The organism is Ensifer sp. ENS03 (assembly GCF_014852035.1).
Classification (GTDB): Bacteria; Pseudomonadota; Alphaproteobacteria; order Rhizobiales; family Rhizobiaceae; genus Ensifer; species Ensifer adhaerens.
In genome coordinates, this window is record NZ_JACVAV010000005.1 from 1 (window position 1) to 111,974 (window position 111,974).

108 protein-coding genes, 1 tRNA gene and 1 pseudogene (1 of these 110 running past the window's edge) are annotated in these 111,974 nt (G+C 62.2%); 51 read left to right on the plus strand and 59 right to left on the minus strand.

The window, feature by feature from the left end:
• Window positions 1-461: 461 nt before the first annotated feature.
• Window positions 462-2,429, plus strand: coding sequence for a M23 family metallopeptidase (locus IB263_RS18445; protein WP_192438824.1), 1,968 nt, complete (start codon window positions 462-464; stop codon window positions 2,427-2,429).
• An 83-nt stretch (window positions 2,430-2,512) separates the two neighbouring features.
• Here the strand turns inward: IB263_RS18445 and clpB are convergent, their stop codons facing one another.
• Together clpB and IB263_RS18455 are read right to left on the minus strand one after the other, a co-directional pair.
• Window positions 2,513-5,119 (minus strand): ATP-dependent chaperone ClpB, encoded by a 2,607-nt coding sequence (clpB, locus tag IB263_RS18450; RefSeq protein ID WP_112771850.1) that lies wholly within the window; start codon window positions 5,117-5,119, stop codon window positions 2,513-2,515.
• A gap of 240 nt (window positions 5,120-5,359) precedes the next feature.
• Window positions 5,360-6,379 (minus strand): hypothetical protein, encoded by a 1,020-nt coding sequence (locus tag IB263_RS18455; protein WP_034797683.1) that lies wholly within the window; start codon window positions 6,377-6,379, stop codon window positions 5,360-5,362.
• A 130-nt stretch (window positions 6,380-6,509) separates the two neighbouring features.
• Here IB263_RS18455 and IB263_RS18460 point away from each other — a divergent pair, with 130 nt between their 5' ends.
• Complete coding sequence (locus IB263_RS18460) at window positions 6,510-7,094, plus strand: TetR/AcrR family transcriptional regulator (RefSeq protein WP_192438825.1); 585 nt, start codon at window positions 6,510-6,512, stop codon at window positions 7,092-7,094.
• A gap of 105 nt (window positions 7,095-7,199) precedes the next feature.
• Here IB263_RS18460 and IB263_RS18465 read toward each other — a convergent pair whose 3' ends face one another.
• The 5 genes from IB263_RS18465 to IB263_RS18485 form a co-directional block, all read right to left on the minus strand.
• The gene (locus IB263_RS18465; protein WP_034797687.1) at window positions 7,200-7,862 is read right to left on the minus strand and encodes a DUF4167 domain-containing protein; all 663 of its coding nucleotides are present in this window, start codon (window positions 7,860-7,862) and stop codon (window positions 7,200-7,202) included.
• A gap of 327 nt (window positions 7,863-8,189) precedes the next feature.
• Entirely contained in the window at window positions 8,190-9,059 is an 870-nt protein-coding gene (prmC, locus tag IB263_RS18470; protein WP_060609769.1) for a peptide chain release factor N(5)-glutamine methyltransferase, read from the minus strand.
• Between the two features lie 3 nt (window positions 9,060-9,062).
• Window positions 9,063-10,145 (minus strand): peptide chain release factor 1, encoded by a 1,083-nt coding sequence (prfA, locus tag IB263_RS18475; RefSeq protein ID WP_112771847.1) that lies wholly within the window; start codon window positions 10,143-10,145, stop codon window positions 9,063-9,065.
• A gap of 69 nt (window positions 10,146-10,214) precedes the next feature.
• Window positions 10,215-12,482 (minus strand): phosphoenolpyruvate--protein phosphotransferase, encoded by a 2,268-nt coding sequence (gene ptsP, locus IB263_RS18480; RefSeq protein WP_034797694.1) that lies wholly within the window; start codon window positions 12,480-12,482, stop codon window positions 10,215-10,217.
• An 87-nt stretch (window positions 12,483-12,569) separates the two neighbouring features.
• Entirely contained in the window at window positions 12,570-13,844 is a 1,275-nt protein-coding gene (locus tag IB263_RS18485; RefSeq protein ID WP_192438826.1) for an aspartate kinase, read from the minus strand.
• A 326-nt stretch (window positions 13,845-14,170) separates the two neighbouring features.
• Here IB263_RS18485 and IB263_RS18490 point away from each other — a divergent pair, with 326 nt between their 5' ends.
• The 3 genes from IB263_RS18490 (at window position 14,171) to IB263_RS18500 (ending at window position 18,046) form a co-directional block, all read left to right on the plus strand.
• Window positions 14,171-14,971: a hypothetical protein gene (locus IB263_RS18490; RefSeq protein WP_192438930.1), complete on the plus strand. Its 801-nt coding sequence runs from the start codon at window positions 14,171-14,173 to the stop codon at window positions 14,969-14,971.
• A gap of 136 nt (window positions 14,972-15,107) precedes the next feature.
• A complete protein-coding gene (locus IB263_RS18495) occupies window positions 15,108-16,124 on the plus strand; it encodes a linear amide C-N hydrolase (protein ID WP_226020909.1) in 1,017 nt (338 codons plus the stop codon).
• 389 nt (window positions 16,125-16,513) lie between these two features.
• Entirely contained in the window at window positions 16,514-18,046 is a 1,533-nt protein-coding gene (locus IB263_RS18500) for an ABC-F family ATP-binding cassette domain-containing protein (RefSeq protein WP_192438827.1), read from the plus strand.
• Between the two features lie 63 nt (window positions 18,047-18,109).
• Here the strand turns inward: IB263_RS18500 and IB263_RS18505 are convergent, their stop codons facing one another.
• On the minus strand, window positions 18,110-18,682 hold the full coding sequence (locus IB263_RS18505) for a cyclopropane-fatty-acyl-phospholipid synthase family protein (RefSeq protein WP_192438828.1): 573 nt from the start codon (window positions 18,680-18,682) through the stop codon (window positions 18,110-18,112).
• Between the two features lie 90 nt (window positions 18,683-18,772).
• On the opposite strand from IB263_RS18505, the gene IB263_RS18510 reads away from it, so the two are divergent.
• Window positions 18,773-19,321: a dihydrofolate reductase family protein gene (locus IB263_RS18510; protein WP_060518369.1), complete on the plus strand. Its 549-nt coding sequence runs from the start codon at window positions 18,773-18,775 to the stop codon at window positions 19,319-19,321.
• 211 nt (window positions 19,322-19,532) lie between these two features.
• Window positions 19,533-20,279 carry a bifunctional 2-polyprenyl-6-hydroxyphenol methylase/3-demethylubiquinol 3-O-methyltransferase UbiG gene (ubiG, locus tag IB263_RS18515; protein WP_090299864.1) on the plus strand — a complete coding sequence of 249 codons (747 nt, stop codon included), beginning with the start codon at window positions 19,533-19,535 and terminating at the stop codon, window positions 20,277-20,279.
• 16 nt (window positions 20,280-20,295) lie between these two features.
• Here the strand turns inward: ubiG and IB263_RS18520 are convergent, their stop codons facing one another.
• The 5 genes from IB263_RS18520 to IB263_RS18540 form a co-directional block, all read right to left on the minus strand.
• Window positions 20,296-20,862 carry a GNAT family N-acetyltransferase gene (locus IB263_RS18520; protein ID WP_192438829.1) on the minus strand — a complete coding sequence of 189 codons (567 nt, stop codon included), beginning with the start codon at window positions 20,860-20,862 and terminating at the stop codon, window positions 20,296-20,298.
• Window positions 20,863-20,966: 104 nt separating this feature from the next.
• The gene (locus tag IB263_RS18525; protein WP_034797716.1) at window positions 20,967-21,395 is read right to left on the minus strand and encodes a DUF1178 family protein; all 429 of its coding nucleotides are present in this window, start codon (window positions 21,393-21,395) and stop codon (window positions 20,967-20,969) included.
• The gene (locus tag IB263_RS18530; protein ID WP_192438931.1) at window positions 21,392-22,249 is read right to left on the minus strand and encodes a carbon-nitrogen hydrolase family protein; all 858 of its coding nucleotides are present in this window, start codon (window positions 22,247-22,249) and stop codon (window positions 21,392-21,394) included. Before IB263_RS18530 ends, IB263_RS18525 begins: the two co-directional genes overlap by 4 nt.
• Before the next feature lie 65 nt (window positions 22,250-22,314).
• Window positions 22,315-22,572 carry a glutaredoxin 3 gene (gene grxC / locus IB263_RS18535; RefSeq protein WP_034797718.1) on the minus strand — a complete coding sequence of 86 codons (258 nt, stop codon included), beginning with the start codon at window positions 22,570-22,572 and terminating at the stop codon, window positions 22,315-22,317.
• A 47-nt stretch (window positions 22,573-22,619) separates the two neighbouring features.
• A complete protein-coding gene (locus tag IB263_RS18540) occupies window positions 22,620-23,351 on the minus strand; it encodes a ComF family protein (protein ID WP_234798704.1) in 732 nt (243 codons plus the stop codon).
• Between the two features lie 101 nt (window positions 23,352-23,452).
• Here IB263_RS18540 and IB263_RS18545 point away from each other — a divergent pair, with 101 nt between their 5' ends.
• Entirely contained in the window at window positions 23,453-24,331 is an 879-nt protein-coding gene (locus IB263_RS18545; RefSeq protein WP_060518375.1) for a methyltransferase domain-containing protein, read from the plus strand.
• A gap of 32 nt (window positions 24,332-24,363) precedes the next feature.
• On the opposite strand, the gene IB263_RS18550 is transcribed toward IB263_RS18545, so the two are convergent.
• The 6 genes from IB263_RS18550 to IB263_RS18575 all read right to left on the minus strand — a co-directional run bounded on the left by IB263_RS18550 (window position 24,364) and on the right by IB263_RS18575 (window position 28,716).
• A complete protein-coding gene (locus IB263_RS18550; RefSeq protein ID WP_082566310.1) occupies window positions 24,364-24,531 on the minus strand; it encodes a Flp family type IVb pilin in 168 nt (55 codons plus the stop codon).
• Window positions 24,532-24,600: 69 nt separating this feature from the next.
• Window positions 24,601-24,921, minus strand: a complete 321-nt coding sequence (locus IB263_RS18555; protein ID WP_034797725.1) for a hypothetical protein — start codon at window positions 24,919-24,921, stop codon at window positions 24,601-24,603.
• Between the two features lie 179 nt (window positions 24,922-25,100).
• Window positions 25,101-25,514, minus strand: a complete 414-nt coding sequence (gene mutT, locus IB263_RS18560; protein ID WP_060518377.1) for an 8-oxo-dGTP diphosphatase MutT — start codon at window positions 25,512-25,514, stop codon at window positions 25,101-25,103.
• 4 nt (window positions 25,515-25,518) lie between these two features.
• On the minus strand, window positions 25,519-26,337 hold the full coding sequence (locus tag IB263_RS18565; protein ID WP_371814147.1) for a GNAT family N-acetyltransferase: 819 nt from the start codon (window positions 26,335-26,337) through the stop codon (window positions 25,519-25,521).
• Window positions 26,338-26,395: 58 nt separating this feature from the next.
• Window positions 26,396-27,637 carry a bifunctional glutamate N-acetyltransferase/amino-acid acetyltransferase ArgJ gene (gene argJ, locus IB263_RS18570; protein WP_192438831.1) on the minus strand — a complete coding sequence of 414 codons (1,242 nt, stop codon included), beginning with the start codon at window positions 27,635-27,637 and terminating at the stop codon, window positions 26,396-26,398.
• Window positions 27,638-27,849: 212 nt separating this feature from the next.
• On the minus strand, window positions 27,850-28,716 hold the full coding sequence (locus IB263_RS18575; protein ID WP_034797733.1) for a peptidylprolyl isomerase: 867 nt from the start codon (window positions 28,714-28,716) through the stop codon (window positions 27,850-27,852).
• Window positions 28,717-28,959: 243 nt separating this feature from the next.
• On the opposite strand from IB263_RS18575, the gene secA reads away from it, so the two are divergent.
• Window positions 28,960-31,668, plus strand: a complete 2,709-nt coding sequence (secA, locus tag IB263_RS18580) for a preprotein translocase subunit SecA (protein WP_060518382.1) — start codon at window positions 28,960-28,962, stop codon at window positions 31,666-31,668.
• A gap of 119 nt (window positions 31,669-31,787) precedes the next feature.
• On the opposite strand, the gene IB263_RS18585 is transcribed toward secA, so the two are convergent.
• Window positions 31,788-31,931, minus strand: a complete 144-nt coding sequence (locus IB263_RS18585; RefSeq protein ID WP_156400702.1) for a hypothetical protein — start codon at window positions 31,929-31,931, stop codon at window positions 31,788-31,790.
• 186 nt (window positions 31,932-32,117) lie between these two features.
• On the opposite strand from IB263_RS18585, the gene IB263_RS18590 reads away from it, so the two are divergent.
• Together IB263_RS18590 and IB263_RS18595 are read left to right on the plus strand one after the other, a co-directional pair.
• Window positions 32,118-33,509: a lipopolysaccharide biosynthesis protein gene (locus IB263_RS18590; protein ID WP_192438932.1), complete on the plus strand. Its 1,392-nt coding sequence runs from the start codon at window positions 32,118-32,120 to the stop codon at window positions 33,507-33,509.
• Entirely contained in the window at window positions 33,506-34,780 is a 1,275-nt protein-coding gene (locus tag IB263_RS18595; RefSeq protein WP_034797746.1) for a GNAT family N-acetyltransferase, read from the plus strand. The genes IB263_RS18590 and IB263_RS18595 overlap by 4 nt, the downstream gene beginning before the upstream one ends.
• An 84-nt stretch (window positions 34,781-34,864) precedes the next feature.
• On the opposite strand, the gene IB263_RS18600 is transcribed toward IB263_RS18595, so the two are convergent.
• Window positions 34,865-36,526: an AMP-binding protein gene (locus tag IB263_RS18600; RefSeq protein WP_192438832.1), complete on the minus strand. Its 1,662-nt coding sequence runs from the start codon at window positions 36,524-36,526 to the stop codon at window positions 34,865-34,867.
• A gap of 280 nt (window positions 36,527-36,806) precedes the next feature.
• Window positions 36,807-37,790 (minus strand): hypothetical protein, encoded by a 984-nt coding sequence (locus tag IB263_RS18605; protein ID WP_192438833.1) that lies wholly within the window; start codon window positions 37,788-37,790, stop codon window positions 36,807-36,809.
• Window positions 37,791-37,963: 173 nt separating this feature from the next.
• Between IB263_RS18605 and IB263_RS18610 the strand changes: the two genes are divergently transcribed.
• Window positions 37,964-38,959, plus strand: coding sequence for a DUF4062 domain-containing protein (locus IB263_RS18610; protein ID WP_192438834.1), 996 nt, complete (start codon window positions 37,964-37,966; stop codon window positions 38,957-38,959).
• A gap of 91 nt (window positions 38,960-39,050) precedes the next feature.
• Window positions 39,051-39,650 (plus strand): hypothetical protein, encoded by a 600-nt coding sequence (locus IB263_RS18615; protein WP_192438835.1) that lies wholly within the window; start codon window positions 39,051-39,053, stop codon window positions 39,648-39,650.
• Window positions 39,651-39,699: 49 nt separating this feature from the next.
• Here IB263_RS18615 and IB263_RS18620 read toward each other — a convergent pair whose 3' ends face one another.
• Window positions 39,700-40,197 carry a hypothetical protein gene (locus IB263_RS18620; protein ID WP_192438836.1) on the minus strand — a complete coding sequence of 166 codons (498 nt, stop codon included), beginning with the start codon at window positions 40,195-40,197 and terminating at the stop codon, window positions 39,700-39,702.
• 256 nt (window positions 40,198-40,453) lie between these two features.
• On the opposite strand from IB263_RS18620, the gene IB263_RS18625 reads away from it, so the two are divergent.
• Complete coding sequence (locus tag IB263_RS18625) at window positions 40,454-40,849, plus strand: hypothetical protein (protein ID WP_192438837.1); 396 nt, start codon at window positions 40,454-40,456, stop codon at window positions 40,847-40,849.
• Between the two features lie 12 nt (window positions 40,850-40,861).
• The gene (locus tag IB263_RS18630) at window positions 40,862-41,197 is read left to right on the plus strand and encodes a DUF2293 domain-containing protein (RefSeq protein WP_210338282.1); all 336 of its coding nucleotides are present in this window, start codon (window positions 40,862-40,864) and stop codon (window positions 41,195-41,197) included.
• Here IB263_RS18630 and IB263_RS18635 read toward each other — a convergent pair.
• The 7 genes from IB263_RS18635 to IB263_RS18665 all read right to left on the minus strand — a co-directional run bounded on the left by IB263_RS18635 (window position 41,174) and on the right by IB263_RS18665 (window position 45,357).
• Entirely contained in the window at window positions 41,174-41,746 is a 573-nt protein-coding gene (locus tag IB263_RS18635) for a hypothetical protein (protein ID WP_192438838.1), read from the minus strand. The genes IB263_RS18630 and IB263_RS18635 overlap by 24 nt on opposite strands.
• Before the next feature lie 185 nt (window positions 41,747-41,931).
• Window positions 41,932-42,567, minus strand: a complete 636-nt coding sequence (locus tag IB263_RS18640) for a recombinase family protein (protein WP_192438839.1) — start codon at window positions 42,565-42,567, stop codon at window positions 41,932-41,934.
• A gap of 134 nt (window positions 42,568-42,701) precedes the next feature.
• Entirely contained in the window at window positions 42,702-43,073 is a 372-nt protein-coding gene (locus IB263_RS18645) for a MarR family winged helix-turn-helix transcriptional regulator (RefSeq protein WP_192438840.1), read from the minus strand.
• A 448-nt stretch (window positions 43,074-43,521) separates the two neighbouring features.
• Window positions 43,522-43,830, minus strand: coding sequence for a hypothetical protein (locus IB263_RS18650; RefSeq protein ID WP_192438841.1), 309 nt, complete (start codon window positions 43,828-43,830; stop codon window positions 43,522-43,524).
• 78 nt (window positions 43,831-43,908) lie between these two features.
• Window positions 43,909-44,487, minus strand: a complete 579-nt coding sequence (locus IB263_RS18655; protein ID WP_192438842.1) for a hypothetical protein — start codon at window positions 44,485-44,487, stop codon at window positions 43,909-43,911.
• A gap of 10 nt (window positions 44,488-44,497) precedes the next feature.
• Window positions 44,498-44,977: a phage protein Gp13 family protein gene (locus tag IB263_RS18660; protein ID WP_192438843.1), complete on the minus strand. Its 480-nt coding sequence runs from the start codon at window positions 44,975-44,977 to the stop codon at window positions 44,498-44,500.
• Window positions 44,977-45,357, minus strand: coding sequence for a BRO family protein (locus IB263_RS18665; RefSeq protein ID WP_192438844.1), 381 nt, complete (start codon window positions 45,355-45,357; stop codon window positions 44,977-44,979). The genes IB263_RS18660 and IB263_RS18665 overlap by 1 nt, the downstream gene beginning before the upstream one ends.
• Before the next feature lie 1,109 nt (window positions 45,358-46,466).
• Between IB263_RS18665 and istA the strand changes: the two genes are divergently transcribed.
• The 3 genes from istA to IB263_RS18680 all read left to right on the plus strand — a co-directional run bounded on the left by istA (window position 46,467) and on the right by IB263_RS18680 (window position 50,861).
• Complete coding sequence (gene istA, locus IB263_RS18670; RefSeq protein WP_162732004.1) at window positions 46,467-47,951, plus strand: IS21 family transposase; 1,485 nt, start codon at window positions 46,467-46,469, stop codon at window positions 47,949-47,951.
• Window positions 47,948-48,844, plus strand: coding sequence for an IS21-like element helper ATPase IstB (gene istB / locus IB263_RS18675; protein ID WP_113081089.1), 897 nt, complete (start codon window positions 47,948-47,950; stop codon window positions 48,842-48,844). Before istA ends, istB begins: the two co-directional genes overlap by 4 nt.
• Before the next feature lie 1,063 nt (window positions 48,845-49,907).
• Window positions 49,908-50,861 carry a hypothetical protein gene (locus IB263_RS18680; RefSeq protein WP_192438845.1) on the plus strand — a complete coding sequence of 318 codons (954 nt, stop codon included), beginning with the start codon at window positions 49,908-49,910 and terminating at the stop codon, window positions 50,859-50,861.
• Between the two features lie 61 nt (window positions 50,862-50,922).
• Here the strand turns inward: IB263_RS18680 and IB263_RS18685 are convergent, their stop codons facing one another.
• Both IB263_RS18685 and IB263_RS18690 read right to left on the minus strand, forming a co-directional pair.
• Window positions 50,923-52,476 (minus strand): DUF6538 domain-containing protein, encoded by a 1,554-nt coding sequence (locus IB263_RS18685; protein WP_192438846.1) that lies wholly within the window; start codon window positions 52,474-52,476, stop codon window positions 50,923-50,925.
• Window positions 52,477-52,568: 92 nt separating this feature from the next.
• A tRNA-Leu gene (locus IB263_RS18690) sits at window positions 52,569-52,653 on the minus strand.
• A 212-nt stretch (window positions 52,654-52,865) separates the two neighbouring features.
• Between IB263_RS18690 and IB263_RS18695 the strand changes: the two genes are divergently transcribed.
• Window positions 52,866-53,378, plus strand: coding sequence for a disulfide bond formation protein B (locus IB263_RS18695; RefSeq protein WP_060584437.1), 513 nt, complete (start codon window positions 52,866-52,868; stop codon window positions 53,376-53,378).
• A gap of 111 nt (window positions 53,379-53,489) precedes the next feature.
• On the opposite strand, the gene IB263_RS18700 is transcribed toward IB263_RS18695, so the two are convergent.
• Together IB263_RS18700 and IB263_RS18705 are read right to left on the minus strand one after the other, a co-directional pair.
• The gene (locus tag IB263_RS18700; protein WP_034797858.1) at window positions 53,490-54,047 is read right to left on the minus strand and encodes an HNH endonuclease; all 558 of its coding nucleotides are present in this window, start codon (window positions 54,045-54,047) and stop codon (window positions 53,490-53,492) included.
• Window positions 54,048-54,154: 107 nt separating this feature from the next.
• Window positions 54,155-54,802 (minus strand): DNA-3-methyladenine glycosylase, encoded by a 648-nt coding sequence (locus IB263_RS18705; RefSeq protein WP_192438847.1) that lies wholly within the window; start codon window positions 54,800-54,802, stop codon window positions 54,155-54,157.
• A gap of 54 nt (window positions 54,803-54,856) precedes the next feature.
• On the opposite strand from IB263_RS18705, the gene gluQRS reads away from it, so the two are divergent.
• A complete protein-coding gene (gene gluQRS, locus IB263_RS18710) occupies window positions 54,857-55,738 on the plus strand; it encodes a tRNA glutamyl-Q(34) synthetase GluQRS (protein WP_246811042.1) in 882 nt (293 codons plus the stop codon).
• Here gluQRS and IB263_RS18715 read toward each other — a convergent pair.
• Window positions 55,727-56,635 carry a YihY/virulence factor BrkB family protein gene (locus IB263_RS18715; protein WP_034797861.1) on the minus strand — a complete coding sequence of 303 codons (909 nt, stop codon included), beginning with the start codon at window positions 56,633-56,635 and terminating at the stop codon, window positions 55,727-55,729. The two genes, gluQRS and IB263_RS18715, sit on opposite strands and share 12 nt — an antisense overlap.
• 181 nt (window positions 56,636-56,816) lie before the next feature.
• Here IB263_RS18715 and IB263_RS18720 point away from each other — a divergent pair, with 181 nt between their 5' ends.
• The 7 genes from IB263_RS18720 to IB263_RS18750 all read left to right on the plus strand — a co-directional run bounded on the left by IB263_RS18720 (window position 56,817) and on the right by IB263_RS18750 (window position 62,423).
• Complete coding sequence (locus IB263_RS18720; protein WP_060584426.1) at window positions 56,817-57,650, plus strand: SDR family oxidoreductase; 834 nt, start codon at window positions 56,817-56,819, stop codon at window positions 57,648-57,650.
• A 25-nt stretch (window positions 57,651-57,675) separates the two neighbouring features.
• On the plus strand, window positions 57,676-57,879 hold the full coding sequence (locus IB263_RS18725; RefSeq protein ID WP_034797863.1) for a twin transmembrane helix small protein: 204 nt from the start codon (window positions 57,676-57,678) through the stop codon (window positions 57,877-57,879).
• A 67-nt stretch (window positions 57,880-57,946) separates the two neighbouring features.
• On the plus strand, window positions 57,947-58,525 hold the full coding sequence (locus IB263_RS18730) for a cob(I)yrinic acid a,c-diamide adenosyltransferase (protein ID WP_113189032.1): 579 nt from the start codon (window positions 57,947-57,949) through the stop codon (window positions 58,523-58,525).
• Window positions 58,526-58,602: 77 nt separating this feature from the next.
• Window positions 58,603-59,400, plus strand: coding sequence for a rhomboid family intramembrane serine protease (locus tag IB263_RS18735; RefSeq protein ID WP_192438849.1), 798 nt, complete (start codon window positions 58,603-58,605; stop codon window positions 59,398-59,400).
• A gap of 285 nt (window positions 59,401-59,685) precedes the next feature.
• On the plus strand, window positions 59,686-60,435 hold the full coding sequence (locus IB263_RS18740) for an electron transfer flavoprotein subunit beta/FixA family protein (protein ID WP_060518495.1): 750 nt from the start codon (window positions 59,686-59,688) through the stop codon (window positions 60,433-60,435).
• Window positions 60,436-60,457: 22 nt separating this feature from the next.
• Entirely contained in the window at window positions 60,458-61,399 is a 942-nt protein-coding gene (locus IB263_RS18745; RefSeq protein ID WP_192438850.1) for an electron transfer flavoprotein subunit alpha/FixB family protein, read from the plus strand.
• Window positions 61,400-61,550: 151 nt separating this feature from the next.
• Window positions 61,551-62,423 carry a 3-hydroxybutyryl-CoA dehydrogenase gene (locus tag IB263_RS18750; RefSeq protein WP_034806743.1) on the plus strand — a complete coding sequence of 291 codons (873 nt, stop codon included), beginning with the start codon at window positions 61,551-61,553 and terminating at the stop codon, window positions 62,421-62,423.
• 69 nt (window positions 62,424-62,492) lie between these two features.
• On the opposite strand, the gene IB263_RS18755 is transcribed toward IB263_RS18750, so the two are convergent.
• Window positions 62,493-63,164, minus strand: coding sequence for a TlpA disulfide reductase family protein (locus tag IB263_RS18755; protein WP_113553897.1), 672 nt, complete (start codon window positions 63,162-63,164; stop codon window positions 62,493-62,495).
• A 26-nt stretch (window positions 63,165-63,190) separates the two neighbouring features.
• On the opposite strand from IB263_RS18755, the gene argH reads away from it, so the two are divergent.
• From argH to IB263_RS18775, 4 genes are all read left to right on the plus strand, one after another.
• A complete protein-coding gene (gene argH / locus IB263_RS18760) occupies window positions 63,191-64,594 on the plus strand; it encodes an argininosuccinate lyase (RefSeq protein WP_113079302.1) in 1,404 nt (467 codons plus the stop codon).
• Between the two features lie 118 nt (window positions 64,595-64,712).
• Window positions 64,713-64,907 carry a lipoprotein gene (locus IB263_RS18765; RefSeq protein WP_134885987.1) on the plus strand — a complete coding sequence of 65 codons (195 nt, stop codon included), beginning with the start codon at window positions 64,713-64,715 and terminating at the stop codon, window positions 64,905-64,907.
• Window positions 64,908-64,979: 72 nt separating this feature from the next.
• Complete coding sequence (gene lysA, locus IB263_RS18770) at window positions 64,980-66,248, plus strand: diaminopimelate decarboxylase (protein ID WP_034806740.1); 1,269 nt, start codon at window positions 64,980-64,982, stop codon at window positions 66,246-66,248.
• Between the two features lie 206 nt (window positions 66,249-66,454).
• Window positions 66,455-69,115 (plus strand): TIGR02302 family protein, encoded by a 2,661-nt coding sequence (locus tag IB263_RS18775; RefSeq protein WP_192438851.1) that lies wholly within the window; start codon window positions 66,455-66,457, stop codon window positions 69,113-69,115.
• 118 nt (window positions 69,116-69,233) lie between these two features.
• Here IB263_RS18775 and IB263_RS18780 read toward each other — a convergent pair whose 3' ends face one another.
• The 3 genes from IB263_RS18780 to IB263_RS18790 all read right to left on the minus strand — a co-directional run bounded on the left by IB263_RS18780 (window position 69,234) and on the right by IB263_RS18790 (window position 71,094).
• On the minus strand, window positions 69,234-69,593 hold the full coding sequence (locus tag IB263_RS18780; RefSeq protein WP_034806737.1) for a response regulator: 360 nt from the start codon (window positions 69,591-69,593) through the stop codon (window positions 69,234-69,236).
• Between the two features lie 222 nt (window positions 69,594-69,815).
• On the minus strand, window positions 69,816-70,361 hold the full coding sequence (gene hpt / locus IB263_RS18785) for a hypoxanthine phosphoribosyltransferase (RefSeq protein ID WP_034806612.1): 546 nt from the start codon (window positions 70,359-70,361) through the stop codon (window positions 69,816-69,818).
• Window positions 70,362-70,425: 64 nt separating this feature from the next.
• Window positions 70,426-71,094, minus strand: a complete 669-nt coding sequence (locus IB263_RS18790; protein ID WP_192438852.1) for a hypothetical protein — start codon at window positions 71,092-71,094, stop codon at window positions 70,426-70,428.
• 307 nt (window positions 71,095-71,401) lie between these two features.
• On the opposite strand from IB263_RS18790, the gene ftsE reads away from it, so the two are divergent.
• From ftsE to IB263_RS18810, 4 genes are all read left to right on the plus strand, one after another.
• Window positions 71,402-72,061, plus strand: a complete 660-nt coding sequence (ftsE, locus tag IB263_RS18795; protein ID WP_034806610.1) for a cell division ATP-binding protein FtsE — start codon at window positions 71,402-71,404, stop codon at window positions 72,059-72,061.
• On the plus strand, window positions 72,054-73,076 hold the full coding sequence (locus tag IB263_RS18800; protein ID WP_089044487.1) for an ABC transporter permease: 1,023 nt from the start codon (window positions 72,054-72,056) through the stop codon (window positions 73,074-73,076). The genes ftsE and IB263_RS18800 overlap by 8 nt, the downstream gene beginning before the upstream one ends.
• Before the next feature lie 97 nt (window positions 73,077-73,173).
• Window positions 73,174-73,872: a YdcF family protein gene (locus IB263_RS18805; RefSeq protein ID WP_060528852.1), complete on the plus strand. Its 699-nt coding sequence runs from the start codon at window positions 73,174-73,176 to the stop codon at window positions 73,870-73,872.
• A gap of 135 nt (window positions 73,873-74,007) precedes the next feature.
• Window positions 74,008-74,799, plus strand: a complete 792-nt coding sequence (locus IB263_RS18810) for a 1-acyl-sn-glycerol-3-phosphate acyltransferase (RefSeq protein WP_060605800.1) — start codon at window positions 74,008-74,010, stop codon at window positions 74,797-74,799.
• Between the two features lie 4 nt (window positions 74,800-74,803).
• Here IB263_RS18810 and IB263_RS18815 read toward each other — a convergent pair whose 3' ends face one another.
• Entirely contained in the window at window positions 74,804-75,355 is a 552-nt protein-coding gene (locus IB263_RS18815; protein ID WP_060518502.1) for a gamma-glutamylcyclotransferase, read from the minus strand.
• Window positions 75,356-75,557: 202 nt separating this feature from the next.
• On the opposite strand from IB263_RS18815, the gene IB263_RS18820 reads away from it, so the two are divergent.
• Window positions 75,558-76,568, plus strand: coding sequence for a DUF2125 domain-containing protein (locus IB263_RS18820; protein ID WP_034806594.1), 1,011 nt, complete (start codon window positions 75,558-75,560; stop codon window positions 76,566-76,568).
• A gap of 62 nt (window positions 76,569-76,630) precedes the next feature.
• Here IB263_RS18820 and IB263_RS18825 read toward each other — a convergent pair whose 3' ends face one another.
• The 3 genes from IB263_RS18825 to IB263_RS18835 all read right to left on the minus strand — a co-directional run bounded on the left by IB263_RS18825 (window position 76,631) and on the right by IB263_RS18835 (window position 79,571).
• Window positions 76,631-77,554, minus strand: coding sequence for a prephenate/arogenate dehydrogenase family protein (locus tag IB263_RS18825; protein ID WP_192438853.1), 924 nt, complete (start codon window positions 77,552-77,554; stop codon window positions 76,631-76,633).
• Window positions 77,554-78,660, minus strand: a complete 1,107-nt coding sequence (gene hisC, locus IB263_RS18830) for a histidinol-phosphate transaminase (RefSeq protein WP_113506093.1) — start codon at window positions 78,658-78,660, stop codon at window positions 77,554-77,556. Before hisC ends, IB263_RS18825 begins: the two co-directional genes overlap by 1 nt.
• Window positions 78,661-78,806: 146 nt before the next feature.
• Window positions 78,807-79,571, minus strand: a complete 765-nt coding sequence (locus tag IB263_RS18835; RefSeq protein WP_089044490.1) for a class I SAM-dependent methyltransferase — start codon at window positions 79,569-79,571, stop codon at window positions 78,807-78,809.
• An 81-nt stretch (window positions 79,572-79,652) separates the two neighbouring features.
• On the opposite strand from IB263_RS18835, the gene gloB reads away from it, so the two are divergent.
• Entirely contained in the window at window positions 79,653-80,423 is a 771-nt protein-coding gene (gene gloB, locus IB263_RS18840) for a hydroxyacylglutathione hydrolase (protein WP_034806583.1), read from the plus strand.
• The gene (locus IB263_RS18845; protein WP_060518510.1) at window positions 80,423-80,860 is read left to right on the plus strand and encodes a cupin domain-containing protein; all 438 of its coding nucleotides are present in this window, start codon (window positions 80,423-80,425) and stop codon (window positions 80,858-80,860) included. Before gloB ends, IB263_RS18845 begins: the two co-directional genes overlap by 1 nt.
• Window positions 80,861-80,872: 12 nt before the next feature.
• On the opposite strand, the gene IB263_RS18850 is transcribed toward IB263_RS18845, so the two are convergent.
• Both IB263_RS18850 and IB263_RS18855 read right to left on the minus strand, forming a co-directional pair.
• Complete coding sequence (locus IB263_RS18850; protein ID WP_089044491.1) at window positions 80,873-81,763, minus strand: DMT family transporter; 891 nt, start codon at window positions 81,761-81,763, stop codon at window positions 80,873-80,875.
• A gap of 97 nt (window positions 81,764-81,860) precedes the next feature.
• Window positions 81,861-82,637, minus strand: coding sequence for a DUF3108 domain-containing protein (locus IB263_RS18855; protein WP_034806574.1), 777 nt, complete (start codon window positions 82,635-82,637; stop codon window positions 81,861-81,863).
• A 387-nt stretch (window positions 82,638-83,024) separates the two neighbouring features.
• Here IB263_RS18855 and rpmB point away from each other — a divergent pair, with 387 nt between their 5' ends.
• Window positions 83,025-83,315 (plus strand): 50S ribosomal protein L28, encoded by a 291-nt coding sequence (gene rpmB, locus IB263_RS18860; protein WP_034806568.1) that lies wholly within the window; start codon window positions 83,025-83,027, stop codon window positions 83,313-83,315.
• A 171-nt stretch (window positions 83,316-83,486) separates the two neighbouring features.
• Entirely contained in the window at window positions 83,487-84,128 is a 642-nt protein-coding gene (locus tag IB263_RS18865; RefSeq protein WP_089044493.1) for a VUT family protein, read from the plus strand.
• A 103-nt stretch (window positions 84,129-84,231) separates the two neighbouring features.
• Here IB263_RS18865 and IB263_RS18870 read toward each other — a convergent pair whose 3' ends face one another.
• The 5 genes from IB263_RS18870 to IB263_RS18890 all read right to left on the minus strand — a co-directional run bounded on the left by IB263_RS18870 (window position 84,232) and on the right by IB263_RS18890 (window position 89,850).
• Window positions 84,232-84,684, minus strand: a complete 453-nt coding sequence (locus IB263_RS18870) for a GNAT family N-acetyltransferase (protein WP_192438854.1) — start codon at window positions 84,682-84,684, stop codon at window positions 84,232-84,234.
• Window positions 84,685-84,953: 269 nt separating this feature from the next.
• Entirely contained in the window at window positions 84,954-85,958 is a 1,005-nt protein-coding gene (locus IB263_RS18875) for an esterase-like activity of phytase family protein (RefSeq protein WP_060581201.1), read from the minus strand.
• Between the two features lie 185 nt (window positions 85,959-86,143).
• The gene (gene cobT / locus IB263_RS18880; RefSeq protein ID WP_034806554.1) at window positions 86,144-88,039 is read right to left on the minus strand and encodes a cobaltochelatase subunit CobT; all 1,896 of its coding nucleotides are present in this window, start codon (window positions 88,037-88,039) and stop codon (window positions 86,144-86,146) included.
• 105 nt (window positions 88,040-88,144) lie between these two features.
• Window positions 88,145-89,140 carry a cobaltochelatase subunit CobS gene (cobS, locus tag IB263_RS18885; RefSeq protein ID WP_034806552.1) on the minus strand — a complete coding sequence of 332 codons (996 nt, stop codon included), beginning with the start codon at window positions 89,138-89,140 and terminating at the stop codon, window positions 88,145-88,147.
• Window positions 89,141-89,214: 74 nt separating this feature from the next.
• Window positions 89,215-89,850 (minus strand): J domain-containing protein, encoded by a 636-nt coding sequence (locus IB263_RS18890; RefSeq protein ID WP_034806549.1) that lies wholly within the window; start codon window positions 89,848-89,850, stop codon window positions 89,215-89,217.
• Window positions 89,851-89,995: 145 nt separating this feature from the next.
• Between IB263_RS18890 and IB263_RS18895 the strand changes: the two genes are divergently transcribed.
• Complete coding sequence (locus IB263_RS18895; RefSeq protein ID WP_060518522.1) at window positions 89,996-90,277, plus strand: BolA family transcriptional regulator; 282 nt, start codon at window positions 89,996-89,998, stop codon at window positions 90,275-90,277.
• Between the two features lie 15 nt (window positions 90,278-90,292).
• Here the strand turns inward: IB263_RS18895 and IB263_RS18900 are convergent, their stop codons facing one another.
• From IB263_RS18900 to IB263_RS18910, 3 genes are read right to left on the minus strand one after another with little or no spacing between them, the layout of a single operon-like run.
• Window positions 90,293-91,600 (minus strand): HlyC/CorC family transporter, encoded by a 1,308-nt coding sequence (locus IB263_RS18900; protein ID WP_034806542.1) that lies wholly within the window; start codon window positions 91,598-91,600, stop codon window positions 90,293-90,295.
• Entirely contained in the window at window positions 91,597-92,730 is a 1,134-nt protein-coding gene (gene aroB, locus IB263_RS18905) for a 3-dehydroquinate synthase (protein WP_034806539.1), read from the minus strand. The genes IB263_RS18900 and aroB overlap by 4 nt, the downstream gene beginning before the upstream one ends.
• Window positions 92,723-93,313, minus strand: coding sequence for a shikimate kinase (locus tag IB263_RS18910; protein WP_034806536.1), 591 nt, complete (start codon window positions 93,311-93,313; stop codon window positions 92,723-92,725). Before IB263_RS18910 ends, aroB begins: the two co-directional genes overlap by 8 nt.
• A gap of 235 nt (window positions 93,314-93,548) precedes the next feature.
• On the opposite strand from IB263_RS18910, the gene IB263_RS18915 reads away from it, so the two are divergent.
• The 5 genes from IB263_RS18915 to IB263_RS18935 all read left to right on the plus strand — a co-directional run bounded on the left by IB263_RS18915 (window position 93,549) and on the right by IB263_RS18935 (window position 97,628).
• Complete coding sequence (locus tag IB263_RS18915) at window positions 93,549-93,698, plus strand: hypothetical protein (protein WP_034806731.1); 150 nt, start codon at window positions 93,549-93,551, stop codon at window positions 93,696-93,698.
• Window positions 93,695-94,651 (plus strand): site-specific tyrosine recombinase XerD, encoded by a 957-nt coding sequence (gene xerD / locus IB263_RS18920; protein WP_060518526.1) that lies wholly within the window; start codon window positions 93,695-93,697, stop codon window positions 94,649-94,651. The genes IB263_RS18915 and xerD overlap by 4 nt, the downstream gene beginning before the upstream one ends.
• Window positions 94,652-94,715: 64 nt before the next feature.
• Window positions 94,716-95,669, plus strand: a complete 954-nt coding sequence (locus IB263_RS18925) for an acetyl-CoA carboxylase carboxyltransferase subunit alpha (protein ID WP_034806530.1) — start codon at window positions 94,716-94,718, stop codon at window positions 95,667-95,669.
• Between the two features lie 280 nt (window positions 95,670-95,949).
• Window positions 95,950-97,392 (plus strand): murein L,D-transpeptidase family protein, encoded by a 1,443-nt coding sequence (locus IB263_RS18930; protein ID WP_060581198.1) that lies wholly within the window; start codon window positions 95,950-95,952, stop codon window positions 97,390-97,392.
• Entirely contained in the window at window positions 97,392-97,628 is a 237-nt protein-coding gene (locus tag IB263_RS18935; protein WP_034806524.1) for a sulfurtransferase TusA family protein, read from the plus strand. Before IB263_RS18930 ends, IB263_RS18935 begins: the two co-directional genes overlap by 1 nt.
• Before the next feature lie 45 nt (window positions 97,629-97,673).
• Here IB263_RS18935 and IB263_RS18940 read toward each other — a convergent pair whose 3' ends face one another.
• The gene (locus IB263_RS18940) at window positions 97,674-98,837 is read right to left on the minus strand and encodes a GTP-binding protein (RefSeq protein ID WP_192438855.1); all 1,164 of its coding nucleotides are present in this window, start codon (window positions 98,835-98,837) and stop codon (window positions 97,674-97,676) included.
• A 12-nt stretch (window positions 98,838-98,849) separates the two neighbouring features.
• The gene (locus IB263_RS18945) at window positions 98,850-99,920 is read right to left on the minus strand and encodes a D-alanyl-D-alanine carboxypeptidase family protein (protein ID WP_060518655.1); all 1,071 of its coding nucleotides are present in this window, start codon (window positions 99,918-99,920) and stop codon (window positions 98,850-98,852) included.
• Window positions 99,921-100,121: 201 nt separating this feature from the next.
• On the opposite strand from IB263_RS18945, the gene IB263_RS18950 reads away from it, so the two are divergent.
• Both IB263_RS18950 and IB263_RS18955 read left to right on the plus strand, forming a co-directional pair.
• The gene (locus IB263_RS18950) at window positions 100,122-101,285 is read left to right on the plus strand and encodes a M20 aminoacylase family protein (protein WP_034806520.1); all 1,164 of its coding nucleotides are present in this window, start codon (window positions 100,122-100,124) and stop codon (window positions 101,283-101,285) included.
• 19 nt (window positions 101,286-101,304) lie between these two features.
• Complete coding sequence (locus tag IB263_RS18955; RefSeq protein WP_034806518.1) at window positions 101,305-101,769, plus strand: Lrp/AsnC ligand binding domain-containing protein; 465 nt, start codon at window positions 101,305-101,307, stop codon at window positions 101,767-101,769.
• Window positions 101,770-101,837: 68 nt separating this feature from the next.
• Here the strand turns inward: IB263_RS18955 and IB263_RS18960 are convergent, their stop codons facing one another.
• Window positions 101,838-102,890 carry an NAD(P)-dependent alcohol dehydrogenase gene (locus IB263_RS18960; RefSeq protein ID WP_192438856.1) on the minus strand — a complete coding sequence of 351 codons (1,053 nt, stop codon included), beginning with the start codon at window positions 102,888-102,890 and terminating at the stop codon, window positions 101,838-101,840.
• A gap of 217 nt (window positions 102,891-103,107) precedes the next feature.
• Here IB263_RS18960 and IB263_RS18965 point away from each other — a divergent pair.
• A pseudogene (locus IB263_RS18965) lies at window positions 103,108-104,046 on the plus strand (AraC family transcriptional regulator N-terminal domain-containing protein).
• 30 nt (window positions 104,047-104,076) lie between these two features.
• Here IB263_RS18965 and IB263_RS18970 read toward each other — a convergent pair.
• Window positions 104,077-104,559: an Lrp/AsnC family transcriptional regulator gene (locus tag IB263_RS18970; RefSeq protein WP_113553932.1), complete on the minus strand. Its 483-nt coding sequence runs from the start codon at window positions 104,557-104,559 to the stop codon at window positions 104,077-104,079.
• A 79-nt stretch (window positions 104,560-104,638) separates the two neighbouring features.
• Between IB263_RS18970 and IB263_RS18975 the strand changes: the two genes are divergently transcribed.
• Entirely contained in the window at window positions 104,639-107,695 is a 3,057-nt protein-coding gene (locus tag IB263_RS18975; RefSeq protein WP_192438857.1) for an aminotransferase class III-fold pyridoxal phosphate-dependent enzyme, read from the plus strand.
• A gap of 106 nt (window positions 107,696-107,801) precedes the next feature.
• Window positions 107,802-108,824, plus strand: coding sequence for an amino acid ABC transporter substrate-binding protein (locus IB263_RS18980; protein ID WP_060605847.1), 1,023 nt, complete (start codon window positions 107,802-107,804; stop codon window positions 108,822-108,824).
• Window positions 108,825-108,923: 99 nt separating this feature from the next.
• Here the strand turns inward: IB263_RS18980 and IB263_RS18985 are convergent, their stop codons facing one another.
• Both IB263_RS18985 and hutC read right to left on the minus strand, forming a co-directional pair.
• The gene (locus IB263_RS18985; RefSeq protein WP_192438858.1) at window positions 108,924-111,848 is read right to left on the minus strand and encodes an aminotransferase; all 2,925 of its coding nucleotides are present in this window, start codon (window positions 111,846-111,848) and stop codon (window positions 108,924-108,926) included.
• A 115-nt stretch (window positions 111,849-111,963) separates the two neighbouring features.
• Window positions 111,964-111,974, minus strand: the final stretch of a protein-coding gene (gene hutC / locus IB263_RS18990; protein WP_034806500.1) for a histidine utilization repressor. The gene runs 733 nt beyond the window's last position; only the last 11 of its 744 coding nucleotides appear in the window; its start codon lies off the right edge, out of view; its stop codon occupies window positions 111,964-111,966.

Here is a 111,974-nt window from a genome sequence, read left to right on the forward strand (position 1 = left end):
CCACAAAGCCCAGAACTCTCGTCCCGAACCCCTCAATCAGCACCAAGCCAATCAGGAAACTCTAGAGCGAAGGTCGTCGTCGCCAGCAGCGCCGCCGCCCTCGTCAGTGATCGGGCTTATAGACCCCCATCCTCGCAGACGTCAACAGGGATTTTCGGAAAAAATGACAGATTTCTGACAAAGCCCACAAACGCAGGGCTTTGCGCCCCCAAAAAAGTTTTGCCCCCTCCCCCGGGCCTGTGCAGACACAATTTGGCCCTACCTTTTTCACAATCGGCCTATCTAAGCGAAAACGAAGATGCGTCGCGGATACGGGCGCGCGGACAGGCTTGGGATATATAGGATATCGCCCTTACAGCGCCGCGCGTGATTTGACTCCGCCGCGTGAAAGATGCACACCTTCGCGCAACGTATCGCAGGCAAGAATACGGTTTAGAGAAATCGGGGACCCTCAGTTCGGCATGATCACCGACAAGAACATGGTCAGGTCGCTTGGCGACCAGCCACCGATCCTGGCGCATGGCCGGCGCGCGCCCGACAGGCGCGAGATTTCGCTGCGCTGGCTGTCGGGCACCTTCCTGACGGGGATCACCTCGAGCCTCCTGATGGGTGTCGCGCTCTTTGCAGCGCTTGACGGACGCCAGCAGCTGGCAATCCCGGCCGAAGCCTATGCCGCACTCGATGCCGGTTCGAATGGCGACGAGCAAGCGATCGCCGTTCGCGGCGGCCGCATCCTGTCGCCGAAGCTCGTTGCCAAGCCGGCCGACAAGACGATCATGGAAGTCTCGACGATGACCCATGACGGCGAGAAGGAAGTGGTGCGCAAACAGCCCTTCGTTCACGTGAAGATGGCGCTCGCCGCCAATCACCAGGCCTCGGAAAGCTATCCGGACTTCGATCCTCTGGCGATCTTCTCGACGGAGGAGGCAGACGAGGAATCCCCCGTTTCGCGAACCGGCACGCTTTACGGCTCGAACGTCGATTCCGAAGTGGCGCTGAAAACCGTAGACTTCCCGCTGCGCGGCGGCCCCACCTTCGACAGTTCGATGTCGCTAGAAGAGGTCGAGGAAAATGTCCGCACCAACGGCTCTGTCCTGACCGAGGGCAGCACTCAGGTCGCCTCGCTCTATTATGTCGATCCGCAGCGCTTCGCCTCGGAGAGTGACGGGATCGATCTTCTCCAGGGCCTGACCGCGCGCATCGTCGAGCAGAACAAGAGTGACGCCGCCTACGAGACGATCGACGAAGAAACCACCGAATACGCCGACGACATCATTCCGGTGCGGCGCCAGACCGACATCGCGACAGTCATGAGCAGTGCCGGCTACACCAAGGCGCAGGCCGAGGACGCCGCCAGCTATCTCGGCCAGGCGCTCGGCGCCAGCGAGCTTTCCGAAGGCGATGTCCTGCGCATCGGCATCATCCAGAACGGCGAGACGCAGAAGGGCCAGGACGCACGCATCGTGCGGGCCACGATCTATTCGCGCAACCGGCATGTGCTGACGATGGCGGTCGATGACAAGGGCCGCTTCGTCCCCGGCGCCGAGCCACCGAGGCTCGACGCGGTCGCCACCGCCTTCGACGACAACGGCGCGCCGGTCATGACCAGCAGCCACGACCTGCCGCGGGTCTATGACGGCATCTACCGGGCGGCACTTTCCTACGGCATGAACGCCGACATGGTCGGCCTCGTCGTCAAGCTGCTCGCCAGCAATGTCGATTTCCAGGCGCAGCTGAAGCCGACGGATTCGCTTGAAGCCTTCTTCTCCGTGACCGACGAACGCGGCATGGCGACGGAGGAATCCGAGCTCCTCTATGTTCGCGCCAAATTCGGCGATGCCGTTACCGCCTTCTACCGGTTCCAGGATCCGAGCGACAACACGATCGACTATTTCGACCAGGACGGCAAAAGCATCCGCCAGTTCCTGCTGCGCAATCCCGTGCCGAATGGCCATTTCCGTTCGGGCTTCGGCATGCGCCGGCACCCGATCCTCGGTTTCTCGCGCATGCACACCGGCGTCGACTGGGCAGCCCCACGCGGCACACCGATCATCGCCGCCGGCGGCGGTGTCGTCGAAAAGGCCGGCTGGGATTCCGGCGGCTATGGCAACCAGACGCTGATCCGCCATGCCAACGGCTACGTGTCCTCCTACAACCACCAGAGCGCGATCGCCAAAAACGTCAAGGTCGGCAACAAGGTCGTTCAGGGCCAGGTGATCGGCTGGGTCGGAACGACCGGCCTTTCGACCGGACCGCACCTGCACTACGAGCTGATCGTCAACGGCAACAAGGTCGATCCCTTGCGCATCCGACTGCCCGGCGGCAAGTCGCTTTCTGGCGACGCGCTGGCGAAGTTCGAGAAGGAACGCGACCGCATCGACGAATTGCTGAACAAGGACGGCACGGGCGCAGAGGTCGCGAGCAACTAACCGCTCCCCTCCCCTGGTCGAAAATCGGCACAAACAGAAAGGCCGCCCCGAAGGGCGGCCTCTTGATTTGTGCGCTGCCGGACTTAGGCGGCTTCCTTGTCCGGCCCCGCCCCGCGCTTGAAGTTGAGGCGGTCCGAGCCCGAAAGCACCTTGACGGTCGAACCATCAGGGAACTCGCCCTGCAGGATCTTCTCGGCGAGCGGATCCTGCACGAACTTCTGGATCGCCCGCTTCAGCGGACGGGCACCATAGGCCGGGTCGTAGCCCTTGTCGGCCAGGAACGCGCGGGCATCGTCGTCGAGTTCCAGCGTGATCTTGCGCTCGGCAAGCAGCTTGCGCAGCCTTTCGAGCTGGATATCGACGATCGCCCCCATCTCCGACCGACGCAGCCGGTGGAACAGGATGATCTCGTCGACGCGGTTCAGGAACTCCGGCCGGAAGGCGGACTTCACCACCTCCATCACCTGGTCGCGAACCGCATCACTGTCCTCATTTTCGCCAAGCCCGACCAGATACTCCGCGCCGAGGTTCGAGGTCATGATGATCATCGTGTTGCGGAAGTCGACAGTGCGACCCTGACCATCGGTCAGGCGGCCGTCGTCGAGCACCTGCAGCAGCACGTTGAAGACATCCGGATGCGCCTTCTCGATCTCATCGAACAGCACGACCTGATAGGGCCGGCGCCGAACGGCTTCGGTCAACGCACCGCCTTCCTCATAGCCGACATAGCCCGGAGGCGCACCGATCAGCCTGGCGACGGAGTGCTTCTCCATGTATTCTGACATGTCGACACGCAGCAACGCGGTCTCGTCGTCGAAGAGGAACCGGGCAAGCGCCTTGGTCAGCTCCGTCTTGCCGACGCCGGTCGGGCCCAGGAAGATGAACGAGCCGATCGGCCGGTTCGGATCCTGGAGACCCGCACGGGCACGCCGGACGGCACGGGAAACTGCCTGCACGGCGTCACCCTGGCCGACGACCCACTTCGCCAATTCGTCTTCCATGCGAAGCAGCTTGTCGCGTTCGCCTTCCAGCATCTTGTCGACCGGAATGCCCGTCCAGCGCGAAACGACATGCGCGATGTTGTCGGGGGTCACGACCTCCTGCACCATCGGGTTGGCATTGGCGTTCTCCTGGCTTTCGGCGTCCGAGAGCTCCTTTTCGAGCTTCGGAATGACACCGTAGGTCAGTTCGCCGGCACGCTGGAACTCGCCCTTGCGCTGGACGATCGCCAGTTCGTTGCGGGCTTCGTCGAGCTGCTTCTTGAGGTCGGCGGCACGCCCGAGCTTCTGCTTTTCCGCCTGCCAGCGGGCCGTCAGCGCGGATGCCTGCTCTTCGAGCGAAGCAAGATCAAGTTCGAGCTTCTCGAGCCGATCCTTCGACGAGACATCGGTTTCCTTCTTTAGGGCCTCGCGCTCGATCTTCAGCTGGATGATGCGACGATCGAGCTCGTCGAGCTCCTCGGGCTTGGAATCCACCTGCATGCGCAGCCGCGACGCGGCTTCGTCCATCAGGTCGATCGCCTTGTCCGGCAGGAAGCGGTCGGTGATGTAGCGGTTCGAAAGGGTCGCGGCGGCAACCAGCGCCGAATCCGAAATCCGGACCTTGTGGTGCTGCTCGTACTTTTCCTTCAGACCGCGCAGGATCGAGATCGTGTCTTCGACCGTCGGCTCCTCGACCATGACCGGCTGGAAGCGACGGGCAAGGGCCGCGTCCTTTTCGACATGCTTGCGGTACTCGTCGAGCGTGGTCGCACCGACGCAATGCAGCTCGCCGCGCGCCAGCGCCGGCTTCAACAGGTTGGAGGCGTCCATGGCGCCATCGGCCTTGCCGGCCCCGACCAGCGTGTGCATCTCGTCGATGAACAGGATGATCTCGCCGTTTTCGGCCTGCACCTCGTTGAGCACGGCCTTCAGCCGCTCCTCGAACTCGCCGCGGAACTTCGCACCGGCAATCAGCGCGCCCAGGTCGAGCGCCATCAGCCGCTTGTCCTTGAGGCTTTCCGGCACGTCACCATTGACGATGCGCAGTGCCAGGCCCTCGGCGATCGCGGTCTTGCCGACGCCGGGCTCACCGATCAGAACCGGGTTGTTCTTGGTGCGGCGCGACAGCACCTGGATGGTGCGGCGGATCTCGTCGTCGCGGCCGATGACCGGGTCGAGCTTGCCTTCTCGCGCGTCGGCCGTCAGGTCGCGCGCGTATTTCTTCAGGCTGTCGAAGCCCTGTTCGGCAGTGGCGCTGTCGGCGGTGCGGCCCTTGCGGATGTCGTTGATCACCTGATTGAGCTTGGTCGGCGTGACGCCGGCCTTCTTCAGGATGTCAGCAGTGGCCGCAGAGCTTTCGATCGCCAGCGCCAGCAACAGGCGCTCGACGGTGACGAAGCTGTCGCCAGCCTTCTTGGCTGCGTCTTCGGCGCTCGAAAACACCCGCGCAAGCGGCTGCGACAGATAGACGGAACCGTTGCCGCCGGAAACCTTGGGAAGCTTTGCAAGCGCTGCGTCATTGCCGGCGCGCGCTTCGCGGGCATCACCACCGGCCCGCTCGATCAGCGAGGCGGCCATGCCCTGGTCGTCGTCGAGCAGTACCTTCAGCACATGCTCCGGCGTGAACTGCTGGTGTCCTTGCGCCAGCGCATAGGTCTGCGCCGACTGCAGAAAACCGCGCACGCGCTCGGAATATTTTTCGATGTTCATACTCTACCTCCATAGCCCGGCAGGCCCATCATGGCACCCGTCGGTGTTTCAGGATCAGGCTCCCGCATTCGGCAAGCCTGTCAGTGTGGCGCGATCCCCGCTTTGCGTCGGATCAACGCGTCCGAAGCGAATATGGGGCAGCGATTTTGGAAATTAAAGAGCCTCTCGGCGCTCCTGAGACGGAAATCTGCAACCACGAGGCGGCCGCGCACCGAAAGGGTAACGCGGCCGCGGGATCGTCTATGCCGCGGGGGTCCGCTCGGCGAAGGACGCGCCGAATTCCTTCATCCGCCGCACATAGTAGGCCGGCTCGATCAGGACCTCCGGCAGATAGAGGCCCGGCGTCGGGGCGGCCCCTCCTTCAAGGCCGAGCATGCGCTCGACCGCAAGGGCGACGCCAAGCGCCGTCAGTGGGGCCTGGCCCTGAGGGTGCACAATCTCATAGCGACGGTCGACCAGTTCGCCGTGTTTGTCGCGGCCCTTGATATCGATGGCGATCTCCGTCGAGAACGGTTCGCCGCGCCGCCTGCTCGCGGACACGCTATAGGCAAGATCCAGGCGGATATCGCTGGCGTTGGTACGGGCCGAAAGCGCCATGACGTCGAAGGGCGAATAGGCGGTCGCTTCGAGTTCGACGCCGTCAACGCTTCTGAAGCGCGCCTTGGAATCCTCGCCGCCGGCCCAGTGGAACTTGCCATCCGCGACGGTCAAAGCGGCGGGCGCAAGGCCGGTGATGCGGTTGTAATCCGCAAGTGCTGCCGGCCCACCCATGTCCTCTTCGTCGAGCAAGACGCCGATGCGGATCGTGTCGATCGCCTCATAGGCTTTGGCAAAGTCGAGGATCGGGAAGATCGCGGCGCCGGCGAGCCAGTGGCTGGCGAGCAGGATCGGCGCACTGTCCGGCGCGTGGATATACTGCGCCATCTCCGGACCGACCTCGAAGGTGCCGCTCGATAGGCTGATATAGGGAATGCCGTGGCGCTGGGCGTAACGCATCGAACTCAGCTTTTCGTCTTTCAGGAAGATGACGACGGCGCTGAAGCGGGGCGCATCGCCAAGGCCGAGATCCGGGCGACTGAGGTCGACGCTGACCCCGACCGCGCCGCCAACCTCACGTGCGACCGCCTCGGCCCTGCCAAGATCGCGGCCACCGATCGCGATCGGCAGCGTCGGGTGCAGACGACGAATGATCCTTGCGGCCTGCGACCCGACGACACCGGAACCACCGACAATCAAAACGGGCAGAAACTTGCTCGACATCTTCCTATCTCCTAAACGAGAGGTAAGCGGCACCTACCGAACTTACCATTGGTAACTTACTGTTGGTAAGTAAGATGCCGAATACCACTTTCAAGAGGCATGGGCCGACGCGAAAAGAGGATTGTGATCGATGAGCCGGACGAAAGGCCGAAAGCTTGCGAAGCCCGAGCGGCGCGCCCAGCTGCTCGAGACCGCCAGGGAGATCCTGCGCGAACGGGGCGCCGACGCCCTGACGCTTGGCCATCTCGCCGAAGGCGCTGGCGTCAGCAAGCCGATCGCCTATGAACACTTCGGCACGCGCGAGGGGCTCTTGATCGCGCTCTCCCAGGAAATCGAAGACCGGCACACGGAAAAACTGAAGGTCGCGCTGAAGGGTGCATTAAATCGGCTCGAAGCGGTCGCCGATATCATCAGTTCCGTCTACATCAACTGTGCTGTCGAAAGCGGCGAGGAATGGCAGGCGATCTCCGGCGCGCTGCGCGGCAATGCGGACATGATCGCCACGCAGCAACAGCAGGCTGACGATTACGTCGCCATGATCAAGGCAGCCCTCTCTCCTTTCTCGGAAGTCCCCGAGGACGATCTGAGGCTTCGCTGCACGGGTATCGCCGGCGCGGCCGAGGCGATCGGCCGCGAACTGATCCGCGGGCGCACAAACGAGACCGCTGCGAGCAGCAACCTAACTGCGCTCATCATCGACAGTGCCAAAAGCTGACCAGTGCAACTGGCTGATCAGCGTTTGCCGTGCAAAGAAAAACCCGGCCGCGATGGGCCGGGTTTTTGATGCCTGCACCGGGCAGGCTGACTAAAGCGACTTCGCTTACTCGGAAGCAGCCAGAGCCGGCGCTTCCGGAGCGTCATCACCCGACGGCTGAGCTTCGTCGGCAGCACCTTCCTGGGCGCTGCGGCGCGGACGGCGCGGACGCGGCGCGTTGCGGCGGCGCGTTGCGGCACGGCCGGAAGCGGCAGGAGCTTCTTCTTCCATCGCAACTTCGGCCGGCGTGCCTTCGATCACCGGCTGCGGGCCGGTACCATCGATGACAACGGGCTGCGGCTCGGCAACAGGCGTTACGGCTGCGGCACCCGAAGCCGGCATGTCGTCGGCGTAGCCCTGATCCAGATCGTCCTGGTCCTGGTCGGCTGCGTCGTGGCCGCGGAAGTCCTGACGGTCGTCACGCTGGAAACGATCCTGCATCTGCGCCTGCGCGGCAGCAATGATGCGGTTGTAGTGTTCGGCGTGCTGCAGGTAATTTTCCGCCATGACCCGGTCGCCGGAGCTCTGGGCGTCGCGCGCAAGTGCAGAGTACTTCTCGGCGATGTGCTGGGCCGTACCGCGAATCTTCACATCCGGGCCGGAGCTGTCGTAGGTCCGCGTCAGCGGATTCGAGCCCTTGCGGTTGTGATTGTTGTTGCTTCCATTGTTGTTGTTATTGTTGTTGTTATTTCGCCCGCGGCCGCGCTTGTTTTGCTGTCCTGGCCTCATAGTACATTCACCCGAATTCTCTTGATAATGATGATCATGTGGTTTCGTCTTCCGGCCGGATCCGCCCGACAGAGCACGCACCGTTGCGCTCGCACAATGGCGGCTTCGGCGCCGACTGACGTCAAATTAACAGGTACCCGCACAAGGCACGTGTTGAACCCTAGCAACTCTTTCTTGAGAGCAATCCCCGTGGCCAGGTCATACCGGAACGAATCTTAGGTCCATGACCTTCTGCCCAGTGCGCGGGCAAACTAGCCCGCTTCCTCTGGGATTCCAAGCCCTTTCTTTGCCTCTGCAAGAAAGAAGATGCGCCAGTGCAGCATTTTTTCAACGGTTTGTGTCGCGTTCGAAGATCAGGACGCGGTCATTGCCGCCGAGATCCTTCGCCTCTTCACGCAGACGGAATTTTTCGGCGTAAAACAACGCCGTTACCGCCTCTTTCTGGTCGAAACCGATTTCCAAGCCTATCACGCCGTTTGTCTCAAGATGATGACCAGCTTGAGAAGCGATGGCGCGATAGGCATCTAGCCCATCTTCTCCGCCATCAAGCGCTGCGGCCGGGTCGTGAAGTCTCACCTCCGGCTCAAGCTCTTCGACCACACTGGACCGGATATACGGCGGATTTGAGACGATAACGTCGTAACGACCGTCCACCTTTTCGTACCAGTTGCTGAGCAACGGCCGAAAGCGATCCGCAAGTCCGAGAGCGACGGCATTTGCCGTCGCCGTTGCCAGCGCGTCTCCGGATATATCGGTAGCCGTGCCCCTGGCTTCAAGAACCTCAGACAGAAGCGCGAGACAAATCGCGCCCGTGCCGGTCCCGAGATCGATGATCTCGCAACCTCCCTTTCGCGCGACCACCGCGCGCAGATAGGGGATCATGCGGTCGACCAAGGTCTCGGTGTCCGGGCGCGGCTCCAGGGTTTCCTTCGACAGCCTCAGCGGCAGACCGAAAAACTCGCGTTCACCGAGGATGCGATAGACCGGCTCGCGCGCCAGCCGGCGCGCAACCGCCGCCCGGATCCGCTGGGCATCCTCATCCGAAACCGGGTCCCTGCCCCGCGACACGACCGCGCTCAGCGACAGGTCGAGCAGGCCCGAGATCAGGTGCCGGACGTCGAGCGCCGCATGCTCGATGCCGCCCGCCTGCAGGCGATCGCGACTTTCGGCAACCAGGCTCGCGAGCGTCTCGGCCATCTCTTAGCCCCGCTGCTCGCCGAGCTGCGCCAGCTGGCTCGCCTGGTAGTCGGCAAGCAGCGCATCGACGACTTCGTCGATCTCACCCATCATCATCCGGTCGAGCTTGTAGAGCGTCAGGTTGATGCGGTGGTCGGTAAGGCGTCCCTGCGGGAAATTGTAGGTGCGGATGCGTTCGGAGCGATCGCCCGATCCCACCTGGCTCTTGCGGTCGGCCGAGCGTTCGCTGTCGGCGCGCTGGCGCTCCATGTCGTAGAGGCGCGAGCGCAGCACCTGCATCGCTTTCGCACGGTTCTGGTGCTGCGACTTTTCCGAGCTGGTGACGACGAGCCCGGTCGGCAGGTGGGTGATGCGCACGGCCGAGTCCGTCGTGTTGACGTGCTGTCCGCCGGCGCCCGACGAGCGCATCGTGTCGATGCGGATATCCTCGGGCCGGATCTCGATATCGATGTCTTCGGCCTCGGGCAGCACTGCGACGGTTGCCGCCGAGGTGTGAATGCGACCGCTCGCCTCCGTCTCCGGCACGCGCTGTACGCGGTGCACACCAGACTCGAACTTCAGCCGCGCGAACACGCCGCGCCCGGAAACTGTAGCGATGATTTCCTTGAAACCGCCGGCTTCGCCTTCGCTCGACGACAGCACTTCGACCTTCCACCCCTTGCCCGCCGCATAACGCTCGTACATCCGGAACAGGTCGCCGGCAAACAGCGCCGCCTCGGAACCACCGGTTCCGGCGCGGATTTCAAGGATTGCGCTTTTTTCGTCGGCCGCATCCTTCGGCAGGAGCAGGATCTGGATTTCCTGTTCCAAACCCTCGATCGTCGCTTGGACCTCGGGCTTTTCCATTTCGGCGAGATCACGCATCTCGCGATCGGTCGATTTGTCGGCGAGCATGGCGGAGATGTCGGCAAGCTCCGCCGTCGCCTTTTCGTAGGCGCGGATCTTCGTCACCACCGGCTGCAGTTCGGAATACTCCGAGGCGAGCTTGACGTAGACGTCCGCGGCCGGGCCGGCGGACATGCGCGCCTCGATTTCACCGAACCGCCGTTCCAGTTCGCGCATCTTTTCAACGGGAAGCTTTGCCAAGTCTCACTCCAATGCGTCTCGCCCCGGCCGGATCAGCTCCGGACGAGGGTTGCGACGCGTCACTTCAATCTAAACCGGAATGCCGTTTTCCGCGGCGAAATCCACCAGCATCTGGCGAACGGGCGTCTGATCTCGCGTGTCGTCCAGTGCAGCGTTGAGCAGTGCGCCGAGCTTGGACGCGTCAAGCGCCAGAAGCATCGCCTTGATCGGTCCGACGGCCGTCGGCGACATCGACACCGAACGGAAGCCAAGACCCAGCAGCGCCATGGCCGAGAGCGGCTTGCTCGCCATCTCGCCGCAGAGCGTCACCGGCGTATCGTGCCGGTCGCCGGCGCGCACGATATCACGCAGGATCCTGAGGAACGGGCGCCCGAGCACGTCGAAACGATCGGACACGCGGGCATTGCCGCGGTCGACGGCCATCGCGAACTGGAAGAGGTCGTTGGAGCCGACCGAGACGAAGTCCACCTCGGTCATCAGCTCGTCGAGCTGCCAGAGCAGCGCCGGCACTTCCAGCATGGCGCCGAATTGCAGCTTGCGCGGCAACTGTTCGCCGAGCTTCGACTGCCGCTCGATTTCCTTCTGCAGGAGGTCGCGCGCGATCCTGAGTTCGGAGACCTCGGTGACCATCGGCAGCATCAGCTTGAGCTCGGCACCGGCCGCCGCCCGCAGCATCGCGCGGAGCTGGGTGCGCAGCAGACCCGGCCGGTCGAGCGAAAGCCGGATGGCGCGCCAGCCGAGCGCCGGGTTTTCCTCTTCCGCAGCGCGGAAATAGGGAACCACCTTGTCGCCGCCAATATCGAGTGTGCGGAAGGTTACGGGCTTGCCGCCCGTCTGCTTCAGCACGCTGCGGTAGAAGGCTTCCTGTTCCTCCGCCTTCGGCATGGTCGAGGCGATCATGAACTGGAGTTCGGTGCGGAAGAGGCCGATGCCTTCGGCACCCGCCTCGTTCAGATGCGGAAGGTCGACCAATAGGCCGGCATTCATCTGCAACGTGATACGCGTGCCGTCCCGGGTCAGCGGTTCGACGTCCTTCAGCGCGCGGAACTGTGCCTGACGCCGCGCCCGGAAGCGAACCTTTTCCTCATAGGCGCGCTGCAGGTCGGCGAGCGGCCGCAGATGCACCTTGGCGTCATCGCCATCGATGATGATCGCGTCGCGGTTTTCCGCAAGCGCCACGGCACCGGTCGCCTGGCCGATCACAGGAATGCCCATGGCGCGGGCAACGATCACCACGTGGCTGGTGACGGCACCCTCTTCGAGCACCAGGCCGCGCACATTTTCGCGCGGATAGTCGAGCAGCTCGGCAGCGCCCATGGCGCGCGCGACGATCACCGCATCGTTCGGGAAGTCGCTCGCCGAAAGCTTGGCGCCGTAGCCCGAGAGCTGGCGCAGCAAGCGGTTGGCGAGATCGTCAAAATCATGCATGCGCTCGCGCAGATAAGGGTCCGTCAGGCGGATCATGCGCGCTTTGGTTTCGCTCTGCACACGCTCGACGGCGGCTTCCGCCGTCAGGCCGTTGCGGATCGCTTCTTCGAGCTTGCGCACCCAGCCGCGGTCATGCGCGAACATGCGGTAGGTCTCGAGCACGGCCCGATGCTCGCCCTCCATCGACACCTCGCGGCGCGACAGCATGTCGTCGATCGAGATGCGCAGCGACCCGAGCGCCTCGGCAAGCCGCTGCAGCTCCTGGTCGGTATCCTCGTTGAGGAGATTGGTGACGACGATCCTTGGTTCGTGCAGGACGACATAGCCAAGGCCGATGCCTTCGCCGTAGCTGTTGCCGTCGATCGAGACGGGACGCGAGAGATCGAGTTCGAGACCTGGCTTGGTGATCTTCTTGAGCTCGCCGGTTGCCACCATCTCGGCGAGAACCATGGCGGTCGTTTCGAGCGCCTCGACCTCGTCCTCGCGATAGTTGCGCATCGCCTTGTTCTGGACGACGAGAACGCCGAGCGCGCGCCCTGTGCGCAGGATCGGCACGCCGAGGAAGGAATGATAGATCTCTTCGCCGGTCTCCGGCAGGTAGGTAAAGGCCGGGTGAGACTGGGCGTCGGACAGATTGAGCGGCCGGGCCGAAGCGGCGATGGTACCGACGAGGCCCTGCCCCATCTTCAACTGCGCCAGGTGAACGGCGGCCTTGTTCAGACCTTCGGTCGCATAGAGTTCGAGCACGCCGTCGGAGCGCAGCACGTAGACCGAACACACTTCCGCGACCATATTCTGCGCGATCTGGCGCACGATACGGTCAAGGCGCTCCTGCGGCTCCAGCGGTTCCGCCATCAACTCGCGCAACCGCTTGAGGAGAACGCGCGGACCTGCGGAAAGGTCTCTCATCGCGTGGGGTCTCCCGAAATAGAGGGGACGGCAGCAAACGGGATGCGCGGCCAAGTCGCCGCGAATCCCAAATCGGTCGTCTGTCGATTAACTCTTATCGAGACCGTAGGCGGAATGCAAAGTGCGAACCGCCAATTCCGCATAGGGTCCATCGATCAGGATCGAAATCTTGATCTCGGAAGTGGTGATCGCCTTGATGTTGATGCCCTTGTCGGCAAGCGCACGGAAGGCCGACGCTGCAACACCGGCGTGGCTGCGCATGCCGATACCGATGACCGATACCTTGACGAGGCCGGCTTCGGACTGGACGACGTCGTAACCGATCTTGTCCTTGTTGTCGCCGAGCACCTTCAGTGCCTTGTCGACATCGCCGGAGGGAACCGTGAAGGTCATGTCGGTTTTCGAACCGTCCTCGGAGATGTTCTGGACTATCATATCGACGTTGATATGGGCTTCAGCCAGCGGGCCGAAAATCGCGGCGGAGACGCCCGGCCGGTCGGCGAGACGGCGCAGCGAAATCTGGGCTTCATCCTTGGCATAGGCAATGCCGGTTACGACTTCCTGTTCCACGATCTCATCCTCATCACAAATCAGCGTACCGGGCGGATTGAGAAGGTCACCCATGCCCGGCGCATCGGGATCTTCGAAAGACGAACGCACGAAGGTGCGGACCTTGTGCACCATGGCAAGCTCCACCGAGCGCACCTGCAGCACCTTGGCGCCGAGCGATGCCATTTCCAGCATTTCCTCGAACGCGATCTTCTTCAGACGCCGCGCCTTCGGCTCGATGCGCGGGTCGGTGGTGTAGACGCCATCGACGTCGGTGTAGATGTCGCAGCGATCAGCCTTGACCCCTGCGGCGATCGCAACCGCCGAGGTGTCGGAGCCGCCGCGGCCGAGCGTGGCGACGCGGTTGTCGGGCCCAAGCCCCTGGAAGCCGGCGATGACGGCGACCTGGCCCTCGCCCATGCGGCGGACAAGTTCGGCACCGTCGATGTCGAGAATGCGGGCAGCGCCGTGGGCGTTGTCGGTGCGGATCGGGACCTGCCAGCCCTGCCACGATCGGGCGTTGATGCCCATCGACTGCAGCGCGATGGCGAGAAGACCGGAGGTCACCTGTTCGCCGGACGCGACAATCGCGTCGTATTCGCGCGCATCGTAGAAGGGCGAGTTGGCGCCGGTTGCCTTCGGCATGTTCTGCACCCAGCCGACCAGCTCATTGGTCTTGCCGGACATCGCGGAAACGACGACGGCAACTTCGTGGCCGGCATCGACCTCGCGTTTCACATGGCGGGCAACATTGTGGATGCGTTCCAAATCAGCGACGGACGTCCCGCCGAATTTCATCACGATGCGTGCCATGTGCCTCTACCGGTACCCAAATTGCGCGCGCTTGCGCGCGTGACAGGAAAGCCCCCGCCGGCGCCCGACGGTCAAAAAGCTTGGGAGACTTCTCGCACATCGGCAGTCACCGCTTCGGGGAGCGGAAAGTCGCGGCGTCTCTTAGCGGATCAGGGGCCTGCGCGCAATGGCAGGGCGGCAGGAATAAGGCTCCATACGCACGGTGGGGAAACGTGCGCGGTCGCGGTTTGCGCCACTTGAAATTGCGGCAGCGCCGGCTAGGCTGCCAACGGACGCTTGAGGGGGCAGACATGCAAGCACATCGCATACCCGCAACCGCACGAATGATGGCCCGCTGTGCCGTCGCGCTTTCCGTGACGCTCTTGTGTTCGACACCGTCGAACGCCGCCGATTTCGACCAGGCGCGCATGGCGCCGCAAGGCGACTGGACGGTGATCGTCAGCCCCTATGTCTGGGCGGCGAGCCTCAAGGGGGACGCATCGCTTGCCGGCTTCGACACCGATGTCGACGTGCCCTTCAAAGACACGCTCGACCATCTCGACCTGGCGCTGATGGGCAACATCGAGCTGACCAACGGCCAATGGGGTGTCTATTTCGACGGCCAATACGTCCGTACCAGCCAGGATGAGGAGCTGCTCAGCCATGAGATCGGCCTCGACATCAAGATGACGACGCTGGCCTTCGGCGCGTTCTATCAGGTCTATGAGCAGGAACTCGGCGGCAACACCGTCTTCGGCAAGCCCCGGACGCTGTCGATCGAGCCGACGATCGGTCTGCGCTGGACGAAGCTCGAGGCGGACGTGTCCGTGGCCGGCTTCAACACGAGCAAGAGCGCCGACTGGACCGCCCCCTTCGTCGGCCTGCGGCTCAACGCCGATCTCGGCGAGCGCTGGAACCTCGTCGCCGAGGCCGATGTCGGCGGCTTCGATGTCGGCTCAAAGCTCAGCGTCAACGCCCAGGCCTATCTCGGATACCGGACCGAAATGCTTGGCCAGCCGACAATTTTGCGCGCCGGGTACCGGTTGCTCTATCAGGATTACGAAAGCGACGACTTCACGGGCGCGAACAAGTTCCGCTGGGACGTGAACCAGCACGGCCCGGTGATCGGCTTTTCCATGTTGTTTTAGAACCTGGGCCTGCTTCAACGCTCAAGGACCGACTGGCGGATACCCAGCATACGCTTTGCCCGCGAAGGAGAATGGTATGACGTTCATCGTAAAGCCGGCCGTCCGATCGGTCACATCCGCACTTGCCGCCCTTCTCATGCTCGGTCAGACGACGGCGGAAGCCTGCACCCGCCTCGTCTATCTCGGCCCCGATGACAATATCATCACTGCCCGATCGATGGACTGGAAGAGCGACGTCGCGACCAACCTCTGGGTCCTGCCGCGCGGCATCGAGCGCAACGGTCAGGCAGGGCCGAACTCATTCAAATGGACGGCGAAGTATGGAAGCGTCGTGGCCACCGGCTATGATGTCTCGACCACCGACGGCGTCAACGAGGCCGGCCTCAATGCCAATCTCCTGTGGCTGGTCGAATCCGAGTACCCTGACTTCAATGACAAATCGAAACCGGGCCTGACGATCGCCGCCTGGGCGCAATATGTGCTCGACAGCTTCGCCACTGTGGAGGATGCGGTGAAGGCGCTTGAGAAAGAACCGTTCACGATCGTCACCGACAACGTACCGGGTGAGAACCGGCTGACGACACTGCACCTTTCGATCTCGGACAAGACCGGCGACAGCGCCATCGTCGAGTATATCGGCGGCAAGCAGGTGATCCATCACGGTCGCCCGTATCAGGTGATGACCAATTCGCCTGTCTTCGACCAGCAACTGGCCCTGAACGCCTACTGGAAGCAGATCGGCGGCACCGTGATGCTGCCGGGCACGAACCGCGCGGCCGATCGTTTCGCGCGCGCCTCGTTCTACGTCAACGCCATTCCGAAGGACGAGAACCCCGACCGTGCGCTGGCCAGCGTCTTCAGCGTCATTCGCAATGTCTCGGTTCCCTATGGGCTCAACACGCCGGAGGAACCGAACATTTCCTCGACCCGCTGGCGCACCGTGGTCGATCACAAGCGCAAGCTCTATTTCTTCGAGTCGGCGCTGACCCCGAACACCTTCTGGGTCGACCTGAAGAAGATCGATTTTACCAAGGAGACCGGCAAGGTGATGAAGCTCGATCTCGGCGAAAATCAGGATCACACCTATTCGGGCGATGCGACCGGCGACTTCAAGCAGGCCGAACCGTTCAAGTTCCTCGGGTTGCAGATGTGAGCACACCGGCTCGGGGCCGGCGCGAAGCCATTGAAAATTGCGCGCGACGGTGTTATTGACGCTGCCGCAAGTTCAAATTCGAGAAAGGGGGGCTGCACGTGATGACATTTTTCCGGCACCACCGCCAGCGTGGCCCCGTCCAAGCCCTGCAGATGCGTTTGCAGGGCTGACCAGACATCCTTTCGCGAAGATCGCGAGCTTATCCCTGGTCTGCCCAGAGTGATGCAGTGCGGAACCGTTTCGGTTTGAACGCCTGCATCGTCTTCCAATACCGAGCCGATGCGGCCCGAGCACAGCATGTCTGTGTTGCGGGCTCGACCATCCGAAACCCCGGCCTGAAGTGCCGCCCCGGATGATCCGCCGTCGCTCGTGCAGTCCAGAGAACGACCATGGCCTTGATCAATATCCGCAACCTCGGCGTCAGCCTGAGCGCACCGCTTTTCTCCAGTCTTAGCCTGTCCGTCGCATCCGGTGATCGTATCGGCATCGTCGCTGCCAACGGCCGCGGCAAGTCGACCCTGCTGAGATCAATCGCCGGCAGCTTTGATCCGACCGCCGGCGAAATCACCCGCTCGCGCGGGCTGACGGTCGGTCACGTCGAGCAGAACGTGCCTTCGTCGCTTTTACCTCTCTCCTTCCACGACGCCGTTCTTTCGGCCCTCCCGGCCGACCAGGCGGAAAACGAAAGCTGGCGCGTCGATATCGTGCTCGATTCCCTCGATGTGCCGGAGGTTCTGCGGGCTCGCGCCGTCTCGGAGTTGAGCGGCGGCTGGCAGCGCCTGATGCTGCTTGCCCGCGTCTGGGTCAGCGAGCCAGACGCGCTGCTGCTGGACGAGCCGACCAACCATCTCGATCTCGCCAAGATCGGCCGGCTGGAGGCCTGGCTGAATGCGCTGCCACGCGACGTGCCGGTGCTGGTTGCCAGCCATGACCGCGCCTTCCTGGACGCAACCACCAACCGCACGCTGTTCCTGAGGCCAGAGCAATCGCCGATCTTCGCGCTCCCCTATTCGCGGGCGCGCGCCGCTCTCGATGAGGTGGACGCATCGGAGGAGCGGCGTTACCAGCGCGACATGAAGGTGGCGCAGCAACTGCGTCGCCAGGCCGCCAAGCTCAACAATATCGGCATCAACTCCGGCAGCGACCTGCTCACGATAAAGACGAAGCAACTGAAGCAGCGCGCAGAACGGCTGGAGGATGCGGCAAAGCCCGCGCATCAGGAACGTTCCGCCGGCGCGATCCGGCTCGCCAATCGAGGCACCCATGCCAAGATCCTGGTGACGCTCGACGACGTCCATGTCGAAACGCCCGACGGCACCCCGCTTTTCCGCACCGGCAAGCGCTGGATCTGCCAGGGCGACCGCATCGTGCTGCTTGGCGAAAACGGCGCCGGCAAGACCCGGCTCGTCAACCTGATCCGCACGGCGATCGAGGAGCCCTCCCGCGCGCCGGAGACGCTGAAGGCAACACCCTCGCTGGTGCTCGGCTACAGCGACCAGGCGCTTGCCGGCCTGTCGGACGAGGAGACGCCGCTTGCCGCGCTGTCCCGCCGCTTCTCGCTCGGCGACCAGCGCGCCCGTAGCCTGCTCGTCGGTGTCGGCGTCGGCATCGACATGCAGGAAAAGGCGATCGGCCGGCTGTCGGGCGGCCAGAAGGCGCGTCTTGCCATGCTGGTGCTGCGCTTGAAGGAGCCCAATTTCTACCTGCTCGACGAACCGACCAACCACCTGGACATCGAGGGCCAGGAAGCGCTCGAAACGGAGCTGTTGAGAAACGAGACGAGCTGCCTGCTCGTCTCCCACGACCGCAGCTTCGTGCGCAATGTCGGCGACCGCTTCTGGCTGATCGAGAAGCGCCGCCTCGTCGAAGTCGAGGACCCGGAGGACTTCTTCGCCTCGGCGGCGGCAGGCGACGTCGGCTGACATAAAGCGCAATCATCGCATTTGTGACGCCCGCAACAAGCGGCGTCACAAATGCCAACATCATCAGGCGGGCGGCCGCGCAATCAGGCATGCGACTTCGCCGCTGTCAAATATCTGCGCCGACAGTGCCTCGACCAGCCAGCGGTGGCGAAGGGCCGCCGCCGCGAGCCGCGCGCCAACGTCGTCCGCCCCCGTGGACGGCTCGTCATGAAAAAGAAAAAGACGTCCCTCAGGCTTCAACAGCTGCGCCAGCGCCGCAAACTCTCGAGCGGGATCGCCCCGCGTGAACACGCCGACGCGCATGGCGAACGCCTTGTCGAAGCGACGGCCACCGAGATCGAACGAGCGAAGCTCCGCAACCCGCAAGGTCGCCCGGCCTGCAGCAACATGTTCAGCATTTCTGCGTGCTGCCGCCGCGATCATCACAGCCGAGCGATCGATGGCGACAATCTCCCCTTCGTCGAGCCGATCGCAAACCTTCGTCACGGCAATGCCATGGCCGCATCCGACTTCGAGCAGATGATCGGACGGCTGCGGCGCGATGACGCCGACCGCCCAGTCGATCCTGTTCAAGCCCATGTGGATTCCCCCCCTCGCCGGCGCAGAAACTAGCACGCGGAAGAGCCATAGCGCCAACCAATCCGATGCAAAAATAAAACCACTTGCAAAACAATATCAGATTTGCCACCCTTTCCGTGACAGGCATGCCGCAACGGGAGAGATACTATGCGCAAGGTCATCATGTGGGACATGGTTAGCGTCGACGGCTTCTTCGAAGCACCGGGGCACGACATCGAGTGGTTCGTCTTCGAGGACGAGCTCGCCGCCTATATCGGCGAAACGCAGCTCGAGGCCGACACCCTGCTTTTCGGCCGCGTGACCTATGAAATGATGGCGGGCTACTGGCCATCCGCCGAAGGCGACATCGCGACCTTCATGAACGGCGTCGAGAAATTCGTTTTCTCGCGCACGCTGACCTCCGCCGATTGGGCCGGCACGACGCTCGTGACCGGTGACGCTGCAAGCGAAGTCGAACGACTGAAGGCGCTGGATGGCGGCACGATCTTCGTTTTCGGCAGCGCCGACTTCGCGAGCGAACTGATCGAGAAGGGCCTCGTCGACGAATATCGCCTCGGCATCAATCCGGTGCTGCTCGGCGAGGGTGTGCCGCTGTTCAAACCAGGGCTGAAGCGGACGAAACTCAAACTGACCCACACACGCCCTCTGACGTCCGGTGTGGTTATCCTGCACTACCAGCCAGAAGCGGACGCCTAGCAGGACGGGCGCCACGCTCGCGTGTGCGCCGATCTGGCCCAGCGCCGCCTCTTGACTTCCTTGTCCGATCGTCCGACTTCACTGCTGCACAAGTCCCTAAATCGGGATCGATTTAAGGATAGAATTATGCAGCACTTTAAATTGCTACAGCGTCCTTAGCGCGCCTTGAAAGACGCGCGGCGCTGTCGGGACGATGCAAGGAGACGGCGACATGAGCGAGACCGCACGCACGACGATCGACCAGAGCGAGGTTGACCGCTTTTCCGCCATGGCCGCGGAGTGGTGGGATCCGACCGGCAAGTTCCGGCCGCTGCACAAGTTCAATCCCGTTCGCCTCGCCTATATCCGCGACAAGGTGGCCGAGCATTTCGGCCGTGATCCCAGGAGCCCGCAGCCGCTCAAAGGTCTGCGCCTGCTCGATATCGGTTGCGGCGGCGGCCTCCTGTCGGAGCCGATGGCACGCATGGGCGCCGATGTCCTCGGCGCCGACGCCTCCGAAAAGAACATCGGCATCGCCAAGACGCACGCGGCCGGAAGCGGTGTGGCTGTCGACTATCGCGCCGTGACCGCCGAAGCCCTTGCCGAAGCCGGCGAGAGCTTCGACATCGTGCTCAACATGGAAGTGGTCGAGCATGTCGCCGATGTCGATTTCTTCATGACCACCTGCGCCCATATGGTTCGCCCCGGCGGTCTGATGTTCGTCGCCACCATCAACCGCACCATGAAGGCAGCGGCGCTTGCCATCTTCGCAGCCGAGAACGTGTTGCGCTGGCTGCCGCGCGGTACGCACCAGTATGAAAAACTGGTGCGCCCGGAGGAACTGGAAAAGCCGCTCGTGGCCAACGGCCTCGAAGTGACCGAGCGGACCGGCGTCTTCTTCAATCCGCTTTCCAATCAATGGAACCTGTCCAAGGACATGGACGTCAACTACATGATCGTCGCCAAGCGGCCGCTATGAGCAACTGTCGGCGGCCTCAGCCAGCCTGCCGACGCTCCTGCCACTCGCGCTTCAGCAGCGCATAGACGTATTCGTCGCCCCAGACATCGTTGAACCGGTCGTTCTCGATCAGATGCGCTTCGCGGCGCATGCCGAGACGCTCGACGACGCCGACGGATGCCTTGTTGAGGGCATCGAGCCGGGCAAAGATCCGGTGAAACTTCAGCGTCGAAAAGCCGAGATCAAGCAACGCCCGCATCGCTTCCGTAGCGTAGCCCTTGCCGGCAAAGTCGGGATTGAAGATGTAGCCGGTCTCCGCCTGTTCCGCCGCACTGCTTGCGAGCTTCAGCAGGACCTCGCCGATCAGTACGCCATCCTCGCGGCGCTCGACGGCAAACACCGCGACGTCCCCATCGTCAACGAGCTTTGGCGCCGAAGCCTTGGCGAATTTTGTCCGCGCTGCCGTTTCGTCGAGCGGGTGCTGATAGAGATAATGGTAGACCTCCGGCAGGCGGTGATAGGCAAAGAATGCCGGAAAATCGCCAGGCGCGAAGGGCCGGATAACGAGGCGATCAGTGGAAATGTGAACATCGGACAATGCCATTGGCTGGAAAACTCCCATTGCAAAGCTGCGAGATGGGAGCCAAGGCATTGTATTTAAAGGGCGGGAACCAAAGTTTAGACGCGCAGATGCGAAAGTGCCCCGCGTCAGTTGACCTCGTCGGGCAAGATCGGCAGCGGCGCGACCGCGATGCCTTCTTCGAGCAACGCCACGGCCTCTTCCGCCGTCGCCTTGCCGATCAGCCCGCGCTCTTCCGCCTCGCCGTAGTGGATCTTGCGGGCTTCCTCGGGAAAGCGCTCGCCGACATCCTCGGCGTTCTCGCGTACGGACTTCACCAGCTCGCGGATCTTGGCGACCGTTTCCTTCTGCGCCTGGTCCATGATCACCGCCCGCGTCGCCTCCTTCTTGCGCGCGGTCGCGACCGAGGGCGCCATCAGTTGCTTGGCAACGGATGTCGAGTTGCAGCTCGGACAGGAGACCAGCTTGCGTTCGACCTGGCGGTCGAAATCGTCACTCGACGAGAACCAGCCCTCGAAATCGTGGCCGTTGTCGCAGGAAAGGGTGTAGCGGATCAAGCGGCAACGCCTCCCTTCCCGGTCGGCGCCACTTCATCGAGCACGAAGCTACGGGCATTCTTCAAGTTCGGTATCTTGGCGCGCGCCGCATGCACGGCGGCGACATCGATGTCGGCAAGCACAACCGCCTCGCCCGTAGGGCCAGCCGAAGCGAGCACGCGCCCCCAGGGATCGACGATCATAGAATGGCCGAACGTCTCACGCCCATCCTCATGCGTGCCCCCTTGCGCGGCGGCAATGACGAAGAGGCCGTTCTCGATCGCGCGGGCGCGGAGCAGGATTTCCCAGTGCGCCTCGCCCGTCTGCCGCGTGAAGGCGGCGGGCACCGACATGATCTCGGCGCCGGCAACGGCCTGTTGCCGGAAAAGCTCCGGGAAGCGCACGTCGTAGCAAATGGAAAAGCCAAGTTTGCCGAAGTCGAGTTCGGCCAGGCGCGCAATGCTGCCTGGCTGATAGGCGGCACTTTCCCGCCAGCTCTCGCCGTTGTCGAGATCGACGTCGAACATATGGATCTTGTCATAGTCACAGATCTTTTGGCCATTCGGGCCAAACAGCAGGCCGCGATTGGCGATCTTGCCGCCGGCAAGCGCGATCGGCGTCGAGCCGACATGGAGGTAGACGCCAAGTTCGCCGGCAAGCTGAGCTGCCGCCGCGGCAATAAGATCGTTGGCCTCGTCCTTCAGGATCGCGCGCAGCGCCGCCCGGTCCCGCTGCAGCGCCCCGGTCATTTCCGGAGTCTGGATATAGGTCGCGCCGTGGGCTGCCGCTTCGCGCGCGAGCCGCACCATCGTCTCCGCATTCTTGCGCGGATCGACGCCGGAACACATCTGAATGGCTGCGGCCTTGAAAGTCATCACGTCCAACTCCTAAGCGCTCACCGCTGATAAACGGGTCGTCGCCTCATGCAAGGTACGGTGCCTCAGGCAGCCAGCATCGCGTCGAGTTTGCCGGCGCGTTCCAGCGCGTGCAGGTCGTCGCAGCCACCGACATGAATGTCGTTGATGAAGATCTGCGGGAACGTCGTCCCACCGTGCGACTTGTCGATCATCACCTGCCGAACGTTCGGATCATAGGTGGCATCGTGCTCGAGGAAGGAAACGCCCTTGGTTTCCAGGAGTTTCTTTGCGGCCGAGCAATAGCCGCAGAACTGACGCGTATAAATGACCACCGAAGCCATGATCCTGAACCGCTCCTTTGCCGGCGACCGTGCCGGACATCTGATTGTCATATAAGACCGGATACGGCTCTTGCAAAGGTCAAAACCGTGACCGACCCGGCTCCCGCCCGCTTCAGCGCACGGGTCGCTGCGGCAACGGTTGCGCCGGTCGTATATACATCGTCGACGAGAACCACGCTTTTCCCACTGAGACCCGCCCTGCCGCTTTCCGAGACGGCGAAGGCGCCGCGGACGTTCTCCTCGCGGGCGCGCAACCCCAGGCGTACCTGCGGGCTCGTGCGCCGGATGCGCCTCAAGATGTCGGGCTGATACGGACGACCGGAGAGCTGCGCAATGGCTCGCGCCAACTCCGCCGACTGGTTGAACCGCCGCTTCCACAGCCGGAAGGCGTGCAGCGGCACGGGGATGATCGCGTCGGCGGAAGCGACGGCACCGTCGCTCGCCCGGATCATCCATGTCGCCATCATCGGCGCGAGATCCGTGCGGTCGCGATATTTCAGCCCGTGGACCAGATCGCGGGCAACGCCTTCATGGATCGCCACCGACCTTAACCGATCGAATGCAGGCGGATTGGCGATCGCCTCCGGTGACACCGCTCCGGCGCCGTGATCGACCGAAAACGGCATGCCGAGAATATCGCAATAGGGCCGTTCGATCAGCGGCAGCGTCGCCCAGCAGGAGGCGCAGACCGCGCGATGATCGCCGACCAGCCGGCCGCAACCGCAACAGACAGGTGGAAAGACGAGATCGACAAGCCCCAGTCCGAACCGTCTCAGCATGCCCGCGCGCCACGCCTGCGGAATACGCAACCTCTCCCATGCCATGCGGTTGACTTTGTGCCTCCGAAGGTCTCTTTGCTGCCCATCGCGGAGAGACTATCGTGGAAAAAATCTTTGACCAGAGCCTCGTCGAGGCGCACCGGGCAAGGGCGCTCAGAAACGCCGATCCGAAGGCCGGTTTTCTTCTCGACATCGTTGCCGAAGAGCTCGCCGAGCGTGTCGGCGTGGTCGAGCGTCATTTTGATCGCGCACTCGAACTTCACGGCTATACCGGAGAAACGGCCCGCCAACTGATGGCGACCGGCAAGATCGACGCCATCGAGCGCGTCGAGACCGACGCCCGCTTCAGCTCGACCGAGGCGCCGGTGACGATCGCCTCGCTCGAGGAAGTTCCGGCCGAACCGGAAAGCGTCAACCTGATCGTCTCGCCGCTGTCCCTGCATCTGACCAACGATACACCGGGCGCCTTCATCCAGGTGCGGCGGGCGCTAAAGCCCGATGGGTTGTTCCTCGCCGCCATCCCGGGCAGCGGCACGCTGCAGGAGCTGCGCGAAGCGCTTCTGGCTGCAGAGGCCGAATTGACCGGCGGCGCCAGCCCGCGCGTCATTCCCTTCGCCGATGTCCGTGACGTCGGCGCTCTGCTCCAACGCGCCGGCTTCGCTCTGCCGGTCACCGACACGGAAACCTACACGGTGCGCTATGATTCGCTGTTCGCGCTGATCCGCGACCTGCGCGCCATGGGCATGACCAGCCCGCTTTCGGCGCGCAGCCGCACGCCCGTTTCCAGGCGGTTCTTCCTCAGGGCTGCGGAAATTTACGCGGAGCGCTTCTCCGATCCGGACGGCCGCGTTCGCGCTACCTTCTCCATCATCTATCTGTCCGGCTGGGCGCCGCACGAAAGCCAGCAGAAGCCGCTGAAGCCGGGTTCAGCAAAGCAACGGCTTTCGGCAGCGCTTGGCACGAAGGAGCAGCCGCTGTAGGGCGGCATCCACCCCAGATCCGGTCTTAGTGCTTATGCGCTCGGGAACGCTGCGGCGAGCGAGTCGTAGACGTAGGTCAGGGCGTTGCCGATCTGGTTGGCCCCGAAGATTAAGCTGAGGGAGACGAGGGCGGCGATCAGCGCATACTCGATGGCGATGCCGCCGTCCGTGCCACCAAACAAGCGTCTAAGCGTTTCCATGCGTCCCCAGCCAGATTTGTGTTCAATCCGAATCGGACGCCAGCGCCAAACGGGCCGATGGCGTTCGCCTCAGCAGCCGCTCTTGCGGCCGTCGGCATCGATAATGCAAACCGCTCCGGGCATTTCCTGAAGGACGCTGCGCCGAACCGTGTAGCGCTTGGTGGTCCCCTTCGAAGGGATGGAGCCGGTGGAAATGTTGTCGTAATCGACGGGCGTGTTCGCCATGATGCGCTTGTCGGTCTTGGATGACAGCATGGGCGTCAGGATCAGCGTCAGCGCGATCACCGCCGTTCCGAACAACAGCGACAGATTGAGCACACCTGTCCGGCGGGACTGATTGTTCATCAGATCCTTTTCCTGAACCGTGTTCCAGAAATCGTCGTCCACCATCCCAGCCTCACAAACGCGCAAAATACGGCGAACGCAAGCGCCCTTCCCAAGCTTGGTTCCACCGCACTGCCTGAAATCGATACGCCGTTGCCAACGATACGTACCAAAACTGAATTGGAGCTATCTTTGCGCCAGGGAGATAAACGATCGATTAATAATCAATCAGATTTCGGGTAGGTTCAGAGCAAATCCATAAGAAACGGGATAAGCGGTTCGTCTGCCGGCGGCATCGGAAAATCGCGCAGGGCCTTTGGCCGGACCCACTTGATCGCCTGGCCTTCCCGCCCGATCGCAACCCCTTCATAGCGGCGGCAGACATAGAGCGGCATCAGCAGATGGAAGTCGTCATAGGTGTGGCTGGCGAAGGTGAGCGGCGCCAGGCATGCGACCTTGGTGCGGATGCCGAGTTCTTCCTCAAGCTCGCGGATCAGGGTTTCCTCCGGCGTCTCGCCGGCTTCAACCTTGCCGCCCGGAAACTCCCATAGGCCGGCAAGCGATTTTCCTTCCGGCCGCTGCGCGAGCAGGATGCGACCATCGGAATCGACAAGCGCGCAGGCCGCGACAAGCACGATCTTCTTTCCGTTGGCATCCATGGCCTCAAGCTCCCGGCGTTCGATAGATGTAGCTGTAAACCTCGGAGAAACCGGCGCCGCGATAAAGCGCCTTAGCCGAGCTGTTATCCGCTTCCACCTGCAGCCAGGCCTTCTTGGCTCCGCGCAGACGCGCCCAGCGCAGGCAGACGTCGAGCATCGCCTTGCCGACGCCCCGGCCACGGACCCGCTCGTCCACGGCAAACTGCATGATGCCGGCAAGATCGTTGTCCTGGACGACGAGCGCCACGGCCGTCGGCCCCATCTCGGCATCCTCGAACAGGAAGAGGCCACTCTCCGGCTTGATCGCGTTGATGATTTCGGCCAGCGCCGCCTTGCGCTTCGGATCGCTCTTCGCAATCCCGATGCACGCATCGACGAACCGGCCGACGTCCTTGATCGGCAGGTGATCGATGCCGTCGCCGAACTCGCGCTCGACCAGGTCGACGCTCATGACCAGGCTGCGGCTGAACGCATTCCAGCCCTCGGCATCCATATGGGCGACAAGCTGCGGCGGCGTCAGCGGCGTCTGGCGCACAGTCAGCGGCCGGCCGTAGTCGGCAAAGCGCCGGGCAGCCTTTTCGAGACGGACCGGGATGTCGCGATAGTCGGACGGATCAAGCGGATTGACGGAATTCAGCCGCTTGGAATCGTGGCCTGCATTGAGCCGGATCAGCCAGCTGCCATCATATTGCACGGACGCTGCCGGCCAGGCGCGGAAACCCACGGCCTCGAGACGGCGCACGTTTGGAAGATCCACCATTGCCACTTCCCCAGCTTCGGCCTGTGCCTTGCCCGCCACGGGCCGAATATCATTCGATGTCATCTTGCTACCTCTGCACGGCCTGGCGCGCCAGGCCGCTCACCATCACATAACCGGCGCCTCAGCTCCGGTAATCGCCGTTGATCTCGACATATTCCTTCGTCAGGTCGCAGGTATAGACAGTGGCCCGACCGGAACCGAGGCCGATTTCGACGCGGATCGTGATGTCCTCTTCCTTCATCACGGCCGTGGCCGCGGCTTCAGAATAGGTGGGATCGCGCTCCCCCTCGACGGCGACGCGCACGTCGCCGAACCAGATCGCCAGCCGGTCGCGCTCGGCCATTTCTCCGGACTTGCCGACGGCCATGACCACGCGGCCCCAGTTGGCGTCTTCACCGGCGACCGCCGTCTTGACGAGCGGCGAATTGGCGATCGAAAGCGCGATGCGCTTGGCGGCCGCATCATTCTCGGCGCCTTCGACAGTCACCTCGACCATCTTGCGAGCGCCTTCGCCGTCGCGCACGACCTGGAGCGCGAGATCGCGCAAAAGGTCGTTCAGTGCGGCGCGGAAGGCATTAAGACGCGGGTCGGCCGCATCGGAGATTGCCGGCTGGCCGTCGGCCGATGCCGCGCCCGTAGCGAACAGCATCAGCGTATCGGACGTCGAAGTGTCGCTGTCGACCGTGACCGAGTTGAAGGTCGGGCCGACGCCGGCCGAAAGCAGGGCCTGCAGCGCCGAAGGCCCAATGTCGGCATCCGTGACCACGAAGGAGAGCATCGTCGCCATGTCGGGCGCGATCATGCCGGCGCCCTTCGAGATGCCGTTGATCGTCACCTTGACGCCGTCGATTTCGGCGCTGCGTGTCGCTACCTTCGGATAGGTATCCGTCGTCATGATCGCCTTGGCGGCTTCGAACCAGAAGTCCTCCTTGCCGGCAATAGCCAGATCGTCGAGCACGCCGGCAAACTTGGTCGCGTCCAAAGGCTCGCCGATGACGCCGGTCGACGCCAGGAAGACTTCGCTCTCCGCGCAGCCGACAGCCTTTGCCGCCGACTTTGCCGTCAGTTCCGTCGCCTCGCGGCCCTTCTTGCCGGTGAAGGCATTGGCGTTGCCGGAGTTGACGACGACAGCGCGCGCGACACCGCCGGCAAGGTTCTTGCGGCAGAAATCGACAGGGGCCGAAGGGCACTTGGAACGGGTGAAGACACCGGCCACGACGGCCGGCCGGTCGAACACCATCATCAGCACGTCGGTGCGGTTCTTGTACTTGATGCCGGCGGCTGCGGTCGCCATGCGGACGCCGCGCACGGAGGGCATTTCGGCAAAGGTTTTCGGAGCGAGCGGAGAAACGGAGCCGGACATGGGAAACCTGCTGTGACGTGTTGGAGCCAAAGCATTTCCAGGAAGACCATAGCAGCCTTCAGGAAATGCCTAAGAACAAGGATCCGGAGCGGTCTACAACCGAAACGGCTCCAGATCCATCTTGCGACAAATGCCCGAACGGTTTTCACCGCCGGGCATCGACAAAAAGCGGTGACGACAGGCCCCGCCAGTGGCAGGGCCCGCCGATCGAATTACTTGGCTTGTTGCGCTTCCTGCGCCTTGTTGGCCTCGTCATAGGCCTGCTTCAGCGCCGGGTCGGAAATTTCGACGCCTGCATCCTTCTTGGCTGCGGCAAGCAGCTCGACATACTTGTCACGCATGACAAGCTGACGAACCTGCTGCTCGACCTGCTCGAGCGGCGGCGGAGCCTGCGGACGCTTGTCTTCGACCAGGATCACGTGGAAGCCGAACTGCGTCTTGACCGGGGTCTTGGTGTAGGCGCCCTTCTCGAGAGCGAAGGCAGCCGTTTCGAATTCCGGCACCATGCGGCCCTTGGTGAAGTAGCCGAGGTCACCGCCGTCGTTCTTGTTCGGATCGGTGGACTTCGCCTTGGCAAGCTCGACGAAGCTCTTGCCAGCGTCGAGTTCCTTGATGATTTCCTTGGCTTCGTCTTCCGTCTTGACCAGGATATGGCGGGCCTTCACTTCGTCCTGAACCGGAATGGCCGCGACTTCCTTGTCGTAGCGTGCCTTAACCTCTTCCTTGGTGATGGCGTCGACGACATGCTTCTTGAAGTAGGCGTTGTGAAGTTCGCGCTCGGTGAGGTACGCGACGCGCTGCTTGAAGGTAGCGTCGTCCTGCAGGCCTTCCTTCTCGGCCGTGGCGGAAAGAAGCTTAACGTCGATGATCGCCGACAGTGCTGCGGCGCGCTTCTGCTCTTCCGGCATCTGCTGCAGCTGCGGGTCGAGACCACCCAGAGCAAGATTGAGTTCGGACTGACGCACGTCCTCGCCGCCAACCTTGGCGACCACCGGATCGGCGTCTTCCGCCCGCGCGCCACCATGTACGGCCATCGCCGCAACCAGTGCCACGGCGGCCAGGGTTTTCAACTTGGTCATGCTCACTAACCTTTCACATTGGCCTTCGGCGCAATTGCCTGCAGCTTGTAGCGGCTGCACAACACCAGAATGTGGCGGTTCTGTAGCCGTCCGGCAGTGCAATTGCGTTGACATAATTCGACCCCCCTCTTATCTGTCACGCAACCTCGCGTCCAGAACAGTTTCCGGGCGTTTCACGGCATTGCGCGGTTTTCGCGGCGCGGCCATGAGACCCAAGGCAACAAAAATGAAAGGACCATTCGTATGGTCAGTCTCGGCGGCCTAGCCCGCAAGTTGTTTGGCTCCTCCAACGATCGCCGCGTGCGTGGCTACAAGGCACGGGTGGACGCCATCAACGCACTTGAAGCCGACATGAAGGCTTTGTCGGATGAGGCGCTCGCCGGCAAGACGGTGGAATTCCGCAAGCAGCTGGAAGAAGGCAAGACGCTCGACGACCTTCTGGTTCCGGCCTTTGCGGTCGCCCGCGAGGCGGCCCGCCGCGTGCTCGGCTTGCGCCCGTTCGACGTCCAGCTCATCGGCGGCATGATCCTGCACGAACGCGCCATCGCCGAAATGAAGACCGGTGAAGGCAAGACCCTCGTCGCGACGCTTCCAGTCTACCTCAACGCGCTCGCGAGCAAGGGCGTGCACGTCGTTACCGTCAACGACTACCTCGCCCAGCGCGACGCCGGCACCATGGACCGCATCTATAGCTTCCTCGGCATGACCACGGGCGTCATCGTCCACGGCCTGACCGACGAGCAGCGCAAAGCCGCCTATGCCTGCGACATCACTTATGCCACCAACAACGAGCTCGGCTTCGACTATCTGCGCGACAACATGAAGTACGAGCGCGGACAGATGGTCCAGCGCGGCCACTTCTTCGCCATCGTCGACGAAGTGGACTCGATCCTCGTCGACGAAGCGCGCACGCCGCTGATCATCTCCGGCCCGCTCGACGACCGCTCGGATCTCTACAACACAATCAACGAATTCATTCCGCTGCTTTCGGCTGAGGACTACGAGATCGACGAGAAGCAGCGCTCGGCCAACTTCTCCGAAGAAGGCACCGAGAAGCTCGAAAACCTGCTGCGCGAGGCGGGCCTGCTCAAGGGTGAATCGCTCTACGACATCGAAAACGTCGCAATCGTCCACCACGTCAACAATGCGCTCAAGGCCCACAAGCTGTTCCAGCGCGACAAGGACTACATCGTTCGCAACGGCGAGATCGTCATCATCGACGAATTCACCGGCCGCATGATGCCGGGCCGCCGTTATTCGGAAGGCCAGCACCAGGCGCTCGAAGCCAAGGAAAAGGTGCAGATCCAGCCAGAGAACCAGACGCTCGCATCGATCACCTTCCAGAACTACTTCCGCATGTACTCCAAGCTCGGCGGCATGACCGGTACGGCCTCCACCGAAGCGGAAGAATTCGGCAACATCTACGGCCTGGAAGTCGTTGAAGTTCCGACCAATCTGCCGATCAAGCGTATCGACGAGGATGACGAGGTCTACCGTACGCAGGGCGAAAAGCTGAACGCCATCATCGACGAGATCAAGTCGGCACACGAGCGCGGCCAACCGATGCTGGTCGGCACGACGTCGATCGAAAAGTCCGAGCAGTTGGCCGACCTTCTGAAGAAGTCCGGCTTTGCCAACTTCCAGGTTCTCAACGCCCGCTACCACGAACAGGAAGCCTTCATCGTCGCCCAGGCCGGCGTGCCCGGCGCCGTCACGATCGCCACCAACATGGCCGGTCGCGGCACCGACATCCAGCTCGGCGGCAACGTCGACATGCGCATCCAGCAGGAGCTCTCGGAAGTCGAGCCCGGCCCCGAGCGCGAACAGCGCGAACAGGCGATCCGCGCCGAAGTGCAGCAGCTGAAGGAAAAAGCGCTGGCCGCCGGCGGGCTTTACGTTCTGGCTACCGAGCGCCACGAAAGCCGCCGCATCGACAACCAGCTTCGCGGCCGTTCCGGCCGTCAGGGCGACCCGGGTCGATCGAAGTTCTACCTGTCGCTCCAGGACGACCTGATGCGCATCTTCGGCTCCGACCGCATGGACGGTATGCTGCAGAAGCTGGGCCTCAAGGAAGGCGAGTCGATCATCCATCCGTGGATCAACAAGGCTCTCGAACGCGCCCAGAAGAAGGTTGAAGCCCGCAACTTCGATATCCGCAAGAACCTTCTGAAGTACGACGACGTTCTCAACGATCAGCGCAAGGTGATCTTCGAGCAGCGCATCGAGCTGATGGATGCCGAAAGCGTCACCGAAACCGTGACCGACATGCGCACCGAAGTCGTCGAAGACATGGTCAGCAAGCGCATTCCCGAGAAGGCCTATGCCGAGCAGTGGGACGTCGCCGGTCTCAAGGCCGACGTGCAGCAATACCTCAATCTCGACCTGCCGATCACCGAATGGGCTGCCGAGGAAGGCATCGACGAAGCCGATATTCTCGAGCGCGTCATGACCGCTGCCGAAAAGGAAGCCGCCGACCGTGCCGAACGCTTCGGTCCGGAGATCATGCAGTATGTCGAACGCTCGGTCGTGCTGCAGACGCTCGACCATCTGTGGCGCGAGCACATCGTCAACCTCGATCACCTGCGTTCGGTCATCGGCTTCCGCGGCTACGCCCAGCGCGATCCGCTGCAGGAATACAAGTCCGAAGCCTTCGAGCTGTTCCAGGCCCTGCTCGGCAACCTGCGCCAGGCCGTGACCGCACAGCTCATGCGCGTCGAGCTGGTGCGCGAAGCAGCCGAAGCGCCGCAGCCGGCTCCGCCTGTCATGCATGGCCACCATATCGATCCGCTCACCGGCGAGGACGATTTCGGCGACGGCACGCTGCTGGCCGCCCCGCCAGTGCAGCGAGACGCAACCAACCCATTGTCCTGGGGCAAGGTCTCGCGTAACGAGCTCTGCCCCTGCGGTTCGGGCAAGAAGTACAAGCACTGCCACGGCATCTACGAGGCATAAGCCAGCCGCGGAATGCAGGTACTGTCTGCGCCCCCTGCCCTTCAGAAATGCCGCCTCCGGGCGGCATTTTCGTTTCCTGGAGCCTGTTTTCTAGCGATCGCTCGCCCTGGCGTGGGCGATCAGGTTTTCGAGCGCGCGAATGCCGGTTGCTGTTGATGGCGGCGGCCGAGCGTGGCGTTGATACGGAGTGCGAGATCTTGCGCGTCGGAAGCTTTCAGGTCCTCCAGCCGCTCGATGCCGATCTCCTGGAGATCGCCGACCATGTGCGGCCAATCGATTTCGCCTGCATAATCCGCTGCCGCTCGCTGTCCACAATCGGCATGGTTGCCCCCATTCCTTACAACCGCGCTGCACCCTTTGTTAACGCTGTTCTGGCAGTACTGAACCCCTGTATTGCGTAATCTCAGGGTGTTCTCGTGTTCATGGCGGTATGTCAAACGGCCGGACGAATGCTGCCGTCGGCACTGAGACACCGCCTGTCCGCAATAATCGCCGGGCTTCTCCCCATCCTGACCAGTTCCGACTCCAAGAACGCCGCGCGCCGCATGGCGCTCGTCGCCTTTTCGGTTCGCATCGTCAGCGCCGCCATCGCCTTTCTGTCTCAGATCATCCTCGCGCGGCTGATGGGCGAGTTCGAATATGGCATCTTCGTCTTCGTCTGGGTGCTGGTCATCCTGTTCGGCAGCCTCTCCTGCGTCGGCTTCCACTCGGTCGTCATCCGCTTCCTGCCGGAATACCAGGCGTCGGCCGCCATGGACGAAATCCGCGGCGTGACGACGACGGTGCGCATCTTCGCACTTTCCTCCGCCACCACGGTCGCCGTCCTCGGCCTTGCCGGCCTCTGGTTCTTTTCCGGGCACATCGAGGCCTATTACCTCGTGCCCCTCTATCTCGGCCTCTTCACCCTGCCGATGATCTCGCTGGGCGACGTCATGGACGGAACGGCGCGTGCCCATGGCTGGCCGATTGCCGCGATGAGCCCCACCTTCATCATCCGGCCGCTGCTCGTGCTCGTTTTCATGGTGCTCGCCGTCACCGCCGGCGCGCCCCACACCGCGCAAACCGCCATGATGGCAGCCATGGCCGCGGCCTATGTCACCAGTGTCTCGCAGTTTCTCGCGCTCACCTACCGTCTTCGCTCGCGCTATGTTCCGGGACCGCGACGCATCGAGCTTCGCCGTTGGCTCAAGGTCTCGATCCCCGTCTTCCTGGTCGATGGCTTCGGCTTCCTGCTGACCAATTCCGATGTGGTGATCGTCGGCCTCTACCTGGAGCCGGACGACGTCGCGATCTATTTCGCTGCCGCCAAAACCATGGCGCTTGTGCATTTCGTCATGTTCGCGGTCAAGGCAGCCGCGGGCCCGCGCGTCTCCAACGCGATGGCCCGCGATCCCGGCCAGATCCCCGGCATCGCGGTCGAAAGCGCCCGCTGGGCCTTCTGGCCGTCGCTTCTGGTCGGCGCGCTGGTGCTACTGGCAGGGCCTTTCCTGCTTTCGCTCTTCGGCCCGGCCTTCGTCACCGGGCTGCCGCTGATGATGGTGCTTTTCGCGGGCATCCTCGCCAAGGCTTTCGTCGGCCCGGCCGAAACGCTGCTGACGATGGCCGGCCAGCAGACGCTGTGCGTGATCCTCTACGCCGGCGCGCTGGTGGTCAACATCGCACTCAACCTCAGCCTCATCCCTCTTTTCGGACTGAACGGTGCTGCTTTTGCAACCGCTGGTGCTATGTTCGTAGAGGCGATGCTGCTGCACCTCGCCGTCCGGCGTACCTTCGGCTTTGCGCTCTTTGCCTTCGCAAGAGCGCGGGCCGGCAATGAAAACAACGGGGCTGTCCATCCATGATCGGCAATACCAATCTTCCGAGCGATGCAAACAGCCGGGCCGCACGGGTTCTCGGCGGTCTGGCGCAGGACGGCGAAAGCGGACCGACCGCAGAGCACCTGATCGAGGTCGGACGTCCCGGACGGCATCTTGCCATCTATCCGGCAAGGGCCGGCTACGAGTTGCAGCGCGAACTCGACTTTCTGTCGAACCGGGCGCTGGAGCCGAACGTCTTCTTCACCGGACGCTTCCTGGCGCCGGCCATGCCACGCCTGGAAGAGCGAGTCATCCGGCTCGCGATCATGCGCGACAACGACGAGCGCCGCAGCCGGCTGCGTTTCCTGATGCCGTTCTCGATCGAAAAGCCCGGCTTCTCGATCGGCGCGCCGATCATTCGCGCCTGGTCGAACCCGTTCGGGCCACTGGGCGTGCCATTGCTCGACGCCGAGGATGCGGCCGAGACCATCGACAACCTGTTCGAAGCCTTTGCCGCGCCGGCAACCGGGCTGCCCTCGATCCTGGTGCTGCCCGATATGCGGCTCAACGGCAAGGTCGCCCGCCTCACCCGCGCCGTCGCCATCGGCCGCAACCTGCCTCTGACGGTGACCGACACCTTCAGCCGGCCGATGCTCGAAAGCCTGCTCGACGGCCCGACCTATCTGCGCAAGGCCATTAGCCCGGCGCATTTCCGCGAGCTGCGGCGGCAGTGGAACAATCTCGAAAAAGAGGGCGAGCTCGTCTATTCGGTCGCCCGTCAGCCCGCCGACGTCCGCCTGCGCATGGAGGAATTCCTGGCGCTGGAAGCATCCGGCTGGAAGGGCAAGGCGCGCAGCGCCATGGTGCTCGACCGCTTTCGGGCCGCCTTTGCCCGCGAGGCGATCACCAATCTGGCCGACGGCGACAGCGTGCGCATCCACACGCTCGATCTCGACGGCAAGGCGATCGCCTCGATGGTCGTCTTCCTGATGTCGGGCGAGGCCTATACCTGGAAGACCGCCTATGACGAGCGCTATGCCAGGTTCTCGCCGGGCAAACTGCTTCTCGCCGAACTGACGGAATGGCATCTCGACGACGCCAACATCGCCCGCTCCGATTCCTGCGCGGTGCCGGACCACCCGATCATGAGCCGTTTCTGGCAGGAGCGCGAAGACATGGGCACGATGGTGATCGGCCTGCAGCAGACCCGAGACCGCGAAGTGCGCCAGGTGGCAGCCCAGCTCCACCTCTATCGCAACACCCGCAACATGGCGCGGATCCTGCGCGACAAGATCAAGGCGCTTGCCGGACGCTAGAGCGGGATGAGGAAAAAGCGTGCGCGGTTTTCCGCCCGCATCCCGCTCCGGCCAATTCAAATCAATCGCGCGGCGGCCGAGGGACTACGACGCTTCGGAAACCTCGATCGCCCCGCGCGCTTCCGCCGCCGCCTCCTCGCGCAGGAACCGTCTGATCACCTTGCCCGAGGTCGTCAGCGGCAGGCTGTCGACGAAGGCGATCTCGCGCGGATACTCGTGCATCGAGAGCCGGGTCTTCACCCACTCGCGGATGGAGGTTGCCACACGCGCGTCGCCAACGACGCCCGGCCGTAGCACGACATAGGCCTTGACGATCTCGGTGCGCACCGGATCGGGCTTGCCGACAGCGGCGGCCAATTGCACGTCCGGATGGCCGGCGAGGCAATCCTCGATCTCGCCCGGGCCGATGCGATAGCCCGACGAGGTGATGACGTCGTCGTCACGCCCGAAGAAGGTGAAATAGCCCTGCTCGTCCATCACGCCCTGATCGCCTGTTGTCATCCAGTCGCCGATGAACTTCTTCTCCGTCGCCGCCGCGTTGCCCCAGTAGCCGAGGAACATCACCGGGTCCGGCCGCTTCACCGCCACCTGCCCGACGCTGCCGGCCGGCAGTTCGCGGCCTTCGCCGTCGATGATCGCCACCCGGTGGCCGGGTGCGGCCTTGCCCATCGACCCCGGCTTGACGACGCCGAGATCGGCGGCTGACGAAATGACGATGTTGCACTCGGTCTGGCCGTAGAACTCGCTGACCTCGAGACCGAGCGCCGCCTTTGCCCATTCATAGGTCTCGCGGCCGAGGGACTCGCCAGCCGAGCCGATGGTTCGAAGATTAAGCCGATAGCGCTCGCGCGGATTCTCGACCGCCTTCATCAGCCTGAGCGCCGTCGGCGGAATGAAGGCATTGCGCACGTCCATTTCTTCCAGGATGCGAAAGGCAGTATGCGGGTCGAACTTCTGCGCCGGCGACGACACGACGGGTACGCCGTGCAGCAGCGACGGTAACAGCGCGTTGAGCAGCCCTCCCGCCCAGGCCCAGTCGGCCGGCGTCCACATGCGGTCACCTGGCTGCGGCAGGAAGTGATGGTGAAACTCGAAGCCCGGCAGATGGCCGAGAAGCACCCGGTGCCCGTGCAGTGCCCCCTTCGGCGGCCCTGTCGTGCCTGACGTATAGATCATCAAGGCCGGATCGTCGGGGCCGGTATCGGCCGCAACAAAGCCAGAGGGATCACCCGACGCCAAGTCAGAGAAGACAATCGTGCCCGGACGCGGCTGATCATCCGCCAGCACCACCAGCCGCAAGTCAGGCAGCCGCTCACGGATCGCCGCGATGCGTTCATAGCCAAAGCCGTTGGTGATGACAGCCGCCACGCCGGCGTCGCGCAGCCGGTATTCGAGCGCCTCGACGCCGAAGAGCAGTGCCAGCGGTAGCGCGATGGCACCGTGCTTATAGATCGCTGCATGGGCAATCGCCGTCTCGAACCCCTGCGGCAACAGGATCGCCACCCGTTCGCCGGGCATGATACCCTCCCCCGTCAGCCCCTTGGCAAAGGCCGAGGATTGCCGGGCGAATTGACGATAGGTCAGCGATTGATGCGCACCGCCAGGATCGAAATGCTGGAGACAGACACGCTCCGGCGCCCGCTCAGCCCAGGCGTCGCTGACGGCAACGCCGATGTTGAACTTTTCCGGAATCTGCCAGCGGAAGGCGCGGTAGAGTTCGTCGTAGGTCTCTATTCTCGGTAACATGACGCTGCCATGACAGTTTTGTGCTGCAGCGCAACTAACACCTTCGCAAGCGACAGTTCAATGACTGCGGCGGCGTTCAGGCATGTCGGACGATGGATGTGAAGAAAGTGTATGTGGTGGTGCCCCATGCCGGGGTCTTGGCACCGAACCAATCCCTGTAATTTCAATTACTTGGCTTCTCGTCAGCTATATGCGCTGTAGCAGTTCGCTGTAGCAGCTTCAAGCGGCTTTCACCCTATCTGACACCAATCGCCCGGATGATGGGCCGTGATGTATGTCGTCAAGGAAACGGGTCTGAGTCGGGGGGAGAGTTCCAGTGCCTCTCCCGCTCGGCCTCTCGGGCCTCAAAGCCCTCATCTGCTCCGCAGGTCAAACAGCTTTCATCCCATCCATTTGCAGCGTCGGCATAAACGGTGGACTTGCACTTCGGGTTGTAGCACTTTTTGTGAATCACCGGGCTTGATGAACCACATACAAGGCAATCCACCACGGGCATCCCTGTCGCTTCGCTTAGCTGAGCCGTCTCCCGAGCATCGCCAAAGTCTCCCATCCGCCCTTTGCAGTTTGGACAATCGAACCATCTCGCCTTCTTTTTGAAACCAAGAAGCTCCTTGAAGATGGCCGGCTTCAGTTCCTGTAACAGTTCCGCGAACTCTTGGTGCAGGTTGGCCATCACATGGTCTGTACTGTAGATGGCCGACAAGTGGTCATTCTGCAGGTGTGTACGTCGAGCATCAAACCATGGCGTCTCGGGATGTGCCCACTTGTGAGTGATCAGCGTCGCCTCGAACAACTCTGCGGCACTTGAGGTCGGGGCGTGCCCCTGATGGACGAACATATTCCGACGTTCACGGATGGTGTTCAGAAAGTTCCGGGCCTTGTGGTCCAACCGAGGGGAGCAGACCATGTCGTGCAGGCGTGGCAGTTCTGCTGCGCCGACCGTAAGAAACTCAGAGAAGCTAACATCATCTGTAGCGGCTTTCTTGGGCCATTGTTGCGGATCGCGTGCCAGCAAAAGAAAAGGGCTGACCGCTGCAATTCGGCCTTTGAGGTACAACTCATGAGCTTGCTGAAGTAGGGCGAGCGCGTTCGCAAGAGATGGAGCGCATTTATCCCAGTACGCCCTCAAGTCCTCTTCGTCGACACCGAGCCGCCAGTCCTCCCTTTGGTTATCGTATAGCTTCGAGACGATCGAATATGAGAGGTGGAGGAGCGCGTCTGCCCGCTCGATGAACTCGCCTGCGGTTGGCACGTTGGTGATCACGAAGGGACCTCGGCGAAATTTCGCGAATCGGAAGTTGGTAGACACCCTACGACATTGTACCCACAGATGTGTGGGTCGCTACAGTCGAAGGTTGGAGCAGCCTATTGCAATTGGGTCGCTACGTGGTTGAGTCGTAGAAGTTGCAGAGAATCAATATCTGGCAAGGGTCGAGAATGGAAAAGCGCTACCAGGTCTTTGTGAGTTCGACCTTCGTTGACCTTCAAGAGGCCAGAGGAAAAGTCATCCAAACACTGATGGAAATGGACTGCATTCCCGCTGGTATGGAACTGTTCCCCGCCATGGATGAAGAGCAGATGCAGTTCATCAAACGCATCATTGATGACTGCGACTACTACCTCTTAATCCTTGGTGGGCGGTATGGCTCGGTCTCAGCAGAGGGTATCAGCTTCACTGAGATGGAGTATGACTACGCCATAGAGAGGGGGCTGAAGGTCTTGGCGTTCGTTCACGAAAAGCCCGAGGACATTCCCGCTAAGTTCACTGACAGCGACCCAGCGTTGAAAGCGAGACTGGGTGCGTTCCGTGAAAAAGTTAAGACAGGACGATTAGTCAGGGGGTGGAATGACCTCAAAGAACTTCCGGGCCTTGTATCGCTGAGCCTTAACAAGACGATTAAAACTTACCCGGCTATTGGCTGGGTACGCGCTGACCAGATCACTTCCACCGAAGCGGTGCGCGAGCAGAACGAATTGCTTAAGGAATTGGAAGCTCTACGGAAAGAACTCCAGCGGAGCAAAACTACCTCAGTTCCCAAGGTGGAGGGCCTAGCTGGCCTCGATGAGCAATTTCCAGTCACGTTAACGGACTACGCCGGTATGGACGCAAAGCGATATCAGCGTTCCCTAACTTGGCGTCAAATTTTCGTACAGATTGCGCCTGATCTGCAGGTGGCACAGAACGACAGCTCGATGAGGGGGGCTATTGGACAGGCGCTGTTGTCCTACATTGGCGTCAAGACGCCCTATCATGGCACCGTTGACAACGAGGATTACAAGACACTCAGAACACAGTTCGCTGCGCTGGGCCTCATTGGATTGGTGGTGAACGGGGAAGGAGAGGCCCAAACCCTGTTCTGGGAGTTAACGCCGGAGGGGGCTGCCTTGATGCTACAGGGGAGGACCGTAAAATCTTCAACGAATGGAGAGTGATACCGCCCATTTCCGGTGCGGTTCTGATGGGCTATTTTGGGTTGAACCGGCAGGACGTGGCCCCATTTAAGCATTGGTCTAGGATTTGGTGATGAGAACCGGAGCAATCCCATTCAAGTTCGACATGAACGACCTATTGGCCCGAGCCAAGAGGCAGTTGGGTGGGCGATTGGGAAACGTCACCCTCAATCTTCCGTTTGTCAGTATCGAAGTCAGCCCCAAGGACAGGGAAAAGCAGGTAGCCCGTGAGGTGGTCATACGGCTTAAGGATCGCCGTGTTCTGTCTGCGTGGGAATGCTGTAACAACTGTATCGACAACGCGCTTGGGTCACTTCAGGAAATTCGCAAGACGCTTGTTGATAAACAGGTAGAGCTGTCAGATACCCAGGACGGCCCGCTATTTGTTCTCCTCGAAGCGATGCTACTGGGTATACGGCAATTCCTGACGTATGAGGAACTGCTGAAGCAATCGGACGTAACGCATGACAACCCGCGCTACGGCGATTACCACCGTCCACCTGATACGCGACAGGCTTATTTCGACGCGCTCGAAGTCCTACGTGGGCATTTGAGCCGCTGTTTGGGGCAGGTAGCGACCATCGCCGGGATGGAATTACCAGCCGAGGGTCTCATTCTCCACTATCGAGGGAATTGGCAGATCGAGGCATATGAACCGCCGAAGCTGACTTGAGGTTCCTTCCGCCAGCCAATCGCATCGACTAGAAGCCTTTGCGTGTGGCTCAAAGTGGAGGAGCGTCCCAGCCTCGATCACGTTCGCGAAAGCCTGAGGGTTGAGGAGAGGTACGCCCCTCAGCTTCTCCGGATGCCAGCGTGTCCTGATATCGTTTGAGGATTGCCTCGGCATGAGGTTGTGCCTTGGCTACTGTGGCTCGCCATTCATGGAGCTGTCTCAACAGGCGCTCCCAGTCGGCACCGTTACCCGCCTTTTCGATCTCGGCTTTGTAGCCTTCAGCCATGGCGTGGAGTTGCTCAGCTTGAGAGCGAATAGTCAGCAACGTGTCGGAGCAACTCTTGTAGACCTCGGGTTGATCGGGGCAGAGCGCTTGCACTCGTCGTAGGATATCAGGCGTGGCGAGGGCGAGCATGTTCACCACACTCGCGGCTTCAGCGGCCACCTCAGCATTCAAGCGGTACGCCTCAATCCTGCGGTCACTGATCGTGCCCGCTCTGTCCTTACCCCAACCGATTGCAGCCAGAATTAAGGAAAGAAAATCCATCACACACTCTCGGTTGCGTCGAAATCAGCGTGAGGGTGTCCCATGTCGGGGTTTGGACGCCGCTCTAGCTTCTGCAATTTCAATGGCTTAGTACGCCGTAGCAGTTTGCTGCGGCAGCTTCAAGCCATGCGATTGGCTACCACGGCCCTAGATATCCAACGGCGATGCCCAGTTGCCGCTAAGCCGGGAGCAACTGACACGTTGCGTGGATTGCAACCCCGCTCTATCAATGCCTGTTCGGGTTGAGGGGCTTGAAATGATTGACAACCTTGTATCGGCATGGCTGCGGCTACCTGTGTGGGGCCGATGGCTGACTGGAGTGGCAACGGTATTCGCTGTCTCTTCCATCGGACCAGCGATTCGCGAGCGCGATATACTGGCCTTCATTGAGAATTTCCTCGCTCTGACGTTCCACTACGGCATCGTGATAGCCGGGTTCGTGTGTTCGATCTGGGGAGGCCTTAAGGTCGCTGAGCGATCAGAACGAAATTGGCTGGGGTGGCTGGCTGGCCTCCTCATTTTCATCGCCTTCGCCATGGTGTTGGGCACGTTCCAAAGGCTCCCAGGCATCGGGTGGAGGATGGAGGCCATGGGCAACTCAGATTGCTACATTGATTGGGATGGTCGCAGCAATCCCACAGTCTGCGACTGAGGCCGGGGCTGATTGGATGCCCGCACTCCCCGGAAAGAACGCATCTCACGCTATTCCTATGAGGTCGTCAGCCAACACGTCCGTAAGAAACATCCCGGCTGCCCCGACTTCGCAGTCGAATACATCGCCGCTGAGATTGCTGGCAGAGAGTGGAAAGGGGCCACGCTCGGCAGGGCTGTGGGGATTGTCATGCAGAGTACCCTTCGGCACCTCATGACCGAGTATGAGACCTTGCTGTTGCATGGCATCGAGAGGGAAGACGCTAGACGGCGCGTCCAGCCGAAGATCGAGGCCATGCTGGCGGTCTGGAAAAGACCACCGGTCTCAGCCGGCGCTGTCAGTAGGTAAGGGCTTCTGGAGATTTACGGGCTGGCTAGAAAGACCCAGTCCTCTAGCCTTTGTGGTCGCCTCAAGTGCGTTAGCGTAGGCGATCACGTCTTGGTACCGCTGATAGCCGAAATACCATCGGAAAGCGCCCAGCGTGAGAAACAGGAACCCTAGCGCCGCTAGGCAGAGGAAGCTCACATGCCTTCCTTCCATCGCATCTTCCGACAGTTTCAATTCAACGCCGAGCATCAGCGCGTCCTCGTTCAAGTCGCGCAGCTGTGTGGCCTGAGGGTGGCCCGCAGGCAATGACCTTATGAGATCACGATATTCTTCGTACCTCAGGTAAGGGCTTTCATTGATGTGATCTGGAAGCGGCTTTGGCTTTAGGCCAACGTCCTCTAAGCGACTTTTCAGTTGAACCTGTCGCGCATACGCGTAGGGGCCAGTATCGCGGAACTCCCGGTTCACCCCGCTGTAGAGGATATAGAATGCGGCAAGCATTAACGCCATGCCAGCAAATGTCATGAGCTTGTATAAATTATCGGTCGGCAGTGTTGGAAGGTTCCACATTCCCTTAGATACGCCGATTCTGGGGGGCTTCCAAAGGGCCTGTCTTGGGAAATGGGAACCTACACCGCGTCCTTACTACCGCTGTCCCCAAGCAATTTAAGCGGGCAGCGTCGATGTGTGCCGAAAATAACATAATCAAGGTAAGACAAAAGGACGCCCCCAAAATCCTTGAAGGTCAGCCGGCCCTATAGTGACCAGACGGCGAGAGCCTTCTCTGCTGCTGCGGGGTCTTCCTTTATCCTGTAGACCGTTTGGCGGGTCAGGCCCGATGCCTGGGCGATCTCTGACACGCTGGCGTTCTTGCTGAGGAGATCGGCCACGATGGCGTACTGCTCTCGGGTGTAGCTCGGCTTACGGCCCTTATAGCTATCGTCGCCCTTATCTCTCGCGTTGGCGATGCCAGCCTTCTGCGCGTCTTTCGTGGCCTCTGCTTGGGCCTGTGCGGTGCCAGCCATGAAGGCAATCATCGCGTCTCTGACGGCCATCTGTATGGGGTCGGTCGTGGCCCCGTCGAAGGTCATGGAGTTGATCACGGTCCTGATCACCACGCCCCGACGCATGAACTCTCTGATGGTGTCGGTCACGTCAGCGTAGTTTCTGCCCAGACGGTCCACCCAGCGAACTACCAGAGTGTCACCGGCTCGGAGCATATCGAAGAGGCGCTTGCCCTCTGGGCGGTCCTTCATGAGGACAGACACGCCCGATACGCCATGGTCAGCAATAACGTGATCGAAGGTGAAGCCGGCCTTCTCCGCTTGAGACTGCTGGTGGTCGAGGGTCTGTTCCGAGGTCGAGACGCGAGCGTAAAGGAAGGTTGCCATGGTTCACTCCACATGTCCGTTGGGATTGTGTCCGAATGGATATGTGTACGAAATGACGATGTCAACCCTAACGGACAGATTTCATGGCCGTGGCAGAGCGTCCGCTGAGGTATACCCTTGCGGACAGTGGACGGTCACCCCGCACATGCGATGATCGACAGCACGCGATTGACCAGTTCCTTGCCTGCCGGGGTCAGATGAAGGGTGAACTGTCGCGCGTCCAAAGGGTCACGCCGTTGCTCGATGAGACCAAGCCCCGGCTCTCCGTGCCGGTTCGTCTCCCCAAGGGCCATGACGTTGCGGGAGATTGACGGCTGGCTGAGGTCCAAGAGGTTCAGCAATTCGCGCTGATAGAGCCCCGGCCTCATCGCAATAACGAAGAACACCGAGACCGTCTGCATTGGCATGTCGTGTTGCAGCTCGCGGAATGTTTCGATGAGTTGGAGGGCACTGAAGATGCCGCGCCTTGCCGTCTCTGCATTGGCGAGTGAGGTTGTCATGGCCATCGTCGTGAGCTTCCTAGCGATGCAAAGCGGTATAGATTGAGGCAGTCAACGGCATGAGCGAGCGACGGCTACCCATTGATTTGGCAATGGAATCGTAGCTAGCGCGGGACTCGGTTGCAAGTCGATGCCGTCTCAACTGGCTCTGATCGCTCCCGCCGACAGAGGTGAGAGGTCGCCTGAAAGCCTCGTCGCGAGGGGGCAGAGGGGGGAATGCGGGAAGCCTTATATCTGATCTGGGCTCTCAGAATTTTGCATCAGATATTTTGGGGAAGGGAGAAGCGGCACACATGATGCACGCCGCCTCTCATTTTGAGTTTGATGGTCACTCGTTGGGGAACTCCCTTTGCGGGAGACCGAGGATAGCCAATTGTAGAACCACTGAGCGCCGATGACACGCTGGGCCGGTAGGGTTTGGAACAGCTTCCGGGCATCCGACTGCGAGTAGTCGTCACCGAGGGCAGCGGCTGGCGATGGCAGCGTCCTTGAGCTGCCTGAAGCCGTACTCCGTCACGAGAGCAACCGGCCCGAAGATTTCACCTTGCGGGCCAGTGACCTTCGACAGGCGATAGGTGATGCCAAAATGGTCGAGCGCCGAACGGCAATCGCCGTCTCCGTCAACGGGCAGCGACATGAAGGCTGCGATGTCCTGGGCGAGATGTAAGGACTGGCCGTCGATCTCGGCAAGCCTAAGGCGAATGACCGGAATGGCTTCGTCGTGGGAATCGATAGTCATGGTTTTGATGCGTGGAATGGTCATGAGTTCTCCTTGCAGGGCGGCGCTTGCCAGTTCCTGCGGCTGTGGCTGTGGCGGGTAAAATGGAAGTGTCGAAGGGAACTAGCCCACGCGGAACAAGGGCTTAGTCAGGAACTTGCTGAGAGCTGACGGCGGACGATAAGGTAGGCCAAGTTTCCGCTGGCGTTCTGCGGCTTCAGAGTACTGGTCGAGCCCTGCCCCCGCGATCCTGAGACCGGCGTCGAAGAATGAGGGCTTGGCTGCCCTCTGGACCGAGTTGATGCGGTCCTCAGCGTTGGCACGAATGCCCTTCATTTCGTTGTTAAGCTGACGCAGGGACCAGTCAGTGTTCTGGTCTACGCGGTCATTGAAGGATGCCTCACGGCCAGAGAACTCACGCATCAAGGCTTCGACCGAGAGGCCGGAAACGTTGGCCTCACCGGCAGCGGCTTCGGCTGTTGCTCGGGCCTCACGGGCCTCACGCATGGTGTCGATCTTCTCCGCAGCGCCGGCTTCCTGTTCTTGGATCATCCGCTGCTGCGTATCGAACATCTGCTGTCGGGCGTTCTCATTGGCCCGCTTGGCGTTCTCTCGGTAGAGCTGGTTCTGCTCCTTGGCCGACGCTATATCAGCAACGTGTGAGACACCCGCCGTGGCAGCGCTGACAGCCAATCCGATCATAGAGAGTGGGTCACAAATCGTCTTTCTCCCTGTCTGTAAGTCTTGCAAATTCGATGAATGTGAGACCTCCCGGCCCCAGACCGCGCACCTTGCGAAGGAACTTGAAGCCGAGCCAGCGGAGCCACGCGATGTGGACCTCATTGCGGACATCGACGAAGTTTGTCAGGACCGGGAAGTCTTGGTGAAGCGTTCCGATCCACTCTCGCGAACGGCGTAGGAACTGGGTCTTGTTGAATTGAAGTTGGTCGCTGCCGAGGAGCCAGACGTAGCCTACCCCCTGCTCGCCCGAGGGGACGACACCAAACATCGCCACGGCCTTGTCCTGCTCATCGTGGATGGTCAGGCACTCAGCGGAGTGGCGAAGGCCGTCTGAGAGAGACTGCTCGGCGCTGGGCGAACCAGCAGCGAGAAGCTCCCTCAGGTCTTCGGCACGGAGGTTTTGAGCGAGATACGTTACATCCTCTGGCGTGGACCGGCGCGTAGCCAGCATCACAGCCTCTTGTCGGTCAGGGCTGTGACCTGGGCATTGACCGATGACAACAAGGCCCAAGCCTCTGAGACGCTGTGCAGTGCCAGCCAAAGGAGCTTGTCGAGGCCGCTTTGGGAAACCATCAGAACGGCAGGCGACCCACGAGGAATGTCAGGCAATTTGACCAACGCCTTCTGATCGTCGGCTATCGCCCTTACGTACTTCGCGGCACCGTGTCTCGGGTTGTAGACGCCAACTGCCTTGCAGATATCGGCCGCGACAAACCAAGGCTGACCATCGATCAGGGCAAAGCGTATCGGCGTGGATTGGTAAGACAGGGTACGGATATAATTCAACGGCACGGGGCCGTCGCCGCTGTTCGCGGACGGTTCGTTGTGCATATTAGCTCTCATGAATTTGCGGTGGTGACTATCAGCGTAAGGTGCGGTTGAAGATCGGCCCCCTCGTCGGCAGGACTAGCGACGAGGAGACCGGTGCCCACCACAGGCACGAGAACGAAGGACAGGTTATGTAGATCATGACCAGTCAGCGCACTCTCGGAAGTCGAGCGTCCATGGCTGGACTGTGCAGGGTTCTCGGGCTGAGTTCAGTTGTCCCCTTATAGGTTACCTTAAGGTCTTTCCTTGGGGGATTGGGTATTGGTGGATGAGGGTTCTAATCACCTCCATCCATCATAAAGATCATCTGGAGAGGGAACTCTTTTTCATCATCGATCCTCTCCTCATCCTTTATCCCCTTCGGGGTTCTCCTTAAGTGGGGGGTAATTAAAAGCTGGTCTTCAACGCATGATGCAACCATGCGCCCCTCTGGGTCTGTCCTGAAGTGAGGGGTAATTGATCGGCTCTCTTTGACTCATAGGAGTCCACTGACAAGCTTTGTCGCGGGATGGCTCCGACCTGTCTGCCAGCCTCGAAAGCGCGCTGAGCGCCTGTACGATGGGAGGGATTGCAAGTCGTCTCTGATCGGATAAGCTGTCGGAGCGAGGGCCATCGGTCCTCCCGCCCCTTCGCTAGAGGGTTAGAAATGGGGTCACGGCGAGCCGCGCCGTGGCCTTTCTTTTTGGGCGGGCACGAACCTCACGGATGTCGAAGCCGATAAATGAAAAACCCCGCAGATGGCTCTACGGGGCTGCGTTCTTCGATGCGGGTAGGTAAGGCGTTCCGTCAGGCCGTTGCATCCCCGACACCGCCCGCCGCCAACTTGCGCCGATAGAAGTGAACCGACAGATAGCACCGCCCCAGCCAGAACTCGTAGCCGCCGTTCTCGCTACGGCGATTGCGCGGCGACAAACAAGGTGAGATTCAGCGTCAATCAGGATGAGACTCGGCGGCGGGGGTGTGACGAAGGGAGGGCGTAGCCCGACCGGAGTTACACCCCCGCCGCGGCGCAATTTTTAGGCGTCTCATGATCGCGGTCGGCCCGCTACGGTGGCGGTTTTCTGGAATGGAGAACCACCTTTGTGCCGGGTCGCCATGTAACCGATCATCAGATGAGATTATTCATGAAGTACCGACAAACGCATTCTGTTGAGGTCGCCGCCGCGAAGGCGTCGATCAGCCGGGCGACGGCGTTCCGCATGGAGAAAGAGCAGCGCCTTCCGTCGCAGAACAAGCCGCCGCGCGGTCGGCGTCGTCCCGATCCGCTTGAGCATATCTTTGATGCGGAGGTCGTTCCGCTCCTCAAGGCCGCTCCCGGCATTCGCGCGGTCGCCATTTACGACGAGATGCTGCGGCGTCATCCGGAGCTGCCCGAAGGCATTCGCCGCACACTTGAGCGGCGCATTCGGTCCTGGCGGGCCGTTCACGGTGAGGCACAGGAGGTGATCTTCCGCCAGACGCATGAACCCGGCCGGCTAGGGTTGTCGGATTTTACCGACATGGGCAGCCTCAGCGTGACGATCGCCGGCCAGCCGCTCGACCATCTGCTTTATCACTTCCGGCTGGTCTGGTCGGGCTTCGAACACGCCCATGTCATCCTTGGCGGTGAAAGCTTCGTCGCCTTGGCGGAGGGACTGCAGAATGCCCTGTGGTCGGTCGGCGGTTCGCCGCTCTATCACCGCAGCGACAGCCTGTCGGCTGCCTTCCGCAACCTCGACGCCGATGCCAAGGTCGATCTGACAAACCGCTATGAAGACCTATGCGCTCATTACCGGATGACGCCGACGCGCAACAACAAGGGCGTCGCTCACGAGAACGGCTCAATCGAAAGTTCCCACGGCCATCTCAAGAACGCAGTCCGCGATGCACTCCTGATGCGCGGCACCCGAGACTTCGACGATCTCCGCTCCTACCGCGCCTTCATCGACGAGATCGTCAGCCGCCGCAATGCCGCACATGGCAAGCGCATCGATGCCGAGCGCCCGCATCTGCAGGCACTTCCCGAGCGCCGCACCACCGACTTCGAGGAGGTGGTCGTCACCGTGTCGCGCACCGGCGGCTTCGCCTTGCGCAAGGTCTTCTACACCGTCCCCTCCCGTTTGATCGGCCACCGGCTGCGTGTGCGTTTGTTCGACGATCGCCTCGACGTCTTCGTCGGCGGCACGCATCTGCTGACGTTGCCACGCGGTCGCGCCGACGCGAGCGGCAGGCATGACCAGGTCGTCAACTATCACCACGTCATCCACTCTCTGCGCAAAAAGCCCATGGCGCTTCTCAACCTGGTCTATCGCGACAAGCTCTTTCCCCGGCCGGAATATCGAAGGGCTTTCGACGCTCTCATCGAGCAACTGCCTGACCGGCAGGCTTGCAAGATCACCGTCGAATTGCTGGCCCTGGCGCATGATCGCGGTTGCGAGCGTGAACTGGCCGAGGAGCTTGCCAGAACGCTCGACGCCCGCAAACTGCCCGACCTGATGGCCTTGAGAGCCATCTTCGGCCCGGACCCGGATCAGTTGCCGACCGTTCATGTGCAGCTCGCATCGCTCAATAGCTATGAAGCCCTGATGGGGTCTGCTTATGCGGGAGAGGCCGCATGAAAAACGTCCACAACAGCATCGACGAAGCCCGCCTCGGCATCATGCTCAATGAACTGAGGCTGCCGACAATCAAAACGCTGTGGCCGCAATTTGCCGAACAGGCCGATCGTGAAGGGTGGCCCGCGGCTCGCTTCCTCTCCGCTATCGCCGAACACGAGCTGGCTGAACGGGCGCATCGCAGGATCGAACGTCACCTCGCCGAGGCGCATCTGCCGCCGGGAAAGACGCTCGAGAGCTTCGCTTTCGACGCCGTGCCCATGGTCTCCAAGGCCCAGGTCATGGCGATTGCCGCCGGCGATAGTTGGCTCGCCAAAGGTGCCAATATCCTGTTGTTCGGTCCGCCGGGAGGCGGAAAGAGCCATCTCGCCGCCGCCATTGGCCTCGCACTGATCGAGAACGGTTGGCGGGTGCTGTTCACGCGCACGACAGACCTCGTCCAGAAGCTGCAGGTCGCACGGCGTGAGCTCCAGCTCGAATCCGCCATCGCAAAGCTCGACAAGTTCGATCTGCTCATCCTCGACGATCTGGCCTACGTCACCAAGGACCAGGCCGAAACCAGCGTGCTCTTCGAACTCATCTCCGCAAGATATGAGCGGCGTTCCATCATGATCACCGCCAATCAGCCCTTCGGGGAATGGAACCGCGTCTTTCCGGACCCGGCCATGACGCTTGCGGCGGTGGACCGACTTGTTCATCACGCAACGATCTTCGAAATGAACGTCGAAAGCTATCGGCGACGTTCCGCCATGGAAGCCAAACGCCAGCGCGGCAGACCTGCCGCCTTCGCGACAATTAAAAGTGCTTCCCAGATTGTCGCGGAGCGGCAATCAGAACACGATGAGACCCTTGCCAGCGACAATCAGCATGATACCTTCATGCCGACCGCGACATAAGAGTCTCATCCAGATTGTCGCCGCCGTCTCATCCTGATCGCCGCGCTATAGGCGATCATAGAAGCGGTCAAGGATGCGGCTCTCCTCCACCTCGAAGTACGCTTCAAACCACCGTGTCTTCTTAAATAATCTCATTGCCTTGCCCCTGTTTGATAAGTTGTTCCGGCTGGAATGCTGCCGTTAGACTCTCTCCAGAGACTCACGTCAACGCCTTGAAATCAATTATTTTTCAATGACTTATCCACCGGTGAGTAGGTTTTCGCGGCAACATCGAGCGGGCAAGGGCTTGGTGGTACTCACAGGTGAATCGATCGCGGTGAAAATTCCTGTGGTTGTCCCCTGCCACCTCACCTGCCTAGACCGAGTCAGCCGCCAGCATCTCGTGTAGATTTCGATTTGTGGTATATCTACACTTGCGTTCGCAGCATCGAGTTTTCTGAAGGCATTAATGAGCGGTTGGATAGAAACTCTGCAAGACAATGGCTGGGCAAGGGTGACGAGGAGTGACAAGCAAGCCTCCCTTAAGTCTGTGATCGCATACATTAAGCCTTCGAGGATTGAGTACCGGTTCCTACGGCCATGCAGCCAGAGCGAGGCCAGACCCAACTCTTTGTCGGCGCAATTCGGACGCGGCTTGTTACCGCTGCATACAGACAATGTGACTGACAGCATTCCACCGCGCTACTTGCTATTGGCTGCCCCACCAACTCGAACTACTAAGACTTTGGTCGCCGACCCACTGAGATGCCCGCAACTGAGACTGTCAGATGCGAGGCAGGCCCTCTTTCAGCTGAGGGCACCAGGTCTTATTGCAAGCGTAAGATTTCTTAGTGAAACACGCTCAAAGAGATACATCAGATTCAACCAACAGGTTATGGTGCCCAAGAATACTGCGGCCCACGCGGTTTGTTCTGCCTTGAAAGAGATGCTTAATTGGGCAGATGTCGTTGACTGGGAGGATACTAGACTACTGATAATCGACAATCACCGAGTGGTTCACGGTCGAGACAACGTCAATTTCGGAGAGGAAAGCTATGTTAGGCGATACACAATATGGTGATAAATGACGTGGACTGCAGAACGGTACTTCGCGAAAGCCCAAAAATATTGGGAGCGGTCGACAAATTTACCGAGAGAAACTGAGGAGTTCCTTCTTAGCACATCATTCGTTTGTGAATTCGCGATACGTGGGGTTCTTTGCACCGTAAATCCAGCGCTAAATGCAGCCGCAGACGAAGAGAGCATTTTGTTCGCTGCGGGAGCGGCAGCCAACAAGCCCCCCAGAACACTTGATGTTGCCTCTGCTTTGGCCCGCGCCTTGAGGCTGGTGCCAGCGATTTCGACCGCCGAAGGCGAAACCATTTCCGTACTATTCAATATTAGAAACAGGGAATTACACAGCGACGAGGATGCCCTGTCCGCAGCGTCTCAATACGATGTGATGCCCAAGTTTTTTTCGTTTATCGTCAAGTTAGCTGACTTCGCCGGGCAAGACTTGATGACTATTCTGACTGAATCCGATGCGATCCAAGCACGGCAAACAGCGGATGCGATAGCGAAGGACAGAACGAAACGTATAAAGGATTTGATAAAAATTCAAAAAGATCGATTCTTCGCTCTGGACAAGGCGGCTCAAGACGAAAGAAGGAAAAACACGCCAAAGTTTATCGCGGCGACAACCACATCTGGCCACCGCTTGAAAACATACAAATGCCCTTCTTGCGCTGAACTCGGCCTTCTTGGCGGCTCTCCTGTTGGCCGATCTGCTCCTATCCTGCGCGAAGACGGTATTTATGAAGAGTTGAGAATTGTCCCGGACATTTTCGAATGCAAGTGCTGCGATCTCAAGATCGTCGGTCTTGACGAACTAATGGCAGCAGGCGTTGCGCATGAGTTCCAAGTTCTCGACGACAAAGACATTGTTGAGCACTTCAACATTGATCCAATGGACTACATCGATGTGGACGAAATTGTCAGGGAGCACAATGATGAGATGTTTGGATACCAAGACGAATGACCACTTCCGGGCCGTTGACCCGGAGACCCCTCCCGAAAACTAGGCATGGGAGTGAGCCACCTCACTCTTCTGCCTGGGCGATTGGTGACAGCCGGTCGATCCCGAATGCTCGTTCCATGGCACGCGTAAGCCGCACTCGCCGTACCGCTTCAGAACCGTAGTGTTTCTCACTCGCTCCCGCGTTCAGGTGGCCCAGTATCGCGGCCTTATCTGTCGGGTGAACTTCGGCAAGGTCGCACTTATCGGCCATGTTGTGGCGCAGAGAATGAACCGCATGAAGGGGATCGTCGCTGACCTTGCGGAGCCACTTCATGAGCGACTGAGAGGCCGTATTTGGGCCTGTCGGGCCGGAGTAACGGGGGAACGCATAGACGTTCCTGTCGGTGTTCGTGACGATTTCCTTCGCCGCTATCAGGGCATCCCCAACAAGGGGAACGTCTCGTCTGGAGGAGCCGTTCTTAAGTTGTCGCTTCTCGTGGCCCACAATCTTGATGTGCGGTGCTTCCCCTTCCACAACGATGTCCTGCACCCTGAGGCCGGTTACCTCTGCCAATCGACAGCCCGTGCCCTCCAGCAACCGCCAGATGGCCTTCAGCTCGGGGTTGGCCTTCTCGATGATGAGCGCGCGGGTCGAGGCGACAACGTCAGCAGGCAAGGCGTCTCGCGCCTCCTTGTCCGAGACTAGCTTCTTGGGCAGCTCAAGGCCCGCGAAAGGATTGTCCATCCCCCTCAGCTTCTTGTCCTTGTAGAGCGAGAAGACGCCCTTCAGGTCGTTCAGGTCGCGCCGCACGGTCGATGGCTTAATCCCTTTCTTCGACAGCAGGAAATCACGAACCTTGTAGGCGTGGTCCACGGTCCAGTCTGGCAGCGCTGGTATCTCGCCCAATGCATCGCCTACCTGCCTCATCATGGCCGCTAGGCGGGTCTTGCGCTTCTTCTGAGCGAACTCGCTGCCCGAGACCCTCTCGGCGATGTAGAAGTCCTTGGCGTCTTCCAGCGTGGGCTTAGGCGACTGCTCCATGGCGATGACGACCGGCTTCGGGGTCTCGACGACATCACCGGCATTGCGTTGCCGCCTGACCTGATCAGCCTTTATCCTCGCCGCGTAGATCGCCCTTACGACCTTCAGCCAGCTAGGCGAGTTGTCTGCCAAACGAAGGTCGACGTTTTCCCACGACAAGACCTCAGCGGCTTCATAGAGCATGAACTCCGAAACCTTCCCACGCGCGAACTCGTGACGGTTCTCAGCGTCTAACATCTCCAGCCATTCCGCGTCCTTATCGAAGTCCCTACCCTGGAAGCCGCTCTCACGGGTCTCGTCATCCTCCTCCAGCAGGTGGATGAAATAGGCATCCCCCACGGCCTTGAGCTGGGCCTCGGTCAGTTCCGCTAGAGGGGGTTCAAGTAGCTTCGCCTGTTTCCGTCTATGCAGCTCGAAGACAGCAGCGACTTCAGCGCTCTCTTGGCGCAGCCGATCGATCGCAATTCGGCGGTCCTGAGTGCGGAGCGACTTCCAGATCTCGGCCTTGCCTAGCGACTCACGCAAGTCTGCCGGCACTGGCGCGCGCAGATAATAGGTTCGGTTTCGTAGGGCTAACCACGGATAAATGGTCATGTCTTCCATGCCTCACTGTAGCAGTTCGCTGTAGCAGATGGAAGCTCAAGCCATTGAAATTACAGTATGTAATTGACTTGCTTAGAGATTTTTGGTGCCCCATGCCGGGGTCGAACCAGCACTCCTTTCGGAACTCGATTTTGAGTCGAGCGCGTCTACCAATTCCGCCAATGGGGCTCAGGGAAGTGCGATATCAGCGGCTCGGATTTACACGAAGGATTTCGCCGTGGTCAACCATCATTTTCAGGATGCACGACCAACAATCACGAAAGCGTGCGGGCCGCTCACAGCCGCTGCGATTTACAGCGCGCACGATCCTGCCTAAGAAGGCGCCATCCAGTTTGCACTGCGGCATCCCTCGGTTTCGAGTTGCCGCCCGGGAGGTATAGATGATCGACGCCGCCACCCAATCCCGCCAGCATTTGCTGATCGCCGTTATCGTAACACTCGGCATGGCGGCGACCGTGGGCGGCGCGCTCGGCTTCGAGCATGTCGGTGGCTATATTCCCTGCGCGCTCTGCCTGTTGCAGCGCGATCCCTACTACTGGGGCATCCCGGTCGGTGTTTTGGCAATCGCCACGAGCGCGTTCAAACTGCCGGCGTGGACGACACGCACGCTGCTTCTCATCGTCGGCATCCTGATGCTGGTCGGCGCCGGCATGGGCGTCTATCACTCGGGCGCCGAATGGGGCTTCTGGGAAGGACCGTCCACCTGCGCCACGACCGCGCAAGGGATTTCGTCGAATGTCGGTGATCTGCTGGGCGATCTCGATTCCAAGCATGGTCCGTCCTGCACCGAAGCCTCCTTGCGAGTGCTCGGGCTCTCCTTTGCCGGATGGAATGTGATCGCCAGCCTCATCCTCGCAGCAATCGCCTTGCGCGGTGCGGCAAAGGCGCGCTGATCCCAGATCGCTCTCGGGAAAAAGGCAACGCCCCAACAAGGGGTTCGCGAGCGCACGCACCTCTCCTGACCCCGCTTTGGGCTTAGATCCGGCAAGAAGGCACGAACAGCGTCAGGGCTGCAGTTCGACGTCCCAGTAGAGATAGTCCATCCAGCTTTCATGCAGATGGTTCGGCGGGAAGAGCCGGCCGTTGTTGTGCAGGTCCTGCACCGTCGGCTGGAAAGGCCTCTGGTGCGGGAACATGCCGGCTTGCTTCGGCAGCTTGCTGCCCTTGCGTAGATTGCAGGGCGAGCAGGCTGCGACGACATTGTCCCAGGTCGTCTGGCCGCCGTGAGCGCGGGGCACCACGTGATCGAAGGTGAGATCGTCGGGCGAACCGCAATACTGGCATTCGAATTTATCGCGCAGGAACACGTTGAACCGGGTGAAGGCCGGGTGGCGTGAGGGCTGCACGTAGCTCTTGAGGCAAACAACGCTCGGCAGTCGCATCGAGAAGCTCGGAGACGACACCGAATGTTCGTACTCGGCAAGGATATTTACACGGTCAAGGAAGACGGCCTTGATCGCGTCCTGCCAGGACCAAAGCGACAAGGGGTAGTAACTCAGCGGCCTATAGTCAGCGTTCAAGACGAGCGCCGGCAAGGCCTGTGGTGAGACTGCAATCGTCAAGCGTATTCTCCTGATCGATTCGGCATCTGCACCTTCTATATTAGGCCCGTTGCAACAGGATTGTGAAGCCGGAAACAAAAATGCGTGCGCTGGATTCGCTTTTTCCTTCAAGGTGTCACAGGAACAGCATCACGACGCATTTCTTGTGAATAATAGGCCCAGAAGAGGCGTGCGGCGACGCTGCGCCAGGGCGACCACGAAGCGGCGAGCGAATCAATTTCACGTGCGCTCGGACGCAGTTCGAGGCCCAGTCCGTGACCGATCGCGTTTTGCAGCGCGACGTCGCCGGAGGGAAAGACGTCCGGGTGGCCGGCGCAGAAGAGCAGATAGACTTCCGCCGTCCAGCGCCCCACCCCCTTGATCGCCGTCAGCTCCCGGATCGCCTCCGATCCTTCGATGTTGCAGATCGCGTCGAGATCGATCTGACCGCTGACGACCACCTCGGCCACGCGCCTCAGCGCCTCGGCCTTCGCCCGCGACAGCCCGATCGCCCGGCAATCCTCGTCGCTCAGCGAATTGACGCTTGCCGCCGTGACCTCGCCGACCTTTCCTTCCATGCGCCGCCAGATCGCAGCCGCACTTGCCTTCGAGACCATTTGCGAGACGATGATGCTGGCAAGGCCGCGATAGCCGGGATCGGTGCGCCGGAGCGGCACCGGGCCGGCTCTCGCAACGACGTGCCCGAGGCGCGCATCGAGCATCACCAGGCCTGACAGCCCGGCCTCGATATCCTCATGTGTCCGGATGATCCGCATGACGCCTCCAAAAAGCGGATGATTTTTATACCCCTTCCATGGCAAAGGGAAAGCATGCCTGACACGCCACCCGTTTTCCGTTTTGCCCCGAGCCCCAACGGGCTGCTCCATCTCGGCCACGCGCTTTCCGCGGTGCTGAACCATGACATGGCGAAGGCCGCGAACGGGCGTTTCCTGCTGCGCATCGAGGATATCGACCAGACCCGCTGCCGCCCGGAATTCGAGGCGGCGATCTTCGAAGACCTTGCCTGGCTCGGCCTCGACTGGGAGCGCCCGGTGCGCCGGCAATCGGAACATCTCGACGCCTACGCGTCGGCGCTTCAACGGCTGAACATGCTGGGTGTCATCTACCCCTCGGTCATGACCCGCGGCGAAATCAAGGCCGCCGTTGCCGATGCGGAAGCCGGCGGCCAGACCTGGCCGCGCGATCCGGACGGCAGCCCGCTCTATCCCGGCCGCGAGCGCGAATTGCCCCAAACCGAGCGCGCGGCTCTCACCGCGAGCGGCAAGGCCTATGCCTGGCGGCTCGACATGGAGAAGGCCATCGCGCTTTTGGGAAAAGACCACTTGAGCTGGACGGAGAGCGGCCATGGTCCTGAGGACGAAACCGGCACCATCATCGCCGACCCCGCCGCCTGGGGCGACGTGATCCTGTCGCGCTCCGATGCGCCGTCAAGCTACCATCTATCCGTCGTCGTCGACGACGCGTTGCAGGGCATCACCCATGTGGTGCGCGGCCGCGACCTCTATCATGCGACATCCGTGCACCGGCTGCTGCAGCGGCTTCTCGATCTGCCGGAACCGCTCTATCACCATCACCGGCTGATCCTCGGCCCGGATGGGCGCAAGCTGTCGAAGAGCAACCAGGATACCGGCATCGCCGCTTTCCGCGCCGCCGGTCGCACAGCGGAGGAAATCCGCGCGCTAATCGGCTAGGTCCTGCTCCTCGCGGGCCGCGTCGTTGCCATTGCGCAGCTGGAAGCTGCGCCGCACCATGCTCTTGACCCTGTATTTGAGGATCGCCGCATTGATCTCGGCGCCGATGATGAAGATTGCAGCGATCATGTAGAGAAACACCAGCACGATCATGATCGACGCCAGGCCAGCATAGGTAGACACATAGGTGGCGAAGGTCGCGAGGTACGAAGCAAAGGCATAAGCGCCGATCGTCCAGCAAACGAGCGTCAGCGCGATGCCCGGCAAAACGTCGATCACTTTACGGTGCCCATCCGGCAGCCAGAGATGGGACACGAGCAATCCGCTGGTCAGCACGACGAGAGCGAGCGGCAGGCTCCAGTTGTCGACGGTCGCAAGCACGCCACCAAGCCAGGGGAGCCACTGTCCGGCATAACGCACCGCCAGGGGCACGGCGACGAGCAGAATGCTGAGTGCGGCCAGGATCAGGACGCCGGCAAGCACGAAGCCGAGGCTCGCAAGCCGAGTGACGTACCAGTAGCGGCTCTCGGTCACTCGATAGGCGCGATTGAGCGAGACGCGCAGCGCCTCGACGCCGTTGGAGGCGAAATAGGCGGCGGCCAGCACCGAAACGGTCAAGAGCCCACCGCGCGGGATCGTCAGCACCCGCACGATTTCGTCGGCGATGGGCTTGGCGATCGATTCCGGCCAGGCATCGAAAATCAGATGCACCGCCGTTTCGGCAAACTGGTCGGCCCCGAGAAAGCTGCCGAGCGCCGTGCCGAAAATCAGGAAGGGAAAGACGGCGAGCAGCGACGACAGCGCCACATGGCTCGCCATCGCCCAACCGTCGTCGAGGCTGAAGTGCCAGAGCGCATCGAACACGACTTTCCAGGTGATGCGTATAAACGCTGGCATTCCATTCCAATCCTACGAGGCGCCGGGACTACCCGATCAGTACGTCCGTCTCGGCGCCGTTTCCTTGGCTTCGCATGACCCCAACGGCGACAACGCTGGCGGGTTCCGGCTTGCGCAATTCAATTGTATCCCGCCGATGAATATGGGAAACCGAGGCAGGATTTCTACAGGATTCGACCGGATGACGGATCGCCCCACAATCATTGTCACCGGATGCTCCTCCGGAATCGGCGCCCATTGCGCACGCGCGCTTCATGCCGACGGCTGGCGGGTCTTTGCGACCGTGCGCCGGGAAGAGGACCGGCAATCGCTTGAAAGCGAGGGCATCGAGACCTTTCTGATGGACTACACCAAGCCGGAGAGCATCGCTGCCCTGGCTGATACGGTGCTGGCGCTTTCCGGCGGGCGCATCGACGCGCTGTTCAACAACGGCGCCTATGGCCAGGCGGGTGCGGTCGAGGATCTGCCGACCGAGGCGCTGAGGCTCCAGCTTGAGACCAACGTGATTGGCTGGCACGACCTGACGCGGCGGGTGATCCCCGCGATGCGGGCGCGCGGCAGCGGCCGCATCGTGCAGTGCTCCTCCATCCTCGGCATCGTGCCCTATCGCTGGCGCGGCGCCTACAACGCCTCCAAGTTTGCGATCGAGGGCCTGTCCCTCACCCTCAAGATGGAGCTGGCCGGCAGCGGCATCGAGGTGAGCCTGATCGAGCCAGGGCCGATCACATCGAAATTCACCGCCAATGCCGTCACCTATATCGAGCGCTTCATCGACCTCAAGAATTCGGTGCACCGCGTCGAATACGAGCGGCAGATGCGACGCCTGAAAGGCGAAAGCAAACCCGCAGCCGGAAAGCTCGGCCCGGAGGCGGTTTATGCGGTTTTGAAGCACGCACTGACAGCAAAGAAACCGAAACCGCACTATATTGTAACAAGGCCAGCCAGACAGGGCGCGCTTCTGAAGAAGCTCCTGCCGGCGGCACTGTTTTATCGCATCATCGGCCGACTTGGCTGAAGCAAGAATTGCAAGGAAAAGTTCGATGTCCAGCTTCTTTACCGGCTTGACCCTGTTCGTCATGGGCCTGGTCGTGATCGTTTTGATCCGCGGCCTCGTGAACATGGCAAAGGGTGGCAGCGGCAACACGTCCAACAAGTTGATGCAGGCGCGTGTACTGCTGCAGGCAATCGCGATCGTGCTCATCATGGTGACCCTTTGGATCACCGGCGGCGGCCGTCCGACCTGACGCAAATTCCGAACGGACAACCGTTCCACACCGCTCCTGAAATTGCGCGAGAGGACTGCGTCCACCCATGGTGAAGCTCAACAAGATCTATACCCGGACGGGTGACAACGGCACCACCGGGCTCGTCTCCGGACCGCGCCGTCTGAAAAGCGATCTGCGCGTCGATGCCTATGGCGCAGTGGACGAAACCAATGCCTTCGTCGGACTGGCGCGGCAGAATACGGCCGGCAACGTCGATCTCGACGCCGCGCTGATGCGGATCCAGAACGATCTCTTCGATCTCGGCGCGGATCTCGCAACACCCGACACCGGCGAGCCGCCGCAATACGAACCGCTGCGCATCGTCGCAGCGCAGGTGACCTGGCTCGAAACCGAAATCGATCGGCTGAATAGCGAACTCGATCCCTTGCGCTCCTTCGTGCTTCCGGCCGGCAGCCCCGCCTCCGCAGCCCTCCACGTTGCCCGCACGGTCGCACGCCGTGCGGAACGCCAGGTGGTCGCCCTTGCCCAGATCGAAGGCGAAGTCGTCAGCACGGAAGCCATCGCCTATATCAATCGCCTGTCGGATTTTCTGTTCGTCGCGGCGCGCTTTGCGAATGACAAAGGTCAAGCCGACGTCCTTTGGATTCCCGGAAAAAACAGATAACGTCGGCTCGCGCATTGTCGCGCCCGATCGAGATTCGGCGGGAGAAACGGGCAATAACCTGTGCTTCGGGAGACCGCATGTTCATACCGCTTCACGATACGAACACCCTGAAGCACATCAAGGTCCAGTACGTCACGATCAGCCTGATCGTCATCAACATTGCCGTCTGGCTGATCACCGGACCGATTGCCTCCGAGCAATTCACCAACGCCGCGCTGCTGGGCTTCGGCTATATCCCGGCGCTCATTTTCGACTACGCGCAGCTTGATCCCTCGCTCGTCGTCGTCCCCGACGGCTTCACCTTCGTCACCTATTCCTTCCTGCATGGCGACTTCATGCACCTCGCCATGAACATGCTGTTCCTCTGGGTGTTCGGCGACAATGTCGAGGATGCGCTCGGGCACTTCCGCTATCTCGCCTTCTATCTTCTCTGCGCGGCTGCAGGCGCACTGGCGCATGGGCTTCTCGACCCGGCCTCCGAGGCGCCGTTGATCGGCGCATCGGGCGCGATCTCCGGCGTCGTTGCCGCCTATTTCCTGCTGCACCCGAAGGTGCGCGTCTGGGTGCTTGTCTTCTTCCGCATCCCGCTGCCCTTGCCCGCGGCCATCCCGCTTGCCTTCTGGATCGGCCAGCAGTTCTTCATGCTGGTCGTCGATCCCGGCAGCGGCGTGTCCTGGAGCGCCCATGTCGGCGGCATCGTCGCGGGCTTGGTTCTGGTTGTCATTTTGCGACGCCGCGATGTGCCGCTTTTCGACCGCACGATCGTCACGCCGCGCGCCGTCCGGCACAAGGCCGAACCGGTCACCGCAAGCCAACTGCCGTCGTCAGATGCGACAAGATCGCCCGTTCCCTGGGGACGCCAGACCGGATCCTGACACCGGCAATCGCCAGCCTTCAACGAGGATGATCCGTTATTTCAATGGCTTGCCTGAAGCGCGCCCGGCCCTGCCGGGACAGTGCCGCATCAGGCCCCAAGCCACTTGCCATCGATCATTCTTACGTGTACGTAAACGTAATTCCAATTCTCGGGATTATATCGATTTAGCGCCATGTACAGCGATTGTAATTGGAGAAAAAACGCGTATCGATGTCGCCAACCGACAATCAGGCGGCTCCGTTAAGGCGCATTTTCCTGCGAAAGCTCTTGGAGGGAAGAATCCATGAAAATACTTGTGACGGTGAAGCGGGTCGTTGACTACAACGTCAAGATCCGGGTGAAGGCAGACGGTTCGGGCGTCGAGCTTGCGAACGTGAAGATGTCGATGAACCCCTTCGACGAAATCTCGGTCGAAGAGGCGCTCAGGCTGAAGGAAGCCGGCAAGGCTGAGGAGGTCGTCGTCGTTTCCGTTGGTCCGGCCAAGGCCGAAGAAACCCTGCGCACGGCGCTCGCCATGGGGGCTGACCGCGCCATCCTGGTTGAGACCGAAGACCAGGTCGAGCCACTCGCCGTCGCCAAGATCGTCAAGGGTGTGGCCGAGGCTGAACAGCCGGGCCTGATCATCGTCGGCAAGCAGGCAATCGACGACGATTCGAACCAGACCGGCCAGATGCTGTCGGCCCTGCTCGGCTGGGCGCAAGGCACCTTCGCCTCCAAGGTCGAGATCGGCGATGGCAAAGCAACCGTGACGCGCGAAGTCGACGGCGGTCTGCAGACGATCGACATCAAGCTGCCGGCGGTCGTTACCACCGACCTGCGCCTGAACGAGCCGCGCTACGCCTCACTGCCGAACATCATGAAGGCGAAGAAGAAGCCGCTCGACAAGAAGTCGCCGGCCGACTTCGGCGTCGACACCGCCGCCCGCCTCAAGGTGCTGAAGACCGAGGAGCCGTCGGGCCGCAAGGCCGGCATCAAGGTCAAGTCGGTCGCCGAGCTCGTCGAAAAGCTCAAAACCGAAGCCGGCGTGCTCTGATTTAAGGAAGGGAGATTTTATCATGGCCATTCTTCTTCTGGCTGACCACGACAGCAACCACCTTTCCGACCAGACCGCCAAGGCGCTGAGCGCGGCCTCGAAAATCGCCAGTGGGACTGGAGCCGATGTGCATGTTCTCGTTGCCGGCGCCGGCGCGAAGCAGGCTGCCGAACAGGCGTCCAAGCTTGCAGGCGTTTCCAAGGTGCTCGTTGCCGACGACGCCTCGCTTGCCAACAACCTTGCCGAGCCGCTCGCTGCCCTGATCGTCTCGCTCGCTGGCAGCTACGACACGATCGTGAGCGCCGCCACCTCGGTCGGCAAGAACGTGATGCCGCGCGTTGCAGCGCTGCTCGACGTTTCCCAGGTGTCCGAAATCATCGAGGTCGTCTCGGCCGATACCTTCAAGCGTCCGATCTATGCCGGCAACGCCATCCAGACGGTGCAGACGACCGAAGCCAAGCGCGTCATCACCGTGCGCACCGCCTCCTTCGCCTCTGCCGCTGAAGGCGGTTCGGCGGCGATCGAGACCGTCTCGGCTGCCGCCAACCCTGGCGTTTCCTCCTTCGTCGCCGACGCGCTGTCGTCGTCGGACCGCCCGGAGCTGACGTCTGCCAAGATCATCATCTCGGGCGGTCGTGCGCTCGGCTCGTCGGAAAAGTTCCAGGAAGTGATCCTGCCGGTGGCCGACAAGCTCGGCGCTGCCGTCGGCGCTTCGCGCGCTGCGGTCGACGCCGGTTACGCTCCGAACGACTGGCAGGTCGGCCAGACCGGCAAGGTCGTTGCGCCCGATCTCTACATCGCCTGCGGCATTTCCGGTGCCATCCAGCACCTCGCCGGCATGAAGGACTCGAAGGTCATCGTCGCCATCAACAAGGACGAAGAGGCGCCGATCTTCCAGGTCGCCGACTACGGCCTGGTTGCCGATCTCTTCGACGCTCTGCCGGAGTTGCAGAAGGCGCTGTAAGCCCAAATCGATGCCACCCTCCGCACCCATGAAAAGGGCTGGCAAAAGCGGGGACTTGGCATTAACAATCTACCGGGCCGGCCAAACCGGCCCGGTTTGCGTGTCTGATGGCGGCCTTGCCGCCAACCCTTGAAGATGGATGTTCGCCGCGATGATCAAGACGGTCGGAATTATTGGTGCCGGGCAAATGGGCTGTGGCATCGCACATGTTTCGGCAATCGCCGGATACAAGGTGCAGATCTATGATCTGGCCGCCGAACGGATCGAAGCGGGCCTTGCAACCGTCAACGGCAACCTTGCCCGTCAGGTCTCCTCCGGCAAGATGACCGACGAGGCCCGCAAGGCAGCCCTTGCCCTGATCAAGGGCTCTTCCGATATCAACGACCTGTCCCAGGCCGATCTTGTGATTGAAGCCGTCACCGAAGACGAAACGATCAAGCGCAAGATCTACGGTCAGGTTTGTCCGATCCTGAAGCCGGAAGCGATTCTCGCGACGAATACCTCGTCCCTGTCGATCACGCGCCTGGCCTCCGCCACCGATCGCCCCGAGCACTTCATGGGCATCCACTTCATGAACCCGGTTCCGGTGATGAAGCTGGTCGAGCTCGTGCGCGGCATCGCCACGGACGAACAGACCTTCAAGACCGCCAAGGAATTCGTCGCGACGCTCGACAAGACCGTGACAGTCGCCGAAGATTTTCCGGCCTTCATCGTCAACCGCATTCTGCTGCCGATGATCAACGAGGCGATCTATACGCTTTATGAAGGCGTCGGCAGTGTCGAGGCGATCGATACCGCCATGAAGCTCGGCGCCAACCATCCCATGGGCCCGCTGCAGCTTGCCGACTTCATCGGCCTCGACACCTGCCTGTCGATCATGCAGGTGCTCTATGACGGCCTGGCGGACTCGAAGTATCGCCCCTGCCCGCTGCTGGTGAAATATGTCGAAGCCGGCTGGCTCGGCCGCAAGTCCGGACGCGGCTTCTACGACTATCGCGGCGAAGTGCCGGTTCCCACCCGCTAATTCCGTCAGCATTTGACAAGAAAAACCCGGCGATCCGCCGGGTTTTTCTTTGTCCAGATCTAGTCTCCTTCAGCTTCCCGCAGCAGGAGCAAGCGCCGCGCTGATCAGCGCCTTGGCGTCGTCGCTGTCCCAGGCGGCCGGCCCGTTCATCGAGCCGATCAGGCAGCCCTTGTCGTCGAGCAGCAAGGTTGCCGGCAGGCCGAAGGCCAGGCCTTCCTTCTTCATGTTGTTGAACACGCCCATCGAGGCGTCGCGATAATAGCCAAGCTCGTGCACGGCCGTCTCGTCGAGGAAAGCCTTTGGCTTCTCGTCGTCGCCGACGTCGATGTTGATCGCCACCACTTCGAACTTGTCGCTGCCGAGCGACTTCTGCAGGGCGTTCAAGGCCGGCATTTCCTCGCGGCAGGGAACGCACCACGTCGCCCAGAGATTGACGAGCAGTGTCTTGCCGGCAAAGGCCGAGACATTGGTCGGCTTGCCGTCCGGACCGTTGAAGTCGAGCCCGATCGGCCGCGGCGACGACGCCGGCGACATCGCGGCGACCTGCCCCTTCATGAAGGGTGTCAGCGCAGCGACCTTGGCCGAGGTCAGCGGGCAACTGGCGGAGGCCGTTTCGGTTGCCTCACCATTGCCAGACCCGGTCTCCTTCACGTATACCGCTGCCGCACCGACGATCACGCCAAACAGGGCGGCGAGCGCGAACAGTTTCACGGCCGGGGGGGATTTCTTCTGGTCGGGCATTTCATTCTCCAAGGCGGGCATTCTTCATGGCTGACGGCAATTCCGAGACGAAATCCTCCAACCAGATGTGGGGCGGTCGCTTTGCCTCGGGTCCGGACGCGATCATGGAGGAAATAAATGCCTCGATCGGCTTCGACAAGAAGCTCTATGCCCAGGACATCCGCGGCTCAATAGCGCATGCGACGATGCTGGCGCATCAAGGCATCATTTCGGCCGACGACAAAGACAAGATCGTTCACGGCCTGAACACGATCCTGTCAGAGATCGAAAGTGGTGCGTTCGAGTTCTCGCGCCGCCTCGAAGACATCCACATGAACATCGAGGCCCGGCTCGCGACCCTGATCGGTCCGGCTGCCGGCCGCCTCCACACCGCCCGCTCGCGCAACGATCAGGTGGCGCTCGACTTCCGCCTCTGGGTCAAGGAAGAGCTGCAGCGCACCGAGAAAGCGCTGACGGCGCTGATCGCCGCCTTCCTCGACCGCGCCGAGGAACATGCAGATACCGTCATGCCCGGCTTCACCCATCTGCAGACCGCGCAGCCCGTCACCTTCGGCCATCACTGCATGGCCTATGTCGAGATGTTCGGCCGTGACCGCTCGCGCGTGCGTCACGCCATCGAGCACATGGACGAGAGCCCGATCGGCGCCGCCGCCCTTGCCGGCACCGGTTTCCCGATCGACCGTCACATGACCGCCAAGGCGCTCGGCTTTGCCGGCCCGACCCGCAACTCGATCGACACGGTATCGGACCGCGACTTCGCGCTCGAATTCCTGTCGATGGCCTCGATCACTGCCATTCACCTGTCGCGGCTGGCCGAAGAGATCGTCATCTGGTCGACGCCGCAGTTCGGCTTCATCCGCCTGTCGGATGCATTTTCGACCGGCTCCTCGATCATGCCGCAAAAGAAGAATCCCGATGCCGCTGAACTGGTGCGCGCCAAGACCGGCCGCATCAACGGTTCGTTGATCGCGCTGCTCACGGTCATGAAGGGTCTGCCGCTCGCCTATTCCAAAGACATGCAGGAAGACAAGGAACAGGTCTTCGACTCAGCCGAAAGCCTCGAGCTGGCGATCGCCGCCATGACCGGCATGGTTCGTGACATGACCATCCGTAGCGATCGCATGAAGGCCGCCGCCGGCTCCGGCTATTCGACCGCGACCGACCTTGCCGACTGGCTGGTGCGTGAGGCAGGCCTGCCCTTCCGCGACGCCCACCATGTGACCGGCCGCGCCGTGGCGCTTGCTGAACAGAAGGGCTGCGACCTCGCGGATCTTTCGCTTGCCGACCTGCAGTCGATCCACGCCGACATCACCGAGAAGGTCTTCGATGTCCTGACGGTCGAAGCCTCCGTGGCCAGCCGTACCTCCTTCGGCGGTACGGCGCCCAACGAGGTTCGCAAGCAGATCGCCTGGTGGCGCGCCCGCAACTAAGACATCTGCTCCCAAGCCCGCTGCGGGCGGCTCTTCGCCCGCAGAAACAGGGTGCACAAGTGCCTGAAAAATCGGTAAGACATCGCACCTGCATCAGTTCCCGCGAAGGAAAATCACGATGACATTCACGAAGGCGGCCCGGCTTGCACTTCTGCTGGCGATCCCCGGGCTGGTTCTTGTCGGTTGTGGACGCAAGGGCGACCTCGATCGCCCCGGCTCGACCGCGCCGATCAACACCAAGGCGCCGGCAGGAACTGTCGAGCAGAAGGAAAAAGCAGACGAGCGTTCGTTCCCGCTCGATCCCCTCCTCTAGTAGAAATTACGCAATTCCGAACGGAAGCCGCTTCGCACTTTCCTGGAATTGCTCAAAGTCGAGCTGCGTGACGTGAACCATTTTCAATACCGCGACGGAATTCTCTACGCCGAAGATGTGCCGGTGACCGATATCGCCCGCGCCGTCGGCACACCCTTCTACTGCTACTCGACCGCCACGCTCGAGCGCCACTACACGGTGTTCTCCAAGGCTTTCGCCGATGTGGATGCGATGGTTTGCTATGCGATGAAGGCCAACTCGAACCAGGCGGTACTGAAGACGCTCGGCCGCCTCGGCGCCGGCGTCGACGTGGTCTCTGGCGGTGAGCTGCGCCGGGCGCTGGCGGCCGGCATCCCGGCAAACCGCATCATGTTCTCCGGCGTCGGCAAGACGCCGCTGGAAATGGATCTCGCACTGGAAGCCGGCATCTACTGCTTCAACGTCGAGTCCGAGCCGGAACTTGAGGTCCTTAACCAGCGCGCCGTTCGTGCCGGCAAGCGCGCCCATGTGTCCTTCCGCATCAACCCTGATGTTGACGCGAAGACCCATTCCAAGATTTCCACGGGCAAGAAGGAAAACAAGTTCGGCATTTCCTGGGAGCGCGCCCGTGCGGTCTACGCCCATGCCGCAACGCTGCCCGGCATTGAGGTGACCGGCATCGACATGCATATCGGCAGCCAGATCACCGAGCTGCAGCCCTTCGACGACGCCTTCAAGCTGCTGCGCGAACTGGTCGATACGCTGCGCTCCGACGGCCACTCGATCGATCACGTCGACATCGGCGGCGGCCTCGGCATTCCCTACAAGGACGACAACAATCCGCCGCCGCTGCCGGACGCCTATGCGGAAATCGTCAAGAGCCAGCTGCAGTCGCTCGGCTGCAAGATCGTCACCGAACCGGGCCGGCTGATCGTCGGCAATGCCGGCATTCTGGTGACCGAAGTCATCTACGTGAAGGACGGTGGCGACAAGACCTTCGTCATCGTCGACGGTGCGATGAACGATCTCATCCGCCCGACCCTCTATGAGGCCTATCACGAGATCCGCCCGGTCCGCATCTCCGCCGCCAACGCGCCGCGCATCCGCGCCGACGTCGTGGGCCCGGTCTGCGAAACCGGCGACTATCTGGCGCTCGACCGCGAGATGGCGATGCCGAAGCCTGGCGATCTCTTTGCCATCAGCTCGGCCGGCGCCTACGGCGCCGTGCAGGCCAGCACCTACAATTCACGCCTCCTGATCCCGGAAGTTCTGGTCAAGGGCGACCGTTTCCACGTCGTTCGCCCGCGTCAGGACTATGACGCGTTGATCGGTCTCGATTCGGTGCCGGACTGGCTCGACTGACCCGTCCGGGCGCGACAACGACAATCTGTGGATCGGCCGCCCGGCCGATCACGATTGTGTTTGCGCCCTCGTCTTCGCCACAAACGATGGTATCCTGAACGCAAGCGGGATAGGCGAAGTTGCGTGCATTTTTGAGCTCGGCCGTCGCCTCACTACATTGGGTCAGCCACAAGCGTTGATGGGCGACCGAAAGGAAACTTGGGCGGATGACGCAATTCCGGCAGGATGAAACGCCACAACCGAAGCCGTTTTCGAGAACTCTGGCGCTGAAGAGATGGCTGGCGCGCGCGGTGCTGGTCGCCGAGCAGGTCCTGCCGCGTATCCTTCTGCCCGGTGCGATCGCCCTTCTGTTTCTTGCCTTCGCCTGGCTCGGCTTCTTTCGCGCTGCACCTTTCTGGCTGCATGCGGTGGCGCTCTTTGCCTTTGCGCTAACCTTCCTCGCCTCTCTCTTACCGCTCAGCCGGTTGCGGCTTCCCGGTAATGCCGATGCCGATCGCATGCTCGAAGAGCGCAATGCGCTGCCGCATCAGGCCATCCGCGTCCAGGACGATCGCCCCGCGACCGACACCCCTCTGGGCGAGGCGCTCTGGCGCGAACACCAGGCGCGCATGGCACGCATGATCGGCACCCTCGAGACTGGCCTGCCGCGGCCCGATATCGCCAGGCACGATCCCTTCGCGCTCAGGGCCGTGCCTGTGCTGCTCGCTTGCGTCGCCTTTGCCTATTCCTATTCCAACCGCGCCGGATTGCTGAGCGATGCGTTCCGGCTGCCGCAGACGTCGATCGAGGCTGCCAACATCCGCGTCGATGCCTGGGTGACGCCGCCGCCCTATACCGGGCGGGCGCCAATCTTCCTGACGGGCAAGCCGGAAGCCGCCGCTGCCGTGAATGAAGACGCCGCGGCGATCACCATCCCGCAGTTCAGCGACATCACCGTACGGATCACCGGCGCCGGTGCGGACGCGCCAGTGCGCTACGCGGAAACCGGCGGGAGCAAGCCGATCGCCATTCCGGTGGCCGGCGAAAAGGCCGAAGAGAAACAGAGCAAGCCGAAAGTGGACGATGCCGGCCCGAAGGTAGCCGAAATGGTTGCAACGGAGCCGGCGCGCAATCCGAATGCCGTGCGCAACCACGTCTACAAGGTCGTCAAGGATGGCGAACTTATCGTCGGCAGCCAGCGCTGGGCGTTCAAGATCACCCCGGACGGCGTGCCTCAGATCGCCTTTGACGGAATCCCCCATCCGACCATCAACGCGGCGCTCGAAATCACGTTTACGGCCAACGACGATTACGGCATCGCCCAGGCGTGGGCGGAGATCAAGCCGCTCGACGAACCGGCGGAAGGCGCCCGCGCGCTCTATCCGCTACCGGAATACCGGCTCGATCTGCCGCGCCGTAACGCGCGCGAGGCAAAGGGCACGACCAGCCGAAACCTCAGCGAGCATCCGCTCGCCGGCAAGCGGGTAGCGGTGACGCTCGTCGCCCGGGATGCTGCCGGACAGGAAGGCCGCAGCCCGCCGCACGACATGATCCTGCCTGCCCGCCAGTTCTCGCAGCCGCTCGCCGGCGCCGTCGCCGAACAGCGTCAGGTTTTCGCGCTCAATGCCAACGACCTGCCGCGCGCCATCGACCTCAACGACGCCGTCACCTCACTTGCCGAGGACTGGATCCCGAACCTCACTCATTTCCTGCTGTTGAAATCGGCGCGCACCCGGATGGCGCTCGCCTATAACGACGACATGTTGCGCGATGCCGCCGGATACCTCTGGGAGATCGCGCTCGGCATCGAGGACGGCGACCTGTCGCTTGCCGAGCGCCGCCTGCGCGAAGCCCAGCAGGCGCTGTCGGACGCCTTGGAGCGCAACGCTTCGGACCAGGAAATCGCCAAGCTGATGCAGGAACTGCGCCAGGCGATGCAGGAATACATGCAGGCGCTCGCCGAGCAGGCGATGAAAAATCCACGCATGACCGGCAAGCTCGACCCGAACAACATCCTGCGCCAGCAGGACCTCGAGAAGATGATGAACCAGATCGAGAATCTGGCGCGCTCGGGCGCGCGCGATCAGGCACAGCAGATGCTCTCGGAACTGCAGCGCATGATGAACAACCTGCAGGCTGGCCGTAGCCAGCAGCAGATGGGCGAGCAGAACGACGCCATGCGCCAGCAGATGGACAAGCTCGGCAAGCTGATGCAGCAACAGCAGCAGTTGATGGACGAGACCTTCAAGTTCGACCAGGCCCTGCGTGACCGGATGCAGCGGGGCGACCCGCTGCAGGGCGAAGACAACGAGCTCTTCGGTCAGGAAATGCCGCAGGACCCAGGTCAGCAGGGCGATCCGAATGGTCAGCCCAACCCACTCGACAACATGACCGCCGAACAGCTCAAGGATGCACTGAAACAGCTGAAAGAGCAGCAGGACGCGCTCGGAAAACAGCTCGGTGAGCTGAACAAGGGCCTGGAAAGCATGGGCATCAAGCCCGGCAAGGGCTTCGGCGAAGCCAAGCGCGAAATGGACGGCGCTTCCGGCGCGCTCGGCAAGGGCCAGGGCGAACAAGCCGTCGGCAATCAGGGCCGCGCGCTACAGGCCCTGCGCCAAGGCGCCCAGGATATGATGAACCAGATGCAGGGCCAAGGTCAGGGCGGCCCTGGCATGGGTGTTCCGCAATACGGTCAAAACGGCCGCGATCCTTTGGGACGACGGCAACAGAATCTCGGCCCGAATTTCGGCGACCAGGTCAAGGTTCCAGACGAGATCGATTCTCAGCGCGCCCGACAAATCCTTGACGAGATTCGCCGCAGGCTGGGCGACAGCCTGTCGCCGGAGCAGGAGCGCCAGTACCTCGAACGCCTGCTCGACATGCGCTGAGCCGAGCGCCCGGCTCAGCCCTTTGCCTCATCACGGCAGAACATGACAACGGCTCCCGTCGCATCCAATCGATGCGCCGGGTCGCAGTCCTGTTGCTGTGGGCCGGCAGGTCTGGCCGTCAGGCGGCCAACGCCAGCGCGACTGCCTTGCGGATATCGGGAAGGGAGAAGGGCTTGGAGATGACGTCGACGATTTTGTCGGTGAGATCGTCAGCCCGCTCGCGCTGCTCGGCATAGCCGGTCATCAGCAGGATCTTCATGGCCGGAAAGGCCGCCGACGCCTGGTGCGTCAGCTCGATGCCGTCCATCACGGGCATACGGATATCGGAGAGCAGAAGGTCGAACGCCTCGGCCTCCAGGCAGGCAAGGCCATCGGCCCCATCGCCCGCTTCGACCGTCTCGTGGCCGTCGAGCCTCAGGGCCCGCGCAACGAAGGAACGCAATGCATCCTCGTCCTCGGTAATCAGGATCTTCGCCATCATGGCCTCCGCGTTCGCTTCCGAGTCCGGCGTTCACGCCGGCACCCGCACCTGATCCAAAAGTACAGCGGGCGTGGATCATCGGGAGACACACTGGCGCTGCAGCGCCGCCGATCCCCGTCGAGAATCACTGCGGCACGCACCAAAACAACCAGTTTTTCGTTTGTGTTCGGTAAACGCCGAACGACTGGATTTCAGGGCGCATGCCCCAAATCGAGACGTTTACTCGGCGTCGCCGGTGACAACACCGACAAAAGGCAGCTCGCGGAAGGCATAGGCGACGTCCATGCCGTAGCCGACGACGAAGTGATCGGGGCATTCGAAGCCGACATAATCCGCCTCGAGCTCGACCTTGCGCTTGACCCGCTTGTCGAGCAGCACGGCGATCGTGACGTTGCGGGCGCCGCGCTCGTACATCAGTTCCTTGGCGAAACGCAGCGTGCGGCCGGATTCGAGAATGTCGTCGATCAGCAGAACGTCGCGCCCATGCACGTCGCTGTCGATATCCTTGGTGATCTTGACGCCCTGCGAAACGGTGCCGGTGCCGTAGCTCGACAGCGTGATGAACTCGACTTCCGGTGCCAGACCGGCCGTATGCATCGAGCGGATCAGATCGGCCGCGAAGATGAACGATCCCTTGAGCACCGCGATCACCAGCAGATCCTTGTGCGGGCCGTTGACGATCATTCCGGCGAGCTCGCTGTTGCGGGCAGCGATGGTTTCGGCCGTATAGAGAGGTTCGATATTCTTACCGCGAACAACGGGCATCAAGGCTTCTCCAGCGTTTCATCCGGAAGACCTTAAGCCTTCCCTTTGGCGCCGCTTAGCACAATCAGCGGGCCGAAACACCGTTTTCGGCGAAGGAAACCGTCACATCCGGCATTTTTCCACCCGCATAGGGCAGTCTCGTCATGAAATGACGGCTCTCACCGGGCGCGACGGCAGCACCCTCGGGCATCACCCGTGTCGTCGTGACCTTGCGCCCGTTGGCGGCAATCTCCACCACGACGAGCGGCAATCGCTGCTCGATATCGGAGCGATTGTCGATCGATCCATAGACGGACAGCACACGCATGCCGCCGGAGTAGTCGAGCCCACTCTTGATCCCCGATATCGTCAGCGGCTGGACGTCGGCCTGTCCATCGCCGGCAAAGCCGACGATCGCCAGGAAGGAAGCAAGCGCAACGCCCGCGACCATCCCGGCAAAGCGGCGTGCCGGCATGTCGCGCAGCCGCGTTTCGGCAAGACGCAACAATCGAGCGCCGAGCGACGGCTCCTGCTCCACGACCGTCAGCGTCGGCCGCCTGCGGCTGCCCGTTTGTGCATTGTCGTTGAAAACAGGATAGGGCGTGCGGCGCGACGAAGCGGATATCACCTCGAATTCCACATCCACATAGTCGGGGCGCCTCGGCGCTGAAGCCCCGTTGCGTCCGCCGCGCTCGGGCGGCAGAAAATCTGTATCGGCGTTGTTGCTGGCGGATTTGGTCCGGAATGCCTGCATGATCATTTCCTCCTGTCCCGCAAGAGAACACGGCCGCATGCGGCCAGTTTGTCTGCGAAACCCTCGGGCAATGCCAAGCCTCATGCGGTGCAAGAACTAGGCATTGCATCAAATCTTTCCGACACGTAAACCGGAATGGTTAATGTTTCGGAAAGACGTCGCGAAAGCGGCGCCTTTTCATGAAAAATTAACCGTCACTTAACCATGATTCCGCTGGCGGTTTTGCCTTTCTTGGCTGGTCGTCCTATGCGCGGAGGACCGGAACCGGCCGTCGGTTGCAGGGCCGTGAGAGAGACTGGGCTGCCGCTTGATTCACTTTGAGAACGTCGGACTGCGCTATGGCATGGGACCGGAAATCCTCCGGGACCTGACCTTCGACATTCCACGCCGTTCATTCCAGTTCCTGACGGGTCCGTCGGGCGCCGGCAAGACCACGTTGCTGCGGCTTCTTTTCCTCTCGCTGCAGCCGACACGCGGCCTGATCCGGATGTTCGACCGCAACATTTCGTCGATCCCGCGCGAAGAATTCCCGATGCTGCGCCGGCGCGTCGGCATCGTCTTCCAGGACTTTCGCCTGCTCGATCATCTCACCACCTACGAGAACGTCGCGCTGCCGTTGCGCGTGCGCGGCAAGGAGGAGACGAGCTACCGTGCAGACGTGCTGGAGCTTTTGAAATGGGTGGGTCTCGGCGAGCGCATCAACGTGCTGCCACCGGTCCTTTCCGGCGGTGAAAAACAGCGCGCCGCCATCGCTCGGGCGCTGATCGACCGGCCGGAGATCCTGCTTGCCGACGAGCCGACCGGCAACGTCGATCCGCCGATGGCAAGGCGCCTGCTCAATCTTTTCCTCGAGCTCAACCGGCTCGGCACGGCGGTCGTGATCGCCACCCACGATCTGTCGCTGATGGACCAGGTGGAGGCGCGGCGCATGATCCTTTCGCAAGGGCGGCTCGACATCTATGAGTGACAGCCGCACCAAACGCCAAAAGGATGTGCCCGAACAGGCACCGGAGGCACAACAGCGCCGGACGGAAATGCGCGTGCGCCCGACCGGCCCGATCGTGCCGTCGAGCAATGTGTCGGGCCATGCGCTGATGTGCGTCATCGCCATCATGTCGTTCCTCGCCTGCCTGACGCTCGGCGGCGTCAGCATGGTGCGAGCCACGGCCCAGAGCTGGCAGTCGCAGATCTCCCGCGAGATCACCATCCAGATCAAGCCCGACGACAATCTCGACATGGAAAAGGCGCTGGCGGATGCCCGCGACCTGGCGCTGACCTTCAGTGGCACGACGGACGGCAAGATCGTCGACCGGGCCGCCACCGCCCGCCTGCTCGAACCCTGGCTCGGCGAAGGCCTCGATCTTGACGAATTGCCCGTGCCGCGCCTCGTCATCATCACCATCGACGAAAGCAATCCGCCGGACTTTGCGGCCATGCGCAAGGCGCTGACAGAAATAATCCCGCAGGCTTTCCTCGATGACCACCGCACCTGGGTCGACCGGCTGGTCGCCATGGCCAACACCACGGCCATGATCGGCACCGGCGTGCTGACCCTGGTCTTTTCCGCCATGGTGCTGACAGTGGTCTTCGCAACGCGCGGCGCGCTGTCGGGCAATCGCCATATCGTCGAGGTGCTGCATTTCGTCGGTGCCGAAGCCGGCTTCGTCGCGTCGGAATTCCAGAAGCACTTCCTCAGGATCAGCCTCAAGGGCGCCGGCGCCGGCGGTCTGCTCGCAGCACTTTTCTTTGCGCTCGCGGGTTTCTGGCAGTCACGGACCTTGGCGACCCCCGAGACAGATCAGGCCACCGCCCTCTTCGGTACCTTCACCATCGGCTATGGTGGCTATCTCGGCATTGCCGCGATCATCGTCGTCATCGCCATCCTGACGACCGTTACGGCGCGGCTGACGGTTACCCGCACGATCTACGAAATCGACCTCATCCGCTCGGACCCCGGCCGTACCGACCTCTACCAAAGCTGAGCCGCCTGATGTTTCGCCGCCACTCGATCTATTCCTTGCCGCAATCTGCGGCTATGTGAAGAGAATCATGATGGCGCGAGAGCTACGCGGGAACGGAATGGCCGGAGGAGATAAATGGCACGGGCAAGCCGACGATCGCCGGCGGTCCCGCAGTCTCCTGCGCAAAATCCTCCGCCGAACCTTCTTCGTCCTGCTCCTGCCGCTGGCAATCCTGATCGCCGCCTTCCTGAACTTTGCCGACACGGTCGCCTCCCTGCAGCCGCCGGGTCATCCGAAGGCCGACGCGATCGTGGTCCTGACCGGCGGTTTCCAGCGCATCGACCAGGCGGTCGATCTTCTGAAGGGTGGCGCCGGCAAGCGCCTGCTGATCTCCGGGGTTCACCCGGCGACCACAGGCAGCCAGATCCGCCGCAACACCCAGAGCTCGGCCGACCTTTTCAAGTGCTGCGTAGACATCGGCCATGAGGCGATCGATACCATCGGAAATGCCACGGAAGCGGCGCAATGGATCCATGATCGCGGCTATGCGAGCGTGCTCGTCGTCACCAACAACTATCACATGCCGCGCAGCCTCCTGGAACTGCGCCGCGCCCGGCCGGAAACGGAGTTCATCCCCTACCCGGTCGTCAACTCCGATCTGAAGACCACAAACTGGCTGCGCAATCCGATGGTGCTGAAGTCGATCCTTCTGGAATTCGGCAAGTATACGGTGGCTTCGATACGCGACTTCGCCGGCGCCCGCCCGACCAGCGGCCTGCGCACCGACGCATCGCGCGCGACGCCCGCCGAAGAATAAGGGCCGGCAGGAACAGCCTTCGCCGCTGCAAAGTGAAACAGAGCAGTTTTCCTTCAGCACTTAATCGTGTAGGCAGCGATCAACCGGCTCAAAGACGCCGGTCCCCTTGAGACCTCGCCTACGAGAGCGTGCCTGATGATCGTCTTGCGTTCGATCCTTTTCAACATGGTGTTCTACGCCAACCTGATCGTGCAGATGATCGTGCTGACCCCGATCTACTTCCTGCTGCCGCGCAAGAAGGCGTGGTTCGTGCCGAAGAACTGGGTGCGCAGCAACCACTGGCTCATGGAAAAGATGGTCGGCACGACCTTCGAGATCGAAGGCTTGGAGAATATCCCCGAGGTTCCCTATATCTTCGCTCCCAAGCACCAGTCCTTCTGGGATGCCTATGCGCTGCTCCCCTGGCTCAGCGATCCCTTTTATATCCTGAAGCGCGAGCTCACCTGGATCCCGCTCTTCGGCTGGTATGTGCTCAAGCAACGCATGGTTCCGGTAAATCGCGCGGCGCGCGGCAAGGCGATGACCGGCGTGATGGACCGCACCAAGCAGGAAATGGCAACCGGCCGCGAGCTCATCATCTACCCGGAAGGCACGCGTCGCCCGCCGGGCGCTCCGCCGGAATACAAATACGGCATCGCCCGCCTCTACCGCGACCTCAGCGTGCCGGTGGTGCCGGTCGCCATGCATCCCGGCCTCTTCTGGCCGCGCCGCAAGTTCCTGCGCTTTCCCGGCCACTTCAAGGTTCGCATCCTGCCGCCCATCGAGGCCGGCATGGACCCGGACGCTTTCCTGGCGAAGCTCGTCGAGGTAACCGAGAGGGCGAGCGACGAGTTGCTCGTCGAAACCGTGAAGGCCAATCCGCACCTGCCGCTGCCGCCGACCGCCGAGCAGCGGCTGAAGGAACTGAAGGCAGAAGGCCGGGCCTGAACCTTCAGGCCCGGGCTGAACGCGGCGCCTGCCGCAGCAATCCGACCACCTCTTCCAGCCAGTGATCGCGGATGCCCATCTCCTTGAGATGGGCGAGCGTGTTGAACACGTATTCGCTGTTCGGCCCGGATTTTCCCGTCGAAACCGCAACGATGCCGGCCGCCTCCGTGGTGGTCAGCGAGCCCGCATACTGGACGTGGGCGCGGTCGATGACGTAGGCGAGCGCCGGAACGCGGCGGCCGTCGGCAAGCAGCACCGGCATGGTGCGTTCCTTGTAGACGTGGGTCACCAGTTCACGCTCGCGCAGATAGTCGACGACATCCGCCTGCTGTCCGCGCTGGACGCGAAACGCCGTCCCGATGCAGGAGCCGCCGCGGTCGAGCCCAAGCACCAGCCCCGGCCGCTGTTCGGTGCCACGGTGAACCCAGGAATGCACGCAGAGTGAGCGGCGAAAACCGAAGGCACGTGCCGTGAGCTTCTCCTCGAAGGCAAAGCCCGGGTTCCACATCAGCGAGCCGTAGCCAAAGACCCAAAATTCGTCCATATCCACTGTCATTCAACCCGCGCTGCTGTTCTCACTGCCGAATCACGATCGGTCGCGTGGGACGGTGAGCCATTTTCGGTTTCTACGGCACAGCATCCCGGCACGAAAGAGACAAGGTCGTCCTCCTGCGGCCGAAGGAAAGAATAGTTTTGCGGATCGATGGCGCCACCCGAAAGGCAGCCTCCATCCTGTTTTGAGTGAGGTACCCCCGCCCATGTCGGCAACCGCAGTCTCCAACCCATCGCCGGTCAGCCGGAAATTCCGCTGGCTCCTGGCAGGCATCGTGCTTGTCACCGGCGTTTATTCGGCCGGCTGGTTTCTCGCCGCCGACCAGATCGAGAAGCGGCTTGCGACCCGCCTCGCTGAAGGACAGGCGGCCGGCCTCGGCGGCGAATGCACCAACATGGACGTGCGCGGCTTCCCGTTCCGCATCGGCCTCTTCTGCGACAAGGTCCATCTGGACGACACCCGCAACGGCACCTCGGCCTCGTTCGGAGCGCTGAGGACCGCTGCCCAGGTCTACCAGCCGGGCCATGCGGTGATCGAGCTTGACGGCCCGGCCGAGATCCGGGCTTCCCCCGGCCTCAACATCTTCGCCGACTGGACGTTGCTGCATGCGAGCGTGCGCGCGACCCTGTCCGGCGTTGACCGCACGTCGCTAACCTACGACAACCTGACGGGCCGGTTGCGATTGCCGCTTGAAGGCGACGGATTTGGCTTCGGCGCCAGCCACGGCGAATTGCACCTGCGCCAGAACGGCGCGGATCTCGACGCCGCCTTGAGCGTCGACAAACTGGACGTTCGGCCCGAGGAAGGCCCGAGCCTCGCACCGCCGGCGACCGTCGCCGCCGACCTGACCTTCACCGACCGGGCCGGATGGATGACAACCCCGCCGACGCCTGAGATGTTTCGCGGCAGCAAGGGCGAGCTGCGACAGCTCACCCTCGACCTCGGCTCAGGCATGAACGCCAAGCTTTCCGGGCCGTTCTCGGTCAATGATCAGGGACTGATTTCTGGCGAGTTCTCGCTGACGATGACCAATATCGAGGCCTGGCGCGCCAATCTGGTCACCCTGATCCCGGATGATGCCAACCTCGTCGACAACACCGCCAACATGCTGAAGGCTCTCGCCAACGGCAAGAACGAGGCGACCGTGAAGCTCAACGTGCGCGACGGCACGGCATTCCTCGCCTTCATCCCGATCGGCGTCCTGCCGACCCTCTAGGCTACGATCATACGCCTCATAGGAAGGAAGACCGCTCCACGGTCTTCCTTGATCTGCTCAGGCTATTTCTGATCCATGGCATGGCGACCGAAGTCCGGCATCGCCGTGTCCTGGCCGGCCTGAATGATCGAGCGGCGAATGGCCCGGGTGCGGGTAAAGAGATCGAACAGCTTGTCGCCGTCGCCCCAGCGGATCGCCCGCTGGAGGTAGGCGAGATCTTCCGAAAACCGCGCCAGCATCTCCAGGATCGCATCCTTGTTGTGCAGGCAGACGTCGCGCCACATGGTCGGGTCGGATGCCGCCAGACGCGTGAAGTCGCGGAAGCCCGAAGCCGAATATTTGATGACTTCGGATTCGGTAACGGTCTCGAGATCGTCAGCCGTGCCGACGATGTTGTAGGCAATGATGTGCGGCAGGTGCGAAACGATTGCCAGCACCTTGTCGTGGTGTTCGGCGTCCATCTCCTCGACCATCGAGCCGAGCGTTTCCCAGAAAAGCCGCAGCCGCGCCACCGCTTCCTCATCCGCGCCAGGGGGCGGCGTCAGGATGCACCAGCGGCCGCGGAAGAGGCCGACGAAGCCGGCATCCGGGCCGGAATGCTCGGTACCGGCAATCGGATGCCCCGGCACGAAATGCACGTTCTTGGGCAAGTGCGGCGCCATCTGTGCGATCACCGAACCCTTGGTCGAACCAACGTCGGTGACGATGGCGCCTGGCTTCAGATGGGCTGAGATCTCGGCGGCAACAGCGCCGGACGCGCCGACCGGTACCGAGACGATGACGAGATCCGCGTCGCGAACGGCATCCGCCGCAGACAGCGTATAGCGATCGCCGAGCCCGAGTTCCTGCGTCCGCTTCAGCGTCGCCTCGCTGCGCGTGGAGACCACGAGCGTGCCGGCGAGCTGCTTCTCGCGGATTTCGCGCGCGATCGACGAGCCGATCAGACCAATGCCGATGAGGGCGATCGTTTCAAACTGCTGAGCCATTATTTCCGTCCCATGAATTCGGTCAGCGCCGCGATGACGCCCTCGTTGGCTTCCGCGGAGCCGATGGTCATGCGCAAGGCATTCGGGAAGCCGTAGCTGCGGACTGCCCTGAGGATATAGCCGCGGCGGGTCAGGAACTCATCGGCCTCCTCCGCCCGCTTGCCGGCCTCGTCGGGGAAATGGATCAGCACGAAATTCGTGACCGACGGCGTGATGCGGAGCCCGATCGCCTCGAGCGCTTCGGCAACGCGGGCAAGCCAGGTGAGGTTGTGATCGACCGCGGTTGCCACGAAAGCCTGGTCGCGGATCGCCGCAGCCCCCGCCGCAATGGAAGGCGCGCTGAGGTTGAAAGGGCCACGGACGCGATCGACAGCGTCGATCACCTCCGGCGGCGCATACATCCAGCCGATGCGCAGGCCGGCAAGACCATAGATCTTCGAGAAGGTGCGGGTCATTACCACGTTGCGGCTGGCCGAGACGAGCTCAAGACCGGCGGCATAGTCGTTGCGGCGCACATACTCGGCATAGGCGGCGTCGAGCACCAGGAGCACGCCCTCGGGCAGGCCCGCATGCAGCCGGCGGACTTCGTCGACCGGGATATAGGTGCCGGTCGGATTGGCGGGATTGGCGAGAAAGACCATTTTGGTCCGCTCGGTGACCGCGGAAAGGATGGCGTCCACATCGACGCGTGCATCTTTTTCCTCGACGGTCACGGGCGTCGCACCGGCCGCCAGGATCTGGATCTTGTAGACCAGGAAACCGTGCTCGGTGATGATGCCTTCGTCGCCGGGGCCGAGATAGGTGTGGCACAGCAGCCCGAGCAATTCGTCCGAGCCGTTGCCGCACATGATGTTTGCCGGATTGAGCCCGTGAACGGCCCCGATCGCCTCCCGCAGTACCCGCGCCTGGCCGTCCGGATAGCGCTCCAGATTGAAGGCCATCGCCTGGAAGGCTTCTATCGCCTTCGGGCTGGCACCGAGCGGCGTCTCGTTCGACGAGAGCTTATGCACCTTGGCGACACCCGGCGCATGCTCCTTGCCCGGCACATAGGCGGCAATGTCAAGGATGCCGGGACGCGGCTCAGGGCTCTTCGAAGCAAGGCTCATCGGGTCAGCTTTCTATGGCCATCAAAATGCCACAGCGACCTTTGTCGCGCCTTGGAAGGCGCGGGGCGCTATAGGCAGGAAAAGAGGTCAAGCCATTACCGGCGCAAGCGGCTTTTGTCGAGGGTCCGCCGCCTGTACGCAGCGCCTTATCGGGTGAGGCGTGGCCGTTCGCGTGTGCTCGGCACGCCCTGCGGCGCCAGCACCGGCACGAAGACACGGCGGGACGCGCGCGCTGCGACCGGCAGCCCCTGGTAAAGCCGCTTCTGCGCCTCGACGACGATGACACCTGAGAACACTGGCCAGAGCCAGCGGCCGAGCCGCTCAAAGCCTCGGCGCAGCCGCAGGATCGCCCGGAGCTTCGACGGCGGGAAGAACAGCGCGTCGGCCGTAGCCCCCGGCGTGAAGTTGGTCTCGCGCAACAGCGCCGTCAACTGTCCGCGCGAATAGGGTCGGCCGGAGCCGAAGGGCGTATGCTCCATGCGTGCCCAGACGCCGCGCCGATTGGGCACGACGATCACGAGCCGGCCGCCCGGCGCCAGCACCCGCCAGATCTCCTTCATCGTCTCGCGCGGACTTTCGGCAAATTCCAGCGAATGCACCATCAGCACCCGGTCGATCGATGCGTCCGGCAGCGGCAATTCCTCGTCGAACACCAGCGCCGTCGAGGAAAGCTCGGCAACCGGCCAGTTCACCGCGCCCTGGCCCGCAGGCATGAAGGCGAAGGTGCGCTCCGTGTCCTTGCGGAACCGCTCGAGATAGGGAACGGCATAGCCGAGGCCGACCAGCCGCTCGTCCGGCAGCCGCGCCCAGACGGACGAAAGCGCCATGGTGACGGATTGCTCCGCCATCCGGCCAAGCTCGGAGTGATAGAATTCGCGAAGGTCGACAATATCGGTATGCATTCGCAACATGTTAGCTTCGAAGCGGTAGACTTCAAGGTAAGGCTCGCTACATTCGGCAGCATCTCCCCTCTCCTGACCGGAGGACCTGCCATGGCCGCGCTCGAACTCGATCTTTTCCTCTGCCGCACCGACAATTTCGGCGTGCTGATCCACGACCCCGAAAGCGGCCTGACCGCCTCGATCGACGCGCCCGAGGAGGCGCCAATCCTGGAGGCGCTGGAACGCCGCGGCTGGACGCTCACCCATATTCTCACGACGCACCATCATGGCGACCACGTCGCAGCCAATGACGCGTTGAAAGCCCGCTTCGGCGCCATCATCATCGGTCCGTTCAACGAGGCCGCGAAAATTCCGGGCCTCGACAAGACGGTGCGTCATGGCGAACGCTTCGAGTTTGCGGGCCGCAACGTCGAGGTGATCGAAACACCCGGCCATACCGCCGGCCATATCTGCTTCCATTTTCCACAGGACAAGCTGCTCTTTGCCGCCGACACGCTTTTTGCGCTCGGCTGCGGCCGTCTGTTCGAGGGGACGCCGGCGACCATGTGGCAGTCTCTCAGCCGGCTGATGGCCTTGCCGGACGACACGACCGTCTATTTCGGCCACGAATACACGCTCTCCAATGCCCGCTTCGCGGTCACCGTCGATCCCGACAATGCCGAACTCAAGGCACGCGCTGCCGAGATCGAGGAAATCCGCTGCGACGGCGGCTTCACCGCGCCGACGACAATCGGCCTGGAGAAGCGTACGAACCCGTTCCTGCGCGCCGCCGATCCCGGCATTCGCGCCCATCTCGGCCTGCGAGATGCCGACGATGCCGCGGTCTTTGCGGAAATCCGCAAGCGGAAGGATAACTTCTGATGGCTGAAGCACAGACGGCGGAAGAGGTCATCGAGGCGCTCGGCCTCACACGCCATCCGGAGGGCGGCTGGTACATCGAAACCTTCCGTGACACGGCCGGCGGCCCGCGGGGCCATTCGACGGCGATCTATTATCTGCTTGAGCGTGGCGACCGTTCGCACTGGCACCGCGTCCGCGACGCCGTCGAGATCTGGCACTACCACGCCGGCGCGCCGCTCGAACTCAGCATTGCCGAGGACGGCAAGCCCGCCGAGACGTTGCGGCTTGGGCCCGACATCCGGGACGGTGAGCGGCCGCAGGGCGTAGTACCGGCCAACTGGTGGCAGTCGGCTGCCTCGCTCGGCGATTGGACGCTGGTCGGCTGCACGGTCGCGCCAGCCTTCGATTTTGCCGCCTTCGAGATGGCAGCCCCCGACTGGCAGCCGCCGACCCGATAGCGATCTTTCGGACTACTCCGCCGGCTGGGTGGCCGCGGCATCCTTGCGCAAAATCAGATCCTGGGCGGCGAGCACCGCCCCGCCGGTGACGAACAGGCAGGCAAGCGCTATGCGCCAGGATGGCTCTGCAAAGCCGAAGAGGATCAGGATCAGCGTCGAGAGCACCGGTGCTGCATAGCTCGAAACGCCGAGAAGCTGGATGTCGCCGTTCTTCACCCCGAAGTCCCAGGCATAGAAGGCCGCCCCCACCGGCAAGAGGCCGAGGCCCGCGACCGCCAGCCACTCGAAGGTCGTCGCCGGCCAGACCGTCGTTTCGAGCGCGAGATGGCAGACGAAGGACAGGATCGAGGTGGCAAGGCAGAAGCCGGTGACCACATCGGTCGAAACCGCCTCGAAGCGGCGTGTGATCAGCGAATAACCCGACCAGGTAAAGGCGCAGAGGAAGGCCGCGCCATAGCCGATGAGATAGGCATCGTCGAAGGCGACGCCGTTGCGCGCGACGATCAGGATCGTGCCGACGAGGCCCGCAAGCGCGCCGGCGATGTGATACCAGCGCAGCCGCTCCCCCGGCAGCAGTGCCGAACCGACAACGATCAAGAGCGGCCAGAGATAGGCGATCAGCCCGGCCTCCACCGCCGGCGCATTGCGCAGCGCCGTGAAGTAGAGGAAGTGATAGCCGAAAAGGCCGGCAATGCCCGTAATCCAGACCTTCGCCGGCTGCTTGAGCAACGCCAGGCGCTCCGGTTTTGCCACAAGCACCGCAAGGCCGGGCAGGCTGCCGATCAGGAAACAGATTGCCGAAAGCTGGAACGGCGGCATCTTGCCCGATGCCGCCGTGAACAGCGCGAGCAGCGACCACATCAGGATGGCCGAAAAACCGATCAGAGTTGCCTTGAGTTTCATAGTCGTCCCCGGGCGCGATTTCTCTCAACGGAAACCTGCGCCGTCAAAATCACGGTGCTTGCTGGTATTTAACCTTTTAGTTGCACGCGATCGCGCGTCAACCACCAAATCGCGTCGCCGAGACCGTGACCGGCCCGAGCTTGGTGGGGATGCGGACATAGACGGGGGCATAGACATTCATGGTCTCAGCCTTGGCGAACCAGATTTCCATCGTCTGCAGTCGCCGCAGATATTCGACGTCCTCGCGGCCCTTCTTGTAGCCGGCCTTCGGCACGAAGCGGATGCCGCAGACGATCACCTCGCCTTCGAAGCCCTTCGTCTTGAAAGGCCTGGTGCCCTTCGGCGAAAGCTTGATGTCGAGCCGCGACTCGCCGTCGAAAATCGGCAGGGTGTTGGGGCAGACGCGCGCTTGCGCCGGAATGATCAGCCCCGAAAGCGGATCGAGAACGTTGCGCATGTCACGCGAGGTGACCGGCACCCAATTCTTCGGCAAAGGCGTGCGCTTCGGCGTCATGCTCGCATGCACGACATTGCCGTTGCGGTAGGTAACGCTGATCGCCCGGCTCTTCGAGCCACTGCGATAGGACATCGAATATTGCGACGCGCGCAGGTAATCCTTGTCGACAACGCCGGAAACCTGTGTCTGGCCCGACGTGCGGCTGAGGATATCGAGCAGGCCCGCCGATTTCAGCGTCCCCGATATCGTGTAGCGATTCTTCTGAACCTCGGTGTGGAATGAGGCGCGCGCCACCGGCAGACCGGACAGCGAGATGCTGTAATCCGTCAGATGCTCGGCATCGGCGGCCGATGATGCTGTGGAAAACAAGACCGCCGAAAGCAGCATTGCCCCGCGAAAGCCATTTCGCAACTTCATGCCTTTAGGAATCCATCACTTGAATATCGCCGCAATACCCTGAAATGCAGGGTGTTTACGGCTTTTCTGCGCCATTTCGCTGTCGCCGGCTACGCGGTCGGTCCAATCACGGAACCAAACCGTCGTGTGTCCTCGGTCAAGAAATAGCGCATAGCAAAACCGCTTGGAATGGGTCTCACGCACCATTATTGTTGCCCAGACAGCGCTTCGCATGGGCAGATCGGCCGGGAAAAACCGCGGTTTTCCGAGAATGCAAGAGGTTTGGCTTGACGGGCGGGCCGTCTCTGACTATAGAACCGCGACTTTCCAATAATGGCCTAGGAACGCGGCCTGGGCTCTGGGCCCGCTACCGCATTGTCCGGCGGCGATAAAGAGAATAGGTGTACCATGTCCCGTAGTTGCGAATTGACCGGCAAGGGCGTCCAGTCGGGCAACAATGTAAGCCACGCCAACAACAAGACCAAGCGCCGGTTCCTTCCGAACCTGTGCAACGTCACGCTGATTTCCGATGCTCTCGGCCAGCGCTACCGCCTGCGCGTTTCCGCAGCTGCTCTCCGCTCGGTTGAACACCGTGGCGGCCTCGACGCCTTCCTGCTGAAGTCGGACGAGAACGAGCTGAGCATGCGCGCTCGCCTGCTGCGTCGCCAGATCGTCAAGAAGGTTGCTGAAGCCGCCTAATCGGCGCCAGCGCACCGTCTTTGACACGCGTTTAAAAGGCTTGCGGGTTCATCCGGCAAGCCTTTTTCTCGTGCGCACGTTTCTTAACCGATACGCGCTTTTGCCTTCATCGGCCGGGTGCACTGCCCTGCTTTCATCCCTCTAGCTGGTGGCATACCCCAGGATAAAAAAATGCTGATCAACCGCACATTCTTCGTCTATGTCGCGCTGATGACCCTCGTGGTCGTCGCCTCGAACATCCTCGTTCAGTTTCCGCTACCGGGCTCGATTGCCGGTATGCAGCTCGGCGATCTCCTCACCTGGGGCGCCTTCAGCTATCCCTTCGCCTTCCTGGTGACCGACCTTACCAACCGCCAGTTCGGGCCGCGCATCGCGCGCCGCGTGGTAGTCGCAGGCTTCATCGTCGCCATTCTGCTCTCCATCGTCGCCGCCACGCCGCGCATCGCTATCGCGTCGGGCTCGGCCTTCCTGTTCGGTCAACTCCTGGACATCTCGGTGTTCAACCGGCTCCGCCGTCAGAGCTGGTGGCATGCGCCGCTCGCAGGCTCGCTGATTGGCTCGGCGCTCGATACCGCAATGTTCTTCTCCTTTGCGTTCGCACCGTTCTTCGTGTTCTTCGGCCCGAACGACAGCTTTGCGCTGGAAACCGCACCGCTCCTCGGCATACTTGCGGCTGAAGCACCGCGCTGGATCTCCTGGGCGGTCGGTGACTTGAGCGTGAAGATCCTCTGCGGCCTCGTCATGCTGCTCCCCTATGGCGCGCTGATGAGCATCGTGAAGCCCATGCCCGCTGCGGAAAAGCAGGCGGCCTAAGGGCCGCTTGCCGGCACGCCTCGGCCCGCGCCGAAGGGGCGACCGGGCGTCGATTGCAAGGCGCGGGGAAGAGCGGCAGCCACCCTTCCCCGCGCCTCACCTTCTAGCCCTGCTTCAAAAGCATCTGAGCGTTTTCGAATGGCAGCCCTTCGTCGTCTTCCGACCGCCGGGACTGTTCTTCAAAGCCGAGGTTCTCGTAGAAGGCATAGGCCTGCGAATTGGCGGTGTAGACCTCCAAGCGGAGCTGCCCCTTCAGCTGCAGGGCATGCGAAACCAGCAAGCGGCCGATGCCGGCACCCTGGTGTCGCGGCGAGACGAAGAGCCCGCCGATAAAATCGTCGAGCAAGCTGACGAACCCGGCCGGTTCGCCGCCCCGGATGGCGACCCAAGTCTCCGCGTTCGGCAGATAGACGGTCTCGATCAACAGGCGCTGTTCACGCAACCGCGCCTCGCCGACAAATGCGTGCGCCGTTATCGAGGCCTCGAACCAGATGGCCGACAGTTCTTCCAAATCCGCAGCCCGATAGGCGCGGATCATCACATCCATTTTTTTCATGGTTTTTCGTTCAATAGATATGCGTCAAGAGGGACGCCTGTTCGGCGCCTTGAACAACCGCGAATGCGGGTAAATTTTCAGCCTCTGCGCATAAATCTCCTTCAACGGACAATCGGCCAATAGGCCTTTGCCGGGACACCGTCAAGCATCGGACGGGCTTGTTCGGGCCTCTGCGCAGCCGCGCCGAGCGAGTCGGCTCGATCCTTCACCGGCTCTTGGCCGGATCTCCACACGATCGGGCGGATCGCACTATTCTGGAGTTGGCGGGCTTATTGTGTCAGCGCGGTGTTAAGCCGGAACTCCAGCATCAGGTTGCGCTCGAGGATCGAATGGTTGTCGTCGGAGACGACGATGACCCGCACGTCGCCGTCGGGACGCACGACGACGTCGAGGCCTTCCATGTTGTCGATCTGGTAGCCCATGTCCGCCTCGAAGAGGACTTCGCCGTCGACGACCGCGCCGGGCTTGATCTTATCGCCTGGGATCCGACGGATCTGCATGCCGAGACCGGAGCCGAAGGAGAAACGTCGCTCCAGCAGCAAGAGATCGCCGTTCGGCAGGAAGGCGCCATCGGTTGCCGCATAGGGATCCTTGCGCACGACGCTGAATGCGCCGCGCTGTGGCCCGTCGAGGATGCCGGCCAAAAGATTGTCCGCCTTGTCGACGCTGCGTTCGGCAATGGCGATCATGGCGCCCGCGAGGGGGCTGTCTTTCGGCGAGACTGCAATCGTTTCGATGCCGGCATTGCTGCGCAGCTCGCTGATCGGAAACGGCAATGCCAGGCTTCCGATCGGCTTAGAACCGGCAAAACCTGGATCCGGATAGATGTCGATGCGATGGGCCTGCTCGTAACTGACGATCGCCTGGCCTTCACGAAGGGCAAGCCCTTCGGAATCCACCTTCCATTTCGCCAGGCCGACATCACCGTTACGATCCGCCATCGGCGTGGCGGTCAGGTTGGTGATACCGGAAAGCCGACCCTGCTCGTCGCGGGTTACCGCACCTTCCAGCCAGTGGCCGGTATCCATGACGGCGACGAAAGAGCTGCCGTCAGGACGAAAGCGGATTGCCGAAACCGCGCCGAACAGCGGATTTGACGAGGTCATCTCCAGACCGCCGAGAAACTCCAGGGCGCCAAACCGGGTGGCGCTGGAGCCGACAGCGAAATTACTGATCTGGCGGCTGCGGATCGGCAGGTCTTCGCTATCGGAAGCGGACCATGCCGGGCAGGCCGAAGCCAGGAGGAAAAGGGCTAGGAGACCGCGGCCAAGCATCAAGAGAAGTACCTTCAGGGGGGCATCGGGAATGACGCGGCGTGCGCTCACAGTGAGCCCGCCACGCATGGTAGCTTGGTAGACTGTAAAACTATGTCCGTAAATTGACTTCGGCCGCCAGCGATGCGTGCAGGTGCCGATTGGCAGCTCGGAGGCGATGCTCCACCGCCCCCAAGGGGGAAGCATCACCCGGCGCGGCGAAGACGCGAAGAACCGCGGCGCTGGCTTTCGTCCTCGAAGAGTGCGGCCAGCTGTTCGGTCATCGCGCCGGCAAGCTCATCGGCATCGACGATCGTGACGGCACGGCGATAGTAGCGCGTCACGTCGTGGCCGATACCGATTGCCAGCAGTTCCACCGGCGAGCGCGTTTCGATCTGCTCGATGACCGCGCGCAGGTGACGCTCCAGATAGTTTCCGGGATTGACCGACAGCGTCGAGTCGTCGACCGGCGCGCCGTCCGAAATCATCATCAGGATGCGCCGCTGTTCGCGTCGCGCCATCAGCCGCTCATGCGCCCAAATCAGCGCCTCGCCGTCGATGTTTTCCTTGAGCAGGCCTTCCCGCATCATCAGGCCGAGATTGCGTCGTGCCCGGCGCCACGGAGCGTCGGCAGACTTGTAGACGATGTGTCGCAGGTCGTTGAGGCGACCCGGGGCCTGTGGCTTGCCGCCGGCCAGCCACTTCTCGCGTGACTGCCCACCCTTCCACGCCTTGGTGGTAAAACCGAGGATCTCGACCTTGACGCCGCAGCGCTCGAGCGTGCGCGCCAGGATATCGGCGCAAGTGGCGGCAACCGTGATCGGGCGGCCTCGCATCGAGCCGGAATTGTCGATCAGCAGCGTCACGACGGTATCGCGGAAGTTAGTGTCCTTTTCGCGCTTGAAGGAGAGCGGCTGCATCGGATCGATGATGATGCGCTGAAGTCGCGCCGAGTCGAGATAGCCCTCTTCGAGATCGAACTCCCAGGAGCGGTTCTGCTGCGCCATCAGGCGGCGCTGCAGCCGATTGGCAAGCCGGCCGACCGCACCCTGCAGATGGGCAAGCTGCTTGTCGAGGAAGGCGCGCAGCCGGTCGAGCTCGGCCTCGTCGCAAAGCTCTTCCGAGGCGATGGTCTCGTCGAACTCGCGGGTGAAGACGGCGTAGTCGACCTTCTCGTTGAAGTCGGCGAAGGGCTGGTTCGGACGCTTGACCTCGCCGGGCGTTTCGCTGTCCTCGTCGCCTTCGTCCTGGAGATCGTCGTCGGAGATCTCCGCGCCGTCCATCTCGCCTTCTTCCATCTGCTCTTCGGCAGCCTGGTTCTCGTCGGCGGGTGCGGCATCGTCGCCGGCTTCCTCGTCGCTGGCGTTCTCGTCCTGCTCCTGGCTGCGCGGCTGGTCTTCGTCGGTCTCGCTTTCCTGCTCGTCCGGCTCGTTGTCGTCGTCACCGTATTTCTCGGCAACTTCCATCGAGGTCAGCATGTCGCGAACGACCCGGGCAAAGGCCTGCTGGTTGTTGATCGTCGACGACAGGTGCTCAATGTCGCCGGCAGCCTTGCCCTCGATGAACTCGCGCCAGAGGTCGAGCACCTTGCCGGCAGACGCCGGCGGCTTCTGGCCCGTCAGCTTCTCGCGCACCAGCAGCGCTACGGCCTCGCCGAGCGGCGCGTCCGCCTGGCGCTCGATCGTTGCGAAATTCGCCTTGGCGTATTTCTCTTCGAGCATGACGTTGAGGTTCTTGGCGACACCCGCCATGCGCAACGACCCGATCGCCTCGACACGAGCCTGCTCCACCGCATCGAAGATCGCGCGGGCGTCCGCCCCTTGCGGCGACATGGTCGCGTGGATCCGCGCATCGTGACAGGCCTTGCGCAGCGCCATGCTGTCACCGAGCCCGCGGGTCACCGCAAGTTCCTGCAGGGTCGGGCGCTTGGAAAGTTCCGGCAGACGGATACGTTCGCCGGTCATGCCCGGCCGCTCGTTGGCGAAGGCGACTTCCACCTCGGCATCGCCCGCGATCGATCGGATGCAGCCGGAAAGCGCCCGCTTGAACGGTTCCGCAGCATTCTCGCGCGTGGTTGGCTTTGCCTTCGAATTCGAGCTCACGACAGTTCCTTCTTCAGCCAGAGGCGACGGCGCCCCAGTGGGGCGTCATCCGGTTTGCCACAGCGTCATGGCCCGCCCTCCCAAAGGGGACGGCAGGCCGTGGGATCAGGCGGTGGCTTCGAGCACGATGTTGGCAGCGCTTTCCTTCAGCTCGATGCCGAAGGCGCGCTGGTAGTGCTCGGCGACCAGCGCCCGCTCCAGCTCGTCGCACTTGTTGAGGAAGGTCACGCGGAAGGCGAAAGCGATGTCGCCGAAGATGTGGGCGTTCTCGGCCCAGGTGATGACCGTACGCGGGCTCATGACAGTCGAGAGATCGCCATTGATGAAGGCTGCGCGCGTGAGGTCGGCGACACGTACCATCTTGGAGACGGTCTCGCGGCCCTTGTCGGCGGTGAAGCCCTTGACCTTGGCGGCGACGATGTCGACTTCCTTGTCGTGCGGCAGGTAGTTCAGTGTGGTGACGATCGACCAGCGGTCCATCTGCGCCTGGTTGATCTGCTGCGTGCCGTGATAGAGGCCGGTCGTGTCGCCGAGGCCGACTGTGTTGGCGGTCGCAAACAGGCGGAAGGCCGGGTGCGGACGGATGACACGGCTCTGGTCGAGCAGCGTCAGGCGGCCGGAGGATTCCAGCACGCGCTGGATGACGAACATGACGTCCGGGCGGCCGGCATCGTATTCGTCGAAGACGAGCGCGACATTGTGCTGGTAGGCCCAGGGCAGGATGCCGTCCTTGAATTCGGTGACCTGCAGGCCGTCCTTGACGACGATCGCGTCCTTGCCGACGAGGTCGATACGGCTGACATGGCTATCGAGGTTGACGCGCACGCACGGCCAGTTGAGGCGCGCGGCGACCTGCTCGATATGGGTGGACTTGCCGGTGCCGTGATAGCCCGACACCATCACGCGTCGGTTGTGGGCGAAGCCTGCGAGAATGGCGAGCGTCGTTTCGCGGTCGAAGAGGTAGTCCGGATCCAGATCCGGGACATAGGCGTCGCCCTTCGAATAGGCAGGAACGCGCAAATCCGTATCAATGCCGAAAACCTCCCTGACCGAAATCGTGGTGTCGGGGAGGTTGGAAATGTCGAGGTCAATCTTGCTCATCATGTCTCCAGAGCGGCCACCGGACGGCACCCGCGCATTCGCCTGCAAAAGTGCTTCTGTATTAATCCGGGTTGTTAGCAGAAACCAGCCTGTTTTAACAATTGGTAGGCCTGAATAACCGCGCGAAAACGCTCTTCCGATCCTCTATCTCCGCCATTGGCATCGGGGTGATGCTTCTTGACGAGGTCCTTGTAGGCAGCCTTGATGTCGGCAGTGGTCGCCGAGGCTCCGAGACCAAGCGTTTCGAAGGCCTTCGCCTCGAGCGTCTTCAGCTTGCGCTGGCGTGGCTCGGGACGACCGGATCGCGCCCGCGCCTCGCTGACAAAGCCGAAGGGATCGCGCATGCGGGCCTGGGCGCCGGCGGAGCCAGACCGCGTCTGCGACTGGGTCGGGCCGTTCTTGGCGTTCTTGTTGACGCCGACGGTCCAGGTGGGCCGATGACCGGTGATCGCTTCCTTCTGGTAGCGGGCGACCTCGCTGTCGGAGAGGCCGGAGAAGAAGTTGTAGCCCTTGTTGTATTCCTTCACATGCTCGAAGCAGAACATGAAGTACTGCCCCTCGGCGTTGCGACCGACGGGCGCCCGGTGCACACCCTTCTGATCGCAGCCGTCCCACTGACAGACGGGAGCAGCCGGCTCTGCCTGCGGCTCGACCTTGCGCCGGGTTCGAATGCGATCGAAGTATTTTGAATCGAGTCTCATGGCGCTCATTATGGGGTTTGGCGGGAGTCACAACAAGAATTGACAAAGCGGAATGTTGCTGGCTTTGTGCGGGCATTTTGCGCCGCCGTGCCAGCGATTACCGGGTTCTTAACTGCGAGGGGGCGCCAAGCAAACAGCAAAATGGGACGGAAGAATGTCGCTCACCGAGACCATCGAAAAGAAGCTGATCGAGGCCTTCCACCCTGAACGGCTCGAGGTCATCAACGAGAGCCATCAGCATGCCGGCCATCAGCCGGGGTTCGATGGTACCGGCGAGTCCCACATGCGCGTGCGTATCGTTTCTAGCGCCTTTGCCGGCATGAGCCGTGTCGCCCGCCACCGCGCCATCAATGATCTCCTGAAGCCAGAACTCGACGCCGGCCTGCATGCGCTCGCCGTCGAGCCGGCAGCCCCCGGCGAGCCGACCCGCTGGTAGAGGCAATCGCGGCCATCAGGCCGGCGGAGCACCCTCTTCCGCCGGACGGATGCGCAGCTTGGTAATGCGGTTCTTCACCCGCTTCATCACGATGAAGCGTTTGCCGTGGAAGGTGAAGGCCTGGCGCTCCTCCGGAATGCTCTTGGACTCGTGGATGACCAGACCGGCCACCGTCGTCGCCTCCTCGTCCGGCAGCGACCAGTCGAGCGCGCGGTTGAGATCGCGGATCGGCACCGAGCCATCGACGACAATCGAGCCATCGGCTTCCTGGCGCACGCCCTGAATGTCGAGGTCGTGCTCATCGGCGATATCGCCGACGATTTCCTCCAGAATGTCCTCCAGCGTCACCAGACCCTGAACCTGACCATACTCGTCGACGACGATCGCCAGATGCAGCTTGCGACGCAGGAACGCGTTGAGCTGATCCTTGAGGTTGGTCGTGTCCGGCACGAACCAGGGTTTTTGCGCGATCTTGACGATATCGAGGTTTTCCGGCTCGACATTGGGTTCGGCCAGCGCCCTCAGCAAATCCTTGGAATGCACGACGCCGATGATGTTGTCGGTCGACCCGCGCCAGAGCGGCAGCCGCGTGAACGGGCTTTCGAGAATATCGCGGACGCAGGTTTCCGGCGGCTCGTCGGCATTGATCGCCCGCATGCTGGTGCGGTGGATCATAATATCGGAGATTTCAAGCTCGCCAAGATCGAGCACGCCGCCGAGCCGATCACGGTCGGCCTTGATCACCGAGCCCTCGCGGTGCAGCAGGTCCACGGCGCCGCGCAGTTCCTCATGCGCCGACAGCATAGACATGTCGGAGGCCAGGTTAATGCCGAAGATGTTGAGCAGGCGCCGGACGATGCCGTTGACGAGGCTCGAAACCGGGCCGACGACGGCGACGAAGAGACGGACGAGCGGTGCCACGGCAATCGCGAAACGATCCGGCGAGGCAATCGCCCAGCTCTTCGGCAGTACTTCCGAGAAGATGACGAGCAGCACGGTCATGGCGAGTGTGGCGATCGCCACGCCGCTGTCGCCGAAGAGACCGATCAGCAGGCTCGTCGTCAGTGACGAGGCAAGAATGTTGACGAGATTGTTGCCGATCAGCAGCGCGCCGATCAGCCGGTCGCGACGCTCGATCAGCCGGTTGACGATGCCGGCGCGCTCTTCGCCGTTGTTTTCCAGCGTATGCATACGCGAGCGCGACGCGGCGGTCAGCGCCGTCTCCGAACCCGAAAAGAAGCCCGAAAGCACAAGCAGGCAGAAGACTGACAGGATCGACAGCCAGTACTCCGCCAGAAAGGCAATGAAGGCTTCGCCGGTCATTGCGGGTGCTTTTCCCTCAGGAAGCTCAGAACCTCGGAGGATGGGACGTCATCAGCGACGAAGGACTGGCCAATACCCTTCGTCAGGATGAAGGTGAGCTTGCCGCCCTTGACCTTCTTGTCCTGGGCAATCGCGTCCATCAGCCGTTCTGCCGGAGGCAGTGTACCGGGAATTTCCGACATGCGCGTCGGCAGGCCGACCGCCCTCAGATGCGCCTCGACACGGGTTGCATCGTCGGCGCTCGCAAGGTTCATGCGCGTCGAGAACTGATGCGCCAGCACCATGCCGATCGAAACGCCCTCACCGTGCACCAGCCGGGCGCTGTCGTATTCGGTCGCCGCCTCCAGCGCATGGCCGAACGTGTGGCCGAGATTGAGCAGCGCGCGCAGGCCATTTTCGCGTTCGTCCGCCGCCACGACGTCCGCCTTGGCCTGGCAACTGACTGCGATCGCCTCGATGCGGGCGCTACCCCCCGCAAAGACCGCCTGCCAGTTGTTTTCGAGCCAGGCAAAGAAGTCCGGTTTGTCGATCAGCCCGTATTTCGCGACCTCGGCATAACCGGCGCGGAATTCGCGCTCGCTCAAGGTGTCGAGCACGTCGGTGTCGGCCAGCACCAGGTCCGGCTGGTGGAAGACGCCGATCAGGTTCTTGCCGTGCGGCGAATTGATGCCGGTCTTGCCGCCGACGGAGGAATCCACCTGCGCCAAGAGCGAGGTCGGTATCTGGATGAAGCGCGAGCCGCGGCGCACGATGCCGGCGGCAAAGCCGGTGAGATCACCGATGACGCCGCCGCCAAGCGCGATCACCGCATCGTTGCGCTCGATCCGGGCGCCAAGCACCGTTTCGCAGACCGGAATCAGATGTTCGAAGCTCTTGGTCTTTTCGCCGGCGGGAAGCACCAGCGACACGGCGTCGATGTCGCACTCCCCAAGGCTCGCCATCAGCGGCTCAAGGTAGCGCGGCGCGACGTTCTCATCGGTGATGACGGCCATCTTGCGCCCCTTGAGGCGGGCGGCGATTTCCTCACCGGCCGCAGCAATCAGCCCGGGACCGATCAGGATGTCGTAGGAACGGTCACCGAGGTCGACACGGACCTTGCGTTCGGCGGCAGGCATCGCATGGCTATTCATGGGTCTTCTTGTCCTGATACTCGATGACGGCGGTGAGGACATCCTCGACCATCGTCTCTTTCTTCACATCGCGCGACAGCACCGTCAGGTCCGCTTCGGCGTAGATCGGGTAACGCGCATTCATCAGGTTTTCGAGCGTCTGCTTCGGGTTCTCGGTCTTCAGCAGCGGCCGGGTGTCGCGCTTGTTGACCCGCTCCCAGAGCACGTCGAGCTCGGCGTTCAGCCAGACCGTCAGGCCACCCTTCTTGATCTGGCGGCGCGAGCGCTCGTTGATATAGGCGCCGCCGCCGGTCGAGACCACGCGCGGACCGCTGCGCAAGAGCCGCTTCAGCACCCGCGTTTCAAGCGCCCGGAACTCGTCTTCGCCATAGCGGGCAAAGAGATCGCTGATCGTCATGCGCGAGACGCGCTCGATCTCATGGTCGGAATCGACGAAGGGAATGCCAAGCGCCTGAGCCGTCAAACGACCGATTGCCGATTTGCCGGCGCCCATCAGGCCGATGAAGACGAGATTACGTTTACCGAGTACAAGCTTCGCCCGCTCGGCAAGCGTTGCGGAAACCGGTTCGATCACGTCGTTCATTGGACTTCTTATTCCCCATTCCCTTTCGGTATCGACAAATCGGGGTGTAGCGTCAAGTCGTCGCGCGCGTCCGCTCACGGTTCTTGAACTCGGCGGAAGCGGCGTTCATATAGGTCTGGCACCCGCCACAGCGTCGCGCGCTCATTCCGAGCGCCTGAAACGCACTGGCCGTTTGAACGCCTGCATGTATCCTTACGTCCGCTTCGATCGAAAGGCACATGCAGAGGAGATTGAAATGCCGACCCTCTTCCGGTTCCTGTTCTTCTGCGCCGTAATTGCCGGGATAGTGTACGGCACGATGATCTCTCTCGTCACCTTCGTCGAGCCGACGGAGCGCGACGTCACCGTGAAGATCCCGTCCGAACGGGTGAACAAGACCCAATGAGCGATCTTTCCGCCGCCCATGTCGAGGCTTTCCTCGAAATGATGAGCGCCGAGCGGGGTGCAGCGGTCAATACGCTGCAATCCTACGAGCGTGACCTCGAAGATGCCTCCTCGCATCTGCGCACGCTCGGAACCGGGCTGACCGGGGCGACACCAGATGACCTTCGCGGGTATCTCGCCCATCTCGCCGGTCAGGGCTTCAAGGCCTCCTCGCAAGCGCGGCGGCTTTCGGCGCTCAGGCAGTTCTACAAATTCCTCTACGCCGAAGGCATGCGCGGCGACGACCCGACCGGGATCCTCGACGCGCCGAAGAAGGGACGTAGCCTGCCGAAGACGCTGAGCGTCGACGACGTCTCGCGCCTGATCGGCCAGGCGGAGACCGAGGCGGCAGCCGGCGGTACCGACCACCTCGCCAAATTGCGCATGCATGCGCTGATCGAACTGCTCTATGCGACCGGCATGCGCGTCAGCGAACTCGTGTCGCTGCCGGCAAGCGTGCTCGCCCAGAACGGCCGCTTCCTCGTCATCCGCGGCAAGGGCAACAAGGACCGCCTCGTTCCGCTATCACAGGCAGCGATCCGGGCCATGCGGGCCTATGGCGAGGCGCTCGCCGAGGAGATTGCGCGCGAGGAAAGTGGCAACCGAGAGAGCCCGTGGCTCTTCCCCTCCTCGGGCAAGCAGGGGTTCCTGCCGCGCCAGGTTTTTGCCCGCGATCTGAAATCGCTGGCCGCGCGCGCCAGCATTCGCGTCGCCACGATCTCCCCGCACGTGCTTAGACATGCCTTCGCCAGCCACCTGCTAGCCAATGGCGCCGACCTTCGCGCGGTGCAGGAACTGCTCGGTCACTCGGACATTTCAACGACACAAATCTATACACATGTTCTGGAAGAACGGCTGCACAACCTGGTGCAAAACCATCACCCTCTTGCCAAACAGGCGAAAAAACAGGATTAGGACCGCCGGGCAGGCTGGTTTCGGCCCGCAGACCCTTGTCGCAAAATGATCGGAAACGCATCTCATGCACAACTATCTCGATTTCGAAAAACCCATCTCCGACCTCGAAGGCAAGATTCTCGAATTGAAGAAGCTCGCCGGCGAAGACGAGAGTGTGAACACTTCGGATGAGATCGAACGCCTGGAGACGCGCGTCCGCGACGCGATGGTCGAGATCTATTCCAAGCTGACGCCGTGGCAGAAGACCCAGGTCGCCCGCCACCCCTCGCGCCCGCACTTCCTGGATTATGCCGCCGAGCTCTTCACCGAGTTCACGCCGCTTGCCGGCGACCGCAACTTCGCCAACGACGACGCCATCCAGGCCGGCCTTGCGCGCTTCCGCGGCATGCCGGTCGCCGTTCTCGGCCAGGAAAAGGGCAACGACACCAAGTCGCGCATCAAGCACAATTTCGGCAGCCCCCGTCCGGAAGGCTACCGCAAGGCGATCCGCGTCATGGAAATGGCTGACCGCTTCGGCCTGCCGCTGATCACGCTGGTCGATACCGCAGGCGCCTACCCGGGCGTTAACGCCGAAGAGCGCGGCCAGGCGGAAGCGATTGCCCGCTCCACCGAGATGTGCCTCAACGTTCGCGTGCCGATCGTCACCGTCGTCATCGGCGAAGGCGGCTCCGGCGGCGCGATTGCGATCGCCACCGGCAACCGCGTCTACATGCTCGAGCATGCGATCTACAGCGTCATCTCGCCGGAAGGTGCAGCCTCGATCCTGTGGCGCGATTCCACCCGCGCCAAGGAAGCGGCCAGCAACATGAAGATCACGTCCGAGGATCTGAAAGCGCTCGGCGTCATCGACGGCATCATTCAGGAACCGGTCGGCGGCGCGCACCGCGACCCGAACGCGGTCATCGGCCGCACCGGAACCGTGATCGCCGACGCGCTCAAGGAACTTTCCGGACGCGATGGCGACCAGTTGCGCACCGATCGCCGACAAAAATATCTGAATATCGGCCGTAACCTCTAAGCCGGATCGGCAGTCCTTAAGCGGGAGCGGGGCGGAAATCCCACGACCTTCCCCTCGCCCGATCTGATGGCCCGCGATTGCGGAAGCGGATTTCGCAACTGCAAAGCGGAGTGTGGCCAAATCTTGGCCATATTCATGAGGTCATGAACAGCGCATCGGCAGGGCCACCCTGCAGGGTTAAGAATTCGTGAAGTATAATCGCTTAGTGATTCTCTAAAAGGCCCACCCTCGCGGACTTGGGCTTTCCTAGTCGAGTTTGGGTTTGAACGGGCCTCTGCTGATGCGTTTCTGGAACCTTTTAGCTTCCGCCGCCATTGTCGCCGCGCTTGCCGGCTGCACCAACGAAACGCTGGATGCGACGACATCGGTCGATATCAAGTCCGTCAGGAACAAGACCGAGTATCAGGTCTCTGCCCCGATGGTCAAAAAGATGAGCGAGCTCGGGATGCAGAAGCAAGCCCCGATCGCGCTGCGCATCTTCAAGGAAGAAGGCACGCTCGAGGTCTGGAAGGCCAATACCGCCAACCGCTTCCAGCTTTTGAAGACCTACAAGATCTGCGCCTGGTCCGGCAAGCTTGGGCCTAAGGTGAAGGAAGGCGACCGGCAGGCGCCGGAGGGCTTCTACCCGCTCTTCCCGCGCCAGATGAACCCCAATTCCAACTACTATCTGGCGATCAACACCGGCTACCCCAACGCCTACGACAAGGCGAACGGTCGCCAGGGCACACACCTGATGATCCACGGCGCCTGCTCGTCGTCGGGCTGCTACTCGATGACCGACGAGCAGATGATCGAGATCTTTGCGCTCGCCCGCGATAGCTTCAAGGGCGGCCAGGAAAGCGTTCAGCTGCAGGCCTTCCCCTTCCGCATGACCGCGGAGAACATGGCGCGGCACCGCGACAATCCGAATATCGACTTCTGGAAGATGCTGAAGGTCGGCTACGACCAGTTCGAAGTCACCAAGCGTCCGCCGGAAGTCAATGTCTGCGAGAAGAAGTACGTCTTCAACCAGCAGGCCTCCGGCCCGTTCAATCCGGGTGGCCAGTGCCCCGCCATGTCGACGCCGCCGGCCCTGCAGGTGGCGATGGCGAGCTTCGAAAAGAGCTACCAGACCGACTACGACAAGGCGATGAAGAAGTATGACGGCATGGTCTGGTACGAGCCAAGCGAAGCCGAGCGCAAGGCGATCGTTGCCAAGCAGCGCGTCGGCCGCGAACTCGCCTATGCGCCGACCGGAAACTCGCTTGACGCCGGCAAGATGATGAAGGCGAGCGATCTCGAAAAGAAGATCGCCTTGCAGAAGGAAGCGGAAGAAACCAAGCAGGCCGTCGAGATCCAGAAGAAGGAACTCGAAAAGGCGACCGATGGCGGCAAGCACGTCCCGGTCCCGGCCGCCAATCCCATTCCGCAGCCGGTGATGCAGGCAGCCGTCGAGCAGCCGAAGAAATCCTTCTGGAGCCTGTTCTCCAAGAGCGAGCCGGAATTGCAGATGCCGGCTCCGGTCGTCATCACGCCTGAACAGCAGGCTACTGCCGCGCCGCAGACGCAAGCCGCCCCGGCAACGACCGCAAAGCAGGCGAAGGCGCCGGCCCCTGCCGCCCAGCAGCAGGCCGCTGCCGTGACCACGGCAACGACACCGTCAGCCGATGCGGCCGCCGAAGCGCCTGTTATGACGGAAGAGCCGCCGAAGAAGCGGCCGTTCTGGAAGATCTGGGGCAATTGATGCCGGACGAACAGAAGATCGTCTATGACCTGAGGGGGCTTAAATGCCCCCTTCCCGTTTTGAAGACGCGTAAACGCATGACTTCGCTGGCGCCGGGCGCTTTGCTGGAGATTGAGACCACCGATCCGCTGGCGGTGATCGACATTCCACATTTCTGCAACGAGGACGGCCACAAGCTTGTAGAGGCCGCACCCGCCGACGGCGGCCACCGGTTCCTCATCCGCAAGGGCGCGTAAGACGCCACGTCTGCCGCGCGGCAACGCTTCGATTACTGAGGTGATTTAGAACCGCATGCCTGGCACGGCGAGCGGATTGTCGGACAAAGCTTGGGCGTCTGGCCGGTCGATGCGCGGCTTGCCGGTGAACGCGTCGAAGAGGTCGCGGACGAAGGCCTCTTCCAACCCCTTGGTGATCAGCACCATGCGCGTGCGACGGTCGTTCGGGTCCGGCCAGGCGGCGAGCCGCTCCGGCGTGTGGAAGACGTTCTGCACGCCATGCAGCACCAGCGGCCGGTCCGGCCTGTCGGCAACCGCGACGATCGCCTTCATCCGGAGCAGCTTCTCGCCATGCGCCGAGCGCAGGAGATCGATGAACATGTCGAGCGCCATAGGCTCGATCGGCCGGTCGTGCACGATGCTGAAGGAGCGGATGTCGCCGCCATGTCGCGTCACATCGTGATGGTGATGATGATCGTGCCCATGATCATGGTGGTGATCGTGGTCGTGATGATCGTGACCGTGGTCATGATCATGATGATGGTGGTCGTGGTGCGCCTCGTCCTGCAGCCAGCGGCCGACATCAGCGATCTTCGACGACGGGTCGTAGAGGCCACAATCGAACAGCTCTGCGCGCCCTGCTTCGGCGCTGTCGCCATCGATCAGCGGCGCGCGCGGATTGAGCGCGCGGATCCGCGCCGTCAGCGCATCACGCTCCGACGTTTCGGCAAGGCCGGTCTTGCTGATGACGATGCGATCGGCAACGGCAATCTGCTTTAGCGCTTCCTCGTGGTTGGCGATCGTCTGCAGGCCGTTGACGGCGTCAACGACGGTGACCACGCCATCCAGCCGGAAGTTCTGCGCAATGACCGGATTGCCGATCACCGATTGCAGCACTGGCGCCGGGTCGGCAAGGCCGGTGGTTTCGATAACGACGCGCTTCAGCGGCCTGATCTTGCCGGTCTGCATGCGGTCCATGAGATCGGCAAGCGTATCGACCAGTTCGCCACGCACGGTGCAGCAGAGGCAGCCGTCGGAAAGCTCGATGACCCCGTCGCTGGAGGCTTCCACCAGCAGATGATCGATCGACACGTCGCCGAACTCGTTGATGATAACGGCCGTATCCGAGAGATCGGGATCCTTCAGCAGCCGGTTGAGCAGCGTCGTCTTGCCCGCACCGAGGAAGCCGGTAAGGATCGAGACCGGCACCGCCGACAAGGGACTAACCATCATGCACTCCGATCAGAAGGTCGGCCGCGGCACCGGGATCGGCACATTGGCGACATCGCCCTGGCCGACCGGGTCGCCGGCAAGCTTCGGCGCTTTTTCGCCGCTGCCGGCGATCAGCCCGGCGAAGGCAAGCTTCAGCGGCCGGTTGATTTCGTGGATATAGGGCGAGAGCAGCTTCTGGCGGCCGGCTTCGTCGCGGCCCTCGCTGCGAACCTTCGCGGCCGCCTTCGAGCAGATCTGCTTGCTGACATCGGCCACCATGTCGCGCGTCTCGCCATAGGCCGGGATCTGCACCAGCGACGGCTTGCCGTTGCCGTTCGTCGTCAGTGCCATCTGCAGGAGCCGTGCGGACTCATCCGCACGCGCACCGAGGCTGTCCTCGCCGAGCACAACCGAGACGACGCTGCGCCCCTCGCGGGTGGCGGATGAAACCTGGTTGAAGCCGGAGGCGCAGATGAAGCCGGTCTTCATGCCGTCAGCGCCTTCGAAGCGGCCGATCAGCATGTTGTAGTTCGGATAATCCTTCTTGCCGGTGGTAAAACCTTCCAGCGAGAAATAGGAGGCGTATTGCGGAAACTCGCGCTTGAGTGTGATCGCGAGCACCGCAAGGTCGCGGGCGGTCGTGTACTGGCCGGGACCGGGCAGACCGTTGGGATTGATGAAGTTCGAGGAGGTCATGCCGATGCGGCGGGCCTCGGCATTCATCCGCTCGATGAAGGCGGGCTCCGAACCGGCGACCGTCTCGGCGATCGCGACCGCAACATCGTTTGCCGACTTCACCAGCATCATTTTCAGCGCGCTGTCGAGCGTCATCGCCTGGCCGGGCTTGTAGAACATCTTGCTCGGCGGCTCGGCGGCGGCGTTCTTGGTCATGATGACCGGGCTCTCGAGCGTGAGCTGACCGGACTTGATGGCGCGGAAGGCCGTATAGGCCGTCATCAGCTTGGTCAGCGACGCCGGATACCATTTCTGGAAGATATCCTGGTGCTCGTAAACCTTCAGCGAATTGACGTCGACGACCAGCCTTGGATTGGCCGCAGCCGGCAGCGCCGCAAGAAGCGTGGCGCATGTCGCCGCCGTCACTCCGAGCGCCTTCATCTTGCCACGCGTGAAAAATCCTGCTGTCACCACGATAGGACCTCGAAAATCCGCTGTTGCCTCGTCTCGTCCGGCTATTTAGCCTATATGGCGAGGAGATGGCAAAGCCCATTCACGGGCAGTCGTGCCAATCCACACCGATACGCAGATACAATTAGTGATCGAACAGACCGACAGGACGAAACGATGCCGATACTTAACCGTGCCGCCGAGCTCCAGAATGAAGTCACCGAATGGCGGCGCCACCTGCACAGGAATCCGGAGCTCCTGTTCGCGGTCGAAAATACGGCAGCCTTCGTCGAAAAGAAACTGAAGGAGTTCGGCGTTGACGAAATCGTGACGGGGCTTGGCCGCACGGGCGTCGTCGGCCTCATCCGCGGCAATCTCGGCGCGGGCCGCACCATCGGTCTGCGCGCCGACATGGACGCGCTGCCGATCACCGAGACGAGCGGCAAGGACTGGGCCTCTGAGACATCCGGCAAGATGCATGCCTGCGGCCACGACGGCCACACGGCCATGCTTCTCGGCGCGGCGAAGTATCTCGCCGAGACCCGCAACTTCGCCGGCCAAGTCGCGGTCATCTTCCAGCCTGCAGAAGAAGGCGGCGGCGGCGGCAACGAGATGGTCAAGGACGGCATGATGGAGCGCTTTGCCATTGCCGAAGTCTACGGCATGCACAACATGCCGGGCATGCCCGTCGGCCAGTTCGGCAGCCGCGTCGGCCCGATCATGGCCTCGACCGACGAGTTCACCATCACCATCAAGGGCCGCGGCGGCCATGCGGCCCAGCCGCACAAGACGATCGACCCGATCATCGTCGGAACGCAGATCGTGACCGCCTTGCAGACGATTGCGTCGCGCACAGTCGATCCGCTCGCCTCCGTCGTCGTCTCCGTCACCAAGTTCAATGCCGGTTTCGCCCACAACGTCATTCCGCAGGAAGCCGTGCTTGGCGGCACCGTGCGCACCCTCATGCCTGAGGTGCGCGAGATCGGCGAAAGCCGCATCCGCACGATTGCCGAGGGTGTTGCCCAGATCTACGGCGCGACCGTCCAGGTCTCCTACAACCGCAACTATCCGGTAACGGTGAACCATGCCGACGAGACCGGTTATGCCTTGCAGGCGGCAGCCGAGATTGCCGGTGCCGGCAATGTCCAGCCGTCGCTCGATCCGATGATGGGCGGTGAGGATTTCTCCTACATGCTGCTTGCCCGCCCCGGCGCCTTTATCTTCATGGGCAACGGTGACACCGCCGGGCTGCATCACCCGGCCTATGACTTCAACGACGAGGCGATCCCCCACGGCATTTCCTACTGGGTGAAGCTCGCGGAAACGCGGCTTGCCGCCTGAGGCACGGTTGGGAGGCACGATGCATCAGATCGACAAGATTGACCGACGAATTCTCAACATTCTCCAGGCGGACGGCCGCATCACCAATCTGGAGCTTGCCGATCGCATCGGCCTGTCGCCGACCGCGACCAGCGAACGCCTGCGCCGGCTGTTGAAGGAGGGATACGTCTCGGGCTTCGGCGCGCGATTGGACCCGCAGAAGCTCGGCTTTGGGCTGCTGGTCTTCATCGAGGTCATGCTCGACAAGACGACGCCCGACGTCTTCGACCAGTTCGCCGCCGCCGTCAAACAGGCGCCGGCCGTGCTCGAATGTCACATGGTGGCAGGCGGCTTCGACTATCTGGTCAAGACGCGGTTCGAGGACATGGCGGCCTACCGCAACTTCCTCGGCCAGGTTCTCTGGACGCTCCCGGGCGTCAAGGAGACCCGCACCTATGCTGTCATGGAAGAGATCAAGAACGACGGGCCGCTGCCGCTGGTGTGAGCCTCTGTCGCAGAAAAATAAAGGAACGGCCCGGGATCTACACAGATCCCGGGCCGTCTGCTTTCAGCTTAGGCGGCGTCCTGCAGCGATGCCATGTCGATGACAAATCGATAACGCACGTCGCTCTTGACGACGCGTTCATAGGCTTCGTTGATCTCTTGGATGCGGATCGTTTCGATTTCCGAAACGATGTTGTGCTCGCCGCAGAAGTCGAGCATTTCCTGGGTCTCCTTGATCGAGCCGATCATCGAGCCGGAAATGCTGCGGCGCGCCGGCACCAGCGAGAAGGCATGCACCGGCACGGCGTTCTCCGGAATGCCGACCAGCACCAGATCGCCATCGACCTTGAGCAGGTTGAGGTAGGCGTTCCAGTCGGTCTCGGCGGCAACCGTGCAGATGATCAGGTCAAACGTGCCCGCCAGCGCCGTGAAGGTCTCGGGGTCGTTGGTGGCATAGTAGTGATCGGCGCCGAGCTTCAGCCCGTCTTCCTTTTTGGAAAGCGTCTGGCTGAGAACGGTCACGTCTGCGCCCATGGCATGCGCCAGTTTGACGCCCATATGTCCGAGACCGCCCATGCCGACGATCGCGACCTTCTTGCCGGGACCGGCCTTCCAGTGGCGCAGCGGCGAATAGAGCGTGATGCCGGCGCAAAGCAGCGGTGCCGCAGCGTCGAGCGGCAGGTTCTCGGGGATCGACAGAACGTAGCCTTCCTTGACGACGATGCTGTCGGAGTAGCCGCCCTGGGTCGGTGTCTTGCCGTCGGCTTCGACGCCGTTATAGGTCACGACCAGGCCGGGCATGTAGTGTTCCAGATCCAGATCGCGGGTAGCGCAGGTGGTGCAGGAATCGACGAAGCAGCCGACGCCGGCGCGGTCGCCGACCTTGAACTTGGTCACCTTGGAGCCGACCGCCGTGACGATGCCGACGATCTCGTGGCCCGGAACCATCGGGAACGCCGAGTTGCCCCATTCGTTGCGGGCCTGGTGGATGTCCGAGTGGCAGACGCCGCAATATTTGATCTCGATCACCACGTCGTCGTCGCGCGGTTCGCGGCGTTCGAAGGTGAAGGGCGTCAGCGGCTTCGACGCATCGGTCGCCGCATATCCTCTTGCAATGGCCATCAGTCTGTCCTCATTTTGGGAAAGGGTGCAGGTCCGGAGGGAGCCCGGCCTGACGCATCAGGACTATGAGGGTGCGCACGCTGCAAGCGTTAGAGCGATCCTGCAAAGTTTTTGCACGATCCTACAAGATTGACAGCGACATCCTGGAGATGACACGTCGAGACCCTATCTGAGCGTTGCCTCACACAACGCTAAGCCGCTGGAAAGACCTGAGATTATGACAGCCACGCGACAGACTGCCCGTCCCGAGATGATCGACGTCATTGCCCGGTTTGCCAAAACCGACGGTGATCACATGACGCAGATTGCCGGCCTGAGCCTGCACCGCCACGGCGGCGATGCCCCGGTTAACTGCTCCGCCTACAGGCCGAGTTTGGCGATCATCGTGCAAGGCGCCAAGCGCGTGGTGCTCGGCGAAGAGACGCTGATCTACGGCGCCTCGGATTATCTGCTGACGTAGATCGACCTGCCGGTTCTGTCCCAAGTCTGCCAGGCCTCTGCAGACGAGCCCTATCTCAGCATGGCCTTCACGCTCGATCCCGGTAAGATCCAGGCGCTGCTTGCGTCGCTGTCGCAGCTGCCGGCACCCGCCGCCTCCGTGCGCGGCATGAGCGTCAGCAAGATCACTGTCGAACTCGAAGATGCCGCACTTCGCCTGCTGCGCCTGCTCGAACGGCCGGACGATATACCGGCGCTGCTGCCACTGATCGAGCAGGAAATCCTCTACCGGCTTTTGACCGGGCCGCACGGCCATCGCCTCAGACAGATGGCGACGACCGACAGCCAGCCGCATCAGGTCGGCCGCGCAGTCGCCTGGCTGAAGGAACACTATTCGCGGCCGCTCCGGATCGACGATCTCGCCAACCGTGTCTCCATGAGCGTCTCGTCGCTACACCATCACTTCAAGGCGATCACCGCGATGAGCCCCCTGCAATACCAGAAACAGCTTCGGTTGCAGGAGGCCCGGCGGCTGATGCTGGAGGAGAGCCTCGACGCCGGCGATGCCGGCCATCAGGTGGGTTATGAAAGCCAGTCGCAGTTCAGTCGCGAATATGCCCGCCATTTCGGCGAGCCACCGATGCGCGACATCGGCCGCGTGCGCCGCTCGCTGCTCGAACGGCTTGCTCCGCAAGCGGAGATGCTGAGCGAGGGCTGACGAGGCGCCCTCGGTTCCGCTGGCGGCGTATCAGCTTCGCTCGATATCCCGCCTAAGCACGATCGAGGTGGTCAGATCCTCGACATTGTCCATCGTCGCCACCTCATTGCGCAGCTCGTTGAGCGCATTGATCGAGCCGACCTCGACCTCGACGACGAGATCCAGCTGGCCGCTGACGGAGGACACCTTGCGGACCGCAGAGAAACCGGCAAGCCGGTCGAGCACGCCGATCGATGGCGTGCGCTTCAGCGTCACCAGCAGAAAGGCCTGAATCGTGCCCTCGTCCAGCTGGCCGATATCGGCGCGATAGCCGCGAATGACGCCGGCCTTTTCCAGTCGCGTGACCCTCTCGGTCGTCGCGCTTCTGGAGAGCCCGATCCGGCCCGCCAGCGACTTCATCGGGATCCGCGCCTCCTGCGACAGAATGCTGAGGATGGTGCGGTCGATCGCGTCGATGTCCTGCATGTCCCCTCCTCCGTGCCCGCCCGACAAGATGACGGTTATTATAAACATAGTGCCGGTGCAACCGGCATATTGCCGGATGCATCGGAGCACAGCCCATGCAAATCTCGTCATCGAGATGAGGATCCCCATGAACGATATGCTGAAGACCACGCCCGACTTTTCGACCGAAGCGGCAGCCGCCTTGCTGAAGGAGCATTACGGCCTCTCCGGCGCACTCTCGCTGCTTACCAGCGAACGCGATCAGAACTTCAAGGTCGAGGCTGAGGACGGCAGCATCTCCATTCTGAAGATCATCAATGGTGCCGAGCCCGAGGTCGAAAGCGATTTCCAGACCGCACTGCTCAGCCACGTCGGCGCCCATGCCGCCGACCTGCCGGTGCCGCATATCCGCCCGACGCTGTCAGGCGCGAGCCTTGCTTCGACCACGAGCACGCGCGGCGTCACCCACCGCCTGCGGCTCGTCAGCTGGGTCGAGGGCCTGCCGCTTGCCGAAACCGGGCGCAACGATGCGGCGCTACAGTCGCTCGGACGGATGCTCGGCCGCTTCGATGCCTCGCTCAAGGGCTTCATGCATCCGGGCGCGTTGCGCGATCTCGACTGGGATATCCGCCATGCCGGCCGCTCGACCGACCGGCTGCACCACGTCACCTCGGCCGAAGACCGTGCCTTGCTCGAACGCTTCCTTGTCCGCTTCGAAAAGACCGTGGCGCCACGGCTTGCAACCCTCCGCGCCGCCGTCATTCACAACGACGCCAACGATTGGAACGTCCTGGTCGATAAAGTCGATCACGACACCATTTCCGGCCTCATCGATTTCGGCGACGCCCTGCATGCGCCCGTGATTGCAGAGGTGGCGATCGCCGCCGCCTATGCCGGGCTCGACCATCCCGATCCGATCGGCGCCGCTGCGGCAATCGCCCGTGGCTTCCATGCGGAGTATCCGCTGGCGGAAGAAGAGGTCGACCTGCTCTTCGATCTCATCGCGATGCGCCTCGTCACGTCGGTCACGATCTCGGCGTCCCGTCGCGCCCACACCGACGACAATCCCTATCTCGCCATCAGCGAACGGCCGGCCTGGACGCTTTTGCGCAAGCTCGACCGGATGAATCCGCGTTTCGCCACCGCCATCCTGCGGCATGCCTGCGGCTTCGAGGCAACATCCGGTGCCCGCAAGGTTTCCGCCTGGATCAACGCGAACCGCAAGTCGCTGAAGCCACTGCTCGAACGCCCCGCCGCCACCTATCCGGCAGCGCTCGTCCCCTATGGCGACCCCACCCACCCGATGACGATAAAATCCGCTGGCGAACAGCCGGATGAAGCCCAGGCGATCTGGGAAGACTATTGTCGCGCGCATGGCGTCGAACTCGGCATCGGACCTTTTGGCGAGGAACGCACCGTCTATGCCGGCGAGATGTTCGTCTCGCGCTTCATCGACCACACCCGCCGCACTCGCCATCTCGGGCTCGACCTGTTCATGGCCGCCGGCACCAGGCTCTACACCCCGCTTGCCGCAACCGTCGTCAGCGTCGAGATCGAGAAGGACCCGCTCGGTTATGGCTGCCTGATAGCACTTCGCCATGAGCCCGAGGGATGCCCGCCCTTCGTCACGCTCTGGGGTCATATGGCGCACGAAGCCATGGGACGCATCAAGGCCGGCGACCGGCTTGCGGCCGGCGCGCTTGTCGGCGAGATGGGAGCGCCGAAGGAAAATGGCGGCTGGGCGCCGCATCTGCACCTGCAGCTTTCGACCGACACCGCTCTGTCGGCGACCGAAATCCTCGGCGTCGGCGAGCCGCAGTTCCTCAACGTCTGGACCGAACTCTTCCCCGATGCGCGCACTTTCGCCGGCATCGCCGAGGAGTTCTACGAGAAGAAAGGTCGTTCGCACGAGGAGATCGTCAAGCGCCGCAAGGAATTGCTCCTGCCGAACCTTTCGATCTCCTACGACAAGCCGATCAAGTTCGTGCGCGGCGAAGGCGTCTGGCTGATCGACGACAGCGGCCGCGCCTATCTCGATTGCTTCAACAACGTCTGCCACATCGGTCACGCCCATCCGGCAGTGGTCGAGGCGATGGCAAAGCAAGCGGCGATCCTCAACACCAACACCCGCTACCTGCACGACAACATCGTCGCCTATGCCGAGCGGCTGACGGCAACGCTGCCGAAGGAATTGACGGTCGCCGGTTTCGTCAACAGCGGTTCGGAGGCCAATAGCCTGGCGCTGCGCCTGATGCGCGCCCATACCGGCCGGGAAAACGCCATTACGCTCGACTGGTCCTATCACGGCACGACGCAGGAGCTGATCGACATCAGCCCCTACAAGTTCCGCCGCAAGGGCGGCAAGGGTCCGAAGCCGCATGTGCATGTGGCAACCATTCCCGACAGCTACCATGCGCCGGCCGACTGGCCGGTCGAGGAACACGGCAAGCGGTTTGCCGAAAGCGTCGCCGAACTGATCGCGACGATGAAGGCCAAGGGCGAAGGCCCGGGCTTCTTCATCGCGGAATCGATCCCGAGCGTCGCCGGCCAGGTGTTCCTGCCGGAGGGCTACCTGAAGGAAGTCTATCGCCTCGTACGCGAGGCCGGCGGCGTCTGCATCGCAGACGAAGTGCAGGTCGGTTTCGGCCGCGTCGGCAGCCATTGGTGGGCCTTCGAGACCCAAGGCGTCGTGCCTGACGTCGTCACCATGGGCAAACCGATCGGCGACGGCCATCCGCTCGCAGCCGTCGTCACCACCCGCGAGGTGACCGACAGCTTCAACAACGGCATGGAGTATTTCAACACCTTCGGCGGCAACCCGGTCTCCTGCGCCGTCGGTCTCGCGGTGCTCGACGTGATCGAAGGGCAGGATCTGCGCGGCAATGCGCTTTCGGTCGGCAACTATCTGATAGATGCCTTCCGCGCCATGCAGGCCCGCTACGAGGTGATCGGCGATGTGCGCGGCATGGGTCTCTTCCTCGGCATCGAACTTGTCACCGACCGCAAGACCAAGGCACCGGCAACCGAATTCGCCCGCGCCGTCTCCAACGGCGCCCGCCGCCGCGGCGTGCTGATGGGCACCGAAGGCCCGCATGACAACATCTTGAAGATGCGCCCGCCGATGATCTTCTCGAAACGCGATGCCGATCACCTGCTCGCCGTGCTCGAAGAGACTTTTGCGGACGTCGCAAGGACGCTCGGTTAAGGTCGGGTCGAACAGCAGAAAAACCAAACGCAATGACCGGGGTGCCCGACACGCATCCCGGCACGAAGACGCATGCCCTAAAAACATCAATGAGGAGAACAGGACAATGAAACTTGGAGTGAAACTTGGAGTTCTGGCACTGGCGAGCACGGCGTTTCTTGCCGGCACCGCCGCCAACGCCGGCATGCTCGACGTCATCAAGGAACGCGGCGAACTTCGCTGCGGTGTCAGCCAGGGCGTGCTCGGCTTTTCCGCGCCCAACGACAAGGGCGAATGGACCGGTTTCGACATCGATTTCTGCCGCGCTGTGGCTGCCGCAGCGCTCGGCAATCCCGACAAGGTGAAATACGTACCGCTGTCGACCAAGGAGCGGTTCACCGCCCTGCAGTCGGGCGAGGCCGACCTTCTGTCGCGCCAGACCACCTGGACGCTGTCGCGCGACACCGATCTCGGCATGAGCTTCGTCGGCGTCAACTACTATGACGGCCAGGCCTTCATGGTGCGCAACGACCTCGGCGTGAAGAGCGTCAAGGAACTCTCGGGCGCCTCCGTCTGCACCGAGACCGGCACGACGACCGAACAGAACATGGCCGACTATTTCGGCGCCAACAACATCCAGTACCAGGTCGTCGCCTTCGAAAAGGCCGACCAAACGATCCAGGCCTTCAACACCGCCCGCTGCGACGTCTATTCGACCGACGCTTCTGCACTTTATGCCCAGCGCCTGACGCTGAACGACCCCGATCGTTTCGTCGTGCTGCCGGAAGTCATCTCCAAGGAGCCGCTCGGTCCGGCCGTCCGCCAGGGTGACGATCAGTGGTTCAAGATCGTGCGCTGGACGCTGTTCGCGCTGACCGAAGCCGAAGAACTCGGCATCACCAAGGACAATGCCGCAAAGCTTCTCGAAAGCGGCACGAACGCCCAGAAGCGCTTCCTCGGCATCGAGAACGAAGCCGGCAAGTCGCTGGGGCTCGATCCGAAGTGGGCCTACCAGGTGGTTTCCGCCGTCGGCAACTATGGCGAAGTCTTCGAACGCCACCTCGGCAAGGACAGCCCGCTGAAGATCGATCGCGGTCTCAACAAACTCTGGAGCCAGGGCGGCCTGATGTACGCCCCGCCGGCACGCTGATCCCCAGGAGCAGTTCCGGCAAAGTCTCCCGTTTGGAATTGCTCATCCAAGGAAAAGCGCCAACGAGACGCCGCGGCCCTCCCCGCGGCGTTTTCGCCTTTACCAGCCTTCCTCCAGCACCCGGCCCAGCATGTCGGCGAAAAAGTCGGCGCTCTCGCGGGATAGGCAGAGCGGCGGCTTGATCTTCAGCACGTTCAGGTGGTCGCCGGTCGGCTGCATGATGACGCCGAGCTCGAGCAGGCGGTCGCAGATCGCCGCCGTCTCCTCGGTCGCCGGCGACAGGGTCTCCCGATCGCGCACGAATTCGACGCCGAGATAGAGTCCCATGCCGTGCACCGCGCCGATCAGCGGGAAGTGCTGCCCTAGCGCTTCGAGCCGCGCCTTCAGATAGCCGCCGACCACCTGTGCGTTTTCCGGCAACCGTTCTTCGGTCAGGATATCCAGGACCACCTGCCCGACGACGGAGCTCACCGGGCTGCCGCCCGAGGACGAGAAGAAGTACCCCTCCTTCTCCAGCGCATCGGCGATCTCGCGGCGGGTTATGACGGCGCCGAGCGGATGGCCGTTACCCATGCCCTTGGCGACGGTAATGATATCAGGCACGACGCCCTGCTCCTCGAAGCCCCAGAAATAATCGCCGAGGCGGCCGTACCCGACCTGCACCTCGTCGGCGATGCACACGCCGCCGCGGGCCCGCACCATGGCATAGACCGCGTCGAGATAGCCCTTCGGCAGCGGAATACCGCCGGCATTGCCGTAGACCGGTTCGCAGATGAAGCCCGCGAGCTTCTCGTCCGCCGCGTCCAGCTCGGTCAGTTTCTTGACGACGGAGCGCACATAGCTGTCGGTCGTGTCGGCGCCGCGGAACTCGCCACGATAGGTGTTGGGCGCGGTGACCGGATGTACCCAGGCCGGGCGGGTTTCGAGCGCCTGCGGATTGTCGGCGATCGAGGTCGACACTGCGTCGCTCGCGACCGTCCAGCCGTGATAGGCCTCGAGCAGGCTCACGATGTTGCGCGCGCCGGAATAGGCCCAGGCGAGCCGCAGTGCCAGATCGTTCGCCTCCGAGCCGCTGTTGACCAGAAACACCGTGTCGAGCCCATCCGGCGCGAGCGCTGCAAGCCGCGTCGAGAGTTCGGCGACGGAGGCATAGTGAAAACGCGAATTGGTGTTGAGCAGCGACCATTGCCGCCCCACCGCGGCTGCAAGCCGCGGATGCCCATGGCCGAGAATGGTCACGTTGTTGACCATGTCGAGATAGCTGCGGCCCTCGATGTCGAACAAATGGTCCTTCCAGCCGCGCTCGATCTGCGGTGGTTTCAGGTAGTAGTTCTTCTGCGGCCTGGCGAAGTGCTGCTGGCGGCGGGCAAGCAGTGTTTCGCTGTGCGGCTCCGGCCCATCGCATTCGAAGCCGAGGACGCCGGCCGGCGACGGGCACAGGTGCTTCCACGCCGCCGCCTGACGCGGCACGACGAAAAGCGGAGGCACGAGACCATGCTCGCGGCAAAGCTGGACGCGGATCAGGCCGTAGGAGTGCTGCTCGCCGGAGACGACGCCCAGCACGGCACCAGCAACGATCGTCTCCTCGAGGTCGGCACCGGCTTCCACGCCCTCGAGAAACAGGCTGGTTTCGGCCCCTTCGAGCACCAGCAGCCCGTCCTGCCGGACGATGCGGGCGGCAAAGGGAGCGACAATCTCGCGACCGGCCTCCAGGCAGATATCGACATGCAGTGCGAAGGTGGCATCGGGCTTCGGTGACCGCAGTTGGGTCTCCGTCATCCGGTATTCGCCATAGCGCGTGGTCGCGATGCCGATTGCGTGGGCGGCGTGTTGCAGCAGCGAGATCGGCAATCCCTGGTGCTGCCAGCGCTCCTCCGGCAACAGCGGGCTCAGGACCGAGAGGTCGATCTGGCGCACGTCGGTGGGGCCGAGCCCCTGGATCAGGCTCTCCCCGGTCACCCAGGCCGATACCGGCGCAAAGCCGACGGCCGAAAGAATGGCGTGCTCCATCAGCGCAGAAGGCACCGACGACGCGACCTCGAAGATCTCCCGCTCATGCGCGGCATTGCCCTCGACGTAAGCATTGTCGGGCTCGCGGGAGAGCTGGTGTTCGGAGCTTGCGACCAGCACCGCAGCGCGCGCCACGATCAGCGGCCAAAGCGCCTTCAGTTCCACCTCGGTCAACGGGCATGCCGCATGAAACGCCTTGACCGCGGGTAGGATGAACCAGGGGTCTCCATCCGCATGATGCAGCAGCGAGGCGCAGGTAACGGCGAGTTCTGCAGCCAGCCAGCCATTGAGGATATCGCCGAAATCGATGACGCCGTCCGGCATCGCCCGGCCGGCGGCGTCGAGCCGGCTGACCACATTGTCGTCGGTGACGTCATGGTGGATCGCCTGGGTCCTGAGTTCAGGGGTAAGCGGCTGCAACCGCCGCATGGCGCCGACCATCACTTCAGCGATGCGCTTCTTGCGCTGCTGGTCCGCCATATCGGTAAGCAGATGCAGGACGACGGGGCCGGCGCGCCTCAGATCCCATTGCAGTTCCCGCTCGAGCCCCGGATGCTCGAAGTCCTCCAATGCCGACGCGAGCTGACCCGCCAGGCCGCCGAGGGCAGCCACGGCTTCGCGCGAAAGATGTTTGCGCCGGGTGAGCGGTTCGCCTTCGAGATAGGTGAGCAAGCGGATGCGATAATCCGCGCCGCGGACGGCAACGCTCTCGATCGCCTCGCCCTTGAGAGAGGGCACGACCTCCGCAACGCGTGCCGTCGGCAGACGTTTGCCAAGGTGCCGCAAGGCCGCATTCTGCGCTTCCAGTTCCAGCGGCTCGTATTCCGCCCGGCAGATCTTCAGCACATAGCGCCGCTCGCCGGTGTCGAGACGGTAGTTGCGGTCCTGCTGGCTGCCGAGTTCGCTGATCGTGCCCGACAGGCCATAGTGTTCGGCGAGCAGCGAACGCGCCTCCTCGGCGCCGACATCGGGTCTCGGGAGCTCGGTGCGAAGCTTCAGCGGGTCCTCAACCATGATCTCGTCATCCTCCCCTTAGGCGGTCGATCCTCCGAATCGACCGGAATGTTGTCGAGAATAGAGCGGGATCAAGGAAAAGATGTGCGGTTTCCCGATTACACCCACCCGCAACCTACTGCGACA

What these genes read in the sequence shown, in the direction of transcription:
- IB263_RS18655 (WP_192438842.1), bottom strand. Translation starts at nt 44,487, where the DNA reads ATGATCGGATTGGCTGTCAGCGCTGCCACGGCGGGTGTCTCACACGTT.
- IB263_RS18720 (WP_060584426.1), top strand. Translation starts at nt 56,817, where the DNA reads ATGACGGATCGCCCCACAATCATTGTCACCGGATGCTCCTCCGGAATC.
- IB263_RS18925 (WP_034806530.1), top strand. Translation starts at nt 94,716, where the DNA reads ATGCACAACTATCTCGATTTCGAAAAACCCATCTCCGACCTCGAAGGC.
- IB263_RS18980 (WP_060605847.1), top strand. Translation starts at nt 107,802, where the DNA reads ATGAAACTTGGAGTGAAACTTGGAGTTCTGGCACTGGCGAGCACGGCG.
- IB263_RS18975 (WP_192438857.1), top strand. Translation starts at nt 104,639, where the DNA reads ATGAACGATATGCTGAAGACCACGCCCGACTTTTCGACCGAAGCGGCA.
- IB263_RS18555 (WP_034797725.1), bottom strand. Translation starts at nt 24,921, where the DNA reads ATGGTGGACGACGATTTCTGGAACACGGTTCAGGAAAAGGATCTGATG.
- IB263_RS18790 (WP_192438852.1), bottom strand. Translation starts at nt 71,094, where the DNA reads ATGCAGGCATTCCGGACCAAATCCGCCAGCAACAACGCCGATACAGAT.
- xerD (WP_060518526.1), top strand. Translation starts at nt 93,695, where the DNA reads ATGAGCGATCTTTCCGCCGCCCATGTCGAGGCTTTCCTCGAAATGATG.
- IB263_RS18585 (WP_156400702.1), bottom strand. Translation starts at nt 31,931, where the DNA reads ATGGTCGGCGATCTCCAGGAGATCGGCATCGAGCGGCTGGAGGACCTG.
- IB263_RS18890 (WP_034806549.1), bottom strand. Translation starts at nt 89,850, where the DNA reads ATGAGCGCCATGAGACTCGATTCAAAATACTTCGATCGCATTCGAACC.
- IB263_RS18575 (WP_034797733.1), bottom strand. Translation starts at nt 28,716, where the DNA reads ATGACCAAGTTGAAAACCCTGGCCGCCGTGGCACTGGTTGCGGCGATG.
- IB263_RS18615 (WP_192438835.1), top strand. Translation starts at nt 39,051, where the DNA reads ATGAGAACCGGAGCAATCCCATTCAAGTTCGACATGAACGACCTATTG.
- grxC (WP_034797718.1), bottom strand. Translation starts at nt 22,572, where the DNA reads ATGGCTTCGGTGGTCATTTATACGCGTCAGTTCTGCGGCTATTGCTCG.
- gloB (WP_034806583.1), top strand. Translation starts at nt 79,653, where the DNA reads ATGGCCGCGCTCGAACTCGATCTTTTCCTCTGCCGCACCGACAATTTC.
- aroB (WP_034806539.1), bottom strand. Translation starts at nt 92,730, where the DNA reads ATGAATAGCCATGCGATGCCTGCCGCCGAACGCAAGGTCCGTGTCGAC.
- IB263_RS18705 (WP_192438847.1), bottom strand. Translation starts at nt 54,802, where the DNA reads ATGCGGATCATCCGGACACATGAGGATATCGAGGCCGGGCTGTCAGGC.
- IB263_RS18495 (WP_226020909.1), top strand. Translation starts at nt 15,108, where the DNA reads ATGCTCGGTCAGACGACGGCGGAAGCCTGCACCCGCCTCGTCTATCTC.
- prmC (WP_060609769.1), bottom strand. Translation starts at nt 9,059, where the DNA reads ATGGCCGAGACGCTCGCGAGCCTGGTTGCCGAAAGTCGCGATCGCCTG.
- IB263_RS18540 (WP_234798704.1), bottom strand. Translation starts at nt 23,351, where the DNA reads ATGCTGAGACGGTTCGGACTGGGGCTTGTCGATCTCGTCTTTCCACCT.
- IB263_RS18935 (WP_034806524.1), top strand. Translation starts at nt 97,392, where the DNA reads ATGCCGGACGAACAGAAGATCGTCTATGACCTGAGGGGGCTTAAATGC.
- rpmB (WP_034806568.1), top strand. Translation starts at nt 83,025, where the DNA reads ATGTCCCGTAGTTGCGAATTGACCGGCAAGGGCGTCCAGTCGGGCAAC.
- IB263_RS18800 (WP_089044487.1), top strand. Translation starts at nt 72,054, where the DNA reads ATGAGTGACAGCCGCACCAAACGCCAAAAGGATGTGCCCGAACAGGCA.
- IB263_RS18900 (WP_034806542.1), bottom strand. Translation starts at nt 91,600, where the DNA reads ATGACCGGCGAAGCCTTCATTGCCTTTCTGGCGGAGTACTGGCTGTCG.
- istA (WP_162732004.1), top strand. Translation starts at nt 46,467, where the DNA reads ATGAGATTATTCATGAAGTACCGACAAACGCATTCTGTTGAGGTCGCC.
- IB263_RS18595 (WP_034797746.1), top strand. Translation starts at nt 33,506, where the DNA reads ATGATCGGCAATACCAATCTTCCGAGCGATGCAAACAGCCGGGCCGCA.
- IB263_RS18460 (WP_192438825.1), top strand. Translation starts at nt 6,510, where the DNA reads ATGAGCCGGACGAAAGGCCGAAAGCTTGCGAAGCCCGAGCGGCGCGCC.
- mutT (WP_060518377.1), bottom strand. Translation starts at nt 25,514, where the DNA reads ATGGATGCCAACGGAAAGAAGATCGTGCTTGTCGCGGCCTGCGCGCTT.
- ubiG (WP_090299864.1), top strand. Translation starts at nt 19,533, where the DNA reads ATGAGCGAGACCGCACGCACGACGATCGACCAGAGCGAGGTTGACCGC.
- IB263_RS18565 (WP_371814147.1), bottom strand. Translation starts at nt 26,337, where the DNA reads ATGACATCGAATGATATTCGGCCCGTGGCGGGCAAGGCACAGGCCGAA.
- cobS (WP_034806552.1), bottom strand. Translation starts at nt 89,140, where the DNA reads ATGAGCAAGATTGACCTCGACATTTCCAACCTCCCCGACACCACGATT.
- IB263_RS18640 (WP_192438839.1), bottom strand. Translation starts at nt 42,567, where the DNA reads ATGGCAACCTTCCTTTACGCTCGCGTCTCGACCTCGGAACAGACCCTC.
- IB263_RS18665 (WP_192438844.1), bottom strand. Translation starts at nt 45,357, where the DNA reads ATGCACAACGAACCGTCCGCGAACAGCGGCGACGGCCCCGTGCCGTTG.
- secA (WP_060518382.1), top strand. Translation starts at nt 28,960, where the DNA reads ATGGTCAGTCTCGGCGGCCTAGCCCGCAAGTTGTTTGGCTCCTCCAAC.
- IB263_RS18445 (WP_192438824.1), top strand. Translation starts at nt 462, where the DNA reads ATGATCACCGACAAGAACATGGTCAGGTCGCTTGGCGACCAGCCACCG.
- IB263_RS18500 (WP_192438827.1), top strand. Translation starts at nt 16,514, where the DNA reads ATGGCCTTGATCAATATCCGCAACCTCGGCGTCAGCCTGAGCGCACCG.
- IB263_RS18530 (WP_192438931.1), bottom strand. Translation starts at nt 22,249, where the DNA reads ATGACTTTCAAGGCCGCAGCCATTCAGATGTGTTCCGGCGTCGATCCG.
- IB263_RS18590 (WP_192438932.1), top strand. Translation starts at nt 32,118, where the DNA reads ATGCTGCCGTCGGCACTGAGACACCGCCTGTCCGCAATAATCGCCGGG.
- IB263_RS18635 (WP_192438838.1), bottom strand. Translation starts at nt 41,746, where the DNA reads ATGTGGAACCTTCCAACACTGCCGACCGATAATTTATACAAGCTCATG.
- IB263_RS18610 (WP_192438834.1), top strand. Translation starts at nt 37,964, where the DNA reads ATGGAAAAGCGCTACCAGGTCTTTGTGAGTTCGACCTTCGTTGACCTT.
- IB263_RS18510 (WP_060518369.1), top strand. Translation starts at nt 18,773, where the DNA reads ATGCGCAAGGTCATCATGTGGGACATGGTTAGCGTCGACGGCTTCTTC.
- IB263_RS18740 (WP_060518495.1), top strand. Translation starts at nt 59,686, where the DNA reads ATGAAAATACTTGTGACGGTGAAGCGGGTCGTTGACTACAACGTCAAG.
- IB263_RS18755 (WP_113553897.1), bottom strand. Translation starts at nt 63,164, where the DNA reads ATGCCCGACCAGAAGAAATCCCCCCCGGCCGTGAAACTGTTCGCGCTC.
- IB263_RS18680 (WP_192438845.1), top strand. Translation starts at nt 49,908, where the DNA reads ATGACGTGGACTGCAGAACGGTACTTCGCGAAAGCCCAAAAATATTGG.
- gluQRS (WP_246811042.1), top strand. Translation starts at nt 54,857, where the DNA reads ATGCCTGACACGCCACCCGTTTTCCGTTTTGCCCCGAGCCCCAACGGG.
- IB263_RS18865 (WP_089044493.1), top strand. Translation starts at nt 83,487, where the DNA reads ATGCTGATCAACCGCACATTCTTCGTCTATGTCGCGCTGATGACCCTC.
- IB263_RS18625 (WP_192438837.1), top strand. Translation starts at nt 40,454, where the DNA reads ATGATTGACAACCTTGTATCGGCATGGCTGCGGCTACCTGTGTGGGGC.
- IB263_RS18985 (WP_192438858.1), bottom strand. Translation starts at nt 111,848, where the DNA reads ATGGTTGAGGACCCGCTGAAGCTTCGCACCGAGCTCCCGAGACCCGAT.
- IB263_RS18950 (WP_034806520.1), top strand. Translation starts at nt 100,122, where the DNA reads ATGCCGATACTTAACCGTGCCGCCGAGCTCCAGAATGAAGTCACCGAA.
- IB263_RS18875 (WP_060581201.1), bottom strand. Translation starts at nt 85,958, where the DNA reads ATGCTTGGCCGCGGTCTCCTAGCCCTTTTCCTCCTGGCTTCGGCCTGC.
- IB263_RS18815 (WP_060518502.1), bottom strand. Translation starts at nt 75,355, where the DNA reads ATGACAGTGGATATGGACGAATTTTGGGTCTTTGGCTACGGCTCGCTG.
- IB263_RS18730 (WP_113189032.1), top strand. Translation starts at nt 57,947, where the DNA reads ATGGTGAAGCTCAACAAGATCTATACCCGGACGGGTGACAACGGCACC.
- IB263_RS18725 (WP_034797863.1), top strand. Translation starts at nt 57,676, where the DNA reads ATGTCCAGCTTCTTTACCGGCTTGACCCTGTTCGTCATGGGCCTGGTC.
- IB263_RS18960 (WP_192438856.1), bottom strand. Translation starts at nt 102,890, where the DNA reads ATGGCCATTGCAAGAGGATATGCGGCGACCGATGCGTCGAAGCCGCTG.
- IB263_RS18835 (WP_089044490.1), bottom strand. Translation starts at nt 79,571, where the DNA reads ATGTTGCGAATGCATACCGATATTGTCGACCTTCGCGAATTCTATCAC.
- IB263_RS18765 (WP_134885987.1), top strand. Translation starts at nt 64,713, where the DNA reads ATGACATTCACGAAGGCGGCCCGGCTTGCACTTCTGCTGGCGATCCCC.
- IB263_RS18750 (WP_034806743.1), top strand. Translation starts at nt 61,551, where the DNA reads ATGATCAAGACGGTCGGAATTATTGGTGCCGGGCAAATGGGCTGTGGC.
- IB263_RS18850 (WP_089044491.1), bottom strand. Translation starts at nt 81,763, where the DNA reads ATGAAACTCAAGGCAACTCTGATCGGTTTTTCGGCCATCCTGATGTGG.
- IB263_RS18735 (WP_192438849.1), top strand. Translation starts at nt 58,603, where the DNA reads ATGTTCATACCGCTTCACGATACGAACACCCTGAAGCACATCAAGGTC.
- IB263_RS18825 (WP_192438853.1), bottom strand. Translation starts at nt 77,554, where the DNA reads ATGGCTCAGCAGTTTGAAACGATCGCCCTCATCGGCATTGGTCTGATC.
- clpB (WP_112771850.1), bottom strand. Translation starts at nt 5,119, where the DNA reads ATGAACATCGAAAAATATTCCGAGCGCGTGCGCGGTTTTCTGCAGTCG.
- IB263_RS18845 (WP_060518510.1), top strand. Translation starts at nt 80,423, where the DNA reads ATGGCTGAAGCACAGACGGCGGAAGAGGTCATCGAGGCGCTCGGCCTC.
- IB263_RS18520 (WP_192438829.1), bottom strand. Translation starts at nt 20,862, where the DNA reads ATGGCATTGTCCGATGTTCACATTTCCACTGATCGCCTCGTTATCCGG.
- IB263_RS18895 (WP_060518522.1), top strand. Translation starts at nt 89,996, where the DNA reads ATGTCGCTCACCGAGACCATCGAAAAGAAGCTGATCGAGGCCTTCCAC.
- IB263_RS18775 (WP_192438851.1), top strand. Translation starts at nt 66,455, where the DNA reads ATGACGCAATTCCGGCAGGATGAAACGCCACAACCGAAGCCGTTTTCG.
- IB263_RS18695 (WP_060584437.1), top strand. Translation starts at nt 52,866, where the DNA reads ATGATCGACGCCGCCACCCAATCCCGCCAGCATTTGCTGATCGCCGTT.
- IB263_RS18650 (WP_192438841.1), bottom strand. Translation starts at nt 43,830, where the DNA reads ATGACCATTCCACGCATCAAAACCATGACTATCGATTCCCACGACGAA.
- argH (WP_113079302.1), top strand. Translation starts at nt 63,191, where the DNA reads ATGGCTGACGGCAATTCCGAGACGAAATCCTCCAACCAGATGTGGGGC.
- hpt (WP_034806612.1), bottom strand. Translation starts at nt 70,361, where the DNA reads ATGCCCGTTGTTCGCGGTAAGAATATCGAACCTCTCTATACGGCCGAA.
- IB263_RS18490 (WP_192438930.1), top strand. Translation starts at nt 14,171, where the DNA reads ATGGCCCGCTGTGCCGTCGCGCTTTCCGTGACGCTCTTGTGTTCGACA.
- IB263_RS18805 (WP_060528852.1), top strand. Translation starts at nt 73,174, where the DNA reads ATGGCCGGAGGAGATAAATGGCACGGGCAAGCCGACGATCGCCGGCGG.
- argJ (WP_192438831.1), bottom strand. Translation starts at nt 27,637, where the DNA reads ATGTCCGGCTCCGTTTCTCCGCTCGCTCCGAAAACCTTTGCCGAAATG.
- IB263_RS18745 (WP_192438850.1), top strand. Translation starts at nt 60,458, where the DNA reads ATGGCCATTCTTCTTCTGGCTGACCACGACAGCAACCACCTTTCCGAC.
- IB263_RS18940 (WP_192438855.1), bottom strand. Translation starts at nt 98,837, where the DNA reads ATGGTTAGTCCCTTGTCGGCGGTGCCGGTCTCGATCCTTACCGGCTTC.
- IB263_RS18465 (WP_034797687.1), bottom strand. Translation starts at nt 7,862, where the DNA reads ATGAGGCCAGGACAGCAAAACAAGCGCGGCCGCGGGCGAAATAACAAC.
- IB263_RS18685 (WP_192438846.1), bottom strand. Translation starts at nt 52,476, where the DNA reads ATGACCATTTATCCGTGGTTAGCCCTACGAAACCGAACCTATTATCTG.
- IB263_RS18485 (WP_192438826.1), bottom strand. Translation starts at nt 13,844, where the DNA reads ATGGCACGCATCGTGATGAAATTCGGCGGGACGTCCGTCGCTGATTTG.
- IB263_RS18955 (WP_034806518.1), top strand. Translation starts at nt 101,305, where the DNA reads ATGCATCAGATCGACAAGATTGACCGACGAATTCTCAACATTCTCCAG.
- IB263_RS18820 (WP_034806594.1), top strand. Translation starts at nt 75,558, where the DNA reads ATGTCGGCAACCGCAGTCTCCAACCCATCGCCGGTCAGCCGGAAATTC.
- IB263_RS18620 (WP_192438836.1), bottom strand. Translation starts at nt 40,197, where the DNA reads ATGGATTTTCTTTCCTTAATTCTGGCTGCAATCGGTTGGGGTAAGGAC.
- IB263_RS18660 (WP_192438843.1), bottom strand. Translation starts at nt 44,977, where the DNA reads ATGCTGGCTACGCGCCGGTCCACGCCAGAGGATGTAACGTATCTCGCT.
- IB263_RS18930 (WP_060581198.1), top strand. Translation starts at nt 95,950, where the DNA reads ATGCGTTTCTGGAACCTTTTAGCTTCCGCCGCCATTGTCGCCGCGCTT.
- IB263_RS18715 (WP_034797861.1), bottom strand. Translation starts at nt 56,635, where the DNA reads ATGCCAGCGTTTATACGCATCACCTGGAAAGTCGTGTTCGATGCGCTC.
- IB263_RS18910 (WP_034806536.1), bottom strand. Translation starts at nt 93,313, where the DNA reads ATGAACGACGTGATCGAACCGGTTTCCGCAACGCTTGCCGAGCGGGCG.
- ptsP (WP_034797694.1), bottom strand. Translation starts at nt 12,482, where the DNA reads ATGAGAGACCTTTCCGCAGGTCCGCGCGTTCTCCTCAAGCGGTTGCGC.
- istB (WP_113081089.1), top strand. Translation starts at nt 47,948, where the DNA reads ATGAAAAACGTCCACAACAGCATCGACGAAGCCCGCCTCGGCATCATG.
- IB263_RS18870 (WP_192438854.1), bottom strand. Translation starts at nt 84,684, where the DNA reads ATGAAAAAAATGGATGTGATGATCCGCGCCTATCGGGCTGCGGATTTG.
- IB263_RS18600 (WP_192438832.1), bottom strand. Translation starts at nt 36,526, where the DNA reads ATGTTACCGAGAATAGAGACCTACGACGAACTCTACCGCGCCTTCCGC.
- hisC (WP_113506093.1), bottom strand. Translation starts at nt 78,660, where the DNA reads ATGAGCCTTGCTTCGAAGAGCCCTGAGCCGCGTCCCGGCATCCTTGAC.
- IB263_RS18550 (WP_082566310.1), bottom strand. Translation starts at nt 24,531, where the DNA reads ATGGAAACGCTTAGACGCTTGTTTGGTGGCACGGACGGCGGCATCGCC.
- IB263_RS18855 (WP_034806574.1), bottom strand. Translation starts at nt 82,637, where the DNA reads ATGAAGTTGCGAAATGGCTTTCGCGGGGCAATGCTGCTTTCGGCGGTC.
- IB263_RS18455 (WP_034797683.1), bottom strand. Translation starts at nt 6,379, where the DNA reads ATGTCGAGCAAGTTTCTGCCCGTTTTGATTGTCGGTGGTTCCGGTGTC.
- IB263_RS18645 (WP_192438840.1), bottom strand. Translation starts at nt 43,073, where the DNA reads ATGGCCATGACAACCTCACTCGCCAATGCAGAGACGGCAAGGCGCGGC.
- IB263_RS18915 (WP_034806731.1), top strand. Translation starts at nt 93,549, where the DNA reads ATGCCGACCCTCTTCCGGTTCCTGTTCTTCTGCGCCGTAATTGCCGGG.
- IB263_RS18970 (WP_113553932.1), bottom strand. Translation starts at nt 104,559, where the DNA reads ATGTTTATAATAACCGTCATCTTGTCGGGCGGGCACGGAGGAGGGGAC.
- IB263_RS18810 (WP_060605800.1), top strand. Translation starts at nt 74,008, where the DNA reads ATGATCGTCTTGCGTTCGATCCTTTTCAACATGGTGTTCTACGCCAAC.
- IB263_RS18780 (WP_034806737.1), bottom strand. Translation starts at nt 69,593, where the DNA reads ATGGCGAAGATCCTGATTACCGAGGACGAGGATGCATTGCGTTCCTTC.